Here is a 115,000-nt window from a genome sequence, read left to right as displayed (position 1 = left end):
GCCTCCGGGCCCGTCGCGCACATGGTCGCGGCCGCCGCCTTCCACCAGGTCCTCGACCGGGTGGCCCTCGGTGAGACGGCCGACGCGATCCGGCCCCGGCTGCTGCTCTCGGTCCGTGACACGGTCGCCAACTGGTCCGCCGAGGACCGAATAGCCGAGGTTCTCCCCGACCTCGGGAAACCGGCCGGCGGTCGCGGTATGCGCGCCACCAAGCCCACGGCGCCGGAAAACCGCGCCCTCGCGGAGCGTTCATTCCTGGGCCTTCCGGCGCTCGCCCAGAGCCTGCTCTGGCACAGCGAGGTCGAGGCCGAGCCGATAACCGTACCCGCCGGTCTGTTGGGCATGGACACGACAACCGCGGCGGCGGCGCTGGAGGACGCCCGGGAGAAATTCCGGGAAGGCTGTGTCCGCGCGCACCGGGATCTCGCACCGTCCCAGGAGTGCCGCTACTACAACCGGCTGCTCGACGTTCCGATCCGCCGCGGCGGCGCCCTGCTGCCGGACGTCCAGGAGCACCTCGCCCAGTGCCCCTACTGCCGGGTCGCCGCCGAGCAGCTCGGGCACGTCGAGGAGGGTCTCGGGCTGCTGCTCGTCGAGGCGGTACTGGGCTGGGGGGCCCGCCGCTACCTCGACTCGCGCCCGGGACGCAAGGGTGGCGAGGTGGAGCCGCTGACCCGCGCCGCCCGGCGCTCCGGAGGGGGCGGCCGACGGCGCGCCGCGGCCCGCACCCGGATCCTGGCCCGCATCCCGGTGCGCCGCCCGCCCGGCCCCTGGTCGTCGAAGACGCTGCTGACCAGTGTGGGAGTCGCCGGTGCCGGACTGCTGGCCTCCGTCCTCGCCGTCAGCGCCCTGTCGGGCGGCGGCGACGGCAGCGACGCCGTCGCGACCGCGGGACTGGTCCCCGGCGGCACCGATCCCGAGGCGACGCCCGACGCCACGCCCACCTCCGGGACGGCCGGGCTGCCCGCCGCCCACGACGCGACCCGGCTGCGCAACGCCGCGGCCCAGCTCTGCCTCGACATCAACGGCGAGCCGAAGGCCGGGGCGAGCGTCGTGCTCGCGGTGTGTTCGACGGCCAACACCCAGCAGTGGACGTTCGAGAGCGACGGGGAACTGCGCAGCGTGGCCGGCGACGGCCTGTGCCTGGACTCGCACGCGGACGCCGGGGTGGTCATCCTCGGCACCTGCGCCGAGGCCGGCACCGGCCGCGGCAACGACGTCCGCTACGACCTGACCGCGCAGGGCGAGCTGCTGCCCCGGTGGGACGAGACGCTCGCCCTCGCCACGGCCGGGGTGAACCCCGGTGACGACATCGTGGTCAAGGTCCGCGACCGCACCAGCAGCCAGCGCTGGCTGACCGACGCACCGGCACCGTCCCAGAGCCCCGGCTCGCTCTCCGTCGCCGGCTCGGGCAGCTCGTCGGCACGGCCCGCGGAACTCACGGGGAGCTAGGGCGTGTTGCGGGCGGCGACGCCACGACGGCGCACGTCCGCGTCACCGAAGTCGCACGGGCGCCCGGCGGCCGAGGGGGCCGGCGCGGTGCGCAGACCCGCGCCGTGCGCGGCGCCGCCCGATCCGCGGCGGCCGACTCCTGGGCACGGGGCTCCCGCTCAGGGGGACTCCTCCACCAGGTCGGCCGCGCTGATCGAGACGGGGGCCCGGTGCCCGGACAGGGCGAGGGTGAGGTCGAACTCCGCGAGCAGCGAACGGATCACGTGTTCCACGCCGGCCTGTCCGTCGAGGCCCAGACCGTAGACGTAGGGCCGTCCGAGCAGCACCGCCCGGGCGCCGAGCGCGAGCGCCCTGAAGACGTCGTCCCCGGTGCGCACCCCGCTGTCGAAGAGCACGGTCAGCCGGTCGCCCACCGCCTCGGCGACCCGCGGCAGCGCGTCGGCCGCGGCCACCGAACCGGCCACCTGACGGCCGCCGTGGTTGGAGACCACCACCCCGTCCATCCCGGCGTCGGCGGCGAGCCGGGCGTCGTCCGGGTGCAGCACGCCCTTGAGGACGATCGGCCCGTCCCAGTGCTGCCGCAGGAGGGCGAGGTCGGGCCAGGTGTGGCTCGGGTCGCCGAACAGGCCGAGGAAGTGCAGCACGGCCGCGTTCGGGTCCTCGTGCACCGGTTTGGCGAGCCCCGCCAGGAACGCCGGGTCGGTGAAGTAGTTGGCGGTGCCCACGCCGTGCAGGAACGGCAGGTACGCCTGGTCGAGATCGCGCGGCCGCCAGGAGAGCAGCGGCGTGTCGAGCGTGACGACCAGCACCGAGAACCCGGCGGCCCGCGCCCGCGCGAGGAAGCTCTTCGTCACCTCGCGGTCCCTGCCCCAGTACAGCTGGAACCACCGCTCGGCGTCCCCCATCGCCTCCGCCACCTGCTCCATCGGCGTGCTGGAGGCCGAGGACAGGATGAACGGCACGCCCTGCGCGGCGGCGGCCCGGGCGGCGGCCGGCTCGGCGTCCGGATGCATGATCGACAGCACGCCGACGGGCGCCAGGGCCAGCGGGGCCGGCAGCGGGCGGCCCAGCACCTCCACGGCGAGGTCCCGCTCGCCGACGTCCCGCAGCATCCGCGGCACGATGCGGCGCCGCGCCAGGGCGGCCTGGTTGGCGCGCAGGGTGGAACCGTCGCCCGCGCCGCCCGCCACGTAGCCGACCGGGCCGGGCCCGAGCCGCCGCTCGGTCAGCTCCTCCAGGCGGGTCAGGTCGGTGGGCAGCCGCGGGACCACCCCCGTCATCCCGTTGAGATAGATCTCGTACTGGAAGTCCGCCCAGTGCTTCGCCATCCGTACGTCCCGCCTCTCCACGTCGAGTACGCGCCGTGGCGACCGTACTCGACGGTATGTGCGGGCCGGACTCCCAGGTGCGCCGGGAGCGGAAGCGGAATGTTTCAGGACGATTAACGAGGCGAGGGGATTCGGCCATCTGGCCGCACAGAGCGATCAAGAACCGCTCCGTTGAGCGGTCGACGTGCTCGAATTCCGTGACTTCGCGCCACTGATTCAATACGCAAGGTTACTCAAACCTGTGGGTGCGATGTGTGTTTCGACGGCGGAGTCGGCAGAGTGGCGCCCGCCGCCCCGGCACCCACCGGGCCGAGGGCGGCACCCGTCGAATCGAGCGGAAGGATGCACACAATGCGAACCACCGCGCGCTGGGCAGCGGCCCTCGGCCTCACGGCCGTCGCCGTCAGCGGACCCCTGACCGGGGCCGCCGTCGCCGCCCCGAGCTCGCTCTACGCCCCCTCGGCCCTGGTGCTCACCACCGGCCACGGCAGCGACGCGGCCACCGCCACGCCCGAGCGCGCGGTGACCCTCACCTGTGCGCCGGCCGCCTCCGGCACCCACCCGGCCGCCGCCCAGGCCTGCGCCGAACTGCGCGGCGCCGGCGGCGACCTCAACGCGCTGACGCCCAGAAGCGACGTGTGGTGCACCAAGCTCTACGACCCCGTCGTGGTCACGGTCGAGGGCGTCTGGCAGGGCAAGCGCGTCTCCTACGAGCGCACCTTCGGCAACACCTGCATGCGTGACGCCTACGGGTCGAGCGTCTTCGCCTTCTGAGACCCGGGATCGCACGGTGCTCGTGCCTGCCGAACAGGTCCGTAACTGGGGAGTGCGGCCTCTGGAGCGGGGAACCTGCGATCTCGCACCGGGGGCGGGCGGGCGGAGTGGGGCCGCCCGCCGCCTCCGGCACCACCGCCGCTCCCCGGCGCTCCCGTCCCCGGGAGCTCCGGGGAGCGGCGGAGTACGAACGGCGAAGGCCGCCGTCTCCCTGCTGACGGCGGCCCCTGGAACCTGCGGCTCCTGCGTGTGTCACATGTGGACGACCGGCGCCGCTTCCGGGTCCTGCACCGGCACGCCGGGCCGGAAGAGCAGGAAGGCGATCACCGCGCCCGCCGCGAACATCCCGGCCGACCACCAGAACGCCGTGGTGTAGCTCTCGATCGTGGCCTGGGCCTGCACCAGCTTGCTGGTCGCGTCCCGTCCGGAGAGGTAGCTGGTCGCCGCGCTCGCCGCGAGCGTGTTGAGCAGCGCCGTACCGATCGAACCGCCCACCTGCTGCATGGCGTTGACCGTCGCGGAGGCGACACCCGCCTCGTCGGCGGTCACTCCGCCGGTGCCCAGCTGCATGGCCGCCGGCATGACCAGGCCGAGGCCGAGGCCGGTGATGACCAGCTGCGGGAGCACCGCGCTGACGTAGCTGGAGCCGACGCCGATCCCGGTCAGCCAGGCCATGCCGGCCGCGGAGACCGCGAAGCCCAGCGGGATCACGACCTTCGGGCCGAGCCGCGGTACCAGGAGCTGGGTGCCGATCTGCGCCGTCACCATCAGGCCGCCGATCATCGGCAGGAACGCCACGCCGGTCTTCGTCGGGCTGAAGCCGAGGTTCAGCTGCAGGTAGTAGGTGAGGAAGAGGAACACGCCGAACATGCCGCCGGCGGAGATCAGCACCGTGAGGAGCGAGGCCGCGCGGTTGCGGTCCATCAGGATGCCCAGCGGCAGCAGCGGGTGCGCCGCCTTGGTCTGCCACCAGGCGAAGGCCGCCAGGAGCACGACACCAGCGATCAGGAAGCCCCAGGTCAGCGGCGAACCCCAGTCGTGCGTCTCGGCGTTGGAGAAGCCGTAGACCAGCGAGAACAGACCGGCCGCGACCAGGACCGTGCCCAGGACGTCCAGCTTGGAGTTCCCGGCGTCCCGGTGGTTGTGCAGCAGGGCCATGCCGCCCGCGAAGGCGACGAAGGCGATGGCGACGTTCACGTACAGGGTCGAGCGCCAGTCGAAGGTGTCGGTGAGGACACCGCCGAGCAGCAGGCCGACCGCACCGCCCGCCCCGGCGATGGCGCCGTAGACGCTGAACGCCCTGGCCCGCTCACGGGCGTCGGTGAACGTGGTGTTGAGCAGCGAGAGCGCGGTCGGGGCGAGCAGTGCGCCGAAGGCACCCTGCAGGGCGCGCGCGGTCACCAGCATCCCGAAGCCGTTCGCGGCACCGCCCAGCGCGGACACGGCGGCGAAGCCGGCGACACCTATGAGGAAGGCGGTCTTGCGGCCGAACAGGTCGGCGATCCGGCCGCCGAGCAGCAGCAGGGAGGCGAAGCTGAGCGCGTACGCGGTGACGATCCACTGCCGGTTGCCGTCGGAGAATCCGAGGTCCGCCTGGGCGGACGGCAGGGCGATGTTCACGATCGTGGCGTCGAGCACCACCATCAGCTGGGCGATGGCGATGACCGCGAGGATCCACCACCGCTTCGGGGAGGCCGCCGGGGGTGCCTCCGCGGCGCCCGCGCGGGCATCGTCGGTCAGGGTCTTCTCGGACATGAGGGAACCACTCCAGGGAAGTCGTTCGAGGGGACAGCAGAAGACGTTTCGGTAGCCGCGGCCTCACCAGCGCGCGAACGAAACGGTTTCGTACACCTTGAGATTAGAGCACTTTCAGCGAAACGGCAAAGTTTCGCTGGCATGGCTGTGCCCGGTTCCCCGCACGGCGGGGAACCGGAAGCGTCACCGACCGGTCAGGCCAGCTGCCGTCGCACCAGCTCGTGCAGCCGTCCGCCGGTGTCGGCGAGCAACTGCGCCGGCGGCCCCTGCTGGGCCACCTTGCCGTCCTCCATCACGATCACCCGGTCGGCGTCCATCACCGTCGACAGCCGGTGGGCGATCACGATCCGGGTGGCGTTCAGCTTCCGGGTGCTCTCGATGACCGTGCGCTGCGTGTCGTTGTCGAGGGCGCTCGTCGCCTCGTCGAAGAAGAGGATGCGGGGCCGCCGGATCAGCGCCTGGGCGATCATCAGCCGCTGCCGCTGGCCGCCCGAGATCGCCCCGCTCCCGGCCACGATCGTGTGCAGCCCCATCGGCATCCGCCGGATGTCCTCCGCGAGGCCCGCCATCTCGGCCGCCGCCATGGCCTCCTCCGGGGTGTAGGGCTCGGTGCCGCAGATGACGTCCAGGATCGAGCCGGTGAACGGCTGCGCGTGCTGGAGCACCACCCCGCACTGCCGGCGCACGGCGGACTGGTCAAGGGCGCCCAGGTCCTGACCGTCGTACAGGACGCTGCCCGACACCGGCTTGTCGAAGCCGATCAGCAGGCGCAGCAGGGTCGACTTGCCGCAGCCGCTGGGGCCGACGATCGCCACGAACTCGCCCGGACGGACGGCGAAGGAGACGTCGTCGAGGACGAGGGGACCGTCGTCCGCGTACCGGAAGGACAGCCGGCGTGCCTCCACGGCACCGGACAGCGGGCCGGGGCGGGTGCTGGCGGTGCGCACCTCCGGCGCCGCCTCCAGAACCGGCTTGATCTCCTCGAACAGCGGCAGCGCGGCCACCGCCGACACGAAGGAGCCGGTGAGCTGCGTGACCGAGGTGAGCAGCATCGTCACCGACGTGTTGAAGGTGAGGAAGGCCGCCGCGCCCATCACCCCCTTCGCCGGGCCCGCGAGCAGCATGAACATCAGCAGGGTGCAGACCGGGAGGTAGACCGACCCGAGCACGCTGGTGAGGTTCTTGATCCGGCCCACCTTCTGCTGGAGTTCCCGGCTGCGCGCGAACTCCCCGGCCCAGGCCGCGTAGGCGTAGTTCTCGGCCGCCGCCACCCGCAGTTTCGGCAGCCCGCGCAGGGTCTGGAACGCCTGGTTGTTGAGCTTGTTGCCGAGCACCACCAGGCGGCGCTGCCAGCGGACCTGCCACAGGCCGAGACCCAGGAACAGGGCGGCGATGACGACCAGCATGCCCAGGGCCGCCAGGGCCATCGGGGCGCTGTACCAGAACAGCAGGCCCAGGTTCATCGCCCCCACGGTCACCGACTGGGCGACCACCGGGCCGACGCCCGCCAGCAGCCGGCGCATCGCGCTGACCCCCATGGCGGCGCTCGCCAGCTCGCCGGTCGAGCGCTCCGTGAAGAACTTCGTCGGCAGCCGCAGCAGCCGGTCCCAGACGGCAGGCTGGAGGGTCGCCTCGATACGGCCCTCCAGGCGGAGGATCGTCAGGTTCTGCAGGAGCGTGAACGCGGCCGAGACCACGGCGCTGACCATCACCGCCAGACAGACCTGCGCGATCAGGTCCGTCTGCGCCGTCGGCACGTACGTGCCGAGCACCTTGCCGGTGGCGATCGGCACCAGCGAACCGATCGCCACCGTCACCAGCCCGGCCAGCAGCAGGTTCCCCAGGTCTCCCCGGGTGCCGCGCAGACAGAAGCGGAGCAGGCCGAGCGGGCCGGGCGCCTGGTCCGGCAACGGCCGGTAGAACATCACCGCGCGCGGCTCGAACTCCGCCGCGTTCGCCTTCTCCACCGGGGTCTCCCGGCCGGTCGCCGGATGGACGGCCACATAGCCGCCGCGCCGCCACAGCAGCGCGACCGGCGCCCCGGACAGCGCCCGGTGCCCGACCAGCGGACCCACGTTGTCCCGCCACCAGCCGCCGTCGAGCCGTACCGCACGGGTCCGTACCCGGGAGGCCAGCGCCACCCGCTCGACCGGGTCGATCCGGTCACTCCCGGTCGGCACAGCACCGGACTGCGCGGGCTCCGCGAGGGTGATGCCGGCCGCCTCGGCGACCAGCCTGCACGCCGCGTAGGAGGCGTCGGCGTCGGCGGCCGTGGTGCGCTTGGCCCCCTTGCCGATGGCGGCCAGCAGGGTCCGGTCGGCCTGGGCGCGCACCGCCTCACCGGCCTGGATACCGGCCGCCGCACGCGTCTCGTGGGTGCGCTCCAGCTGCTCGATCCAGCGGTCGAGGGTGGTGAGCAGGCGGTACTGCTGGTCGACCATGCTCTGCCACACGGCCGGGTCCATCAGCAGGTCGGCGGCCGCCTCCGCGCCGTACAGCGAGCCGTACTGCACGCTGCCGGGCGGCACCTGCATCCAGAAGACGTCGTCGTCGGCGGGAGCCGCCGCCCGCTCGCTCGCGGTCATCGGGGCCTGGAAGAGGATCGACAGACCGCGGCCGACGCCGAGCGCGAGGGCGTACTCCAGGGGACTGGTGGCCGGCGGTACGTACTGGGGGTTGCCGTACTCGTCGTAGGCCCAGGTCTGGGTGCTCGCGGGCTGGTAGAGCTCGCGCAGCCCGACGCGGTGCACCACGCAGTCGCGCAACGGGCGTGCCACCAGGGTGTGTTGCGGTCCCGCGACCGGACCGAGCAGCAGCGCGCCGGCCTCCAGCCGCCCCAGGTGGTGCCAGTGGCCCTGCTGCTCGGCGTCCACCGCGAACAGGTCCAGGGCGCCGGACGCCACCAGCCACAGCGTCTGCGGCCCTTCGAGGTCCAGCCGGTTGAAGCCGGTGCAGTCGATCCGGGCGCCCAGGGAGCCGAACGCGCCGAGAACCAGGTCACCGCCGTCCACAGTGGTCATCTCACCGCTCCCTGACCAGCGCGGCGTACGCCCCGCCGAGTGCCACCAACTCGTCGTGCCGGCCGCGCTCAACGATCGTGCCGTGCTGGAGCACCACGATCTCGTCGCTGTCGCGGACCGTGCTCAGCCGGTGCGCGATCACCACACAGGCGCAGCCGCGCCGCCGCAGGTTGTCCATGACGGTCAACTCGGTCTCGGCGTCCAGCGCGCTGGTCACCTCGTCGAGGACCAGGATGCTCGGCCGGCGCACCAGCGCCCGGGCGATCTCCAGGCGCTGCCGCTGCCCGCCGGAGAAGTTCCGGCCGTCCTGCTCGACCCTGCTGTGGATGCCACCGGGCCGGCGGGCCACCACGTCGTACAGGGCGGCGTCCCGCAGCGCCTCCACCACGGCCTCGTCCGGGATGGACGGGTCCCACAGCGCCACGTTGTCGCGCACCGAACCCTCGAAGAGGAAGACGTCCTGGTCGACGAAGGACACCGAGGCGGCGAGCGCGCCGCGCGGGATGTCCTCCAGCCGCTGCCCGTCGATGCGGATCACGCCCTCCCAGGGGGCGTACAGGCCCGAGATCAGCCGCGAGACCGTCGACTTGCCGCTGCCCGAGCCGCCCACCAGGGCCACCTGCCGGCCCGGCCCCACCGTCAGGTCGAAGCCGGTGAGCAGCGGCTTGTCCAGCGGGCTGTAGCCGAAGGTGATGTTCTCCAGCTCGACATGGCCCTGCAGCCGCCGGGTGGACCCACCGGCGCCGGGGCGCGCGTAGACCGGGTCGGCCTGGAAGTTCTCCACGTCCTTCAGCCGGGCCACGTCGGCCGCGAAGTCCTGGATGCGGCCCGCGACGCCGTTCAGCCGGGTCAGCGGGGCGGTGAAGCGGGTGACCAGGGACTGGAAGGCGACCAGGAGGCCGACCGAGATACCGCCTTCGACCGCCCGCATCCCGCCGATCCACAGGATCAGCGCGCTGTTGACGGTGGCCAGCGTCGGCGCCACCACGCCGAGCCAGGCGCTCGGCACCCCGAGGCGCTGCTGCTCCTCCAGGGTGCTCGCGTGCTGCCCGGCCCACCTGCGGAAGTAGCCGTCCTCGCCGCCGGTCGCCTTCATCGTCTCGATCAACTGGAGACCGGTGTACGAGGTGTTGGTGAGCCGGGCGGTGTCCGCGCGCAGCTTGGCGGTCCGGGTCGCCCGCAGCCGTACGACGAGCCGCATCGCCACGATGTTCAGCAGCGCCACGCCGATGCCGAGGAAGGTGAGCTGCGCGTCGTAGGTGTAGAGGAGCACGGCGTAGAGGACGACCACCACCGCGTCCACACCGGCCGCCGCGAGGTCGCGGGCCAGGGTCTCGGCGACCTGGTCGTTGGACTGCAGGCGCTGGACCAGGTCGGCTGGGCTGCGCTGGGAGAAGAAGGTGACCGGCAACCGCAGCAGATGGCGCAGGAAGCGGGCGCTGGAGAGGGTGGAGGAGACGATCCGGCCGTGCAGCAGGTTCGCCTGCTGCAGCCAGGTCAGCACCAGGGTGAGCAGCACACAGGTGCCCATCGCCGCGAACAGCACGGTGAGCAGCGAGGTCTGGCCGCCGATCAGGAACAGGTCGATGTACTGCCGGCTGAGCGCGGGCACCGCCGCGCCGACGACCACCAGCAGCAGGCTGGCCAGCACCGCCGCGGGCATGGTGCCCGCGGTGCCTCGCAGCCGACCCGGCAGCGCGCCGAGCACGCCCGGCCGCCTGCCGCCCTTCTCGAAGCCGTCGCCGGGTTCCAGGACCAGCACGACACCGGTGAAGCTGCCGTCGAACTCCTCCATGGGCACGAACCGGCGGCCCTTGGCCGGGTCGTTGATGTGGACGCCCCGGCGGCCGAAGCGGCGACCCATGCCGTCGTAGACGACGTAGTGGTTGAACTCCCAGAACAGGATCGCCGGCCCCTGCACGTCGGCGAGGGCCGCCAGGTCCATCTGCATGCCCTTGGCGGTGAAGCCGTAACTGCGGGCCGCCTTCAGCAGGTTGCTGGCGCGGGAGCCGTCACGGGAGACCCCGCAGGCGATGCGCAGTTCCTCCAGCGGGACATGGCGGCCGTGGTGGCCGAGGACCATGGACAGGGAGGCGGCGCCGCACTCGACGGCCTCCATCTGCAGCACGGTCGGGGTACGGACCGCCCTGCCGCGGCCCTTGGGCACCGGCCGCTTGGGCGGGGCGGCACGCCGGCGGCCCGGGGTCTCCTGGGCGGTGGTCACGGGAGCAGCCAATCGACGGGATGCTGGTCGGCCAGCCGGATCGAACCCGAGGCCAGGGTCATGGAGTCGAGCTTGAACGGCGGCCCGTCCGCCGAGGACCACCGGTAGCCGCTCTTCGTCGACGTCGACGTGTCCAGCCGGACCAGTACGGCCACCGGGCGGCCCTTCTTCGTGAACTGCTCGCCGAGCTGGCTGTCCCCGAGGAACGCCGAGATCGACTGGGCCGACTGCGCGGCGCGGTCCACCGACTTCACATGGCCGCGCAGCACGCCGTACTCCTGGGTGGACACCGACGACACGGTCAGGTCGACCCGGGCGTCGGCCGGGATGGCGGAGGCGTTCTCGGCGGGGACGTAGACCGTCGCGTACAGCGGGTCCGAGGCGTGGGCGACCTTCTCCACGGCGGCGACGTTCGTACCGGTCTGGATGATCTGCCCGATGGTGGCGGCGAGCGCGCTGATCCGGCCCGCGGCGACCGTGCGGACGACCGAGTCGCCCTGGCCGGTGCGTACCTTCAGGACCGGGGAGTTCGCCGGCAGCCGTTCGCCCTGCCGGGCGAGGACGGCCGTGACCTGACCGGCGACCGGGCTCTGCAGGACGTAGCTGCCCTGACCGTGGGTGAGGATGGCCTGCGCGCTCACCGTGGAGGCGACCGAACCGGTCACCGCCCACACCGAGGCCGCCGCCATCACGACGACGGAGACGGACAGCGTGAGCCAGCCCTGCGGCCGGGCGAAGCGCACCGGGAGGTCCAGCTCCTCCGGCGACTGGAGCTTGGCGAGGGCCTGTTGGCGGAACTGCACGGAACTTCGCCCACCTGTGGGAGAGATACTCGGGAGAGGCGCCGACGACGGGGGTGTCTCGGAACGCCCGAGAGCCCCGGGGCCGGGATCCGGCTCCGGGACTCAGCGGTGACCAGGTGCGATCAGAGACCGGCGACCAGGTTGGTGACCGGCTGGGTGTTCAGGCCGGTGACACCCTCGACGGTGCCGACAACCGTGTTGACCAGGCCGGAAACCGGGGCAACGCCGTCCACCAGGCCGGTGACGGTGCCGAGGGCGTTCACGGACAGGCCGCCGGAGACGTTGTCGAGCTCGGCGTCGGAGATCTCGACGGTCTCAACCTGGGGGGTGGAGTTCATGATGGAACTTCCCTTCATATGGGTATTCACAAGGGGGAGAGCGGCCCCCCAACGGCCCTCTGGGGACAGTACGGACGGCCGCGACCGCGGGCGGCAGGCTGCCCGTTTCCGGGAACCCTTCATGGCCCTGCGGTGCGATGGATCAAAGCACGCCCACGGTCCGCGCTTCCAATCAACCAAGCCCCTCACCTGGGCACTTGTGTCCCATGAGAGCTCAACCGTGCAGGCGTGCGCACGCAGTGTCGGCGACTCCTTCACAAGCCGCACGACTTCGTCGCGGGCACCCGGCTTGCGCTCCCGGCAGTGAATCCGGCACTCCGGGCCAAGCGCCCGTCAGGGGGAGCGTGATTGTGCAGATCCGTCGGCTCCGGTGACCTGCCTGGGCATGGGATGTGCAGATTCCCTGAAGCAAGGATTCCGGTCCATGACCACGACGGAACGTCATTGACCGACTGCTGACCGTGCCGGTTCTCGCTCATCGTGGTGTCGCCGAACGCCGTCCACCGGTCCGGCTCGGTGAGCACCGCTCCGATCAGGACATCCGGTCCGCTCACCGCGCGCTGGAACGGCGTCGGCCGCGGCGGTGGTCATCGGCGTCGGACGACCCGCGCGGATGGCCGATTCCCCTCCGGCTCGCAGAAGTTGGGAACCGGAATTGAACGCACCACGTGACCCGCGCGTACCTATGGCCATCCAGGCGCCGCTCACGAACGACTGCCCCTCACGGCAGACACTCCGTCCCTTGGAGGTCGAGAAGTTTGAGTCACAAGCGAATTCCGAAGCGCAAGGCCGCTGTCGCGGTGGGCGGTGTCGCGGCGCTCGGAGCGGCGGCCTTCCTGATCCCCATGGCCAACGCGTCCCAGGACAACGCCTCCGGCGCCACCACGGCCGCTCCCAGGACCCTGAAGGCGACGGGCGCCTCGGATCTCGCCGCGCAGCTCCAGCAGCTGCTCGGCCAGGCCTTCGCCGGGTCCTACTACGACAGCGCCAAGCAGCAGCTCGTCGTCAACGTCGTCAACGGCGACAACAACGTCATCGCACAGGCGGAGAAGGCCGGCGCGGCCGTACGGCAGGTCGCCAACAGCAGCAAGGCCCTCAAGTCCGCCGCCCGGACCCTGAAGGCCAAGGCCACCATCCCGGGCACCGCCTGGGCCGTCGACCCGAAGACCAACAAGGTCGTGGTGACCGCCGACAGCACCGTCACCGGCACCAAGTGGGACAGGCTGCAGTCCACCGTCCAGAGCCTCGGCTCGAACATGGCGACGCTGAAGAAGACCTCCGGCTCCTTCAAGACCTTCGTCTCCGGCGGCGACGCGATCTTCTCCCAGGTGCAGAACGGCGAGGTCCGCTGCTCCCTCGGCTTCAACGTCACCGCCTCCGACGGCAGTCCCGCCTTCCTGACGGCCGGTCACTGCGGGGTCGCGGCCAAGGACTGGTCGGACACCCAGGGCGGCCAGCCCATCGCCACCGTCGACCAGGCGCAGTTCCCCGGCAACGGCGACTTCTCCCTCGTCAAGTACAACGACGCCACCACCCAGGCGCCGAGCGAAGTCAACGTGGGCAACGGGCAGACCGTCGCCATCAAGCAGGCCGAGGACGCGACCGTCGGCACGACGGTGTTCCGGATGGGGTCCACCACCGGTCTGCACGACGGCCAGGTCACCGGCCTCGACGCCACCGTCAACTTCCAGAGCGAGACCGACCCGAACGGCGTCGACACCGTCAACGGCCTCATCCAGACCAACGTCTGCGCCGAGGCCGGTGACAGCGGCGGTTCGCTGTTCACGCAGGACGGCGGCGCGGTCGGCCTCACCTCCGGCGGCAGCGGCGACTGCACCGCCGGTGGCGAGACCTTCTTCCAGCCGGTGACCACCGCCCTGCAGGCGACCGGCGCCACGCTCGGCGACGGCGGCGCCGCGGGTGCCGGTGCGGGTGCCTCGGCGGACCCGTCCGCCACCGCGGCCGACCCCTCCGCCTCGGCCGGTGACCAGGCCGGCGGCGACCAGATCGGCGGCGCCGCCGACCCGTCCGCGACCGCGGGCGACCAGAGCGGCGCCGGCGACGCGAGCGGCACCGGCACCGGTACCGGTGACCAGTCCGGTGCGAACGCGCAGTCCGGCGCGAACGACCAGTCCGGGGCCGCCGCGAACGAGAGCAGCTCGGGCAACCACCAGAGCCGCTGATCGGCCCGACCAGCGGTCCCGGCCGGCAGTGGACGGTCCGGCCCTCCGGCGGGAGGGCCGGACCGCGCGGTGTCCGGCGCGGCCAGGGCGTGTTGCGAAAGTCCCGCCTGCCGCGCGACGCCATGCACGTCCCCCCCCCAGCCTTCGGCTGGGGGGGACCCCCAGAGCACGCACCTGACGCCGCGCGGCCCGCCCTCCGGGCGGACGACGGGACTTTCGCAGCACGCCCTAGGCGGCCGGAGCACGCTCCAGCGCTCCGAGAGCTCAGCCGTCGGGCAGCGCCCTGAGCAACAGCACCGCGACGTCGTCGACACGCTCCTGCGCCGCCGCACTGTGTCGCACGAGCGTGTCGGCGAGCCTGTCCAAGGGCTGGTCGCCGCTCTCCGCGAGCAGTTCTCCCAGGTCCACCAGCGCGTCCTCGATGTCCACCCCGGGCGATTCCACCAGCCCGTCGGTGTAGAGGGCGAGCACCGAGCCCGGCGCCAGTGACACCTCGGTCGTCGGGTACGTCGCGCCCGCGTCGATGCCCAGCAGCGGGCCCCCGGCCAGGTCGAGCACCTTGACCCGCCCGTCCGGACGCCTCAGCAACGGCGGCGGATGCCCGGCCCGGGCCATCACCGCCCGCCCCCGCTCCGGGTCCAGCCGCAGGTACAGGCAGCTGGCGAACAGGTCCGAACCGAAGTCGATCAGCAGCCGGTTGGTGCTGCGCATGACCTCCTCCGGAGCCTGCCCGACGGTCGTGAACGCCCGTACCCCGGTGCGGATCTGGCCCATCAGGCCGGCCGCCGTCACGTTGTGTCCCTGGACGTCCCCGATCACCGCCGCCGCCAGCGGCCGGGTCGGCACCAGGTCGTAGAAGTCGCCGCCGATCTCCATGCCGTGCATGGCCGGAAGGTAGCGGGCCGCCGCCTCGATGCCGGACGGCGGAATCAGCGAGTGCGGCAACAGGGCCGCCTGGAGACCGTGCGCCAGCTGGTTCTTCGCGTCGTAGAGCAGGGCTCGCTCCAGCGCCTGCGCGATCAGCCCGCCGAGACTGGTGAGCACGGCCCGCTCGTCGGCGGCGAAGGCGTGCGGCTCCGTGTAGGCCAGCACACAGGTGCCCACCGGCCGGCCCGACGCGATCAGCGGCAGGTACGCCCAGGCGGCGAAGGCGTCCACGGGCTCGTGCCGGTCCGGGTAGAGCCGCTCCAGCTGCTGCCGCGACTCGAAGAACCCGGGCACGCCGGTGTTCAGGACATGGGTGCCGGGCGTGCGTTCGGCCAGCGGAAGGCCGTCGAATCGTTCCACGACGTGCGGATCCTCGTAGCCTCGGTGCCCCAGCACGTGCAGCCGGCCGCCCCGCGACCCGAGGACCACCAGCGCCTGGCTGCCGACGGCCGGGGCGACCTCGTCCGCGACCAGCTGCAGCACGTCCTGCACGCCGACCGCCTCGGTGAGCGCCCCGGCCAGGCTCAGCACCTGCGAGATGGTGACCAGCCGGGGGGCGGCCGCGGCGTCGGCCCGCGGCGCCGACCCCAGCATCTCGGCGACCGCCCGGGCCCGGCTGATCCGGACGGTCAGCCCGCTGGTGCTCGGGTACAGCCGGAAGGACAGCCAGTCGCCCGGCGGTTTCAGCGCCACGAACGACGTCACCTGCTGGCTGATCAGCGCCGCCCGGTAGCGGTCCTCGTACATCGGGTCGTTCAGCCAGGGCACCGAGGCCCACGGCTGGGCGCCCAGCAGATCGTCCACGGGAACGTCGAGCAGCTCGGCCGCCGCCGCGTTGGCGAAGCAGACCCGCCCGTGCAGGTCGAGCGAGGCCAGCCCGTACGGCAGCCGCCCCACCATCCGCACCGCCTCCACCGTGGCCGCCACCCCCGACGACGGCGTCGCCAGCAGATCCGGCTCGGGCCGCAGCGCACGGTGCTGCCGTGCGGCCCGCTCCAGCCGGATCGCCAGCCGCTCGGCCGCGGCCGTCAGGGCCTCCCGCTCCCGGTCGGACAGTACGGTCGGATGTGCGCCGGGCCAGGTCACGAACATCGCCCCGTAGACGGTGTCCGCCGTCACCAGCGGCACCGCGGCCAGCGCGAAGGGGTACGGCAGCACCACCGCGACACGCGGGTACCGGCGCGCCATGTCCTCCTCGCCGCCCACCCACACCAGCCGCCGCTCGCGCGCCGCCTCCGCCACCGGGATGGGCGTACTCAGCCCGATGCGCTCCCAGGGTGCCGCGAAGGCCCGGGGCAGCCCCGCCATCACGGCCATCTCCAGCACCGGCTCGTCGGCCGCCATGAGGTAGACCGCGCCCGAGTGCGCCTGGACCTGCTCCATGATGCCGGCCAGCGCCAACGACAGCAGCGGCCGGCCGACCGGGGTGTCTCCGGCCGGCTGCGCGCCCACGTCCGGTTCCGGCTGCGCGGGAGGTGCCCCCGTCCCGTCGGACACGCCCGCCCACCTCCTCGTCCGGCCGCGTGTCAGGTCCTCGGGACCAAGGCTCCCTCGTGGCGGCGACCGGCGCACGGCGAGAGCGGGCACCCGGCCGCGCGGCCGGCCGTCGCCGGTACCCCGTTCGCCCCGGCACATTCCCCCTTAGTCGGAGCGCGCGAAGGTGCCCAGGCGCCGGGCGTGCGCCCCCGCGCACCCTGTTGGCCGGAACTCCGCGCCCGCGAGCGGTGGAGGACGCCAACAATGGGGCACGCGTTCAACACCTTGCACGGATGAACCGATGCAGGGCCGGCGGAGGGGGAGACGTTGATCCGGGTACTTCTGGTGCACGACACGTGTCTGGTGAGATCGGTCCTGGCGGAGTGGTTACGCCGGGAACCGGGACTCCGCGTGGACGACACGCCGTGGCGCAGTGCGCGTCGGCGGGTACGGACGGAGCGGCCGGACGTGTGCGCGGCGGACCTCGACAGCTCCGGCACGTACGGGGTGCCGCCGCTGAGCGACCTGCGTCCGGCGGAGGTGGGCGCACCGGCGCCGAGGCTGGTCGTGCTTGCCGGTGGGAACAGGCCGGGCCTGCTGAAGCGGGCGGCCGAAGCGGGAGCGCTCGGGTACGTGGACAAGGAGGGCGCGCCGGAACGGCTGGTCCACGCGATCCGGCGCGCCGCTGAGGGGAAACGTTTCGTCGACGACTCGCTGGGCTTCGGCTTCCTCAAGGCCGCCGAGATCCCGCTCACCCGACGGGAGCTGAGCGTGCTGGAGCTGGCGGCGGGCGGGGCGTCCATCGCCGAGATCGCCGGGAGCCTGCACCTGTCCAACGGGACGGTGCGCAACTACATGGCCGCGATCACCCGCAAGACCGGCGCCCGCAACCGCGTCGACGCGATCCGGATCTCCCAGGGCGAGGGGTGGCTCTGAGGGGACGGGGGGGGGGGTGACCTCGGAAGCCGGGGACGCCAAGGTTACGCGGCAGGGCTGGGCGGCAGGGCTACGTGACAGGGCTGCGTGAAGGTGCCACCAGATCCTGGTAGAGCGCACACGTGCGCAGCAGTTCCTCGTGGGTGCCGTACGCCGTGCGGGGACCGTCCATCACCAGGATCCGCCGGGCGCGCCGCGCCGAGTCGATCCGGTGCGCGACCACCACCAGGGTGCCCCCGGGACGCGCCGCGAAGGCCTGCTCGGCGCGGGCCTCGGCCGCCGGGTCGAGATGGCAGGTGGCCTCGTCGAGCAGGGCGAGCGGGGCCGGCGAGAGGTACGCGCGGGTGAGCGCGATCAGCTGCCGCTCGCCGGCCGACAGCACCGCCGGGCGCACCGGCGCGTCCGGTCCGCCGAGCCTCTCCAGCAGCGGGGTGAGCCCGACCGCCTCGGCCGCGGCCAGCAGCTCGTGCTCGGGGACCGGGTCCGGGCGCAGCAGCCCGAGGTTCTCCGCGAGGGTGCCGGTGGTGACGTACGCCTCCTGCGGGATCAGCACCCGCAGGGCGGCGGCTCGCGGCCCCGGCACGGGGTGACCGCACACCCGGATCTCGCCGTGCGCCGGGTCCAGCAGGCCGGCGGCGAGCGCGGTGAGCGTCGACTTGCCGATGCCGCTCGGTCCCACGACGGCGAGATGACCGCCGTTCGGGACGCACAGGTCGAGACCGTCGAGGACGGGGGTGCTCGCCGGACCGTAGGCGAAGGTGACGGCGGTGAGGGTGAGGGCCGGGGCGTCGGGGGCGGCCGGGGGGTCGCCGGGGCTCGTGGGCGGGGGGCCGCTCTTTGACGGCGGCCGCAGCCTGCGCAGCACGACCGTGAGGCGGGCCCCGCTGGTGCCGAGGCCGTGGACGAGGTTCTGCAGGGCGGGCAGCAGGGACTGCGTGACGTAGGCGAGCGCGCCGACCAGGGCGCCCGGGGTCACGCCGTGCCGGAGCAGCCAGGGCGCGGCGGCGAGCAGCAGCACCAGCGGCAGCTGGCCGCCGACGGCCAGGGCCGCCACCCGTACGACGCTCCAGCGGGCCAGCGCCCGGGCGGCCCGGTACTCGGCATCGACGCGCCGCCCGACGTCCGCGGCGATCCGCTCCTCGGCGCCCGCCGCCGTGACGTCCCGCAACCCCGGGCACACCTCGCCCAGCTCGGCGGCGAGGGCCTCGTCCGCGACGAGGAAGTCCTCCTGCCGGCGGGCCAGCGGGCGCAGCGTCGCCGCGAACAGGCCAAGCCCCGCGAGGAGCGGCGGGCCGACCACCAGAAGCAGCGGGGGAGCGAGGGTGCACAGCCCGGCGAGGGCACCGGCCGCCGTGAACACGAACGAACGGGACACCATCACCAGGCCGGCGAGGGTGTCCCGGGCGATCTCCGCCTGCTGGGTGAGACCGGACAGCGCACCCCGGTCCGCGTCCCGCACCCCGCGCGCGACCACCCCCGCCACCAGCCGGTCCCGTACCGGTTCGACCAGGTCGGCGACCACGCCGTACACCCGCCGGGTCCCGTACGCCCCCACCGCCACCCCGCCCCCGGCCGCCGTGAGCCACGCCAGGCCGGTCGGTACGTCCCCCGCCAGGAACCCGGCGTCCAGCGCCCGGGCCAGGGCGTACCCGAGCAGAAAGGTCTGCCCGGCCTCCAGCACCGACCACAGCGCGAGCCGCACCAGCACCCGCCCGCGCACCCGCAGCAACCCCCGCGCCCCCCACCCCCGACCCCTCACACCGTCCCCCCACCCACACCAACGTCCCGCGACCCACCGGAAACCCGCCCTCCCGCACCCACGTGCCCTACGTCTGCCCGCCCGCCCCCCGCTCTTCCCACGCCGGGGTGGCGGGTGTGGGCCCGGGCTGTGCCGGCGTGGGCTGCGTCGCCTTGCCCCGTGTCGCCTTGTCGCGCGTGGCTCTGCCGCGCATCGACCTCCCCGGCGTCGGTGTGGGCCGTGGGGACCTGCCCCGCGTCGGTGTGGGCCGTGCAGGCCCGCTCCGTGGCGCCCTCCCCGGCGTCGGTGTGGGCCTGCTCGGTGGCGTGGGCCGCGTCGCCCTGACCCGCGTCGGCTTCCCCCGCGTCGCCCTGCCCCGCGTCGGCTTCCCCCGCGTCGCCCTGCCCCGCGTCGGCCTCCCCCGTGTCCCCCTGACCCGCGTCGGCTCGGTTCGCGTCGGACTGTCCCGCACGGCAGTGCCCCACGGCCGTTGCGCCACCCTCTCCGAACACCTCTCGGTACTCCGGATGGCGCCACAGTTCCGTGTGCGGGCCGAGGGCCCGTACCCGGCCGTCCTCCAGCCAGGCCACCGTGTCCGCGTGGGCCGCCGTCGTCGCTCGGTGGGCGACTATGAGGCGGGTCGGGCCGGGGGCCAGCAGGGCCCGGGTGACGTGGTGTTCGGTGACCGTGTCGAGACTGGAGAGGGCGTCGTCGAGGACGAACAGCCGGCCGGGGTGGGCGAACGCCCGGGCGAGGCCGAGGCGTTGGGACTCGCCGCCGGAGCGCGGGGCGTCGGCCAGGCGGGTCGTGTACCCGTCGGGCAGGCGGCGGACGTAGGCGTCGGCCTGCGCCTTGCGGGCGGCGGCCCGGATCCCGGCGGGGGTGGGGGCGGTGCGGCCGAAGGCGATGGTGTCCTCGACGGTCGTACCGAGCAGGGCCGGGCGGGCGAAGGCGTAGGTGACGGCCCGGCGCAGGTCGTCGTGGGGGAGGGCGGGCAGCGGCACGCCGTCGAGGAGCACCTGCCCGGCGTCCGGGTCGGTCAGCCGCCCGGCCAGTTCGGCCAGCAGGGACTTGCCCGTGCCGGAGCGCCCGACGACCGCGAGCACGGTGCCGCCGGGCACGCTCAGGTCGACGCCGTCCAGCACGGCGCGGCCACCCCGGCGGGCCGTCACCCCGCGGAACTCCAGGCGGCCGGGGCCCGGCGGGAGCCGGTGGCCGCCGTGCCCGGGCACGGGACACGCGGCGACCTCGCCGAGGCGCCCGGCGGACGCGCGGGCCCGGGTGAGCGCGGCCAGCTGTCCGACCAGGACGCCGACGCCGGTCGCGAGGACGGCGTAGCGGGAGGCGGCCAGTACCTCGCCGACCGAGATCCGGTGACGGGCCAGCAGCAGGCCGGCCACCGCCACCACGGCCAGCTGGAGCAGCGGGCCCACGGTGACCGCCTGGGCGGCGGCCCGGCCCTGCACCCGCCACATCCGGTGCCCGGCGCGGGCGAGTTCGGGCAGCGGGCGCAGCACCCGGTCGGTCTCCCGGTCCTGGAGGCCGGCCGCCGCGATCGTCCGGTGCCCGTCGACCGCCTCCGCCAGAGCGGCCGCGATCCGGCCCTGCACCCGCTGGTACTCCGCCACGCACGCCGAGGTGTCCCGGGTGAACGCCCGCAGCAGCACGGCGAGTACGGGTGCCCCGGCCAGGAACACGGCGGCCAGCCAGGGGTCGATGAGCACGAGCGCGACCACCCCGCCGAGCGGCCCGGCCAGCGCGGCGAGCAGCGCGGCGACGGCGGCCGGACCGGTCCCGGCCTGCGCGGCGTTCCCGACCAGCCGGGCGACCAGGTCCCCGGCGCCGAACCGGGCCACCGCCCGCGGCCCGAGCGCCAGCACCCGCCCGGTGAGCAGCTTGCGCAGCCCGGCCGTGGCGCGCGCGTCGACGGTCCCGGCGAGCACGCTCGCGGCCCCGTCCAGCACGGCGAGCAGCAGCACCAGAGCGGCGGCCCGCCCCACCCACCCGGCCGCCGGGGCGCCCGTCAGCAGCAGGTCCAGGGCACGGCCCAGCACGGCGGGCAGCGCCAGGGCCGCCGCGGTGGCCGCCGTACTCACGGCGCACAGCGCCGCGCAGCGCACCCCGGCGTGGCGCAGCGCGCTGCGCATCGGATCACGGTGCGCGGGTGTCGTCATCACGCCCAGCCCTCGGGTCGGCGCCGGTGTCGGCGAAGCGGGTACGGCGAAGGCCCCGGACGGGCCCCCTCCCGCAGGAAGGGGCCGCCCGGAGCCCGGTTCGCGGTGCCGGTCAGAGACAGAGCAGGACGCTCGCCGCCGAGACGCACGACAACAGGCTCACCGTGCTCGCACCGCCGCCGTCGTGACGCTCTTCGGACTCCATCGTCTGCAGGTCGAGAAGTGCCATGGTGTGTCCTTTCCGGGGACCGAGCGGTCCCCCCGGTGTTGTTGGGGACGGGGTTGTGTCACGACTCCGCGGGAGCGGGGCCGCGTTCTGGGGCCGCCGGTGGCGGCGGGAGGAACGGCAGGTGGGCGGCGCGGTCGCCGTCGAGGGCGGCCGTGAGCGCCAGCAGACACCCGGCGGTTCCGGTGGCGAGGTCCATGGACAGACGCATCATCTGGTGTCCGGGGAAGGCGAGTTGGCCCTGGTAGGCCATCGCGAACCAGCCGAGCCCGTCGACCTGGTCGGCGAGCCGTGCCGGGTCGGCACCGGTGCGGGCGAGGTGCAGGACCATCCCGGCCCGGCCCTGGAACAGGCCCGGCTGGGCGTAGAAGCGTGAGGTGGCGGCGATCAGGATGGCGGAGCGGGCGGCCGTGAGGGCGCCGTCCTCGTCGGTGCCGTGGGCGAGCCAGTCGTCGAGGACCATGCCGATCCCCACGCTGCCGTCGCCGAGGTAGGGCAGGGTGCGCCAGCCCTCGTCGACGTCCAGGCCGCCGCCCTTCTGCAGCACACAGCGGTCCAGGTCCCGGCGCAGTGCCGCCTCGGCCGCCGCCAGCAGCCCGGGGTCTCCGGTGCGTTCGTACCGCCGCAGCAGGAACAGCGCCGGTCCGGTCGCGCCCCGCAGCAGCCCGGCGCGCCGCCGGGGCGTGTCCGGCAGGGGCTCGGCGAGCCGTCGTACGAGGATCTCGGCAACCTCCGCGGCCCGCTCGCGCAGCTCCGGCTCGCCGGTCGAGTCGGCGAGGGAGTCGAGGACCAGGCCGAGACCGGCCAGGCCGCCGTGCAGGTCGGAGGAGAGGTTGCGCCAGTTCTCCCGGAGGATGCCGGCGGTGAGGTCGAGGGCGCGCTGCCGGTGGCCGAGCGTGGCCAGGACGTGGGCGACGCCGGCGAGACCGTCGTACAGGCCGAGCGGGGTGCCGGGCGGCGGTGGTGCCGTGTGGTCGAGCAGCCAGCGCTCGCCCTCGTCGTAGCGTTCGGCGCCGGCCCGGTCCAGGGCGTACAGCACCCCGGCCGCGCCGTGCGCCAGGCCGAGTCCGCCGCCGTCGCCGAACTGGGCGATGTCACCGGGGAAGAGCCGGTCGTCGCGCTCGGGGGTGGCGGCGGCCAGGATCGCCTTGACCATGGAGTCCCTGCTGTGCGGCCAGTCGGCCGGTACGACGGGACGGGCGGCCGGGGCGCCCCGGGTGATCTCCTCGACCGCCTCGTCGAGGAAGGCGCGCGGCACGTCGGGGAACTGACCGGCGATCACGTCCGCGAGGTGCGCCGCCTTGCTCCGGTCGACGACGAAGAGCGTGGTCACCGGCAGGAAGAGCGCCAGGCGCAGACACGCCAGCGCGTAGCGGTCCACCTCGACGCCCCTGCGGTCCGGCGGGGCGAAGAAGCCCGGGTGGGCGACGATCTGACGGCCGTTCTCCGCGATCGGGGCGGCCGCCTCGAAGTCGATGAGGAACACCGACTCGTCGTCGGGGCCGACCATGATGTTGAAGACGTGCAGGTCGTTGAAGACGATCCCGCGCGCGTGCACCGCCGCGACGGCCTCCTCGACCTTCCGGTGGATGCGCAGCGCCCACTCGGTGTAGTTGCGCACGGCCCCCGGATCCGGGTCCGGGACGAGCAGCGGATGCCGCTCGGCGAAGTAGGCGTTGAGCGGACGGCCCGCCAGGTGGTCCATGACCAGGAACCGGTGCTCGCCCAGCGTGAACCAGTCCCGGACCTCCGGTACCACCCCGGTGCCCGCCACCGCCTCCAGCGCCGCCTTCTCCCGTGCCAGCCGGGCGACCGCGTCGGCGCCGTCCGCCGCGAGCCCCGCGTGCGGCCGGCCCTCCTTGAGCACGACGCGCCGGCCGTCCCGGGTGTCGGTCCCGGCGTACACCCCGCCGCCGTTGGAGAAGTGCAGCGCCTTCTCGATCCGGTACGGCAGGTCGCCCACCGTGGTGGCGTCGCGCGCCGCCAGCTGCGGCCGCAGGAACTCCGGCAGCGTCACCCACGGAGGGACCTGGAAGGAGGGCGCCCGCCGGTCCGGGACGAGCTTCCCCGCGCCGTCCCGCACCGCGGTCACCAGCGAGCCCCGCTCGTCCACCACGTACGAACGCGCGAAGGCGCCGTACCGGACGTACAGCGGGCCGCCGTTCCAGCGCAGGTCGGTCAGGATGTACGGCCCCTCGAAGCCCTCCAGCAGGCCGCCCAGCTCGCGCAGCACCTGGTGGAGCCGTTCCTCGCCGTCCGGGTAGACGGTGACGAACTTGCCGCTGGTGTCGCGGCCCGCGTACTTGGCGTTGCGCAGGTGCAGCAGATGCGGTCCCGGCACGAACTTGAACGGGATGCGGCGCGGCACGCAGTAGTCCCACACGATCGCCGCGATCCGCTCCGCGTTGGCCCGGGTGGCCGACGAGTGGATCTTCCAGCCCTGCGCCGGCGACGGCAGCGGAGCGCCGTCCGCGCCGTGCGGGGTCATCGTGAGCCAGTCGCCGGACCGCACCGCGCGCCAGCCCTCCGGCACCGCGCGCCGCGCCGTCGCGAACAGCGGTTCCGTCTGTGACCCGGCCGTTCCGAACCGGTCGGGCGTGTCGTAGAAGTGCCCGTCGGCGAGCGCGTACACCTCGTAGCGCCTGTCCATCCGCATCCCTTCCCTGGACCGCCCCCGACACTTTCAGGCGCGCCACGGTCGCGGACAGTCACGTCTGTCACGAGGTCACCGTGCACAACGCACGGGTCAAGACATGTTCGGTGGGTTTCGAGCGCTGCGGGCCCGCCGGTCGCCGCGGAACGGTCGCAGGGGCTGCGCGGACGCCCCATAAGCGCTGTAATGGCGGCGTGGTCAGTGAGGGCGCTGCGGTACGCGGAACGAGAACGGATCGCGCCGAAATCGCCCTCGAAACGCTCATCGGCGATCGCGGCGCACCCGAGCGGCTCCGCCGCGTGCTCGAACAGGCGCTGGTGTTCTCCGGTGCGGCGTTCGCCGGGGTGTACACGCCCGGCGACGAGGGAGCGGTGCTCCGCCTCGCCGAGTCCGCCGGCCTGCCCCGCACCCTCTACGGGCTGCGCGACGCCTACCCGGCCGTGGGCCAGTCCCCGGCCGCCGAGGTCCACCGCAGCGGACGGCCCCTGTGGCTCGGCCCCGCGGAACTGAACGACTGCCCCGAGGCCCGGCGGACCCCGGCCCAGGACTTCTCCCTGGCCGTTCTGCCGGTGCCCGGCGGCGCCGGGCTCCTGGTGGCCGTCAGCGAACGGGACGACGGGTTCGGCCCCGAGGACCGTGCCTGCCTGGAGCTGGTGGCCGGCGCGATCCACCTGCCCGGCCCGCTCCCCACGGCCGCCGACAGCGGCGAACTGGCCGGCGACGCGTTCAGCCTCGCCATGGACACCGGCCGCATCGAGGTCGGCGACGGCATCCTGGACCTCTTCCGGATGGAGCGCCGCGATTTCGACGGCAAGGTCGAGACACTGCTGGCCCGCACCGTCCCCGAGGACGTCCCCGCCCTGATGTCGGTCGTCGAGGCGGACCACATGTCCATCGGCGACCGCGAGCTGGAGTTCCGCGTCCTGCAGCCCTCTGGGCCGCCCAGGTGGCTCAGACTGCGCGGCCGGCTGGTGCCCGGCGGCGAGGGCCGCCCCGCCCGGCTGGCCGGGACCGTCGACGACGCCTCCACCCTCCGGTCCGACGTCACCGACGTGGCCCGGGTCCAGCGGCTCGCCGCCGCCCTGGCCACCGCCGGCACCGTCAAGGACGTCAGCCAGGCCGTCGTCACCGCGCTGCGCGGACCGCTCAAGGCCGACCGGATCGCCCTGGCCGAGCTGGAGAACGACCGGCTGGTCGTGACCGTCCTCGACCCGCCCGACGCCGAGGCCTGGCCCGAGCTGTGGCGCAGCGAGTGGCGCACCGAGTGGCCGGACGCCCCCGTGCGCTCGATGCCCACCCTGGCCGCCGCCCTGCGCCAGGGCCGCGCCCGCATCTGGCCCGCCCCGACCACCCTGGAGCCCGCCCTCGCCGAGGTCGGCCCCGGCGGTCTGGCCATCCTGCCGCTGCCGGCCGGCGGCCGGATGGCCGGCGCCTGCCTGATCGGCTGGGACAGCCCGCACGACTTCGGACCCGACGAACGCGCCCTGCTCACCGCCTCCGCGGGCCTCGCCGGGGAGGCGCTGATGCGCGCCCACGCCTTCGACGCCGAGCACGAACTCGTCGGCATGCTCCAGCGCACCCTGCTGCCCCGCAGGCTGCCCGCCCTGCCCGGCGCGGTCGCCGTCGCCCGCTACCTGCCGACCACCCAGGGCCTGGAGGTGGGCGGTGACTGGTACGACGTGATCCCGCTGCCCGACAACCACGTGGCCCTCGTCATCGGCGACGTGCAGGGCCACAGCGCGGCCGCCGCCACCCTGATGGGCCAGATGCGCACCGCGCTGCGCGCCTACGCGGCCGAGGGACACACCCCCGACGTGGTCGTCTCGCACGCCAACCGGCTCCTGATGGACATGGAGAGCGACCTCTTCGCGACCTGCTGCTACGTCGACGTCGACATGGAGGAGGGCACCGCCTGGTGCGTGCGCGCGGGGCATCTGCCGCCGGTCCTGCGTCACCCGGACGGCGCAACGGAGATCGCCGAGACCGAGGGCGGCCCGCCGCTCGGCGTCCTGACCCAGACCGAGTTCCCCATGACCCAGCTCAGCCTGCGCCCCGGCACCGTGCTGGCCCTCACCACGGACGGCCTGGTCGAGCGGCCCGACGCCGACATCGACGACGGCATGGCGGGTTTCGCCGACGACCTCGCCGGCTCCGACCCCGCCCACCTCGGCCTGGTCGCCGACGCCCTGCTCGGCAACGCCCCCCGCGCCGACGACGTGGCCCTGCTGCTGATGCGCTACGACGGCATGGCGGTGCGCCCGCTGCGGGAGAGCTGGACGGTGTGGCGGGTCCCGGAGGCCGCCCGGCACGCCCGCCGCTTCAGCAAGCGCAGCCTGCGCTCCTGGGGCGTCACCGACGACGCCATGGACGTCGCCCTGCTGGTGGTCTCCGAACTCGTCACCAACGCCCTCATCCACACCGAAGGACCGGTCCGGCTCGATCTGACCCTGGTCGACCACCGGCTGCGCATCGCCGTCGCCGACGCCTCGCCGCGCAGCCCGGTGAAACCCACCAACATCGGCTGGGAGGCCACCGGCGGGCGCGGCATCCTGCTCGTCGAGGCGGTGTCGGCCGCCTGGGGGACCGTACCGGTCAGCGGCGGAAAGCAGGTGTGGGCGGACCTGGTCCTCGACGGCTGAGCACCGGGCGGTGCCTTTCCGGCCGTCTCGACAGGCGCCGCGGGCCGAGCCTTCTTAATGTCTTGTCGTGGCACACACCTTCGAAGAACTGGTGGCGAAGCACCGCGCGGCCGACACGGCCCACGACAAGGTCCTGGAGCTGCGGGACGCCTACGGGCCGCCGGCCCGGCAGGCGCCCGGCGGCGCCCAGTCGGCGACCTACGAGACGGCCCTGCGCGCCTGGCGCGACCTGGCCCGCGACGAACAGACCGCGGTCAGCGAGTACGCCCGCGACCAGGGCCGCTCGCGGGCTGAGGTGGAGGCGGAGGTGGCGCGCGCGGCAGCCGATCCGGGCGCCTGAAATCGACGCACAAAACGGGCGGAAAGCCGGTTGGCGGCACCTCGTGGTCACATGGCACCCCCACCAGGGCCATACTGTCGTGACCAGTCAGGAAAACGGAAGAACATCTCAATCAGATGTTCACCTATAAGGTGTAGCGAATGAAGGCTTTGGTGCTCTCCGGCGGTGCCGGAACCCGGCTGCGGCCGATCACCCACACATCGGCGAAGCAGCTCGTACCGGTGGCGAACAAACCCGTGCTGTTCTACGGGCTCGAATCCCTGGCCGCCGCGGGCGTCACCGAGGTCGGGATGATCGTCGGCGACACCGCCGCCGAGATCGAGGAAGCGGTCGGCGACGGATCGAAATTCGGTCTGAACGTCACCTACATCCCCCAGGACCAGCCGCTGGGCCTGGCCCACGCGGTGCTCATCGCGCGGGAGTTCCTCGGTGACGACGACTTCGTGATGTACCTCGGCGACAACTTCATCGTCGGCGGCATCAGCGGACTCGTCGACGAGTTCCGCGAGACCCGGCCCGACGCCCAGATCCTCCTCACGCACGTGCCCAACCCGCGGGCCTTCGGTGTCGCCGAGCTCGACGCCGACGGGCAGGTGGTCGGCCTGGAGGAGAAGCCGCAGGAGCCCAAGAGCGACCTGGCACTGGTCGGCGTGTACCTCTTCACGCCCGCCATCCACGACGCCGTGCGCGCCATCAAGCCGTCCTGGCGCGGCGAGCTGGAGATCACCCACGCCATCCAGCACCTCATCGACCAGCGTGCCGACGTGCGCTCCACGGTGATCAAGGGCTACTGGAAGGACACCGGCAACGTCGTCGACATGCTGGAGGTCAACCGGACCGTCCTGGAGGCGCAGGAGCCGCGCATCGACGGCGAGGTCGACGAGGCCACCCAGATCGTCGGCCGCGTGGTCGTCGAGGCCGGGGCGCGCGTCACGGGCTCCCGGATCGTCGGTCCGGTCGTGATCGGCTCCGGTACCGTCGTCAGCGACTCGTACGTGGGCCCCTTCACGTCGGTCGCGGAGAACTGCCGGATCACCGCGAGTGAGCTGGAGTTCTCCATAGTGCTGCGGGACTCCTCCATCGACGGGGTGGGCAGGATCGAGTCCTCGCTGATCGGCCGGCACGTCGAGGTGACCCCGGCACCCGGCACCCCCAGCGCCCACCGCCTCGTTCTCGGAGACCACAGCAAGGTGCAGATCCGTTCATGAATCTCCTCGTCACCGGCGCCGCCGGCTTCATCGGTTCCACGTATGTCCGCGGCCTGCTCGCCGCCGACGGCCCCGACGCGCCGCACATCACCGTGCTGGACAAGCTGACCTACGCGGGCACCCTGACCAACCTGCCCGAGTCGCACCCCCGCCTCACCTTCGTGCAGGGCGACATCTGCGACGCCGAGCTGGTCGACAAGCTCATGGCCGAGGCCGACCAGGTCGTGCACTTCGCCGCCGAGTCGCACGTCGACCGCTCCATCGACGGCGCGGGCGCGTTCGTCCGCACCAACGTGGTCGGCACCCAGACGCTGCTGGACGCGGCGCTGCGGCACAACGTCGGCCCGTTCGTGCACGTCTCCACCGACGAGGTCTACGGCTCCATCGAGACCGGCTCCTGGCCCGAGAGCCACCCGCTCCAGCCGAACTCGCCGTACTCCGCCTCCAAGGCCTCCTCGGACCTGCTGGCGCTGGCCTTCCACCGCACCCACGGCCTGGACGTCCGCGTCACCCGCTGCTCCAACAACTACGGGCCGCACCAGTTCCCCGAGAAGGTCATCCCGCTCTTCGTGAGCAACCTCCTCGACGGCAAGAACGTCCCGCTCTACGGCGACGGCAGCAACGTCCGCGACTGGCTGCACGTCGAGGACCACTGCCAGGGCATCGACCTGGTCCGCACCGGCGGCCGGGCCGGCGAGGTCTACAACATCGGCGGCGGCACCGAGCTCAGCAACAAGGAGCTCACCGGCCTGCTCCTGGAGGCCTGCGGCGCCGACTGGGACCGCGTGGACCGGGTGGCCGACCGCAAGGGCCACGACCAGCGCTACTCCGTCGACTGGAGCAAGATCCGCGACGAGCTGGGCTACACCCCCAAGCACGACTTCACCTCCGGCCTGGCCGACACCGTCGCCTGGTACCGCGACAACCGTGACTGGTGGGAGCCGCTGAAGGAGCGTGCCGCCCTGGAGTCCCGCAAGGAGCAGGAGAAGCACTGATGAAGTGGCTCGTCGCCGGCGCGGCCGGGATGCTCGGCCAGGACGTGGTCGAGGAACTCCGGCGCCGGGGTGAGGAGGTCGTGCCGCTCGGCCGGGACGACCTCGACATCACCAACGCCGACTCGGTGGAGTCGGCTCTCGCCGGGCACACGCCCGACCTGGTGGTGAACTGCGCCGCGTACACCGCCGTCGACGACGCCGAGACCGACGAGGAGCGGGCCCTGCTGATCAACGGCACGGGCCCGCGCCTGCTGGCCCGTGCCGCCGCCCGGCACGGCGCCCGCCTCGTGCACGTCTCCACGGACTACGTCTTCGACGGCGAGGCCCGCAGCACCCCGTACCCGGAGGACCACCCCACGGCCCCGCGCACCGCCTACGGCCGCACCAAGCTGGCCGGCGAGCGTGCCGTCCTGGAAGAGCTCCCGGGCGCCAGTGCCGTGGTCCGCACGGCCTGGCTGTACGGCGTGCACGGCCGCAGTTTCGTCCGCACGATGCTCGAACTCGAGCAGAAGCTGGACACCGTGGACGTCGTCGACGACCAGCGCGGGCAGCCCACCTGGACCGCCGACCTTGCCATACGTATTGCACAGCTTGGACCAAGGATCTCCCAAGCGACCAATGTTCACGGTATGTTCCACGGAACCAGTTCCGGCGAGGCCAGTTGGTACGACCTGGCCCGGGAGGTGTTCCGGCTCGCCGGGGCGGACCCAGAGCGGGTGCGCCCCACCGACAGCCGGGCCTTCGTCCGGCCCGCGCCCCGACCGGCGTACAGCGCCCTGGGTCACGCCCGATGGCGTGAGATCGGTCTGGAGCCGTCCCGGGACTGGAGGTCAGCACTGCAGGATGCACTGCCCCAGATCCGCAAGGAGATGTCCCAGTGAAAAGGCACGAGTTCCTCCGGGAACTCCACAAGGTCAGCGCGAACCGCAACTACCTGGAGATCGGTGTCAACGACGGCCGCAGTCTGACGCTCTCCAGAGTCCCCAGCATCGCGATCGACCCCGCCTTCAAGGTGGTCTCGGAGATCCGCTGCGACGTGCACCTCGCCAAGGCGACCAGTGACGACTTCTTCGCCAGGGAGAACCCCCTGGCGCACCTCAGGGGAGGCCGTCACCCGCTGCGCAACGTCGCGCGCAACCGCAGCCCGTTCGGCTACTGGCAGCGGACCACGCTCGACCTGTCGTTCATCGACGGCATGCACCTGTTCGAGTACGCGCTGCGGGACTTCATCAACATCGAGCGGTACTCCGACTGGGCGAGTGTGATCGTCTTCGACGACATGCTGCCGCGCAACGTCGACGAGGCGGCCCGTGACCGCCACACCGACGCGTGGACGGGTGACGTCTACAAGCTCGTCGAGATCCTCAACCGGTACCGCCCCGACCTGGTGACCGTCCTGGTCGACACGGCCCCCACCGGCCAGCTCGTCGTCTTCGGTGCGGACCCGTCGAGCACCGTCCTCAAGGACAAGTACGACGAGATCATCGCGGAGTTCGAGGTTCCGGACCCGCAGAAGGTCCCGGAGTCGATCCTCGGCAGGACGACGGCGGTGACCCCGGAGCAGCTGGTCGGCGCGTCCTTCTGGAAGCCCCTGGTGGCCTCCCGCAACAGGGGGACCAAGCGGGAGCGAGGCTGGGAGCCGCTGAGCCGCGCGCTGCGTCAGCTCACGGCGGGCTGAGCCCGTCCACGACACGGCGAGGCGTCACGACCCGGGGTCGTGACGCCTCGCCGTTCGCGTTCTTCGGTCAGACGGCCGACGTTCCGCCGTCCGACCGCAGGGTCTCGTAGAACGCCACGCAGTCCGCGTACGACGGGAGCAGGCCGGCCTTCTCCGCCTCGGCCAGGGACGGGGCCTCGGCGTCCTTCTCCGACAGCACCGGCTCGAACCCTTCGGGCCACTCGATGCCCAGCGCGGGGTCGAGCGGGTTGATGCCGTGCTCGCGGCCCGGGGCGTACCCGGCCGAGCACAGGTAGACCACCGTGGCGTCGTCGGTCAGCGCCATGAAGGCGTGGCCGAGCCCCTCCGAGAGGAACACGGCGTGCCGGTTCTCCTCGTCGAGCCGGACCGCCTCCCAGCGGCCGAAGGTGGGGGAGCCGACCCGGATGTCCACGATGACGTCCAGCACGGCTCCGCGCACGCACTTGACGTACTTGGACTGGCTCGGCGGCACGTCGGCGAAGTGGACGCCCCGCAGGACGCCCCGCCGGGAGACCGAGCAGTTGGCCTGCACGAGGTCGAGGTCGTAGCCGAGGGCCTCGCGGAACTCCTCCGCCTTGAACCACTCGTGGAAGCTGCCCCGGTCGTCGGGGAAGACCTTCGGCTCCTGGACCCAGGCGCCTTCGATGCTCAGCGGTCGCACGGTTCTTACTTGCCTTCCTGTCGTGCGGGCGTCCTGCCCCTGCCGAGTGCCCTGACCAGCGCACGGCGCACCGGCAGCGGGAGCTTGCGGGCCAGCTTGCGGACGGCGCCGGGCCCGGACCTGGGACCCGCGACGGCCGCCGCGGCCGCCGCGGACTTCTTCGCGGCCGGCTTGACGACCTTCAGGCCCGCGGGGGAGTTGCGGACGACCAGCGGCAGCGTGAAGAAGCGCGGCTCGGCCACGTCCGCGAGCAGGGCCAGCGCGAGCCGCCAGCCGCCCTCCTGGAGCGACCGGACCGGCAGCGGGGCGTCCAGCACCGCTCCGCCGCCCTCCGCGGGCGACAGCGTGGCGGGCACCTCCAGCACCTCGGCGGCGGGCTTGGGGCCGGTCAGCCGCACCGACGCCTTGACGTCACCCTCGACGTGGAACGGCAGCACCGCGCGCAGCCGGTCCCCGGCCACGGTGAAGTCCTCGGGCTTGAAATCGCCGAAGCCGAGCCGCTTGCTCGCCATGTCGACGTCGAGGGCGAAGTTGTTCTTGACCGTCCAGTACGGCAGCACACGCCGGCCACCGACCACGCCGGGGACCGGCACCGCGGGGAGCGGATCCCGGGACACCGGGAACAGCCGGTGCTCCCGGGTCCAGCCGCCGATCGTCAGCCGGACGAACGCGTCCCACAGGCCCGCCGTCAGCGGGGTGCCGCTGGCCGCGGTGGCCGGGTTCACGGTGGCCGTGGCCCGGACGACCAGGCGCACCCGGTCGGCCTCTCCCTCGACGGGCACGGTCTCGCGGGTCACCTCGACCGGCTGGAAGAACTGCGCGTGGGTCTCGCGCTCGCGCACCACCAGGTCGACGTTGGCCTTGTTGAACCGGGCCGCGGTGCCGTGCTCCAGCCGGGAGATCGCCTCCGCGGCCGTCGCCGCCGGTCCGTCGGACGCTACGGCGGTGTCCGCCGGGTACGTCTTCGGGGCACCGTCCGCGGTGTACTCGGCGGTGAAGTCGAGCTTCAGGGCGCCGCCGTCCCAGACGACGCGCTCCAGCGCCGTCGAGGGGGTGACGGCCGCCTCCCACTCGGCGACGGCGAGCACGTCCTCGTAGCGGCCGGCGGCGGCCAGCTCGGCGACCACCCGCTGGGCCGGGGCGAGCAGGGCGAACACGGACGGGCCCATCCGCTCGGCGATCACCTTGTGGATCTCGTCGAAGAGCTCCCTGCGGTAGTCGTCCGGCAGGTTGAGGAACCGCTTGCCGCGCAGCCGCTCGGTCATCTCGTTGTTCAGCCAGCGGTGGAACATCCGGTCGCGCTTGGCACCGGGCTCGGTGTAACGCTCGACGACGTCCAGGGCCTCCCGGAGGTTGCCGAAGTAGCCGACCGGGTCGAAGCGCTGGAAACCGGCGTTGGAGGCGTCCTCGCGCTTGATGTGGTAGTAGCAGACGTAGTCGCTGAGCACCGAGATGTTCGACGCGCGCAGGTACGCCTCGGCGACGAAGACATGGTCCTCGAGGCGCCGCCGGCCCTCGGGGAAGCGCAGCCCGATGCGGTCCAGGAAGGACCGGCGCAGCATCTTGTGCGGGGTCAGGCTGCTCATCAGCGGGGCGTTCTCGACGGTGGCCCGGGGGTGGTTGCGGCGGAACAGCTCCACCGGCACCGGGCGGCCCTTGCCGGCCATCTTGCCGATGACGAGGTCGGCCTCGTTGGCGACGCCGTAGTCGTACATCCGCTCCAGGGCCTCGTCGCCGAGGAAGTCGTCGTTGTCGACGAACATCACGAACTCGCCCTTGGAGGCGGCGATGCCGACGTTGCGGGGCTTGCCGGACCAGCCGGAGGGCTCCTGGTGGATGACCTGGATGTGCGGGTGCTCGGCCGCGAGCGCGTCCAGCCGGGCCGGGGTCTCGTCGCTGGAGCCGTCGTCCACGAAGATGACCTCGTACTCGTCGCGCGGCAGCGACTGCCGCAGCACCGAGGCGATGCAGTCCTCGATATAGGGTCCCGGGTTGTAGACAGGGACGACAACACTCACCTTGACCGGCATCCGGCTTCCTAGCCCCCTGGATAAAGCCGTCCGTTTCCCTGGACGGCACGTACATGTGGGCGAATGCTAACCCGGTCCCGACCTCGGGCGTGTCGCACCCCTAGGTCAAGACCGGGTCGTGAAGGGTCAGCCGCGCGTCAAAAGTCCTGGTCAGCCGTGGGTCTTGGCCAGTAGTTCCAGGACCTCGGCCGTGCTGCCCGACTCACCGAGCCGGGGGAAAATCCGCTCCACGCTGTTGCGGTGCGCCTCGCCGTCGGCGTCGGCCATGGCGTCCGTGGCGAGGGTGACGTGGTAGCCGTGGGCGTAGCCGTCGCGGGCCGTGGACTCCACGCCGATGCTGGTGGCGATGCCGGCCAGCACGATCTGGGTGACGCCCCGGCGGCGCAGCTGCACGTCGAGGTCCGTGCCGTGGAAGGCGCTCCAGTTGTGCTTTGTGACCCGGATGTCACCGGCGTGGCCGGACAGCTCGTCGACCACGACGTCCCAGCCCTCGGGGAAGGCGAGCCCGCGCGCCTGACGCTCGGTGCGGCCGGGCACGGCGTCGGCGAAGTCGGCCGCGAAGGAGACCCGGACCAGGGCGACCGGCAGGTCCTTGGCGCGGAAGGCGGCGGCGAGCTCGGCGGCGCGGGCCACCACCTCGGCACCGGAGTACGGCTGGGTGGGCATGGCCACGATGCCCTGCTGGAGGTCGATGACGACGAGGGCGGTGCGCGGGTCGAGGGTGCTCAGAGTCATGGGGTGGATCAGGCCTTTCGATGGGCTTGAGAGGGTTGCGTGCTCTCGGGGGCTTGAGGGGTTCCAGGGGTGAGCCGGGTCAGCGAGCGGTCCGGCAGGGTGATCGCCAGCAGCAGTGCGGAGCCGACGAGCATGAACAGGGCCAGGCCGTGCAGCCCGCCCGTGTCGGCGCGGTGCGGGTAGAACGCCGCGGTGGCGGCGGAGGCCCCGAGCGCGCCGAGGTACATGAAGGTGCGCAGCAGCCCGGCGGCGGACCCGATCCGCTCCGGGTCGGCCTGCCGGTACAGCGCGGTCTGGGCGGCGAGCCCGAGCAGCCCCTGGGGGACGCCGAGCAGCGCGCCGACCGCGAGCAGCAGCCAGAGCGGGCTGCCGGCGCCGACCAGCAGCAGGGCCGCGCAGCCCGCGATCTGCAGCACGGAGCCGGCCACCAGCTTGCCGCGGACGGCCTCCCGGCGGCCGGTGACCGTGGCGGTGACGAGCGCGGCGGCCGACAGCGGCAGCAGCGCGAGCCCGGCCGTGGAGGCGCCCAGCCCGCGGCCCTGCTCCAGCCACTGCGTGTAGCCGTACAGGAACGCGTACGAGGTGGTGTACGCGAGGAGCTGGCGTACGTAGGTGACGACGAGTGGGACGTTGCCGCCGAGCACCCGCAGGTCGACGAACGGGTCGGGCACCCGAAGCTCCCGGGCCGCGAAGGCGGCGGCCGCGACGACGGCCAGCGCCGGCAGGTACCAGCGGTCGGCCCGCGGGCCCATCAGGAACAGCATCAGCGCGACCAGCAGGACGGCGAACAGGATCATGCCGGCCAGGTCCATGCGCTGGGGCCGGGCGGGCGCCGCGGTCCTCGGCAGCCACTTCGCGCCGAGGACCAGACAGGCCGCGGAGAGCGGCACGTTGACGGCGAACACCAGGTGCCAGCCGCCGGCGCCGATCAGCAGCCCGCCCAGCGTCGGACCGATCACGGCCACCGTCTGGCTGGACACGGCGAGCGCGGTCAGCACCCCGGCGGGGCTGTCCTGACCGGTGCGCTCGGCCTCGCTCCGGGTCAGCCGCATCGCCGCCGGGTACGCGGCCGACGTGCCGAACCCGAGCAGCACCCGCGCCGCGATCAGCACGCCCAGCGAGGGCGCCAGCATGCCCGCCAGCCCGGCGACGCCCACCAGGCCGGTCCCGACCAGGTAGAGCCTGCGCGGCCCGTACACGTCCACGAGCCGTCCGATCACCGGCTGCCCCACCGCGGTCGCCAGGTACAGCGCGGTGACCAGCCACACCGTCTCGGCGGGCGGCGCCCCGAAGGCGATGCCGATCGGCACCAGGGCCACGGCGATCATCGAGGAGTTGATCGGGTTCAGGACGGAGCCCAGGACCATCGGCGCGATCAGCCGCCGGTCGAAGCCGGCGGGCGCCGGACGGATGTCCGCGCGGCTGCCCGAGGTGAGCCTGGGTGTCACGGGCGCGACAGCCGTTCGAGCAGTTCGATCGCGGTGAGCAGGGTGCGGCGCTCCTCATCGGTGTACCGGTCCTGGAAGGCGCGGGCCAGCCACTCGTCGCGCGCCTGCCGGTTGCCCTCGACACGCGCCTGGCCGGCCTCGGTGAGGGTCACCAGCTGGCGGCGGCCGTCGGTCGGGTCCGGGGAGCGCCGGATCAGGCCGTGCTGGTCCAGCGCGGCCAGGGTGGCGGCCATCGACTGCGGGCGCACCCCCTCGGCGGAGGCCAGCGCGCTGGCCGTGGCCGCGCCGTGCTTCGACACCAGGGTGAGCGCCGACTCCTGGGACGGGGTGAGGTCCGCGTCCTGCGCGACCTCCCGGATGCGGCGGCGCAGCCTGCTGAACATCACCCGCAGGTCGCGGGCCGCCCGGGTCGCGGAATCGGAGATCTCTGCCATGCGGCCACCCTAGAACCGTCAGCCGAAACTGTCCAGCCGCACCTGTCCAGTCAGAACTGTTCAGTCCAGGCTGAAGACATCTTCGGGTCGGTTAGGCTGACGGTGTGCGCCTGCTCCTGACCTCCGACACGCACCTCCCGAAGCGGGCCAAGCGGCTCCCGGACCGGCTGCTCGCCGAACTCCCGCGTGCGGACGTCGTGATCCACGCGGGTGACTGGGTCGACGAGGCCACCCTCGACCTGCTGGAGACCGGCAGCCGCCGCCTCGTCGGCGTGTACGGCAACAACGACGGACCCGGCCTGCGCGCCCGGCTCCCCGAGGTGGCGTACGCCGATCTCGGCGGGCTGCGCTTCGGAGTGGTCCACGAGACCGGTGCCGCCCAGGGCCGCGAGGCCCGCTGCGCGGCCCGCTTCCCGGACCTGGACGTCCTCGTGTTCGGGCACAGCCACATCCCCTGGGACACCACCGCCCCGGGCGGGCTGCGGCTGCTCAACCCCGGCTCGCCGACCGACCGCCGCCGCCAGCCCCACTGCACCTACCTGACCGCGACCGTCGCCGACGGCACCCTCACCGAGGTCACCCTGCACCGACTGCCACCGCGCTGACCGACGGCTCCCCGCCTCCCGCTGCGGCGGCCGGGTGGACGGCGCCGCTGGTCGTGGCCAGGGGCGCGCCGCTTCCGTAGGTGCGCCTGGGTGAGACCCGCCTCGGTCAGCCGGGCGAGACGCTCCTCAGGGGTCCGGCGGCCGCCCATCGCCAGCGGGCCCCGCGAGCAGCACGACGACCGCACCGGGCAGCAGGCCGGCTTCCCCGCCCAGTCGACGCCGAGCGCCTCCTGCCGGGGCGTTAATCCGTTGCGGCAGGGGGACCGTCCCTGCTGCACTGCTCCCGACCCGACGTCACCAGGAGAGGACCACCCGATGCGCGCTGCGTGCATGTCCACCCAGGAAGGAATCCCACCCATGCCGAAGGACATCACGCTCAGTGCATCTGCTCAATCTCGGAATCCTCGCGCACGTCGACGCGGGTAAGACCAGCCTGACCGAACGGCTGCTGCACACGGCCGGGGTCATCGACGAACTCGGCAGTGTCGACGCCGGCAGCACCCGCACCGACACCCTCGCGCTGGAACGACTGCGCGGGATCACCATCAAGTCGGCGGTCGTGTCGTTCCCGCTGGACGGGGTGACCGTCAACCTCATCGACACCCCCGGGCACCCGGACTTCATCGCCGAGGTGGAGCGGGTCCTCGGCGTCCTCGACGGGGCGGTCCTGGTGGTCTCGGCGGTGGAGGGCGTCCAGGCGCAAACCCGCGTCCTGATGCGGACCCTGCGCAGGCTGGGCATCCCCACGCTGGTCTTCGTGAACAAGATCGACCGGCGGGGCGCCCGGGACGAGGCCGTGCTCGCCCAGCTGACCCGCAGGCTCGCCGTCCCGCTCGTCCCCATGGGCCGGACCGCCGGACTCGGCACCCGCGCGGCCCGGTTCGTGCCCGGCCTCGGCCCCACCGCGCCGGAGGTGCTCGCCGACCACGACGACGCGCTGCTCGCCGCGTACCTGGACGGCGGTGTCCCCGACGGCCGGCTGCGGGCGGCCCTCGCCGACCAGACCGGGCGGTGCCTGGTCCATCCGGTGTACTTCGGTTCCGCCGTCACGGGCGCCGGGGTGCCCGACCTGGTCGCCGGCGTCGAGGAGCTGCTTCCCGCCGCCGGCGGCGATCCGGCGGGCCCGGTCTCCGGCACGGTCTTCAAGGTGGAGCGGGGGCCGGCGGGGGAGCAGATCGCCTACGCGCGGATCTTCTCCGGCACGCTCCGGGTACGCGAGCGGATCCCGTTCGGCGGCACCGGCACCGGCACCGGCACCGGCACCGGCGCCGACGCGCCCGTCGGCGTCCGGGCGGAGGGGCGGGTCACCGGGCTCTCCGTCTTCGACCGGGGCGCCGAGCGCCGGCAGGACAGTGCCGGCGCCGGGCGGATCGTCAAGGTGTGGGGGCTCGGCGGCGTCCGGATCGGAGACGCCCTCGGCCGGCCGGCCCGCGCGTACGTGCACCACTTCGCGCCCCCGACCCTGGAGACCGTCGTCGTCCCGGGCCCCGGCACCGACCGCCGCTCCCTGCACATCGCCCTCACCCAGCTCGCCGAGCAGGACCCGCTGATCGACGTCCGGCACGACGAGGTACGGCAGGAGACCTCCGTCTCCCTGTACGGCGAGGTCCAGAAGGAGGTCGTCCAGGCGACCCTCGCCGACGAGTACGGCCTCGACGTCACCTTCCGGGAGACCACCACCGTCTATGTCGAGCGGATCGCCGGGACGGGCGCCGCCGTCGAGTTCAACAAGAAGGACGGCAACCCCTTCCTCGCCACGGTCGGCCTGCGGGTGGAGCCGGCCCCGGTCGGCGCGGGCGTCGGCTTCCGCCTGGAGGTGGAGCTCGGCTCGATGCCGTACGCCTTCTTCAAGGCCGTCGAGGACACCGTGCGCGAGACCCTCGCCCAGGGGCTGCACGGCTGGCGGATCCCCGACGCCACCGTGACCATGACCCATTCCGGTTACTCGCCCCGGCAGAGCCACGCCCACCAGGGCTTCGACAAGAGCATGTCCAGCACCGGCCAGGACTTCCGCGGGCTGACCCCGCTCGTGCTGACCGAGGCGCTGCGACGGGCCGGCACCCGGGTGCACCAGCCGATGCACCGCTTCCGCCTGGAGGCCCCCGCGGACACGCTCGGCGCGCTGCTCCCGGTGCTCACCCGGCTCGGCGCGCTGCCCCGGCGCACCGGCACCGAGGCCGCGCTCTGCGTGCTGGAGGGGGTGGTCCCCGCGGCCCGGGTGCACCGGCTGGAGCAGCTGCTGCCCGGTCTGACCCGGGGTGAGGGGGAGCTGGAGAGCGCCTTCGACCACTACGCACCCGTGGCACACGGGACGGTCCCCGAACGCGCGCGTACCGATCACAATCCGCTCGACCGGAAGGAGTATCTGTTGAAGGTGACCGGCCGTGTGAGCGGGTGAGCGCCAAGTGCTGGACCGGTATTCAACTTACTCATGAGTCAGAAGTATTGACGGTGTCCGGAAAGCATCGGACTGTAATGAGCATGACCAGTATCCGGGCACGTTTGATCGTTGTCCTGGTTGTCCTCTGCGGATTCCTCGCGGTGGCGGGCGCCCCGTCCGCCTCCGCAGCCACCCCGTCCGACTCCCTCTGGTTCGACGGCACCTCGCTCACCGTGCAGAACGGCCGACTCGTCGACGGCCAGGGCCGTGAGGTCGTCCTGCGCGGCTACAACGTCTCCGGCGAGACCAAGCTGGCGGAGAACGACGGCCTGCCCTTCGCCTCCGTCGCCGACGCGAAGAAGTCGGCCACCGCGCTGCGTGCCCTGGGCGGCGGCAACGCCGTCCGCTTCCTGCTCTCCTGGGCGTACGCCGAACCCGTACAGGGCCAGGTCAGCACCACCTACCTGGCCGCCGTGACCGCGCAGATGCAGGCGTTCCTGGACGCCGGCATCCGGGTCTTCCCCGACTTCCACCAGGACCTGTACTCCCGCTACCTGTTCAACTCGGGCAGCTGGTACACCGGTGACGGCGCCCCGGCGTGGGCGGTGGCGCTGGGCGGCTATCCCGCCGAGTCCTGCGGCATCTGCCTCTTCTGGGGCCAGAACATCACCCAGAACGCGGCCGTCCAGAAGGGCCAGTACGACTTCTGGCACAACACCTACGGCCTCCAGGACGCCTTCCTGACCACGGCCCAGACCACCATGACCTACCTGGCCCAGCACCTGACCACGGACGAGTTCGCGGGCGTCGTCGGCTTCGACCCGTACAACGAGCCGTACGCCGGCTCCTACGACTCCGGTGAGACCTCCCGCACCTGGGAGCAGAACCGGCTCTGGCCCTTCTACCAGAAGTTCCGGGCCCGGATGGACGCCGCCGGCTGGACCGCCAAACCCGCCCTCGTCGAGCCCAACCTCTTCTGGAACGCCAACATCGACGCGCAGAAGCAGACGGGCGGCCTGCTGGACGCGGGCACGCTCGGCTCCCGCTACGTCTTCAACACCCACTTCTACGACCAGAAGGCCATCTCCGGCATCCTGATGTGGGGCAACGCCTCCGACGGCCAGTACTCCGCCGACTTCGGCACCGTCCGCGACCGCGCGTCGGCCGCCGGGACCGCGGCGGTCGTCAGCGAGTTCGGACACCCGCTGTCGGGTACCACCGCGGGCAAGGCGCCGACCGTCGACAAGGCCATGTACCAGGCCCTCGACTCCCGCCTGCCCGGGTCGAGCTGGTGGACCACCCCGGCGTCCTCGGGCCCGGTCCTCTCCGGCACCCAGTGGCAGTGGGACATCTACAACGGCCGGCACCACGAGCTGATGAACGGCAACACGAGCAAGGTGCTCACCTCGGGCGACGCCTGGAACGACGAGGACCTCTCGGCCGTGAGGACGGACGACTCCGGCACCGTGACACTCCGTCAGGACGCCCGGCTGCTCGACCGGGTCTACCCGGGCGCCACCGCGGGCACCACCCTCGCCTTCACCTACGAGGACCGCTCCCGGGACGGTTCGACGACCCTGACCTGGAACCCGGTGCCCAGCTCGCTGCCGAACGTGGCCGCGCTGGTCGGCTCCGGCCAGTACGCCGTCCAGGTCTGGCGGTCCTCCGGCTCCACCGCACCCACCGAACTCCACCTGCCCGCCTCCTTCCCGACCGCGTCCACCACCGTCGTCTCCGACCTGGGCACGGCCTACGCACCCCCGGCGTACTCGTCCTCGACCCCGGTCGGCGTGGCGGCGGAACCGGGCGGCACGGGCAGCCGCCGGCTGCTGCTCAGCGACGCGGACTCCGGCGTGCTGCACTTCGCGCTGGTGACCAACGGGGCGACCGCGCCGAGTGCCACGCTGCTGAACGCGGCCAGGTCGGAACTGGCCGCCTGGGTGGCGGCGAAGTTCTGAGCAGGGCTTCGGCCTCCGGGGTCCCGCCTGACCCCGGAGGCCGAAGTGGTTGGGGGCGCGTCAACTCGACGAGGCGCCCGTCCAGTCGGCCTGCACATGCCCGAGCCGGACCCGCTGCGGGTGGTCACCGACCGGGACCGAGGTCACCTTCTGGCCGGTGGCGAAGTCGATCGCCGTCACCTGGTCGGCGCCGCTCTCGGAGATGATGCAGTCCTTGCCGTCACCGCTCACCGTGGCCCAGTACGGGGTGGACGCGGTGATGAGCGGACCTTCCTGGAGGGTGGCCCGGTCGACGACGGTGGCGTAGTTGTCCATCGTCCCGGCCACGCACAGCTTGGTGCCGTCCGGCTTCATGGAGATGCCGTGGTGGCGCGAGTCGAGGAGCCAGGTGGTGCGGTCCGTGCTGGTCGCGGGGTTGGCCGGCAGGGTCTTCATCCGGGTGATCTTGTCGCTGGCGATGTCGTACTCCAGGAAGCCGTTGAAGAACGACACCTGGAAGTACATCTTCGAGAAGTCCGGGGTGAAGGCGGCGGGCCGGACCGCGTCCGAGAAGTCCTTCAGGCCGAACGCGTCCAGCCGGGCGCGCATGTCGATCGTCTTGACCTGCTTGAAGGTCGTGGCGTCGGCGATGGTGATGTGCCGGTCGCCCTTGGTCCAGTCCCAGCCCGGGTCGTCGAGCGAGGTGGTGACCTCACCGATCGACATGTTCCAGATGTACTTGCCGTCGGGGGTGAAGACGTTCTCGTGCGGCTTGTCACCGGTGGCGAACTCGCCCAGTTCCTTACCGGTGTTGATGTCCAGCACCTGCACCTTGTCCGCGGTGGACGCCGACACCGCGACCTTGGTGCCGTCGGGGGAGACGGCCATGTGGTCGGCGCGGTAACCGGCCACCGGAAAACGCCAGTTGACCTTGTCGGTGGCCAGGTCGATGGAGACCACGTCGGCGAAGCTCGGGCGCGAGACCACCACGGACCTGCCGTCCGGCGTGGAGTACATGTCGTCCGCGTACTGGTCGTGGCCCTGGCCGACCTCGTTGCGAATGGACGTGTAGTAGATCCACTTGATCGGGTCGGCGTTGATCTCGGCGATCCGCGCGTCCTTGTCGGGGATGACGTTGAGCTGGCCGACCTTGGCGAAGTCACCGGTGGCGTTCAGGACGGTCGCGGTGCCGTCCCAGTTGTTCCCGACGAACAGCACCTGGCGCAGGGAGGCGTCGGCCGCGGCGGTGGCGGCGGTCGCGGGCGCGGTGACGGTCAGTACGAGGGCGGCGGCCACGGAGCAAAGGTGCCTGGTTCTGATGGCAGGCATGAGTGCTCTCTCCTCTGATGGGGTGTGGGGCGCGCGTGCGGTCAGGGGACACGGAATCTGAACACGGGCGCGTTCAAATGAACTTACTGAAAAGTAAGGAGGGGTGGCCCTACTCCACAAGAGGCGTACACGACAAAATTGGCCAACGGGTGGACGACGGAGGGGGCAGTGTTGGCGGGCAGGCTCAAGGCGCCGACGGGTCGCTACGGCGGCCGGTCCGCCGAAGAACGCAAGGCCGAGCGGCGTCGGCGGTTCCTGGACGCCGCGCTCCAGCTCTTCGGCGGGGCACCGGGGTTTCGCGCCACGACCGTGGCCGCACTCAGCCAGCAGGCGGGCCTGTCGACCCGGCAGTTCTACGAGGAGTTCGAGACCCTGGAGGACGTGCTCGCCGCGCTGCACCTGGAGGTGAACGGGTGGGCCGAGGAGGCGGTGCGGGACGCCCTCGCGGAGGCCGAGGCGTTGTCGTTGGTCGAGCGGGTGACCGTGCTGTTCCGGGCGTACGCCCGGGACGTCACGTCGGATCCGCGGCGGATCCGGATCGCGTTCGTCGAGATCATCGGGGTCAGTCCCCGGCTGGAGGAGCAGCGGCTGGCGCGGCGGGCGCGCTGGGTGGAGCTGATCTGCGCGGAGGCGAACGCGGCGGTGGCGCGCGGGGACGCGGCGCCGCGCGACTACCGGCTGGCGGCCGCCGCGTTCATCGGGAGCGTGAACGGGTTGCTGCACGACTGGAGTGCCGGGTGGGTGGACGCTTCGCTGGACGAGGTCGTGGGGGAGCTGGTGCGGTTGCTGGTGGGGATGCTGCGGCCGGAGGGGTGGGAGCCAGGGGGCTCCCGGTAGCCGGCCGGCTTCTCGACGTCCCCGCCGACGCCAGGAGGGCCGCCGCGGTCAGCAGGGCGCACAGCAGCAGGACGGCCAGCAGCCGTCGGCGCAGCGCCCGGTACCTCGCCTCGTACTCCCTCCTCAGCTCCTCGGCGCGCCGCGCCGTGCGGTGCCAGGACATCCGGGACAGCTCCAGGTACTCGGCCTCCAGCTGACGCTCCAGGTCCTCCCGCTGGGTGTCCGTCAGCCAGCCCAGCCGGTCCGCCGCCCGGGCCCCCGCCGCCCGGCCCTCCGCGCGCGCCGCCGCGAGCAGCAGATGACCCTCCACCTGGCGCACCAGTGCGCGCTCCTCCTCCCGCGCCGTCACCGGACAGTCAACTCCCGCTCCGGCAGCGGGTGGTGCAGGTCGAACGCCGGGGACTCGCTGCGGATCCGGGGCAGGGTCGTGAAGTTGTGGCGCGGGGGCGGGCAGGAGGTGGCCCACTCCAGCGAGCGGCCGTAGCCCCACGGGTCGTCCGTCTCGACCTTCACCCCGTACCGGGCGGTCTTCCAGACGTTGTAGAAGAACGGGAGCAGGGACGAGCCCAACAGGAACGAGAAGATCGTCGAGACCGTGTTGAGGGTGGTGAGCCCCTCGACCGCCAGGTAGTCGGGGATCCGGCGCTGCATGCCCTCCGCGCCCAGCCAGTGCTGGACCAGGAACGTGCCGTGGAAGCCGGTGAAGAGGGTCCAGAAGGTGATCTTCCCGAGGCGTTCGTCCAGCATCTTCCCGGTGAACTTGGGCCACCAGAAGTGGAATCCGGCGAACATCGCGAAGACGACCGTGCCGAAGACCACGTAGTGGAAGTGGGCGACCACGAAGTACGAGTCGGAGACGTGGAAGTCGATCGGCGGAGAGGCGAGCATCACCCCGGTCAGGCCGCCGAAGACGAACGTCACCAGGAAGCCCAGGGTCCAGAGCATCGGTGTCTCGAACGACAGGGAGCCCTGCCACATGGTGCCGATCCAGTTGAAGAACTTCACTCCCGTCGGGACGGCGATCAGGAAGGTCATGAAGGAGAAGAAGGGCAGCAGCACACCCCCCGTGACGTACATGTGGTGGGCCCAGACGGTGACCGAGAGACCGGCGATGGCGATGGTGGCCCCCACCAGGCCCAGGTACCCGAACATCGGCTTGCGGGCGAAGACCGGGATGACCTCGCTGATGATGCCGAAGAACGGCAGCGCGATGATGTAGACCTCCGGGTGACCGAAGAACCAGAACAGGTGCTGCCAGAGCAGCGCCCCGCCGTCGGCCGCGTCGAAGACGTGGGCGCCGAACTTCCGGTCCGCCTCCAGCGCGAACAGGGCCGCCGCGAGCACCGGGAAGGCGAGGAGCACGAGCACGGCGGTGAGCAGGACGTTCCACACGAAGACCGGCATGCGGAACATGGTCATTCCGGGGGCCCGCATGCAGATGATCGTGGTGATGAAGTTGACCGCGCCGAGAATCGTGCCGAAACCGGAGAAGGCCAGGCCCATGATCCACATGTCGGCGCCGATCCCCGGCGTGCGCACCGCGTCCGAGAGCGGGGCGTAGGCGAACCAGCCGAAGTCGGCCGCCCCCTGGGGGGTCAGGAAGCCGCCCACCGCGATCGTGGAGCCGAGCAGGTAGAGCCAGTAGGCCAGCATGTTCAGGCGCGGGAACGCCACGTCGGGGGCGCCGATCTGGAGCGGCATGATCCAGTTGGCGAAGCCCGCGAACAACGGGGTCGCGAACATCAGCAGCATGATCGTGCCGTGCATCGTGAAGGCCTGGTTGAACTGTTCGTTCGACATGATCTGCAGGCCCGGGCGGGCCAGTTCCGCCCGCATGAACAGGGCGAGCACACCACCGACGCAGAAGAACGAGAACGCGGTGACCAGGTACAGCGTTCCGATCGTCTTGTGATCCGTGGTCGTGAGCCACGTGGGGTTCCTCATGCCCCGCCTGTGTCCGGGCACCGCCCGCCGGTCACACTCGGCGGGTGCGACGAGCGTCACCGCGCAGGGTGTGACGATCGGGAAGGTGCCGGACACGAAGGGGACATGAGCAACGACGAGATCTTCGCCGCTGCCTATCGCGAGCACTACTGGGCGGTCAGCCGCTACGTCGCGCGGCGACTGGACGGGCGGACCAGCGAGGTGGAGGAAGTGGTGGCGGACGTGTTCACGGTGGCCTGGCGCCGCCGCGCCGACCTGCCGGCGGCTCCGCTGCCCTGGTTGTACGGCGTGGCACGCAACTGCCTCGCCAACGCGGTACGCGGCTACGGGCGTCGGCGCAGGCTGCTGGACCGGCTCGGCAACGACGAGACCGCGCACGGACGCCACGTCATGGACAGCCCGGACACCGAGCGGCCCGGTGCCTGGGTGCACGAGGCGCTGGCGCGGCTGTCCCCGGCCGACCAGGAGGTGCTCCGGCTGGCCGCCTGGGAGGACCTCGGCGTCGACGAGATCGCGGTGGCCCTGGACTGCGGCAACCGGGCCGCGGCGATGCGGCTGCACCGGGCCCGCGGCCGGCTCAGAGCCGAGATAGACCGACTGCGCCCCTCTGCCGCCGAGGCCCTGCCCGAGGAAGACCGCCATGGCTGACGAACTCGACCTGCTCCGCACCACCGACCCGGCACCCGCCGACGGCCCCCGCTTCGCCGACGGCCCCCTGCCCCGCCACGCCGAACAACACCTCACCCGCCTGCTGCACACGCCCGACCTGCTGCCCGCGGACGGCGGGCGGCCCGGGCGTCCGGTGCGGCTCGTGTGGGGGCTGGCCGCGACCGTCGTCGTGGTCGCCGTGGCGCTGAGCGTGCTGCTCGGTGGCTCCGGCACCGTACCCGCCGTCGCCGCGCCCCGGCCGCTGGCCGTCCGCGCGCACTCCACCGCCGTACCGCTCGCGCAGGTCGCAAAACTGGCCCGCGTCGCGGCGGGCGACGGGTCCCCGGGGCTGCGCCAGGGCACCCACGTGCAGTCCTGGAGTCTCGGCATGAGCGACGACGGGCCGCCCCTCACCCTTCCCGAGGAGCGCGTGGTGCGCTGGCGCGCGGACGGCACCCACACCGAGGTGGTCGTGGCCACCGACCCGAGCCACCCCGGCCGTCCGGTCCTCACCGACGGCGGCCTCGCCGAGGACGGGAAGGTGCTCAGCCGGCACACCTTCCCGCCGATGTGGGGCGACGCCCCGCCGCTGGCCACGCCCCCGCACGACCCCGGAAAGCTGCGTACCTACCTGTCCGAGCTGGTCAACAGCAGCACCCTCACCACCGGTGAACTCCTCGACGCCACGCGGGAGTTGCTGGACAACTGGACGCTCGGCGCCCGCGAGACGGCCGCCCTGGCCGCGCTCCTCGCCGACGCCGAGGGACTGCGCCCGGCCGGCCAGGTCACCGACCGCCTCGGCCGCACCGGGCAGGCGTACGTCTACGAAGGGGCCGCCGGCGCCCGCCGGATGCTGATCCTGGACCCGGGCACCGGCGCCGTACTCGGCCTGGAGACCACGTTCACCCGGGACGATCCCGAGTACGGCGTGCGGGCCGGGGACGTCATGGAGTACAGCGCCTGGCTGCGCTGACCCTCACGCCCCGAGCTGCCGGGCGGCCGCCGTCACCGTCTGCTCCAGCAGCACGGCGATGGTCATCGGGCCGACGCCGCCCGGCACCGGTGTGATCAGCGAGGCCCGCTCGACGGCGGTGTCGAAGTCCACGTCACCGACGTTGCCCTCGTTGTAGCCCGCGTCGAGCACCACGGCGCCCGGCTTGATGTCCTGGCCCCGGATCAGCCGGGGCCGGCCGACGGCGGCGACCACGATGTCCGCCTCGCGCACCGCCGCCGACAGATCCCGGGTGCGGGAGTGGCAGTAGGTGACGGTGGCGTCCCTGGCGAGGAGCAGCATGCCGGCCGGCTTGCCGAGGATCGCGCTGCGGCCCACGACCACCGCCCGCTTCCCGGCCGGGTCGACGTCGTACGCGTCGAGCAGCCGCAGGATGCCGCCGGGTGTGCAGGAGACGAAGCCCGGCAGCCCGAAGCTCATCGTCGCGAACGACGCGAAGGTCACGCCGTCCACGTCCTTCTCCGGGGCGATCGCCTCGAACGCGGCCCGCTCGTCGACGTGTTCGCCGACCGGGTGCTGGAGCAGGATGCCGTGCACCGCCGGATCCGCGGACAACTCCCTGAGCACGCCGACCAGTTCGTCGGTGGTCGTGGCGGCGGGCAGGGGCACGTGCCGGGAGGCGATGCCCGCCCTGCGGCTGCGGTTCTGCTTCATCCGCACGTAGGTGACGGACGCCGGGTCGTCACCGACCAGCACGGTCGCCAGACACGGCGTGACGCCGGTGCGCGCGGTGAGGTCCGCGGCCCGCCGCGCGGTCTCCTCGACGATCCGGCGGGCGACGGCGGTTCCGTCCATGAGACGGCCCTGGGATGTCTGGGGCACGGGGCACACTCCTGAGCTGATGCACGATGGATCGCCCAGGCGCACGGCATCGACGGTGCGGACCGCTCCCCGGTGGTGCTCCACCTCAGCGCCAGTCACGGCCCGCCCCCAGGGTAACCGAGGGACGGTACTGACCCGGACTCCCGTGCCTCGGCCGGCTACTCGTCGTCCCATGCCTGGATCATGATCTGTTCGGCTATCTTTCCGTCGCGCAACGTGATCATCGACTCGGCGAGCACCCGGACGCCGTCCGCGTACTCGCAGGACTCGGTGAACGCGGCCCGGTCGCCCTGCACGACGCACCGGTCCAGCTTGTGCGTCATGTCCCGGCTGTAGACGTCGTCCAGCATCGCGGCGATGTCCCTGCGGCCGTGCAGGATCTTCGGATGGCTGGGCTGGGCGTTGCGGTCGACGATGCGGATCTCCGCGTCGTCCGTGTAGAGCGCCAGCAGGGAGTTCCCGGTGTTCCCCTCTATGGCCCGGCGCAGTGTGTCGGTGTCGAACGTGGAGCCTGTCGCGGTGCCCATGATGACCTCCTGCGGGGCCCGCGACCCGACGCGGGAGCAGGCCGCGACAGCCCCTCACTCCGAGGCTCCTCCGTCCCGGCCGGCTCGGCAAACGCAGGCCGGGCGCTCCTCCTGACGGGTGAGGCCGGGCGGCCGCCCGTGTCCGGCCCGGCGCCGGAACCGTTGCTGAGGGCATGATCTCAACACGACGTATCGTCGCCGCCGTCGGACTGGCCGTCGGGGTCACCGGCCTTGCCGCGCCGCTGGCGAACGCGGCCGACGCGAGCCCGCAGCATCCGGGGAAGCTCACCGCGCTCGGGGTGCTCGACTCGGTCGCCACCAGCGACATCCCCGCGAAGTACCAGGGCAGGATGCCGAAGGTCTCGGAGCAGGTGCAGGGCCTGAACGGAGTCCACAAGCTCGGCGAGCTGCACCAGGTCACCGACCTGGCCGCGCCCGCCGCGGGGCTGCTGCCGGGCATCGAGGCCTGATCCCGGCCGCATCCCCCGGGCCGTCCCGGTGCGGGACGGCCCGTTTTCCTCCCCTCCCCTCCCCTTCCCTCTTCGTCCCCGCCCTCAGTGCTCCGAGGCCAGGAACTGGGTCGCCGCCAGCTCCGCGTACAGCGGATCCGCCGCCACCAGTTCCCGGTGCGTGCCCACCGCGCGGACCCGGCCCGCGTCCATCACGACGATCCGGTCCGCCATCGTCACCGTCGACAGGCGGTGCGCGACCACCAGCACCGTGGTCGACCGGGCCACGTCGGCGACCGTGTCCCTGAGGGCCGCCTCGTTCACCGCGTCCAGCTGCGAGGTCGCCTCGTCGAGCAGCAGCAGCCGGGGCCTGCGCAGCAACGCCCGGGCGATCGCGACCCGTTGGCGCTCGCCCCCGGACAGCTTGGTCCCGCGATGCCCGACCAGGGTTCCGAGCCCGTCCGGCAGCCGCGCGACCAGTCCGTCCAGCCGGGTCGTCTTGACCACCCGCGCGAGGGCGTCCTCGTCCGCCTCCGGGTTGCCCAGCAGCAGATTGTCCCGCAACGACCCCGACAGCACCGGCGCGTCCTGTTCGACGTACCCGATGGCGGAGCGCAGCAGCGGCAGTTCCCATGCGTCGAGCGGGCGGCCGTCCACGGCGATCGTGCCGGACTCCGGGTCGTAGAACCGCTCGATCAGCGAGAACACGGTGGTCTTGCCCGCACCGGACGGCCCGACGAAGGCCGTCATGCCCCGGGCGGGGATGTCGAAGCTCACCCCGTGGTGGACGTACGGCAGGTCGTCGGCGTAGCGGAAGCGTACGTCGGTGAAGGCGACGGAGGCCGGTTCGGCACCGGCGGACGGCAACTCGGCGGGCGCGGACGGCGGTTCGGCGGGCAGTCGCAGCGCCTCCTGGATCCGGGCGAGCGCGCCGGCGCCGGACTGGTACTGGGTGATCGCCCCGACGACCTGCTGGATCGGCTGCATCAGGTAGAAGACGTAGAGCAGGAACGCCACCAGCGTGCCCACGCCGATCGCGCCGGTCGCCACCCGCGCCCCGCCCACCGCCAGCACCGTGATGAACGCCAGCTGCATCGCGAGTCCCGCCGTGTTGCCCGCGGCCGCCGACCACTTGGCGGCCCGCACGCTCTGCCGCCAGGACTCCTCGGCCGCCGCGTGCAGGGCCTGCTCCTCCCGGTGCTCGGCGCCCGAGGCCTTCACCGTGCGCAAGGCGCCCAGCACCCGCTCCAGCGAGGCCCCCATCACCCCGACCGCGTCCTGGGCCCGGCGGCTGGCCCGGTTGATCCGCGGCACGATCGTGCCCAGCACGGTGCCGGCCGCGGCGATCACCACGAGCGTGACGGCCAGCAGCACGGGATCGACCACCCCCATCATCACCACGGTGGCGACCAGGGTGAGCCCGCCGGTTCCCAGGGCGACCAGCGAGTCCGTGGTCACCTCGCGCAGCAGCGTGGTGTCCGAGGTGATCCGCGCCATCAGGTCACCGGGTTCGGTGCGGTCCACGGCGGTGATCCGCAGCCGCAGCAGGTACGACGACAGGGTGCGCCGCGCGCCCAGCACCACCGACTCCGCGGTGCGCCTGAGCACGTACGAACCCAGCGCGCCCACCGAGGCGTTGCCCACCACCAGGGCCGCCATCGCCAGCAGTTTCCCGGTGATGGACCGGTCGTGCGAGAGGTCGTCGATCAGCCCCCGGGCCACCAGCGGCAGCAGCAGCCCGGTCGCGCCCGTGACCAGCGAGAGCAGCGCACCCGCCGACAGGGCCCAGCGGTGCGGCCGTACATAGGACAGGAGCAGCCGGAACACGGACGGGCCGCTCCGGTCGCTCGGCGGAACTGCTGCTGCGGCGGTCACGGTGCTCCTCGTCCGGGCGGTGGGCGGCGCCCCCAGGCTACGACGGGGGCCACCGGTCCCGGCGCCGTGTCAGCCGCGGGCGGAACCCAGCCTCGCGAGGATCGCGTCGAGGTCGGTCGCGTGCGGCCGGTTGTGCGGGAGCCGCGCCAGCAGCGCCGCCATGCCGCAGGTGTCCGTCAGCGCGGAGAACACCAGGCCGCCGGCCACGCCGGCCGGCAGCAGCCGCCAGGCCGGGTGCACGAGGCCGAGGCCCAGCCCGGCCAGGACGGCCGCCCCGGCCGCGAGGCGGACCTGGCGTTCCATGGCCCACGGCGAGCGGGAGCGTCCGCGTTCCGGCCGGTGCAGGCCGTGGCCGCGCTCGGTCCAGCCGCGGGTGCCGCCGGCGAGGACGGACGCCTGGACGCCGTGCTCGGCGAGGTCGGCCCGGGCCTGCTCGGCGCGGTTGCCGGAGGCGCAGACGAGGAGGAGCCCGCCGTCGACGGCACGGAGCGCGGGCAGCGCCCGGCGCAGGCTGCCCAGCGGGACGTTGTGGGCGCCGGGGAGGTGACCGGCGGCGTACTCGCCCGGGGTGCGGACGTCGACGACGGTCCACTCCTGGAGGCGGGTACGGGCGTGGTCCGGGTCGATACCGGGGGGAGGGGTGGTCATGGTGGTGCGATCCTTCCTAGGGACGATGGACGAGGGGATGGCCCGGAGGGCGCGGTAAAATACCCCTACGGGTATGGGAGGAGTGGTTGTGGAGCTTCAGTTCGAGGCCGATGAACTCAAGTCGGTGCTGAACCGGCTGCGCCGGGCGCAGGGGCAGATCTCCGGAGTGATCAAGATGATCGAGGAGGGCCGCGACTGCGAGGACGTGGTCACCCAGCTGGCCGCCGCCTCGCGCGCCCTGGACCGGGCGGGCTTCGCGATCATCGCGACCGGACTCCAGCAGTGCGTCATCGATCCGGCCCGTGGTGGCTCGGACGGCGAGACGGCCGAGCACATGAAGGCACGCCTGGAGAAGCTGTTCCTGTCGCTCGCCTGACCGCCGGCCGGCGTCAGCGCACCGCGTCGGCCAGCATGAACGCGGCCACCGCGAGCAGCGCGTAGGCGAACAGCCGCTGGAGCGTGCCCGCGGACAGCCGGGCCGCGAGCCTTCTGCCGTCCCAGGCGCCGAGGACCGCGGCCCCGGCGAACGGGCCCACCGCCGACCAGTCGACGTCCGCCGCCGAACCGGTGCGCGCGGCCAGCGCGGTGAGCGAATTGATCGTGATGACGAGCAGGCTGGTGCCGACCGCCGCGCGCATCCGCAGGCCCACGACGTTCACCAGGGACGGTACGGCGAGAAAGCCGCCGCCCACACCGAGCACACCGGTCACCGCCCCGAGCCCGGCACCCGCCCCGGCCACCCGGGAGGGCCGCCCCGGGGCGGGGGAGGCCCGGGGACCGGCGGGCCGCAGCATGCGCAGCGCCGCCGCCGCGGCCAGCACGGCGAACGCCCCGGTCAGCAGCGCGCCCGGGAGATGCCGGGACACCAGCCCGCCCACCGCCGCCGGCCCGGCACCGGCCGCGGCGAACAGTGCGCCGGCCCGCCAGCGCACCGTGCCCTCGCGGGCGTGCGCGACGAGCGCGGTCGCCGAGGTGACCGTGACCACGACCAGGCTCGCGGCCCCGGCCGCGGCCGGGGTGAAACCGAGCAGGTAGATCAGCGCGGGCACGGCCAGCACACTGCCGCCGCCACCCAGCGCCCCGAGCGCCAGCCCCGTGAGGGCCCCGGCGCCGAGGGCGAGCAGGAGCGTGCTCATCCGGTCGGGTCCGCGGCAAGCACCGGAAGTCCCGCCGCGCGGGCCGCCGGGAAGGCGTCGTCGACGGCGACCACGTCCCGCCCGGCCGCGTCGAGCAGCGACGCGGCGACGGCGGCGCGCATCCCGCCCGCGCAGTGCACCCACACGGTGCCGGCGGGTATGTCGGCGAGCCGCTCCCGCAGCTGGTGCAGGGGTATGTGGACCGAACCCCGCACGTGGTTCGCGGCCCGCTCGGTGTCCCGGCGCACGTCCAGGACGACGACGCCCTCCGGGCCGTGCGCGGCCAGCTCCGCGAAGGTGCCCCGGGGGAAGGACCGGGGGTGTTCGCCCGCCCGCAGCCAGGACTCCGGGGTCCCGGTGGCGGCCGCGGCCGGGCGGTCGATGCCGACGCGGGTCAGCTCCCGCTGGGCGGCGGCGATCCGGTCGGCCGACTCGGCGAGCAGCGTCACCGGCCTGCCCCGGGGCAGCAGCCAGGCCAGCTGGGTGGCCAGTTGGCCGCCGGCCTCGACGTTGAGACTGCCCGGCACGTGTCCGGCGGCGAACGCCACCCGGTCGCGCAGGTCCACCACCCACTCCCCGGCGGCCAGCCGCGCCGCGATCTCGGCCGCGTCCGCCCGGCGCGGCGGGCTGAGGTCGACGGGGGCCGGACCGCCCGCGTTCAGTGGCCCCATGTGCGCGTAGTACGCCGGTACGTCGTCGAGCCCGGCCAGCAGTTCGGCCACGAACGTGTCGACGTCCTTGACCAGGGCGGCGTTCACCGTGCGCTCCCGGCCGATGGTGGTGGCCGTGCCGGACGCGTCGCCCGCCGAGCAGAAACTGCCGAAGCCGTGCGTCGGCAGCACCGCCGTCCCGTCCGGCAGTTCGGCGGCCAGCCGGTGCGCGGAGGCGTGCTGTGCCCGGGCCAGCTCGCCGGTCAGCCGCGGCTCCACCAGGTCGGGCCTGCCGACCGTGCCGATCAGCAGCGAGCCCCCGGTGAAGACGGCCACCGCCCGGCCGGCCTCCTCCAGGACGTACGACGTGTGGTGCGGGGTGTGTCCGGGGGTGGTTAGGGCGCGCAGCGCGAGCCCCTGCTCGATGCCCAGGACGTCCCCGTCGGCCACCGGCAGCCGCTCGTAGGCCACCCGCGCCCCGGCCGGCACCACGTACCGGGCACCGGTCAGGCGGGCCAGTTCGAGGCCGCCGGAGACGTAGTCGTTGTGCACGTGGGTCTCCACGACATGCGTGAGCCGAACCCCGCGCCGGGCGACGGCCTCGATCACCCGGTCCACGTCCCGGGGCGGGTCGACGGCGACGGCGCCGTGCGCGCCGCCCGCCAGATAGCCGCGGTTGCCCAGCCCGGGCACCTCGACGGTGTCGACGAAGGACACGGCAGCACTCCTTTCCTCGCTCCCCGGGCCGCTTACCCCGGGGGGTATACAGAACACCGTAGCAGAGGTACCCCGGGGGGTATCCGGAGGTGAGCGGGCCGGAAAGATCCACGCTGATCGACGTGCTCCGTGCCGTTACCGATCGGTCACGCGTAGGGTCGGAAGGCAGCAGGTCAGCAGAGCGACGAAAGGTCAGGAGCATGGCGCAGGAAGTACGCGGCGTGATCGCACCGGGCAAGGACGAGCCCGTGCGGGTCGAGACGATCGTGGTGCCGGACCCCGGGCCGGGCGAAGCCGTCGTGCGGGTGCAGGCCTGCGGGGTCTGTCACACCGACCTGCACTACAAGCAGGGCGGGATCAACGACGAGTTCCCCTTCCTGCTCGGCCACGAGGCAGCCGGCGTCGTGGAATCGGTCGGCGAGGGCGTCACCGACGTGGCACCCGGCGACTTCGTGATCCTCAACTGGCGTGCGGTGTGCGGGAACTGCCGGGCCTGTCTGCGCGGCCGCCCCTGGTACTGCTTCAACACCCACAACGCGCAGCAGAAGATGACCCTCGCCTCGACCGGACAGGAACTCTCCCCGGCGCTCGGCATCGGCGCCTTCGCCGAGAAGACGCTGGTGGCGGCCGGGCAGTGCACCAAGGTCGACCCGGCAGTCTCCCCGGCGGTCGCCGGACTGCTCGGCTGCGGGGTGATGGCGGGCATCGGCGCCGCGATCAACACCGGCAACGTCGGCCGGGGCGACTCGGTCGCCGTGATCGGCTGCGGCGGTGTCGGCGACGCGGCGATCGCCGGGTCGATCCTGGCGGGCGCCGCGAAGGTCATCGCCGTCGACATCGACGACCGCAAGCTGGCGAAGGCCCGCACCCTGGGCGCCACCCACACGGTCAACTCCCGCGAGAGCGACCCGGTCGAGGCCATCCGCGAACTGACCGGCGGCTTCGGCGCCGACGTCGTGATCGAGGCGGTCGGCCGCCCGGAGACGTACCGCCAGGCCTTCTACGCCCGCGACCTCGCCGGCACCGTCGTCCTGGTCGGCGTGCCCACCCCCGAGATGAAGCTCGAACTCCCGCTCCTGGACGTCTTCGGCCGCGGCGGCGCCCTCAAGTCCAGCTGGTACGGCGACTGCCTGCCGTCGAGGGACTTCCCCATGCTGATCGACCTGCACCTGCAGGGCCGGCTGCCGCTGGACGCCTTCGTGACCGAGACCATCCAGCTCGACGAGGTGGAGAAGGCCTTCGAGCGGATGCACGGCGGCGACGTGCTGCGTTCGGTGGTGGTGCTGTGATGACCACGCGCATCGAACGACTCGTCACGTCCGGCCAGTTCACCCTCGACGGCGGCACCTGGGACGTCGACAACAACGTGTGGATCGTCGGTGACGAACGCGAGGTGATCGTCATCGACGCCGCCCACGACGCCGAGGCCATCGCCGAGGCGGTCGCCGACCGCACACTGAAGGCGATCGTCTGCACCCACGCCCACAACGACCACATCGACGCCGCACCCGCCCTCGCGGACCTCACCGGCGCCAAGATCTGGCTGCACCCCGACGACCTGCCGCTGTGGAAGTTCACCCACCCCGACCGCGACCCCGACAACCACCTGTCCGACGGCCTGGTCATCGAGGCCGCGGGCGCCGACCTGACCGTCCTGCACACCCCCGGTCACGCGCCCGGCGCCGTCTGCCTGTACGACCCCGCCCTGGGCGCCGTCTTCACCGGCGACACCCTCTTCCAGGGCGGCCCCGGCGCGACCGGGCGCTCGTACTCGCACTTCCCGACGATCATCGACTCCATCCGGGACAAGCTGCTCACCCTCCCGCCGGAGACGAAGGTCCTGACCGGACACGGCGACTCCACCACCATCGGTGCCGAGGCGCCCCACCTGGAGGAGTGGATCGCCCGGGGACACTGAGCGGAACGCGGCGCGGGCGGAAGACGGCGCGGGCGGGAGGCGCGCAGGCGACCCGGTCAGGCGGTCGTCGTCCGGGTCGGCCAGCGCGCCGGGTGCCCGGGCGGCAGCGCGAGGTCCTTCCGCACCGCGCCGTAGTACCCCTCGCGGCCGGCCCGCTGACGCTCCAGCAGGTGCTGCCAGGCGTCCGGGTCGACCGTCCCCGACCGCATGAACCTCTCCATCTCCATCACCGTGGTCACCCACTCCCGGGCCCGCTCCACCACGGCCGGGCTGCCCAGCATGATCAGCGCCTCCCCGGCCGGGTCGCGCCCGTCGGTGGCCTCCGCCAGCAGCGGCTCGGCCTCGGCCGGGGACATCGGGTGCGGATGGGGGTCGTTGCCGAGGTGGGCGGCGACGCGGTACGTGAGATTCACCGATCTCTTGAGCGCCCGCGCGTATTCGCTGTACACGGTCAGCCGGCGCTCGTCCCAGCGTGCCTCCTGCTCAAGTCGGAACCGTGCCCGGTCACCCCGGACCACGGCGAGATACGAACCGAGCGCGCCGATCACGACGCCTATGAGAGCCGGGAGTTGCTGCAAGAAGGCGGACATGTGCGCACGTTATCTGTCCTGTTGATCCTCGCGCCCGTACCGTCGTTGCCATGACCGGACTCCCTCGCTTCGCCGGACACCGGATCCTCGTCACGGGCGCGGCCCGTGGCATCGGCGCTGCCGTCGCCCGGCGGCTGGCCGAGGAGGGCGGCCGGGTGCTGCTGACCGACCGGGACCTGCCCGAGGCGGAGCGGACGGCGGCCGGACTGCGGGACCGGGGGCTCGCGGCGGAGGCGTGCGCCTGCGACGTGGCCGACCGGAACTCGGTGGAAGCGGCCGTCGAGCGGGCCGTCACCTCCTTCGGCGGACTCGACGTCCTCGTGAACAGCGCCGCGCACTGCACCCCCGACCTCCCGCTCTACGAGGACCAGCCGGACGACGCGTGGGACCTCGACCTCGACATCACCCTCGCCGGCGTCCACCGCTGCTGCCGCGCCGCCCTCCCGCACCTCGCCGCCTCCGGCCGGGGCGCGATCGTGAGCATCGGCTCCGTCAACGCCGCGGCCGACTTCGGCAACCACGCCTACAGCGCGGCCAAGGCGGCCCTCGTCTCGCTGACCCGCACCCTCGCCGGTCACGCGGCCGCCCGCGGGGTCCGGGTCAACCTGGTGGAGCCGGGCACGGTCCGCACCTCCGCCTGGGCGGGACGGGACGACGAACTCGCCGCCGTCACCCCGCTCTACCCGTTGGGCCGGGTCGGCGAACCGGCGGACATCGCCGCCGCCGTCGCCTTCCTGGCCTCCCGGGACGCCGCCTGGATCACCGGCACGACCCTGCGCGTCGACGGCGGTCTCACCGCGGTGCACACGGGCTTCCACGCGGCCCTGCGACCGCACCGCACCGGGGGATCCGCCGTGCCCCGCCGCGGTGGAGCGCAGTAGCGTGGCCCGGCCGAGCCGGCGGGACCCCGGTACCGAAGTTCACCGTTTCGTCACAGGCAGGCCCGGGCTACAACCAATGCCGTGGATCGGATGGTCTAGGGCGACGAGGCAGCAGGACACAGGAAGGAGACGTACTTCGCATGGGGGACATACGCAGAAGAAGCGCCGTAGCGGTCGGGCTCACCGGGCTCGTCGCGCCGCTCGCGCTCGCCTTCTCCGCAGCACCGGCGCAGGCCGCGAGCTGCACCACGCAGGCGGGGCCCTACCAGAAGCAGGTGGAGAAGTTCCTCGGCCGCCCGGTCGACGGCAGGCAGTCCACCGCCGACTGCAAGGCGATCCAGGCATTCCAGAACAAACACGGCATCACGCCTGCCGTGGGCTACGCGGGTTCCGTCACCTGGGGAGTGATGGACCTGATGAACAAGCAGAAGGCCGTGGGGAACAAACCCAACAGGGACGGCAAGTGCCCCACGAACAAGGGCCGCATCGCCTGTGTCGACCTCAGCCTCCAGCTGAGCTGGATCCAGGACGGCGGCAAGCTGGTGTACGGTCCCGTCCCGGTCCGCACCGGCCGCAAGGGCTTCGTGACCCGCACCGGCCTGAAGAAGATCTACTGGCGTGACATCGACCACGTCTCGTCCGTCTACAACGTGCCGATGCCCTACAGCCAGTTCTTCGACGGCGGTCAGGCCTTCCACTCGGTGAACCTCAGCATGTGGAACCCGCCGGGCTCGCACGGCTGCGTCAACATGACCCCCACCGTCGCCAAGAAGTACTGGTCGCTGCTGAAGACCGGCGACGACGTCTTCGTCTACGGCCGCAAGCCGGGCACCTGACGGCACCCGGCCCGTCCCGGGGGGCTCAGCTCTCCGGGGCGTCCCCGAAGTCCGGGATGTCCAGCCTGGCCCCGCCCTGCCGCGCGGACTCGTGCGCGATGATGCCCGGCAGGGTGTAGCGGGCGGCCACCCACGCGTTGACCGACGGCAGGGTGCGCGAGTTCACGGCCGTCACGAAGTCGTCGACCAGGAAGTGGTGGCTGCCCTCGTGCCCGTTGTGCAGCGCGTCGAACTCGCGCGGCAGCCGCGACCGGTCGTGCACCGGAGCCGACCCCGAGGTGAAGGCCGCCCGCAGCTCCGGCGCGATGTGCTGGAGCGAAGGGTCGTCCGGGGACATGGTCGGCTTGGGCTCGAGGAGCTCGCTGATGTCCTGCACGCCCTTCTTGTCCTGCCACAGGGCGACCGTCGCCAGCTGCTCCATGCTGGCCTCGGTGCCGAAGAAGCGGAAGCGCGATTCGCGGATGTGGGACGGGTAGCCCACCCGCCGGAACTCGTTCGTACGGAACGAGCCGCCGCCCGCGACCTCGAACAGCGCGGTGGCGTTGGACACGTCGTTGCCGAACTGGCTGACGTCCTTGTCGAAGACGCCGTCCCCGCGCTCGTCCACCACGCCGATCGCGGACACGCTCACCGCGTGGGTCCCCCAGGCGCCGAGCACCCCGCCCACCGCGTGCGTCGGGTACAGCAGCGGGGGATAGCTGGCGGTCGCCTTCCAGTTCTCGCCGCCGCTGTAGCGGTACGCGTCGTAGAAGCCGAGGTCCATGTCGTGGACGTAGTCGCCCTCGGCGTAGAACAGCCGCCCGAAGGCGCCCTTGGCGATCTGGTTGCGGGCGTGCACGGTCGCCGGGTTGTACTGGCTGGTCTCGCCCATCATGTACGTCAGTCCGGTGGCCTTGACCGCGTCGATGATCGCCGCGATCTCCTCCGTCGTGACGGCCATCGGGACCGCCGAGTACACGTGCTTGCCCGCGTTCAGGCCCTGCAGGACCAGCGGGCCGTGTGTCCAGCGCTGCGTGAAGATCGCGACCGCGTCGACGCCGGACTCCAGCATGGCCTCGTACGAGGGGAAGGTGCCGGCCAGGTTCTGGGCGGCGGCGAGCTGTTCCGCCCGCTCGGGCAGCAGGTCGGTGACGTACACGTCGCCGACGCCGGGATGGGCCTGGAACAGCGTGGCGAACTGGCCGGAGAACTGGCCGGCACCGACTATGCCGAGTGAGAAAGTCATGCCGGTTACTTTTGCTGCGGAAGAATCTCTCCGTCAAGGGGCGGAGGGAAGTAGGAAAGGTGGCAGGCGGGCGCTTCTCCGGCGCACCCGGCGCACAGTAGGGTGGCCAGGTTACTTCAGTGCCGGAAGAAAAGGGGTGCCGTGACCGACTGGCTGCCGCTGAGCTCCGCGGAGCGTTCCGTGGCGATCGAGGTGCTCGTCCACGGGCCGCTGTCGCGCACCGAACTGGCTCGCCGGCTGAACCTGTCGCAGGGCAGCCTCACCCGTCTCACCAAGCCGCTCATCGAGTCCGGCCTGCTCGTCGAAGCTCCCTGGGCGGGCGCCCCGGAGGCGCGCCAGGGCCGTCCCTCGCAGCCGCTCGACGTGGTCGCCGGGTCCCGCTCGTTCCTCGGCTTCAAGATCACCGAGGAGATGGTCTACGGAGTCGTCACCGACCTCAGGAGCGACATCGTGGCCCGCCTCGACCGGCCCCTCGCCGGCCGCGATCCCGAGTACGTCGCCGACCTGGTGGCCGCGATGACCGCCGAGCTGGCCGGCCGGCACCCCGCCGTGGCGGGCGTCGGCATCGGCGTCGGCGGATTCGTGCGGGCGCACGCGGTGGTCGGTGAGTCGCCGTACCTGCGGTGGCGTGACGTCCCGCTCGCCGAACTGGTGCGGCGGCGTACCGGGCTGCCGGTCGTCGTGGAGAACGACGTGGCCGCCCTGGTGGAGGCCGAGACCTGGTTCGGCGCCGGCCGCGGACTCGACCGTTTCGTCGTTCTGACCATCGGCGCCGGGATCGGCTACGGCCTGGTGCTCGGCGGCAGGCGGGTCCCGTACGCCGAGGAGGACCGCGGCTTCGGCCTGCACTGGATCATCGACCCGCGGGGCCCGCTCACCCCGCAGGGCGAGCGCGGCAGCGCCGTGTCCCTGCTCACCGTCCCCAGCATCCGCTACCAGGTGCGGGCCGCCACCGGCCGTGACGCGTCCTACGAGGAGATCCTGGCCGGTGCCGCCGCGGGGGAGCCGATGGCCGCACGGGTGATCGGCGAGGCCGGCCGGGCGCTGGGCACCCTGCTCGCCCAGATCTCCAACTTCGCCATGCCGCAGAAGATCCTGCTCGCCGGGGAGGGGGTCGGCCTGATGGATGTGGCCGGGGACACGGTGTGGGACGCCGTGCGCGCCCACCGGCATCCCCTGGCCGCCCCGATCCGCCTGGAGACCAAGGTCTCCGACTTCCACGACTGGGCGCGGGGCGCCGCCGTGCTGGCGATCCAGGTGCTGGTGCTCGGCGGGACCGGGGGCTGAACTGCTGCGTCTGCTTTACACGTTGACGTGATGAGTAACACGGTCCGATATGTCCGTATCGATCGTACTTACTCACGGCGCCTTCACGTGGAGCGGCATATGCTTCACACCATGTCCACCACTGTTGAAGCCGTCACCGAGCGATCGGCCGACGAGGTCAACGAGGAGATCCGGGCCCTGTGGCTCCGGTCGGGCGGGACACTGAGCACCGAGCAGCGCGCGGAGTACCAGCGGCTCGTCCTCGAATGGGCGGCGGCGGCCCCGCAGCAGCCGGACCAGGCGGCCTGACCGACGCTCCCGGGCACCCGCACCGACCGGGTGCCCTTCTCGCGGTCTCCCCCCTCGCCTCCGTCAGCCCCACGTCGCCGAGTAGTAGCGCTGGTACGCCTTGCGTTCCTGCTCCGCGCGGAAGAAGCGGGTCCCCACGAGGGCGATCAGACTGCCCCCGATCACCAGCAGGCCAGGACCGACGTTGCGGGTGTCGGTGAGCCGGGCGGCCAGGCTGGTGTCCTGCGAGGTGCCGACCGGCGCGGCCGAGCCGGGCGAGGCCGCGCTCGGCGCGATCGTGCTGTGGGTGGCCGAGGTGGACGGCGCGGCCGAGGCGCCCTGTGCCCCGGCCGCGGCCTGCTTCGAGACGATCAGCTGGACGTTCAGCGCGGCCATCGCCCGTGTCACCGGCTGGAAGAACGTCACCCCGCCCGTCGTGCAGTCGCCGCTGCCGCCCGAGGTCATCCCCAGCGCGATCCCGTCGGAGAACAACGGCCCGCCGCTGTCGCCCGGTTCGGCGCACACGTTGGTCTGGATGAGCCCGGTGACCGTGCCCTCCGGATAGTTGACGGTCGCGTTGAGCGCGGTCACCGTGCCGTCGTGCAGACCGCTGGTGCTGCCGCTGCGGAACACCTTCTGCCCGACCGTCGCGTCGGCGGCCCCGGTGATGTGCACCCCCTGGCCGTTGCCGATCGCGACCACGTCGGCGTTGTCGCCGGCCTTCCCGTTCGCGTACTGGATCAGCGAGAAGTCGTTGCCGGGGAACTGCGTGTTGATCGTGGTGCCCAGCTGTTCGTTGCCGCCCTGGCCCTCGTCGAACCAGACGGTGTTGGCGGGGCCGCAGTGTCCCGCGGTGAGGATGAAGTCGGTCGTCCCGTTGGTGACGTTGAACCCTGCCGAACACCGGCCGCCCGTCGACAGGATCGGCTGCGCCCCGTTGAGCCGGGGGGTGAACGTGCCCGGAGAGCGCTGCATCCGCACATAACTGCCGATGCCCGCCGCGACCCGGCTCAGGTCCGACCAGTCGGAGGCGGAGACCGTGCTGTCGGCCTCCACCACCACCCGGTTGGTCCGGTAGTCCACCGCCCACGCGGTCCCGGCCACCCGGGGTGCGGCGCGCAGCGTGGCGGTGGCCGCCTTCAGCTCGTTCATGCTGTGCGCGACCATCCTGGGCTCGGCGCCCGCCCGCTTCACCGCGGCCGCGGCCCGCTCGTCGGTGACCGCGACCACCGGCTTGCCGTCGGCGCCGATCCAGCTGCCCGCGGTGCGGGCCGTGCCGAGCTTCGCCACCAGCGCGGCACCGGTGTCACCGGTCTGCGTGGCCGAGCTGAACGGGACGGCGGACGTGCCGGGAGTCTCGCTCGCCATGGCCGTCGTGACCATCGCGCCTCCCAGAAGGAGTCCGCCGACCGCCGCCAGCTGTGTACCCCGCCGGACGACCCGTCGTCGTGCGTGCCTCATCCATGGCTCCCGAACCCCGAACGCGCGGTGCCGACACCGCGGGGCCCTCCGGTCGTCGAGCGCCCGGCTCTTCATACGAGTTGCGCCGCACGGGCGTTCACGAGAGTGGTGATCTTTACGATCCGGTGGGGTGCGACGTGACCGTCCGCCTTGTTCCGGGGCCGGCCGCGGCCGCCTATCGTGACCTCATGACCAGCACACCGCAGGAGAAGCCGGGCGAACCGAACCCCTTGCGCGCCCTCACCCTCGACCGGTTGCGACGTCGTACCAGCATGAAGTGGCGCACCTACCCGCAGGACGTGCTCCCGGTGTGGGTGGCCGAGATGGACGTGCCGCTGGCCGGACCGGTGGTCCGCGCGGTCAACGACGCGATGGAGACCGGGGACACCGGTTATCCCGCGGGCACCGCCTACGCCGAGGCGCTGACCGCGTTCGCCGCAAAGCGCTGGGGCTTCGACGGGCTCGACGTGACCCGCACCGCGATCGTCCCCGACGTGATGCTCGGGGTCGTCGAGATGCTCAAGCTGGTGACCGGGCCCGGTGACCCGGTCGTGGTCAACTCGCCCGTCTACCCGCCGTTCTACCAGTTCGTCGGGCATCTGGACCGGCGGGTGGTGGAGGCTCCGCTCGGCCCCGACGGGCGCATCGACACGGACGTCCTGCGGGCCGTGTTCCAGGGGCTCGGCGGCGGCCGGGCCGCCTATCTGCTCTGCAGCCCCCACAACCCGACCGGCACCGTGCACACCGCCGAGGAGCTCACCGCCGTCACCGACCTCGCGGAGCGGTACGGGGTGCGGGTCGTCGCCGACGAGATCCACGCCCCGCTGACCGCCCCGGGCGTCGGCTTCGTGCCGTACCTGAGCGTGCCGGGCGCGGAGCGCGGGCTGTCGCTGATGTCGGCGTCCAAGGCCTGGAACCTGGCGGGACTCAAGGCCGCGCTCGCCGTGGCGGGCCCCGGGGCCGCGGCCGACCTCGCCCGGCTGCCGGAGGAGGTGAGCCACGGCCCGAGCCACGTCGGCGTCCTCGCCCACACGGCCGCGCTGACCGACGGCACCGCCTGGCTGGACGCGCTGCTCGCGGGTCTCGACGAGAACCGGCGGCTGCTGGCCGCACTGCTGGACCGGCACATCCCGGAGATCGGGTACCGGCCCGCCGAGGCCACCTACCTGGCCTGGCTCGACTGCCGCGCCCTCGGGCTGGGCGACGACCCGGCCGAGACGTTCCTGGAGCGCGGCAGGGTCGCCGTCAACTCCGGGATCCCCTTCGGGACGGGCGGCGCCGGGCACGTACGGCTCAACCTGGCCACCTCACCGGAGGTGCTCACGGAGGCGGTGCACCGCATGGCCGCGGCCCTCGGCCGGACCCCGACACCGCCCTGACGCCACCCCCCCCACGCGACCGGCCGCCCGCGGGACCGCCGGCCGGCGGAGGCATCGTGCGGGCCCCTAGACTTCCGGCATGGACGACACCACCGGGACGGCCCTCGACCGGCTCGGCGCCGGGAAGTACCTGCTGGTCACCAGCTACCGCAAGGACGGCACACCCGTCCCCACCCCGGTGTGGGTGGTGCGGGACGGGGACACCCTCGGTGTCTGGACGGCCGCCGACAGCTGGAAGGTCAAGCGGATCCGCCGCCGCCCCGACGTCCGGGTCGGCCCCTGTGACGTGCGGGGCCGCCCGACCGGCGACCCGGTCCCGGCCACCGCCGAGCTCGCCGACCCGGCCACCACCGCCCGCTACCGCGACCTCGTCGCCCGCAAGTACGGCATCACCGGCCGTCTCACGCTTCTCGGCAGCAGGCTGCGGCGCGGCCGGGACGGCACCGTGGGCATCCGGCTGACGCTGACGTCCTGAGCCGCCGGGCACCGGATCCGACCGGAGTTCCGGTCAGCTCCAGGCGCCCCGGTACGGCTCGTCGAGGAGCTGGAAGACCGGCTCGCCCCGCACCGGGTCCCTGGTGGTGGAGAGCTTGACGCGGTCGCCGCTGTGGATGCCGATCGGATGTCCCATGACCCGGCCGCGTACGACGAAGCCCTCGGCCATCTCGATCAGCGAGACGTTGCGCGCGGCGGGCGTGTTGCGGTGCACCACCGTCGAGTGGCGGACGGTGCCGATGCCCTCGCTGCGCTCCGTGCGCAGGTCGCTGCCCTGACACACCGGACACAGCAGCCGGTGGTACATCGCGGTACCGCACCAGGTGCAGCGCTGGAAGACGATGGCGTCCTTGGAGTGGTCCGCGGGGGCGGGATCGAGAACGCTCGTCGCGAATCCGACCGCCGACTGTGCGGCGCTCGCCGAGTGGTGGTACACGCTGGTCAACTCCCTGCGCTCGCCCGGAATGCGGTGTCCCGCGCACCGGCCCGAGCCGGGCGCGCCTGTGCCCGGTTCGGAGTGCCACCGTGCACGCCGACAGCGTATGGCACTCAGTGCCAACGGTAAAGGTACTGGGTACCCCTATCTTGGGACCGGTCCGAAGACAGGGGGGCGATCCGGGTCAGGCGCGGCCGAATGCGGTCTCGATCTCCTGCACCACCCGCCACAGCGGGGCGTCGCGCCGCGAGACGAGGACGACCACGTCGTCCGGGTGCTCCCCGGGCCCGCCGAACAGCGCTCCCGCCGTCCCGCCGGGAGCGGCGGCGCCGTCCTCGGTGCCGAACGCGGCCTGCACGTACCCGAGGGCGTGGTCCACCGTCTCGCCCGCGTCGCCCTGTCCGTCCGAACGCAGCCACGAGCGGAGCGCGTTGTTGTGCGCCGCGACCACCGCCGCCGCGACGACGTCCGCCCGCAGCGTGCCGTCCGGCCGGCCCGCGTAGCGGGCGCGCAGATACGCGGCCAGGGCGCGCTCGTAGCGCCACACCACCGACAGCTCGTAGGCGCGCAGCCCGGGGACCTGTTTGGTGAGCCGGTAGCGCTGCACGGAGAACGTGGGGTTCTCCGCGTACATCCGCAGCACCATCCGGGCCGCGTCGCACACCCGCCGCACCGGCTCGGTCTCCGGGTCGCTCGCCGCCAGGAAGGCGGTCATGTCGGCCAGACACCCCTCGTGGTCGGGGAAGACCACGTCCTCCTTGGACGGGAAGTAGCGGAAGAACGAGCGGCGTCCGACCCCGGCGAGGGAGACGATGTCGTCGACGGTCGTCTGCTCGTAGCCGCGTTCCAGGAAGAGCCGGAAGGCCGCCGCGACCAGGGCGTCCCGCATGGGCGGCTTGGCGGGCGGTGCCACGCTGCTGGAGCTCATGGACGCGAACGTAGCATTCCGGCCGCCTTGGTGGCACTCAGTGCACGTGTTTCGGGGAACTGAGTGCACTGCGAGCGTCGGCTGAACCGGTGAGCCGGTCGCCCCGTATGTGTTCTCGGGGATCGCGGACACCCGTGCGCACCGCACGTGGAAGGAGAGCAGTGTGTCGACACCGCCCGACCCTGAACAGGCGCGCAGCGGACCGGTGCTGGAACCGGTACGGGTGCTGCGCCCCCGCCGGCTGGACGCCCTCGCGGAGCTGATGCGGGAGATCCGCGAGGAGGCGGAGGCCGACGAGAAGGCGCGGACGGCGCGGGGGGTCCAGGGCCCGCCGGGGTTCGAGGCCTTCGACTCCTCTCCCGGGCGCGAGGCGGAGGACGAGACCCAGGAACTGCCCCCGGTCACCGACGGCCGCCACCACGGCCGTGACGGCGGACCCTCCCGCTCCTTCGGCTTCGGACCGGGGCTGCGCAGGGCCGCCGTGGTGGTCGCCGTCGGCGCGGCCGCCCTGGTCGGCTTCGGCTGCGCGCTCCTGCTGCCCGGCCGCGAGGGCACGGCGGCCGCCGCCCAGCCGACCGCCTCCGCCACGACGGCACCGGCCACCACCGAACCGGCCTCGGACACCACCGAAGACCCCGACGGCCCCGGCACCCTCCGCCAGGGCGACACCGGCCCCGAGGTCGTCGAACTGGAGCAGCGTCTGCTGCGCATCCCGGACGTCTACCGCGACGGCTCCACCGCCGGGACCTACGACACGGCCCTCACCGCCGCCGTGGAGCGCTTCCAGATCTGGTACGGCATCAGCGGCGACGAACGCGGCGTCTACGGCGACGACACCCGCCGCGCCCTGGAGTCCCGGACCACCCTCACCGGCACCGGCGGCTGACCCGGTGCCCGCACGCGAACCGCCGCCGGGACCGGACCCGCCGCCGTCACTCCTCGTCCGCAGGCGGCACCCGGATGTCCAGCACGCAGACGTCGTCCCGTCGTTCGCCCTCCAGCATCGCGTCGAGCACGGCGGACAGGGAGTCGGGTGCCGCGGTGCGGACGGCCTCGGCCAGCCGGTTCAGGCCCGCGTCGATGTCCTCGCCGGGCCGCTCCACCAGGCCGTCCGTGTACATCAGCAGCCGGTCGCCGGGCTCCAGCCGGAACTCGGCGGACTCGTAGAACGGCTCCGCGCAGGCCCCCAGCAGCATGCCGTTCGGGCGGTCGAGCCGGTGCACCTCGCCCCCGCGCACCAGCAGGGGCGGGAGGTGCCCCGCCTGCGCCCAGACGAGACGGCGGTCGGCGGGCTCGTACCGGGCCAGGATCAGGGTGGCGGTGGACTGGCTGTCGCGCGAGTGCAGGAGCAGGAAGTTGAGGCGCGCGAGCGCACCGGTCAGCGAGGAGCCGGTGGACACCATGCCCTTGGCGGTGAACCGGAGCTGGGCCATCGTCGCGACCGCGTCCACGCCGTGCCCCGCCACGTCACCGACGACGAACAGCGCGGCGTCGTCGGGCAGTTCGATGGCGCTGAACCAGTCGCCGCCGACGTGGACGCCCGCCTGGGCGGGCAGGTAGGCGACCTCGACGCGCAGCCCGCACAGCCGCACCGGCTTGCTGGGCAGCGGCAGCAGCGCGTGCTGGAGCCGTGCGGCCAGCGCCCGTTCGGCGTCCAGGACACCGCGCTGCACCAGGATCGCCCGCTCGCTGTCCACCAGGGCGAGTTCGGCGCTGCGCTGCGCGGTGAGGTCCTGCACGAACCCGTGCACCTCGACGACGGTGCCGTCCGGGGAGGTCACCGCCTCGGCGACGGCGCGCAGATGCCGTACCGCGTTGCCGGTCCTGATGCGGAACGGGACGTCCAGCCGGGCGCCGGTGCGGGTGAGTGCGGAGACGGCCCGGGCCAGCGCGTGGGCGTCCTCGGGCAGTACCAGGTCGGGCAGCAGGTCCAGGGGGACCGCACCGCGCCCCGGGTCACGGCCCAGAATGGTGTACACCTGCGAGGACCAGGTGACCTGCCGGGTGACCAGGTTCCAGTTGGCCCAGCCGAGATTGCCCAGCCGCTGCATGTCCGCCAGCCGCTGCTCCTGCCGCTCCTCGGTGTCGTGCCGCAGCCAGGTCACCAGCAGCCCGTCGCCCAGGCGTGCGGCGCGCACGGAGTAGGTGGCCGTCAGCGGCACCCCGGCGACGATCTCCTCGTAGACGAACGGCTCGCCCTCGTACGGCTCCCCGCCGAGTGCCTTCAGGTAGCCCTGCCACAGCGACTCGCCCGCGACGGACGGGTAGCTCTCCAGGATGTGCGCGCCGATCATCTCCCGGCCCGCGCGGCCGAGGATGTCGACGGCGTTGGGGGCGGCCGCGTCGATGCGGTAGTCCTCCACCTCACCGGTGGCCGAGCGCAGCGGGGTCAGCAGAACCACCGCGCCGGGCAGGGCGTCCAGGACGGTCTGCACCGCCTGGGAGAACGCCGGGACGGCCGGCTCGGACGAGGTGCCGAGGGCGGTGAGCCGGCCCGCGCACAGCCGGACGGCGGCCAGCAGCAGGTCCCGTTCGGCGGGCTCGAAGACGGCGTCGCGGGCGCGCAGCACACCGAGGGCCATGCCGGTCCCGCCGCCGCCCGTCAGCGGCAGCCAGGCCCGGGACCGCCAGCGCGCGTGCGGTTCGCCGATGAGGTGGAACTCCTCGCGGTCCTTCGTGAAGTGTTCCAGCCAGACCGGCTCACCGGTCTTGATCGCCTCCAGCGGGGCGATCCCGCTCACCGGGGGCACCTGGTGCCACAGCTCGGCCAGCGCCGGGTCGACCCCGGCGTGGGCGACGAGTTCGAGGCCGTGGGTCGGCAGTCGCCGGTACAGCAGCACCGCGTCGGCGCCGAGCCCCGGTGCCAGGTGCGCGAGCAGCGTCCCGGCCAGCTCCCGCGGGGAACCGACGCGCACGAGATCCTTGCCGATCCGGCCGAGCGTCTCGGCGGTGCCGGGCCCGGCGAGCGGCTCCCGGGGCGCCGGGGCCGTCGGTTCGGGGGCGGGGACCGGCGCGGTGGGCACATTGGGCACCAGGGCGCCGAGGGTGAGCCAGCATTCCTCGAGCAGCGTGCGGTGGCCGACCTCGGCCCGCTGCACCAGCGCCTCGTGGGCGGCGTCGGGGGAGCAGCCCGTGGTGGCCATCAGCGCGCCCTTCGCCCGCTCCAGCACCGCGGAGGTGGCCACCGAGTCCCGCAGCCGGTCCAGCTCGGCACGCTGCCTGGACACGACCTTGGCCAGCGCCGCCAGCTCGGCGACGGCACCGGTGTCCACAGCTGGGGCGTGCTCGCTCGTCACGGATCGAGCATCGCACAGGACGGCACCTACGATCACACCCGTGGGGGATCCAGGAAGCATATGCACGTCCCTGGGCCGAAATGGTCAGCGGCCCGTGCTGTGTCCGACCAGTGCCTCGGTGACCGCCCGCACGCTGCGCGCGATGTGCTGGAGCTGCATGACCTCCGCCGCGTACAGCTTGATGGTGTGCTCGATGACCGACTCGGGCAGGCCCAGCAGGGGCAGTTCGGCCCGGGCCGTCTGCAGCGCCGTGCGCGCCACCCGGACCTCGTGCTGGACCTGGATCTGCGCGTGCCGGGCGAGCAGCACCGGGTGGCGGATCAGGGCCGGGTAGCTGGCGTAGCGTGCCGGGACCAGTTCCCGCAGCCACTTGGCGGCGGAGCGCTCCCAGTCGTAGCTGCCCGGCGCCTTGACCTGGCAGGGCCAGTCGGGGCTGAGGCGCGTGGTCGTCGTCAGAGTCATGATCATCGCTTCCGGGTGTGCGGCGTCGTCGTGGGGGGTTTCGACGGAGTTCTCGGCGGCTCCGGCCTAGGGGATGACCGGAGCCGCCGCGGGCGAATCGCGCAGGCGATGCCCGTTCGAACACCCCTGGCGCCGACGCGGGTAGGAGACGGCGGCTTGGGATGTCCGTGCGAGGGCCCCGGACGCCGGCCGCCGGCGCTGCGGATGGTGCTGCGTGCGCATGGGCGGTCCGTCGGCTTTCTCGGGGCGGGTGCGAGCGGTGCGTCCTCGGTGCGGAACGGGCCCGGAGGGTGCCGGGTGATCCCTGAGCAGTATTTATATATGCGATCCGGTTTGCAAGACGTATGAAAACATTCATGCGCGATATGCCGTGAATAGTCCCCTTGGCGCGTCATGTGACCGGATGGGGGAGAACTCAGTCCTTGAGGAAGAACTGATGCTCATCGGCGACCCGCTCGTACTCCTCCAGGCGTGCCTGGGTGCGCTCGGGGTCGGCGTCGGTCATGGCCTGCAGCAGCGCCGCGGCCATCAGGCCGGGCGCCGCGTAGGTGTCGAACACCAGGCGGGAGCCGATACCGGTGCTGAAGGTGACGTCGGCCTCGTCGGCCAGCGCGCCGAGCGCGAGGTCCGTCACCAGGGCGACCCGCAGCCCCGCGGTGCGCGCCACCCGGATCGCGGTGAGCGTCTCCTGCGCGTGCCGCGGCATGCCGAACGCCAGCACCCAGGTGCCGCCCGCCTCGCGCGACTGCAGCAGCGCGTCGTAGGCCACGCTGCCGCCCCTGGTCACCAGCCGTACGTCGGGATGGATACGGCGCGCGGCGTAGGCGAAGTACTCCGCAAGGGAGACGGAGATGCGCAGGCCGAGCACGGTCAGCGGGGACGACCGGGACAGCTCGCGGCCGATCCAGATCACCCGGTCCGGGTCGGCGAAGTCCCGGCGCAGGTTCTCCAGGTTCTCGATCTCGGCGTCCACGGCCGCCTGGAGTTCGTTGCTGCGGTGCTCGGTGGTGGGCCCGGTCCCGCCCGCCAGGGTGCGCAGCGCGATCGACTGGAGCCGCTCGCGCAGCGCGGGATAGCCGTTGAAGCCGACGGCGCCCGCGAACCGCGTCACCGACGGCTGGCTGACCCCGGCCCGCTCGGCGAGGTCGGTGATCGACAGGAAGGCCGCCTCGGTGATGTGGTCGATCAGGTACTGGGCGATGCGCCGCTGCCCCGGGGAGAGCCGGGGGCCGTCGAAGAGTTCCCGGAGCTGGGACGTGGGTGCGGCCTCCGCCTCCGGCACGGTCTTGCCCGACGTGATCGCGGATGCCTGTGCGCGTGCCTGCTGCGGCGATGGCACCGAAGCGCCTCCTTTGTCTCCCACGAGGACTCAACATAGCTCACGGTCCGTGGTGACCAGGGGTTGTGCGCCGTAGCGAACCGTCCCGGCGGCCGAGCGCACCCGCTGCGCACGGGACACCGGGAGCGGGACTCACCGCCGGTAGACGGTGATGGAGTGGCCGACCTCGTCGACCGCCCGGCTGCTGTGGATCAACTCGGCCAGCCGGCCCCGCGCCTTGGCGACCGCCGAGTCCGAGACGACCAGCAGCCCGTGCACCTCGCCGGGCGGCACCTCGCGGGGATCGGCGGCGTGGATGCCGTAGTACGCCGGGACACCGCTGCCCTTGTAGACCAGCCAGACGCGCTGCCCCCGGTAGCGTTCCCGCAGCCGGTCGGCGAGCCTGCCCAGGTCCTGGCCCCAGTCCACGTTGGAGTCGTGCAGCCGCAGATGCGTCTTCGCCGGGCCACCGAACGCCTCGTTGGAGTACGGCAGGTAGAACGGGAACGTCCGCAGCGAACTCACCGCGACGAACAGCACCAGCGCCCCGGCCGCCGGCCGCGACCAGCGCCACCGCGCCGCGACCACCGAGGCGCCGGCCACCGCCAGGAACATCGGCATGAACAGCGCGTACCGCGTCCCGAAGTCACGTGACCCGGTCATCGCCGAGCCCAGCAGCACCGCCGGCGGCAGCAGCAGGTACGGCGCGGCCGGCCGCAGCCGCCGTACCGCCACCATCGCGACGGCGCCGGCCGCCCACAGCGCCAGCATGCCGAGCGGGGTCTTCACCAGCAGGGCGGCCGGCAGGTAGTACCAGCGGGAGCCGGTGTAGAGGTGCCCGAAGAGATAGCCCTGCCAGGGCTGGTCCTCCAGGGCGAACTGGACCCGCATCCCCGCCCGGTAGGCCGTCGGGAAGGGCATCAGGTCCACCAGGGCGCCCCGCAGCCCGTGCACCGCCGGCACGGGCGCGGCCGGCAGGAAACGCAGCCGGGGGTCGACCGCCAGATAGGACAGCCACACCACGGCGACCGCCGTCACCGTGGTGACCGCCGTGGCCGTCAGGGCGCGCCGCGCGCGGCCGGGACGCGGACCCCACACCGAGAACACCGCCAGCGCCGCCAGGACGGGGACCGCGGGCAGCGCGCTCATCTTCGTCGCCACGGCGGCGCCCAGCGCGGCCCCGGCGAGCGGCAGGTACCGCCGGGGCCGGTGCCGCGCCCGCCACACCAGCCAGGCCGAGGTCAGCACGAACCCGGCCGCGGGCACGTCCAGGGTGGCCAGCGAGCCCTGGGCGATCAGGTCGGGGGAGAAGCAGTACAGCGCGAGGGCCAGCAGCCCGGCCGCGGTGCCGAGGAGCTCGCGGGCGAAGGCGAGGACCACGAGACCGAACAGCAGCGTCAGCGCGATCACGGGCAGCCGGGCCCAGAGCATCACCCGCCAGGGGTCGTTGCCCGACGAGTACAGCAGGTGCCGTCCCACCTGCCCCTGGTCCCCCCGGTGGGCGGGGTCGTAGTGCGGGTTCGCGACCGCGACGCCGGCCATGATGACGAGCTTGCCGAGCGGCGGGTGCTCCGGGTTGTAGCGCAGCCGGTGCTCGTGCAGGTAGTCGGCGGCGGTGGCCACGTAGACCGGTTCGTCGATGGTGGGGGTCTGCTGGACGGCGGTGGTCACCATCGCCGCCGCCATCTGGGCGAGCAGCAGCACCACCAGGACCGGCACCAGCAGGCGGCGGCGGGCGCGCAGTGCGGCGGTGAGCCGGGCCGCCGCGGTGGGACGCGGGCCGGGCCCGGGGTCTACGGGGAGGTCGGGGTCGAGCACCGACTGCTGTTCGCTTGCCATCATCCGCCCCGCGGGGACACCGGGCCCGCGGTGGCGGGAGCGATCACGGGCCGTCATGGCCCCACTGTCGCACCGCTCCCGCCACCGGGCGCGTCACCGCTTCACGAGTCGTACCGACAGACCGTCCGCCGTGTACACGGGTACGGCCCGCAGCGCGCCGGAGTTCAGCCGCACCTCGTCGAACTGACCGCACAGGCGCGGCGCGTCGATCACCGGGAGGGTGCTGCCCGCGGCCGGCGGGCGCTCGGTGTCGAGGTTAAGGGTGAGGGTGGCGCCCCGGCCGAGGACCGCCAGGTGCTTCACCGTCAGCGGCGCCTTGCGGCCCCGTCCCAGGGTGACCTCCAGGGCGCCCGCGTCCTGGGCGTACGCACCGCGCACGTAGACGCGCCCGGTCACCCGCAGGGTGCCCGCGGGGACCCGCACGTCGCCGTGGCCCAGAGCGTCGTCCGAACCGGCGACCAGGGTGCCCGCCGCCAGCACGGTGCCGCCCGTGTAGCGGTTGCGGCCGGTCAGCGTCAGCGTCCCGGTGCCCGTCTTGGTGAGTCCGCCCCGGCCGTCGATGTCGTTGCGCCAGCTGTCGGCCGCCGCGAAGCCGCCCGCCGCCGCGTCCAGGGAGACCGTGACGTCCGAGTCGAAGGCGCCGTAGCCGTCCGCCGCCGCGAACAGGTTGAGACGGCCCCACTGCTCCGGGCCGTCGAGGAGCACGTACCCGGAGGGCAGGCCGGTGGTGCGCAGCACCTCGCGGCGCTGCTCGGCGGAGAGGTACGGCTGGCGGGTCTCCAGGAGCACCTCGGCGCCCTTGGGCACGGTGAGCGGCAGGTCGCGGCCCTGCCGGCGCAGGACGTACGTCAGCCGGGGCGTGACGGCGCGCTCGTTGGCCTCGCGGTCGGCGTACGGGTCGGTGGCGGTGCCGGCCGAGTGGGCGTAGGCGTACAGGGTGTCGGCGGTGCTGCCGGTCGCTGCCTCGAAGTAGGCGAGGGCCTGGGCGCGGGCCGCCTTCTTGAGGTCGGCGTTGGCCGGGTCGGCGAGGGTGGCGGCGGCCAGCGCGGTGGCCATGATCCGGCCGCCGAGCACGTCGACCGTATTGTGCATGCCGGCCACGATGCGGGTGTCGCTCAGCTCCAGGGCGCGGGTGACCAGCTCCTGGAAGCGCTCCGGCACCGCGTACGCGTAGGCCAGGCCGGCCAGGTGGAAGGCGTTGGTGTGACCCGAGGGGAAGCCGCCGTCGTCGGTGGGGGAGGTGCTGCGCTGGCGCAGCAGCTGCGGGGCGACGACCACGTCCGACTCGTAGACCGGGTAGCCGAAGGCGTCGGTCCTTCCGGTGTCGACGACCTCGCTGTCCTCGTTCATCCGCCAGGGGCGGGGGTACTGGTAGGCGTACTTGGACGGGTTGCCGGAGGCGTAGTTGCCGCGCACCGTGTCGACGAGTTCGGCCACCTTGCCGAGCGCCGAGTCGTGCGAGCCCGCGCCGAGCGCCGACCCCGCCGGGGCGTCGGCCGGGACGGCGTCGCTGATCGTGGTGGCGGGCGTGGTGTCGGGCGCGCTGGTGATCGAGGTGACCGCGAGGGAACCGGCCTTGTACAGGTCGGCGAGCGGACCGAGGCCGGCGATCATCGCGTAGCTCTGGTGCTGGCGGTCGTAGAGGAACGCCTTCTTCGCCTCGGCGTCGGTGCGCCGGGCGGTGACGTCGGCGCAGTACCGCATGTTGGCGCGCAGGATGTCGGCCCGCAGCACGCTGCCGGTGTTCCAGGCGGAACCGGTCTTCCATATCCGTGCGAAGCCGCCGAGGATGCGGACCACCGCGTTGGTGTCGGCGGTGAGGTTGGTGCTGATGTTCGTCTTGTAGTCGTCGACGAACGCGAGGGCGGTCGCGGCCTTCGCGTCGGCGGCGGCGAGCCAGCTGACGAGGGTCGGGGCGGCCACCATGCCCGCCGACGCGCCGAGCGAGGTCTTCAGGAATCCCCGTCGGCCGACGGCGAGTCCAGGGGCCGGAGAGGTGGAGTGGTGCCCGGCAGTTGACGGCATGGAGGTGCCTCTCGTGAGTTCTACTGGGAGTTCACTGCGGATCGGTGTGCTCGCCGCGGGTGCGCCTGCGGGTTCGCGTGGGGAAAGCGGGGAACGAGCGAAGTTCTAGGACCGGCCGATGTCCCGGCGGTCATGGTCCGACGACCGCCGGATGGCCCGGAGTTGAACGGCAGTGCGGTGGTTCACCGGAAGCAGGGCCGGGACCTGCGCGTTCGCAGCGTCGAACGGCCCGTGGTCCGCGCGAGCGGATGTGCACGGGCCGTGCACGCCGTCCTCACAGGACCGAACGCGCGAGGGCCACCGCGCCCGCCACCGGCGCACTGCGCAGCGGCTGCGGCCGGGCGCCGGGCACGGCCTCGGCGAGTGCGGCGGCGAAGGCCTCGTACAGGCGCGGCTGGGAGAGGATGGTGCCGCCGGCCACCACGACGTCGTCCACGGCGAGGCCGCGGGCGGCCAGCCGGGCCACCAGGGCGGCGAGCGCCCGGCCGCCGTCGGCTATCACGTCCCGGGCGATCAGGGAGCCCGCGTCGGCCGCCGCGAACAGCGCCGGGGCGTGCCGGCCCCACTCGGCCGAGACGTCGGCGGCGCTCTCCAGGGCGGCCCCCAGCGCGGGCACCTCGGCCACCTCGAAGGCGGCGATCAGACCGGTCGCGAGTGCGTCGGGTTCCTCGCCGCGGTCGTGTGCGGCCCAGACGGCGCGGGCGGCCTCCCGGACCAGGCCGGCGGCCCCGCCCTCGTCGCCGAGCACCGCGCCCCAGCCGCCCACCTGTACGGGGCTGCCGTCGGCGCTCCGGCCGACGGCCACCGAGCCGGTCCCGGCGACCAGACCGACGCCCTTGTCCAGGCCGGCGGCCGGGACGAGGAGTTCGGCGTCGCCCACCACCCGGACCGGTACGCCCAGGAGGCCCCGCAGCTCGGCGGCGATCGAGGCGCACTGGCGGGGGGTCTCACAGGCATGCCCGCCGACCGCCAGTGCGGCGGGGCGGGCACGGGCGGGCAGGGCGTCCCGGACCAGCGCGGTCAGCCACCGGGCGGCCGCCGGCGGGTCGTGCGGCCGCCAGCCGCTGCTCGGACGGACGTGGTCGGCGACCCGGTCCGCACCGGCGAGCGCGCGGAGATGGGTCTTGGTGCCGCCGACGTCGACACCGACCACGAGCGGGGAGGAAGGAACGTCCGGCACGGATCCTCTTTCGTCGTCTGGGTACAGAGCGCCGAAGACCATGGCAGGCACCGGCGCCGTTGACAACGGGCAACCGCCACCCGCCGTGGCCCGGGCTGCGACGGTGGGCGAACCGCGCCTGGACGAACGGGAGTTGAGCGAATCGGGAAGCCCCGGGACGGGCTTCTTTCGGAGCACGGCAGGCGAGTACCGTGTAGTTCGTTAGGAAGTTAACTAACGAAGTACAGTGCGTCAAGAGTTGTCGCGCGCTCGATCGACGGGACGTCGTCGAGGGGCACCGCCGCGCGGCACGAGGGCACCGCATCGCCGCATCCCGTGCACCCCCGGGAGCGCGGCCCCTGACCCATGGGGGAACTGTGGAACACGTCGTGGCTGAGGCCCCCCGTCTCACCGAGAGCGCCGGGGCGGTGTTCGCCGTCCTGGCCCAGGCCGGCAGCGCCACCCGGCCGCAGCTGGCGAGCCTCGCGGGCCTGTCCAAGCCGACGGTCTCCGCCGCCGTCGCGGAGCTGGAGGGGGCCAGGCTGGCCACCCACTCCGGCACCGCCTCCAGCGGCACCGGCCGCTCCGCCGCCGTCTACAACCTCGGCCCCGCCTCCGGCTCGGTGCTCGCCGTCGACCTCGGGCCGGCCCGCACCCGGGTGCGCGGCTGCGCCCTGGACGGCACCCTGCTCGCCGAGGCCGACACCCCGCGGGCCAGGGCCGCCGACGCCGTCCGCCAGGCGCTGGAGGCGCTGCCGGCCGGCGCCCCGTTGCGGGCCATCGTGGTCGCCGTCGGTGACGTGACCGAGCCCGACCGGTCCGGGGGTGGCATGCGCCCGGCCACCGCCAAGGCCGGGCCCGTCTTCGACGCGGTGTCGGTCGCGCTGCCGCCGGGCGTCCCCGTGCACCTGGAGAACAACGTGAACTGCGCGGCCCTCGCCGAACTGCACGAGGGCGCGGCCCGGGGCCGGCACACCTTCGGCTACCTGCGGATCGGGGTCGGTATCGGTCTGGGCATCGTGATCGGCGGCCAGGTGCTGCGCGGCGCCAACGGCGCCGCCGGTGAGCTCGCCCGGCTGCCCTACCCCTGGGACGACGACCGGGAGCCCCGCCGGGAGGCCCTGGAGGCCTACGTGGGCTCGGGGGCCCTGCTGCGCCGGGCCGCGCAGGCCTGGCGGGCCGAGGACGGCCCGTGCCCGCGCACCGCCGAGCGGCTCTTCGCGCTGGCCGCCGAGGGCCGGGAGCCCGCCCGCTCCCTGGTCGCCCGGCACGCCGCCGACGTGGGCCGGCTGGCCGCCGCCGTGACCGCCGTGCTGGACCCCGGGCTCCTCGTGCTGGGCGGCAGCACCGGCGCGGATCCGCGGCTGCTGCCCGGCGTGCGCGCCGAGCTGGGACGGCTGAGCTGGCCCACCGAGGTCGTCAGCAGCCAGATCGGCGATCTCGGTACTGTCGTAGGGGCTGCCCGGCTCGCCGTGGCCAAGGGAGTCCAAACCGTGACCGAAGGCGTGCAGGTGAAGGATTGACGGCCTCCGACTTCGTCTGCCAATGTCCGGACAAGCGCTTTCTAAGTCGGCCGGGACGCCGGCTTGGGGTGAGCCTCCCAGTCCGTGCACGACGTACGGCAACCGCACGAGGGCGTGTCCGTGCGGTGACGGCCAGGACGGCCGGGGAGCTCGCCCCGCGCGGACGATGCGGCCGGGCGAGGCCGCGCCCCCGGAAAGTGACTTTTTCCTCAACATGCACCAGTGCCGCCTCAGCCGGCGCCGTGCTCCGTCCCTCCGAAGAAATGGGATCGAAGATGACCACTGTGGGTGTGCGGCGCTCTCGCCGACTCGGCCGCGGCGGTATGCGCCGCCTGGTTCCCCTCGCTGCCGCCACCGCGGCAGGAGCCCTGCTGCTCTCCGCCTGCGGCTCGGGCTCCGGCTCCGGCGGCACCTCCAAGTCGCTGACCTTCTGGATCTCCACGGTTCCGGGGCAGGACGCGGGCTGGAAGAAGCTGGTGGCGCAGTACAAGAAGGAAACCGGCGTCAGCGTCAAGCTCGTCAACATCCCCTACGATGGCTACACGACGAAGCTGCACAACTCCGCTCAGGCGAACGCCCTGCCCGACGTGGCGGCCGTACCGGCGCTGGACCCGATCTGGTCGAACAAGCTGATCGACCTGAGCTCCATCGCCGGCAACAAGAGCTACAACATCAACGCCAACTTCCTGGCGAAGGACTCGTCCGGCAAGGTGCTGGCCATCCCCTCGGACGTCACCGCGTCCGGCCTGTTCATCAACAAGACCCTCTTCGAGAAGGCCGGCGTCTCCTTCCCCGCCTCGCCCTCGAAGACCTGGACGTGGACCGACTTCATCGCGGCCGCGAACAAGGTCCGCGAGAAGACCGGCGCCAAGTACTCCCTGACCTTCGACCAGTCGCCGTCGCGACTGCGCGCCATGGTCTACGAGATGGGCGGGAAGTACGTCCACGCGGACTCCTCCGGCAAGTTCTCGGTGGACGCCGAGACCAAGAAGGCCGTGAAGACCTTCGTCGGATGGAACGACGACAAGACCATGCCGAAGTCGGTGTGGACCAGCGGCGCCGACCCGTCCGCGATGTTCCAGAGCGGTGACGTGGTCGCCTACTGGTCCGGTGTGTGGCAGGTCGCCGCGTTCGCGGACAGCATCAAGAAGTTCGACTGGGCCAGCGTCCCGACCCCCGCCCAGCCCGTCCAGGCCAGCGACGTCAACAGCGGCGGCCTGATGGTGGGCTTCAACAACAACGGCGCCGCGGCCACCGCCGCGAAGAAGTTCATGACCTGGGTGTACGACCCGAAGCAGTACACCGAACTGGTCGAGAGCTCCGGATTCCTCCCGGTCGAGAGCGGTCTGAACCCGACCTACCCCTTCAAGTCCGACGCGGCGCAGTCGGCGTTCAAGCTGTACAACGAGGAGATCCCGCTCTACGCCGCGATCTCCGGCTACTTCAACGGTGCGCAGACGGCCTGGGTGCTGAAGGGCAAGAGCCTCACCACCGACCCGACCAAGACGGAGCTCGGCAAGGCGATCAACGGCCAGCAGTCGTCCGACAAGGCGCTGGAGAACATCGTGGCCGGCTACAACCAGCAGGTCGGCGGCTGATCACGGGCCCCGGGGCGGGGCGGCGGAGCCGAGACGCCGCCGCCCCGCCCCGGCCACCCGCGTGATTTTCTGGCTCACGGTGTGAGCCCCAGCAACCCAACCCCACAGCACGGAGTCAGGAAGATGACCAAACGCGCCTCGGACGTGTCCGGGAGCCCGCCCAGGCGACGCCGCAGCAAGTACACCCTGGCGCCGCTCGTCCTCATCGCGGCCAACGTCGTGCTCTTCGCACTCTTCTTCGTCTGGCCTGCGGTGATCGGGCTCGTCTACTCCTTCACGAACTACACGGGCGTGGGGGCGTTCCAGTTCGTCGGGCTGGACAACTACCACAACCTGTTCGGGGACTCCACCTTCTACGACGCGCTGACGCGGTCCCTGCTCTACACCGTGCTCTTCGTCCCGCTGAACTTCGCGCTCTCGCTGCTCATCGCCAACGTGCTGGTGAGCAAGCACGCCAAGGGCGCGTCGGTGGCTCGCGTCCTCTTCTTCATCCCCTGGCTGCTGTCGCCCATCGTCGTGGGCGTCCTGTGGCGGTGGCTGTTCGGCGAGAACTTCGGCCTGGTCAACTACATCATCGAGAAGCTCGGCGGCGCGGCCGTGCCGTGGCAGTCGAACGCGGACCTGTCGCTGCTCGTGGTGGTGATGGCGGCCTCCTGGGCCTGGACGGGCTTCTCGATGCTGCTGTTCATCGCGGCGATCAAGAACGTGCCGGTGTCGTACTACGAGGCGGCCTCGCTCGACGGTGCCGGTCCGTGGCGCCAGTTCATCAGCATCACCCTGCCGAGCATCGCGCCCACCTCGTTCATCGTGATCCTGCTCAACACGATCAACGCGATGAAGGAGTACCCGATCTTCGTCTCGCTCAACAACGGCGGGCCCGGGACGTCCAACAACCTGCTGGTCCAGTACATCTACCAGACCGGCTTCCAACGGGGCCAGATCGGCTACGCGAGCGCGGCGTCGTTCGTGCTCATGCTCATCCTGATGGCCGTCGCGGTCATCCAGCTGATCGTCAACCGGCGCGTGGAGAACCGATGACAACGACAGACATCCCGCGCCCGGTCGACGGGGACTCCCCGCGGCCCGTGACCGGCAAGCGGCCCCGCGGCGCGAGCAGTGGCGGGCTCCGGCGGGCGGTGTCCGCGACGACCCTGCTGTGGGTCCTGGCCTGCCTGTACGGGCTGCCCGTGCTGTGGTTCATCCTCAGCTCCCTCAAGCCCGCCAGCGACCTGTTCTCGTACCCGCTGACGCTGGTCCCGCACCACCCCACCCTGTCCGGGTACCTGACGGCGTGGCGCAGCGCCAACTTCTCGCAGTACTTCATCAACACGACCATCGTGTGCGTGATCACGACGATCCTCACGGTGGGCGTCAGCTGCTGCACCGGGTACGCCCTGGCCAAGTACGACAACAAGTGGCTCAAGGCCTTCTTCGTCTGCATCCTGGCCACCACGATGCTGCCGGGCGAGGTCATGCTCGCCCCCGAGTTCCTGGTCGTCCGCAACCTCGGCCTCTACAACTCCTTCGCCGGCATCATCCTCCCGGCCGTGCTCACCGCGACCGGCTGCTTCATGTTCCGCCAGTTCTTCCTGACGGTCCCCGACGAACTCGTGGAAGCGGCCCGCATCGACGGAGCCCGCGAACTGTCGATCTTCCTGCGGATCATGGTGCCGCTCTCCCGGCCCATCATGCTGACCCTCGCCATCCTGTCCTTCCAGTGGCGGTGGAACGACTACATCTGGCCGCTGCTGATGCTCAACGACCCCAACAAGTTCACCGTGCAGATCGGCATCCAGAGCATCGTCGGCGCGCAGAACATCAACTGGTCGGTCCTGCTCGGCGCCTCGGTCATCTCCATGATCCCGCTGATCGTGATCTTCCTGGTCTTCCAGCGCTACGTCATGGGCGCCGACATCAACGCCGGACTGAAGGACTGACCTTGACCGCCCTGCTCGACCACGAGTTCGTCCGCGCGGCGGCGCTCGCCGCCGACAGGTCGGCCGGCCTGCTCGAGGCGGACCCGTCGGCGGAACACATCGGGCCGCACCGCGCCCTGGCCCGCCGGGTGAAGACCCTGGTCGCGGCGTACCGCTCGCCGGAGTCCGCCCTGCACGGCAGCGAGCGGGCGGCCGCCGCCGCGCTGACCCACCTCCGTACCCTGCGGTCCCTGCAGACGGCCTCCGGCCTCTTCGCGGGCGGCGACAACGTGCAGTCGCCGCCGGACTCCGCCTTCACCGTCAACGACGTGTGCGACGCGCACGTCCTCGCCGCGGGCGCGGGGCCGGCACTCGCCGACGTCACGGCGGCGCTCGCCGACATCGCGGCCGCCGCCACCGGCCCTCTCCTGACCGGCGGGGTGCACACCCCGAACCACCGCTGGGAGCTGGCCGCGGCGCTGGCCCGGCTGCACCGCTCGTTCCCGGACCCCCGGCTGCTCGCCCGCGCCGAGGAGTGGCTCGCCGAGGGCGTCGACATCGACGCGGACGGCCTGTACTCGGAACGCAGTGCCGTCTACGCGTCGATCGTGACCAACCCGTCGCTGCTGTTGCTGGCCGACGTCCTCGGCCGCACCGACCTGCGGGACGCCGTCGAACGCAACCTCACCGCGACCCTGGACCTGATCAGACCGGACGGCACGGTGGAGACCGTGCACTCGCGCCGCCAGGACCAACGGCTGTCGTTCGCGCTCTGGCCCTACCTGCCCCACTACCGGCTGCTCGCGGTCCGCACCGGCCGGGGCGACTTCGCCCGCGCGGCCCGCCTGGCGGCCGCCGACGGCATCAACGACCCCGACCTGCTCGCCCAGACCCTCCTCACCCCGGATCTGTGCCGCGCCCTGCCGGCCCCGGAGGCGGAGCAGCTCCCGCGCGACCGGTACCTCCCCACCGCACGCCTCGCCGCACACGTCTCGGCCACCGCGCACACCGTGGTGTACGGCGGCTCCGACGTGCCCGAGCACCGGCGCGTCCGCTCGGGCCTCGCCTGCAACCCCACCTTCCTGCGCCTGTTCGCCGGTGCCGCCGTCCTCGACGCGGTCCGCCTCTCGCGGGTGTTCTTCGACCTGGGCCCGTTCCGCGCCGCCGACATGGAACAGCTCGCCGACCACCGGTACCGGCTCACCCAGACCCTCACCACCGCCTACTACCAGCCGCTCCCGAAGGACCGCAGGCGCGACGACGGCGCCTACCGGCTGGTGGACGAGGGCCGCTTCTCCGCGGCGATGGCCTTCCCCGACCGCCCCCAGGACCAGGTCTCCCACACGACCCGAGTCGAGGTCGACCTGCGGGACGACGGCGCCGACCTGCGGATCGACATCAGCGGTCCCCGGGTGCCCTGGGCCCTCGAACTGACCTTCCGGCCGGGCGGCGAGCCGCAGGGCGCCGTACCGCTCGGCGACGGACGCTGGTGCCTGACGACCGAGCCGTTGACCTACCGCGTCGGCGACGACGCGATCCGGGTCCAGGCCACCGTCGAGACGGGCGAACCGCTCGCCGGACCGGACCGCAGCGAGGTACTGCGCTACGACCCGGGGCAGGACCACACCGTGGTCGGCGGCACGGACGCGACCACCGGGAACCGCGTCTACCTCGGCGGACACGGACCGCAGACACTGACCCTCGCACTGCGCGCCACGTCTCAGGCATGAAGGGCTGATCTCCTTGCACCTCCCACGCCAGCTCGGCCCGCTGCACGACCTGCCGTCCACCCCCGAGGCGTACGACGCGGTCCTCGCCGACGTCACCGAACAGGCCCTCGCCCGGATCACACCGGAGGGCAACCTCGAACACCCCGACGCCGACGACGACATCGGCGACACCTCCCTCGGCGTCACCTCCCTGCTGGCCCTGGCCTGGCAGCGGTCCAAGGACCCGCGGCTGCCGGCGGCGGTGCGCCGCAGTCTCGCCTTCCACCTGCGCGAACGGGTCTACACCGGGGACAACCCCGGCTACCCGAACCTCACCGTCCGCGACTCCGGTCTGCCGTACGCCCGTTACGTCCTGGAGGCGGGCGCGCACCCGATCGGGGACTGGCCGAGCACCGTGTGGGCGCTGCTCCAGACGGTGAACCTGCTCGACCTCGCGGACGGCCTGGTGGCCGACGGCCAGCGCGCCGCGCTGCTCGACCTGGGCCGCGGCTACTGGCGCTGGCTGACCGAGGCCACCTTCTTCAACCCGCAGGAGGCCGGCAACCAGGCCATCGGGTGCGTGGTCGGCGGACTGATGCTGGCCCGGCACCTGCCGCGGGAGGAAGCGGAACCGGTCCGCCGGCGGGCGCTGGCGCTGTACGCCGAGAAGATCAGGGCCCACCGGGTCCTCGACCGGGGCGCGCTGCTGCCGCCCGAGCACGGCGGCGCCTACGACAACAACTACGGCCCCATCTCGCTGTCCTTCCTCGCCCAGGCGCACCGGATCAGCGGGGCGGAGATGTTCGCCGAGGACGGCGACGCGCTCGCCCGCTACGTCGACGCCCGCCTGCCGAACGGCGGCTTCGACAACGGCGGCCCCCGCTACAGCGAACAGCACTCCGGCTTCGAGTCGGTGCTCGGACTGCGCTACTTCGGCGCCCGGATCGGTGCCGACCTGGGCCGCTACCGGGGCGACACCACCTGGGGCCGGCACGCGGTCAAGCCGGACGGCGGGGTCGACGGGCACTTCGCCTGGATGCTGGTCTGGCAGATCCAGGACACCACCCCCTGGCACCGCGAACCGTCCACCGCCCAGGCCCGCCACCAGCTCCGCGCGGGCACGGTGTCGGTGGCCTTCGACAGCCGCATGACCCCGTCCCTGGTCGAGGCGGCCGGCACGTACCTCCTCCCGGCGGCGGTGAACCGGCAGCACGGCTTCGGCCCCGTCCTGGACGGCTTCCTGTACTGCCGGCCGATGGGCGAGGTCCGCGTCCGGGACGTGCGCGCCGACGGCCTGACCGCCAAGCTGGTGAGCAAGCCGGTCGTGGGCCGCGACCACGTCCTGCGCCACGTGCGCTCCCTGTACGTCACGGACGGCACGAGCCTGTGGGTGACGGTGGCCCTGGAGCGCCTCGACGGGACGCCGTACCTGCTGGCCGGGCTGCCGTACGCGGCGGACGACGGCGACCGGGTCCGCCGGATCGCCGAGGCCGAGGTCGCCTCCGCGGGTGCCCTGCGCCTCACGCATCCCGCCGAGCCGGGGGTGGACCACTTCGACGCCCGCTCCGAACTCACCCAGGAACAGGCCGCGTTCGCCCTCGCCGCCGACCCGCGCGGGTACGGCAACCCGGACGAGGGCTGGCGCCACCTGGTCTCCTCCAGCGCCTACCGGGCCGAACCGGCGCCGGGCGCGCCGGAACACCTGCACGTGTTCGCCGTACGGTACGGACCCGGCGGGGACTTCACCCCGTCGTTCGAGGGCGACCTGACGGTCTGCACCGAGCGGTTCACGGCGGTCCTCGGACCCGACGACGGCCGCGGCGACCCGCAACTGGCCCTGACCGGACGGTAGTCCCGGTGGTGCCTAGTCCCGCGTGAAGCCGTGGCTGCGTTCCACCTTCGCCACGTGCAGCGTGTAGCTCCGGTACCACTCGGCCCGGCCGCGCCGCTGCGCCGCGCGGTGCTCGGCATGGGTCCGCCAGGCGGTGAGGGCGTCGGCGTCGCGGAAGTACCCGACGGTGATGCCCAGCCCGCCGGGGGTCTGCGCGTGGTCCATCCCCAGGTACCCGGGGATCTCCTTCACCAGGTCCTCCATGCGGGCGTCGGTCTCCCGGTAACCGGTCTGCTCCTCGGTCCGTACCGTGCTGAACACGGCGACGTAGTAGGGCGGTTCGAAGGCCTCGACGGGCGCGACAGGTGCGTGCGGATGATCGCTCATGGCGTCACCGTAAGGCGCCCCGCTCCCCGCGGGCCAGCGTCCTGCGGGGACGGGGAAACCGGAGGGACCGGCCCCGTCACCGGAGCGCCGGCAGCGCGGACTCCGGTACCACCAGGTCCGCCCGGTCCCGGGTGGCCGCGACCAGGTCGGCGTTGAGCTGGTCGGTGCCCGCCACCCAGGCCACCGCCTCCGCGTGCCCCTTGCCGAACTCCTCGTGCCGGGCGACCAGCCGCCGTACCCGCTCGGCCTCGTCGATCTCGCAGAACCACACCTCGTCCAGCGCCTGCCGCACCCGGGTCCACGCACCGTCCGCCAGCAGCAGGTAGTTGCCCTCGGTCACCACCAGCCGGGCGGTCGGCGGCACCGGGATCGCGCCCGCGATCGGCTGTTCCAGCACCCGCTCGAAACCCGGCGCGTACACGACGTCGGCGGTGTCCTCGCGCAGCCGCCGCAGCAGCGCCGCGTACCCGGCCGCGTCGAAGGTCGAGGGCGCCCCCTTGCGGTCCCTGAGGCCCAGCCGGTCCAGTTCGACGTCGGCCAGGTGGAAGCCGTCCATGGGCACCTGCGCCACCCACGGCTCACCCGTCCCGTTCAGCTCCCGCACCAGATGCTCGGCGAAGGTCGTCTTGCCGGCGCCGGGGCTGCCCGCGACACCGAGCAGGGCGCGCGGACCGCGGGCGGCGAGTGAACGGGCGCGGTCGAGGAGGTCGTCGAAAGTCAGCGGCACGCAAAAAGTGTGACACCGCCCCGGGATGTGGCGCACACCACCCTCTCGCCGCCGCCGGGTGGGGAAGATGCCGGACATGACTGCACTCGGTCTGCCCGACACCATTCAGGCCTGTCTCTTCGACCTCGACGGGGTCGTCACCAGAACCGCCGTCGTGCACGCGGCGGCCTGGAAGGAGATGTTCGACGCCTTCCTGCGCGACTACGAGGGCCAGCGCCCCTTCGACCCGGCCGCCGACTACGACGAGTACGTCGACGGCCGCCCGCGCGCCGACGGCGTCCGCGCCTTCCTCGACTCCCGCGGCATCCACCTGCCCGAGGGCACCCCGGACGACCCGCCGGACGCGCGCACCGTGCACGGCCTCGGCAACCGCAAGAACGAACTGCTCCTGGCCAGGATCCGCACCGACGGCGTCGAGGCCTACGACGGCACCCTGCGCTATCTGGAGGCGGTCCGGGCCCAGGGGCTGCGCACGGCGATCGTCTCCTCCAGCGCCAACTGCCGTGACGTCCTGCGCTCGATCGGCGCCGAGCACTTCTTCGACGTCCGCATCGACGGCGTCGTGGCCGAGGAACGGCACCTGCCCGGCAAACCGCACCCGGACACCTTCCTGGCCGCCGCCCACGACCTCGGCGTCGAGCCGTCCCGGGCGGCCGTCTTCGAGGACGCCCTCGCCGGGATGGACGCGGGGCGCGCGGGCCGTTTCGGGTACGTCGTCGGCGTGGACCGCGTCGGGCAGACCGAAGCCCTGTACGCACACGGCGCGGACACGGTCGTGACGGACCTCGCCGAGCTGGGAGGCAAGGAGTGATCACCCACCGGTCGTACGCCGTGGAGCCGTGGGCGGTCCGCGAGACCGCGCTCAACCTCGACGTGCTCGCCCAGAGCGAGTCGGTGTTCGCGCTGTCCAACGGCCACGTCGGCTGGCGCGGCAACCTCGACGAGGGCGAACCGCACGGGCTGCCCGGCAGCTACCTCAACGGCGTCCACGAGGTGCACCCCCTGCCGTACGCCGAAGCCGGCTACGGATACCCCGAGTCCGGGCAGACCGTCATCAACGTCACCAACGGCAAGATCCTGCGGCTGCTCGTCGACGACGAACCCTTCGACCTGCGCTACGGCCGGCTCGTCGGCCATGAGCGGGTGCTGGACCTGCGCCGGGGCGTCCTGGAACGGACCTGCGAGTGGACCTCGCCCGCGGGATCGACCGTACGGGTGCGCTCGACCCGGCTGGTGTCCCTGACCCAGCGGGCGGTGGCCGCCGTCGCCTACGAGGTGGAGGCCGTCGACCGCCGCTGCCGGATCGTGGTCCAGTCCGAGCTGGTCGCCAACGAGCAGCTCCCCGGGGCGAACGGCGATCCGCGGGCGGCGCGGGCCCTGGAGTCGCCGCTGGAGCAGGAGGACGGCTTCGCCGACGGGTACCGGCTGCGTCTGGTGCACCGCACCAAACGCAGCGGACTGCGCGTCGCGGTCGCCGCCGACCACACGGTCTGCGGCCCCGAGCGGACCACGACCCGTTCCGAGAGCGGCGTGGACGTGGCCCGGCTGACCGTGACCTCCGTACTGGAGCCCGGCCAGCGGCTGCGGGTGGAGAAGTTCGTCGCGCACGGCTGGTCCGGGGTGCGTTCGCTGCCCGCGATGGCCGACCAGGTGGACGCGGCCCTCGCCGCCGCCGCGCACGAGGGCTGGCAGGGGCTGACCGACGAACAGCGCGGCTACCTCGACGACTACTGGTCCCGCGCCGACGTGGAGGTGGACGGCGACGAGGAGGTCCAGCAGGCCGTCCGCTTCGCCCTCTTCCACGTCCTGCAGGCCGGTGCCCGCGCCGAACAGCGGGCGATACCCGCCAAGGGCCTCACCGGCTCCGGCTACGACGGACACGCCTTCTGGGACACCGAGATGTTCGTCCTGCCCGTCCTCACCCACACCGCCCCGGGCGCCGTCGCCGAGGCGCTGCGCTGGCGGCACAACACCCTGCCCGCCGCCCGCGAACGCGCCACCCAACTGGGCCTGGCCGGGGCCGCGTTCCCCTGGCGGACCATCGAGGGCTCGGAGGGCTCCGCGTACTGGCCGGCCGGCACCGCCGCCTTCCACGTCAACGCCGACGTCGCCGACGCGGTGGTCCGCTACGTCGCCGCCACCGGCGACACCGACTTCGAACGCGACACCGGTGTCGAACTGCTCGTGGAGACCGCCCGGCTGTGGCGCTCGCTCGGCCACCACGACAGCCGCGGCGCGTTCCACATCGACGGCGTCACCGGACCCGACGAGTACAGCGCGGTCGCCGACGACAACACGTACACCAACCTGATGGCCCGGGCGAACCTGCTGGCCGCCGCCGACGCCGTGGAACGCCACCCCCGCGAGGCCGCCCGGCTCGGCGTCGACGCGGAGGAGTCCGCCGCCTGGCGGGACGCCGCGGAGGCCGTGCACATCCCCTACAACCACGAACTGGGCGTCCACGAACAGCACGCCGGGTTCACCCGCTACCAGCGCTGGGACTTCGAGAACACCCGTCCCGAGCAGTACCCGCTGCTGCTGAACTTCCCGTACTTCGACCTGTACCGCAAACAGGTCGTCAAACAGGCCGACCTGGTGCTGGCGATGTACACCTGCGAGGCCTACTTCGACGAGGAGCAGATCGCCCGCAACTTCGCCTACTACGAGCCGCTGACCGTGCGCGACTCCTCACTGTCCGCGTGCTGCCAGGCGGTGGTCGCCGCCCAGGCCGGGCACCTGACGCTCGCCCACGCGTACACGGCCGAGGCCGCCCTGATGGACCTGGACGACCTGGAGCACAACACCCGCGACGGACTGCACATCGCCTCCCTGGCCGGCACCTGGATGGCCCTGGTGGCCGGCTTCGGCGGACTGCGCCACTACGACGACGGGGCCAGGTTCGCCCCCCGGCTGCCGGAGCGGCTGCGCAGGCTCGCCTTCACCCTGCAACTGCGGGGCAGCAGGCTGCGGGTGGAGATATTCGCGGACAAGGCGACGTACACCCTCCTCGACGGGCCCCCGCTCACGGTCCACCACCACGGTGAGCCGGTCACCGTCGACACGGACAGCCCGGCGGTGCGGGCGGTACCACCGGTCCGCCCGGGCCCGACACCGACGCAGCCTTTGCACAGGACGCCGAACCGGCCCGGCTGAGGGTCAAGCGCCCCGAAGGGGCGCTGGGGGTACCCCCGGCCGAAGGCTGAGGGAGGAACTGCGCGACCAGCCACGACGGCGCCGCGCCGGACCAGGCCGCAGTGCCGACTACCGGCCGGATGTGGCTGATCGCGCAGTTCCCCGCGCCCCTTCGGGCGCGTGCTTCACCCGAGGGCGTTCGACAGGAGGGTCGCCAGGTCGCTCGTCGCGTCGGCGGCGAACAGGGCGGCCAGTGCGCCGAGCGCGAGGACGGCCGCCGCGGCCGGCCAGAGACGGGGCGGCGGGGTCGTCTGGAGGGCCGCTATGCGGCGGGTCACCGCGCGGTCCGTGAAGTTCAGGGCGCAGGACGGGCGGGCGCGGCCCGCGCTGAGGGCGGCGCGGGCCAGGGCACGGGCGGTGGTGGCCCGGTCGCCCACGGCGGTGGCCGCCTGCTCGTCGGCCCAGCGCTCCACCAGGAAGGCCACGGCCGAACGGACCGGCCCGAGCAGCGGGTTCGCGGCCACGGCCAGGGTCGCCGCCGTCACCAGGCTGCCGTGCCGGTGGGTCAGATGGGCCCTCTCGTGGGCCAGCAGCACCCGCCGCTCGGCCGGCGCCAGCGCGCCGAGCATCGCCGAGGTGACCAGGATCCGGCCCGGCCGGCCCGGGATCGCGAACGCCTGCGGCACCTTCGAGGCGGCCACCACCAGCTCCGTGTCCCGAGGCTGCCCCTCGCACAGCCGCCGCAGCGCCCGCCGGGTGGCGCGTTCGGCCCGTACCGCCCGCTGCACCCGCCACGCCACCGCGGCCAGTGCGAGGCAGGCGGCGACGCCGATCACCTCCGGTACCGGATCGGCCAGCCGGTGTCCGTCCTCGTGGGCTTCCCGGACCACCGGCGGCGCCTCGCCGAGCAGAGCGGTCGTCAGCAGGATCAGGGACCAGGTGGTGGCGGCGGCGGTCAGCACGGCGGCCGACGTCAGCACACGCGCCGCCAGCGCCGGTGCCACCCGTCGGCCGATCACCGGACAGAGCAGCGGCAGCACCGCGGAGACCAGCAGCGGGGTGTAGACGTCGAACCTCATGCGCCGCCCCCGGCGAACAGGTTGCGCAGCGCCCGCTCCTCCTCCGGGCCCAGCCCGGACACGAACTGCTGGAGCGCGGCGATCGGGTCGGGCCCGCGGTCAAGGGCCTCGTGCATGGCCTCGGCCGTCAGCTCTGCCGCGTTCTTCGCCGGCCGGTACGCACCGCGCCGCCCGTCCGCGTCCCGCAGCACCAGTCCCTTGTCGTACAGACGCTTGAGGATCGTGTGGACCGTGTTGTAGGCGAGCCCGCCGCCGATCTCGGACTGGATCTCGGCCGGGGTCAACGGGCGTTCGGTCGCCCACAGGGCCGCCAGGACCTCGCTCTCCAGCTCCCCGGCGCTGCGCCGCTCCGCTCTGCCGCGGGACCCTGTGCCAGACATGGCTCAACCTTACAGGGTGTAGGGCCGCAGTCCGGGTGGGCGCAGCGGCGCGGTGAGCGCCGCGAAACCGGGTTGGTTTGGCAGTGTTTGTCCATGCGTGTTCCTGAGGCCGTGGTCAGCCCTACACGTTGTAGGGTTTTTGGCCCTACGGTGTGCAGGGAAGAGGGGTGGATGCACCGATGGCCGTGAGCGCGTACGCCGCACCGCCGGCGGGATCATGAGCGCGCCGCCGGGAACCGGCCCCGTCGCGGTCCGCAGGCCGTTGCACTACTGGCAGAGCGGCCTGTGTCTCACCCTGCTGCTGGGCGGCCTCTATCTGGTCCGGCGGCACTGGCCCACCGTTCAGCACGGAGCCGGGCGGCTGGCCGTCGCCGACCAGGGCTGGCTCCTGGTGGCGGCCACGGCCGCGGTCGGGACCTGGGCCTCCTCGGCGCTCGCCCAGCAGGGGGCGGTCGCCGAGCGGCTGCCCGGACGGCGGCTGGTCGCCGCCCAGTTCGCCGCCTCGGCCGCCAACCACGTGCTGCCCGCCGGACTCGGCGCGGGCGCCGTCAACCTGCGCTTCCTGATGCGCTGCGGGCTCCCGGCCGGCCGTGGCGCGTCCGCCCTCGCCGTCAAGGCCACCGCCGGGGCCGTGGTCCGCCTCGTCCTCATCGCCGCGCTCGCCCCCGCCTGCCCGGGCCTGCTGCGTGTCCCGCACGTCCCGCCGGTCCTGTTCCTGGCCGGCTGCGGGGGCGTGGCCACCGTGGCCGGGGTCCTGCTGCGCACCCGGTGGTGGCCGCCGTGCCGGGCCGCGGTGGTGACCGTGGCGGGCGACATCCGGGCGGTGCACGCCAACCCGGCCCGCGCGGCGGCCCTGTGGGGCGGCTCCCTGGTCTTCGCCGCACTGCACTCGCTGGTGCTGATCGCGGTCGCCCAGGCGATCGAACTGCCGCTGTCCCCGGCCCGGGTGATGCTGCTCTACCTCGCCGCCAGCGGCGCCGCCGCGCTGCTGCCCACCCCGGGCGGCCTCGGCTCGCTGGACGCCGCCCTCGCTCTCGCCCTCACCGCATCGGGCACCCCGGCCGCCGCGGCCACCTCCGCCGTGCTCGGCTACCGGCTGCTGACGGTGTGGCTCCCGCTGGTGCCGGGGCTGCTGGTGCTCGGCGTGCTGGTCCGGCGCCGGGCGCTGTGACCCTGCGGGCGTTCCCCGGCGGCCCGCGGCATCGCGGTGGGTGGGGCCTCAGCCGGTGGTGACCGGCCGGTCCGGTGCGTCGGCGCCGTCCCCGGGGCCCGGCGGCAGCCAGGCGGCCGGGAGCCACGTGGCCGCCAGGCACCCGCACACCCCGAGCCAGCCGACGGCGAACAGCCAGCCGCCGAGCACGTCGGTGAACCAGTGCACCCCCAGGAACACCCGGGTCAGTCCGACGGCGACCCCCCAGCAGGCGACGGCCGCCCGCCAGATCCATCCGCCGTGCGGGATCCGGACGGCCAGGGCCAGCAGGAGCAGGCCGGCGGTGATCGCGGAGGTGGTGCTGTGGCCGGACGGGAACGACCAGCCGGAGGCCAGGGTCTCCCAGTCCTGCTCCGGCGGCCGGGGCCGGGCGACCAGGTCCATCACGCCGTAGCGGAGCGCCTGCCCCAGGGCGAGACACAGGACGCCCAGGAGCACGGCGCCCGCCCGACCGCGCCGCCCGCGGCCCGCCAGTACTCCGGCCAGCACGACGAGGGCGTACGGGACGACGCCGGTGCCGGTCATGGTGATGCCCCGGGCCACGGCCACCGCGACGTCCGGACGGTGCCCGAGCGACCAGGCGTGCAGGGTCCGGTCCAGAGCGAGCGGGGCGCCGTGCCGGCCGCTCACGAGCAGCGCCAGCAACCCGAACGCCACCCAGGCGCCGAGCCCCGCGCTCCCGGCGAACTCCGCGACGCGCCTGCGGTTCATGACTCCCGCGCGGCCCTGCGGGACCGCAGCACCTCGGCCGCGAGGGGGATCAGCGAAACGGCCACGATCACGGCGATGATCGGCAGCAGGTACCGGTCCACGTTCGGGATCGAGGAGCCCAGCGCGTACCCCGCGAGCGGCAGGCCGAGGCTCCAGACCAGGCCGCCGGCGGCCTGCCAGAGGGTGAAGGTGCGCACCGGCACCCCGAGGGCCCCGGCCAGCGGGTTCAGCACCGTGCGCACCACCGGCACGAAGCGTGCCAGCACGATCGCCTTCGCGTGGCCGTAGCGCTCCAGCAGTTCCTCGGTGCGCCTGGCTCCCTCGTGCAGCCGTACCGAACTGCTTCTCGCCAGCAGTGCGCCGCCGGCTCTGCGGCCCAGCAGGTACCCGGTCTGCGAGCCCGCCAGCGCCCCCACCGCCGCCGCGACCAGCAGGGCGGGCAGGGAGAGCTTGAGGCCCTGGCCGGAGGTGCCGGTGCAGAGCAGGCCCGCGGTGAACAGGAGCGAGTCGCCCGGCAGGAAGAAGCCGATCAGCAGCCCCGTCTCGGCGAACATCACCACGCCGACACCCAGCACGCCGAACGCGGCCAGCAGCGAGTGCGCGTCCAGTACGTTGACGGCGAGCTGCGACACCGGCAGGTGCGGGGGAGTGGTCATCGGCACGCGCCCTCTCATCGCTCGACTACACATCTGTAGACGTTCTGTCGAACTGTAGTCGATGAGCGGGCTCGCCGGGTTCGTCCGGGAGGCCGTGTCCCCTGCGTGCCGTGTCCCGGCGGGTCCCGGCTTTTGCCGCACCATTGCCTTTTCGTGACCGATTGACTACATGGCTGTAGTCATCATGGTCAGCGGAAGTAAGGCATGCCTTCACTAAGTTCGAGCCACGGGGCGGGGACGGGCCTGCCGGGGAGGGCTGCGGCGGATGTGGGACGACGCGTTTCCGAGTTTTCTGATCGGTCTGAGGGAAGGCCTTGAGGCCGGGCTGATCGTCTCCATCCTCGTCGCCACCCTGGTGCGGGCCGGGGCCAGGAACCGGCTGCCGCAGGTGTGGACCGGTGTCCTCGCCGCGATCGCGCTGGCGATGAGCTTCGGCGCGGTGCTCACCTTCACCGCCGCGTCGCTGTCCGAGACCGCGCAGGAGGCCTTCGGCGGCACCCTGAGTGTGATCGCCGTCGCCTTCGTCACCGCGATGGTCTTCTGGATGCGCCGCTCCGCCCGGAGCCTCTCCGGGGAGATCAAGGAGAAGGTGACCGGGGCGCTCGCCATGGGCTCGGGCGTCCTGGTGGTCACCTCGTTCCTCGCCGTCGGCCGCGAGGGCCTGGAGACCGCGCTGTTCCTGTGGACCACCGCGCAGGCGGCCGGGGAGTCCGCGGGGCCGCTGGCCGGCGCCGGGATCGGCCTCGTCCTGGCGGCGGGCCTGTGCTGGGGTCTGTACCGGCGCGTCCTGCGGATCAACCTGACGAAGTTCTTCACCTGTACGGGCGTGGTCCTCATCGTCATCGCCGCCGGCGTCCTCGGCTACGGACTGCGGGACCTCCAGGAGGGCGGGGTGTTCCCGGGGAGCACGGCGTACGCACTCGACCTCAGCGGCAGCGTCGACGCGGGCTCCTGGTACAGCACCCTCCTCCAGGGCGTCCTCAACATCACGCCGACCATGACCTGGCTCCAGGTGGCCGGGTACGCCGGTTACCTCGCGGTCGTGATGACCCTGTTCGTCCGCGGAGTACGCGCGGCGGCCCCGAAGCCCGCCGCCGCACCGCCGGCCGGCGCCCCGGCGCCGCGGCGACGGCCCGCCTGGGTGCTGCCCGTCGCCGTGGTGGCCGTGCCCGCGGTGGTCGCCGGTCTCGTCGTCGCCGTCGCCCGGCCCAAGCCCGGCGGCGGCCAGACCGTCGCCGTCTCCGAGACCGAGTGCGGCAAGGGCTTCACGGCACCCGATCCCGGCCGCCGGACCTTCCGGATGCAGAACACCGGCGACAAGACCTCCGAGGTGTACCTGATCGACCCGAGCACCAACGCGGTGTACGGCGAGATCGAGGGCCTCGCCCCCGGCACCACCCGCGCCCTGGTCGCCACCGTCGCCGGCGGCACCTACGCCTGGCGCTGCGTCCCCTCCGGCGGCCGCGCCGTCACCTCCAGGCCGGTCACCGTCAGCGGCCACGGAAGCGGCGCCAAGGCGGTCGTACCGGTGTCCGAGAGCGACCTCGCCGCCCCGCTGAAGGCGTACAAGGCGTACGTCGAGCAGGGCCTCGCCACCCTCGTGGCGGGGACCCGCACGCTCGACGCCGACATCGAGGGCGGCCACCTCGACCGGGCCCGCACCGACTGGCTCACCGCCCACCTCACCTATTCCTCCCTCGGCGCCGCCTACGGCACCTTCGAGGACTTCGACAAGAAGATCAACGGCCGCGCCGACGGCCTCCCGGGCGGCGTCGACGACCAGGGCTTCGCCGGGTTCCACCGGATCGAGTACGGGCTGTGGCACGGGCAGCCGGCGGCGCGGCTGAAGGCCCCCGCCCAGGCGCTCGCCGCGGCCGCCGCCGGACTCCAGAAGGCGTTCCCCACGCAGGACTTCGACCCGGGCGACCTGCCGCTGCGCGCCCACGAGATCCTGGAGAACACCCTCCAGTTCGAGCTGACCGCCGACACCGACGAGGGCAGCGGCACCAACCTCGCCACCGCGAACGCCAACCTGGCCGGCACCCGCGAGCTGCTCACCGTCCTCACGCCGCTGCTGACCACCCGGGCGCCGAAGCTGCTGCCGACCGTCGACGCGGACGTCGACCGGCTGCAGAAGCTCCTGGACGCCGAGCACCGGGGAACCGCCTGGACCCCGGTCGAGAAGCTCGACACCGTCACCCGGCAGCGGGTCAGCGGAGCCACCGGCCAGCTCCTGGAGGACCTCGCCCCGGTGCCGGACCTCCTGGAGATCAGGAAGTCCGCCTGATGAACCGCGCACAGCACCAGCACCCGTACGACGAAGGGAACCCTCCGATGTCCGCTGCCGACACCCCGTCCTGCCCGATGGGCGCGGGCCGCCGTTCCTTCGTGCGCACGGCGCTGGGCGCCGGGGCCGCGGGCGCGGTGCTGGCCGGCGGCGGCATCGCGCTCGGCCAGGCCGGCGGCACGGCGCAGGCGCAGGCCGCCGACGCGACGAGCGGCACCAGGATCCCCTTCCACGGCGCCCACCAGGCCGGCATCCTCACCCCGGCCCCGGCCGCCGCCACCTTCGTCTCGTTCGACGTCATCGCCGACAGCCGGCAGGAACTCGCCGAGCTGCTGAAGACGATCACCGAGCGGGCCCGTTTCCTCACCTCCGGCGGCACCCCGGAGGACCTCGGTGTCGGCGCGCCGCCCTCCGACAACGGCATCCTCGGCCCGGACGTCCCCTCCGACGCGCTGACCGTCACCGTCGGTGTCGGCGCCTCCCTGTTCGACGACCGCTACGGCCTGGCGAAGGCGAAGCCGGCCCGGCTGACGCCGATGCGGACCTTCCCGAACGACAACCTGAACGCCGCCGAGTGCCACGGCGACCTCTCGTTGCAGATCTGCGCCGACAGCCAGGACACCGTGCTGCACGCCCTGCGGGACATCGCGCGGCACACCCGTGGTGCCATGCAGATCAAGTGGCGCATCGACGGCTTCCAGAACGCTCCGCGGCCGGCCGGCGCCCAGCGCAACCTGCTCGGCTTCAAGGACGGCATCGCCAACCCGGACGTGCGCTCCGCCCGTGAGACCGACCGGCTGATCTGGGTCGGCGACGGCCAGGGCGAACCCGCCTGGACCGCCGGTGGCAGCTACCAGGTGATCCGGATCATCCGGATGCTCGTGGAGTTCTGGGACCGGGTCTCGCTCAACGAGCAGGAGCTGATGTTCGGCCGCCGCAAGGACACCGGCGCCCCGCTCGACGGCGCCGAGGAGACCGACATCCCCAACTACGCCAAGGACCCCAAGGGCAACGCCATCCCGCTGGACGCCCACATCCGGCTGGCCAACCCGCGCACCGCGGAGACCGACAACACCCGCATCCTGCGCCGTGGCTACAACTACGACCGGGGGATCGACAGCGTCGGCAACCTCGACATGGGTCTGGTCTTCTGCTGCTACAACCAGGACGTCAGGCGCCAGTTCGAGGCCACCCAGACCCGGCTCGTCGACGAGCCCCTCGTCGACTACATCTCCCCGACCGGCGGCGGCTACTTCTTCGCCCTGCCCGGCGTCCGGAACCCCAAGGACTGGCTGGGCAGCGGGCTGCTGTCCGCCTGAGCTCTTTACTCCTTCTTTGCTCGCTCATGGGAAAGGCCTTTAATCGGCTCTAGTGCGAACGATTTGCAAGTACGGGAAGATGGCACCAGGCTGTCGACAGCAGCTGCCCGTACTCGACCGAAGGATGCCACCCCCCGATGACGGCCGCCCCTGGTTCCGCTCCGTCCCTCCCCGCCCAGGCCGAGACCAAGCCCTCGGCCTGGCGCCGTGTCCGCGGTTCCATGACACGACAGGAGTGGACCAGGGTCGGCGGGATGGCGGGGTTCGTGCTCGCGCTGCACGTCATCGGCTGGGGCACCCTGGTCGGGATCATCGCGCCGCAGCACTTCAGCGTCGGCAAGGAGTCCTTCGGGATCGGCATCGGCATCACCGCGTACACGCTCGGTATGCGGCACGCCTTCGACGCCGACCACATCGCGGCGATCGACAACACCACCCGCAAGCTGATGGGTGAGGGGCAGCGCCCGCTGTCCGTCGGCTTCTGGTTCTCCCTCGGCCACTCCAGCATCGTCTTCGGTCTGGCCCTGCTGCTCTCGCTCGGCATGAAGACCCTGGCGGGACCGGTCCGGGACGACGGCTCGCACCTCCACGAGGTGACCGGCCTGATCGGCACGACGGTCTCCGGCACCTTCCTCTACCTCATCGCCGGCATCAACCTGGTCATCCTGGCCGGCATCTGGAAGGTCTTCCGCCAGATGCGCTCCGGCGCCTACGACGAGGCCGCCCTGGAGACCCAGCTCAACAACCGCGGTCTCATGAACCGCTTCCTCGGCCGGGTCACCGGCTCGATCACCAAGCCCTGGCAGATGTACCCGCTGGGTCTGCTGTTCGGCCTCGGCTTCGACACCGCCACCGAGATCGCCCTGCTGGTCCTGGCCGGCTCCGGGGCCGCGTCCGGGCTGCCCTGGTACGCCATCCTCACGCTGCCGGTGCTGTTCGCGGCCGGCATGTCGCTGCTCGACACCATCGACGGCTCGTTCATGAACTTCGCCTACGAGTGGGCGTTCTCCAAGCCGGTCCGCAAGGTCTACTACAACCTCACCATCACCGGTCTGTCCGTCGCCGTCGCCCTCATCATCGGCACCGTCGAACTCCTCGGCCTGCTCGCCGAGAAGCTGGACCTGCACGGCTTCTTCTGGGACTGGATCGCCGGGCTCGACCTCAACACGGTGGGCTTCGTCATCGTCGGACTCTTCTTCGCCACCTGGGCGGTCGCCCTCCTGATCTGGAAGGCCGGCCGGATCGAGGAGAAGTGGACGACGGGCCTCGCCCGGCCCGCCGAGCAGCCCGAGGGCTGAAGCCCCCTGCGGGCGTCAGTCCTCCAGCCGGTCGAGCTGGCGCAGCTTGTTGGTGGCGTCCAGGGCGGCGACCTTGTACGACTCCGCGAGCGTCGGATAGTTGAACACCGCGTCCACCAGGTAGTCGACCGTGCCGCCGCAGCCCATCACCGACTGGCCGATGTGGATCAGTTCTGTCGCTCCGGTGCCGAAGCAGTGCACACCGAGCAGCCGCCGGTCCTCGGGGGAGACCAGCAGCTTGAGCATGCCGTGCGAGTCGCCGATGATCTGCCCCCGGGCCAGTTCCCGGTAGCGGGCCACCCCGACCTCGAAGGGCACGCAGTCCTCGGTGAGCTGGTCCTCGGTGCGGCCCACGAAGCTGATCTCCGGGATGGTGTAGATCCCGATCGGCTGGAGGTGGTCCATCTCCCCGACCGGCTCCCCGAAGGCGTGGTAGGCGGCGACCCGGCCCTGTTCCATCGAGGTCGCGGCGAGCGCCGGGAAACCGATGACGTCCCCGACGGCGTAGATGTGCGGCACCTCGGTGCGGAAGTGCTCGTCGACCTTGATCCGGCCGCGCGGGTCCGCCGACAATCCCGCTTTGTCCAGGTCGAGTTCATCGGTCAGGCCCTGCCGGCCCGCCGAGTACATCACCGTGTCCGCCGGTATCTTCTTGCCGCTCTCCAGCACGGTCAGCGTGCCCCGGGGGTGCCGCTCGACGGCGGCGACCGTCTCGCCGAAGCGGAAGGTCACGGCCAGGTCCCTGAGGTGGTACTTCAGCGACTCGACGACCTCGACGTCGCACATGTCGAGCATGGCCGCACGCTTCTCGACCACGGTGACCTTGCTGCCGAGCGCCGCGAACATCGAGGCGTACTCCATGCCGATCACGCCGGCGCCCACGATGACCATGGAGCGCGGCACCCGCTCCAGCGACAGCACGTTGTCCGAGTCCATGATGGTGCGGCCGTCGAACTCGACGCTGTCCGGGCGGGCCGGCCGGGTGCCGGTGGCGATGACGATGTGCTCTGCGGTCAACAGCCGCTCGTCCCCGCCCGGTTCGTCCACGGCGACGGTGTGCGGGTCCCGGAACCGGCCGGTTCCGGAGCAGAGGGTGACGTGGTTGCGCGAGAGCTGGTTGCGGATGACGTCCACCTCGCGGCCGACCACGTGCTGGGTGCGCGCGGTCAGGTCGGCGACGGTGATCTCCTCCTTCAGCCGGTAGCTCTGGCCGTACAGGTCGCGCTGGGTGAGTCCGGTCAGGTAGAGGACCGCCTCGCGCAGGGTCTTGGAGGGGATGGTGCCGGTGTGGATGGACACACCGCCGACCATCTCGGGGCTGTCGACCACGGCCACCCGGCGGCCGAGCTTGGCCGCGGCGATGGCGGCCTTCTGACCGCCGGGACCGGATCCGATGACGAGCATGTCGAAGTCTGGCACCTTGCGGAGTCTGTCAGCAGGCGCCCCCGCTTCGAAAGGGTGAACCGGCAACCTCCGCATGAAATCCCATGCGGACCAGGGTGGTTGCCGTACTCAGGGCAGCAGGCGCTCGATGCAGTTCGGGCCCTCGCGCTCCAGCTTCTTCCTGGCCCATTCGAGGGTGGCCGGGGTGACGTCCCGGCCCGAGGCCAGTACCACGTCCTCCGGTGCCACCCCGGTGCCGGGGGCGCTGTGCAGCACGGAGTCCGGGGTCGCGCGGTCCTCGGACGACCAGGACGCTTCGGATTCTGAGGTCGACATGATCCCTCCTTCACGGAGCGGGTGCACATTCTCACGATTGCCCGCCCGGCCGCGCCCCGCATCCCGAGCGGATCCGGGGCCGGCCCGGCCGGACAGCCGGTGCGGAACGGAACGCATCCCTTTTAAGCTGGTACGTGACCGTACACCCGTTTCGGGGAGGCCGCCACGATGGTCGAGCAGCCGTTCTACGAGAATGCCCCCGGAAGCCCCCGCTACCTGCCGATCGCCGAACACGGACTGATCGGCGACCTGCGCAGCGTGGCCCTGGTCGGCAGCAACGGCACGATCGACTGGTACTGCACCCCCTCCTTCGACTCGCCGAGCGTCTTCGCCGCGATCCTGGACGCCGAGCGCGGCGGCTTCTTCGCGCTGGCCGCGGCCGTGCCCGCCCGGACCAAGCAGTTCTACTTCCCCGACACCAATGTGCTGATCACCCGGTTCTACACCGACGAGGGGGTGGGCGAGGTCCAGGACTTCATGCCGGTGACGGGCGAGTCGGCCGAGCCCACGGAGTGCGAGCGGCACCGGCTGATCCGCCGGGTGGTGTGCGTCCGCGGCACCGTGCCCTTCCGGGTCCGGGTGGCCCCCCGCTTCGACTACGGCGCCCGGCCGCACACCCTGCGCATGCGCGGCGACACCGCCGTCTTCGAGTCGCCGGAGATGTCCCTGGCGCTCACCTCCACGGTGGCCCTGGAGAGCGACGGCCCCGACGCCCACGCCGACTTCAAGCTCGCCGAGGGCGAGACCGCCGTCTTCGCCCTCGACCAGGCCGGCGAGCACATCGCCCCGCGCGGTTGCGCCCGCATCGAGGCCCAGCGCCAGTTCGAGACCACCGTCCGCTACTGGCGGAGCTGGCTGCACCAGTCCCGTTACCGCGGCCGCTGGCGCGAGATGGTGCACCGCTCGGCCCTCACCCTCAAACTGCTCACCTACGCCCCCACCGGCGCCATCGTCGCCGCCCCCACCACCAGCCTCCCCGAGCAGCTCGGCGGCGAACGCAACTGGGACTACCGCTACGTGTGGATCCGCGACGCCGCCTTCGCCGTGTACGCGCTGCTGCGGCTCGGCTTCAGCAGCGAGGCCGAGGCCTTCATGGGATTCGTCACCACCTACATCAGCCCGGGCGACGGCTTCGCCTCCGGCCCGCTGCAGATCATGTACGGCATCGACGGCCGCGCCGACCTGGGCGAACGCGAGCTGACGCACCTGGAGGGCCACCGCGGCTCCGCCCCGGTCCGGGTCGGCAACGCCGCGGCCGGCCAGCTCCAGCTGGACATCTACGGCGCCCTCATCGACTCGATCTACCTCTACGACAAGTGGGCGCAGCCCGTCTCCAGCGCCCAGTGGGACGACGTCACCCGCCTCGTCGACTGGGTCTGCGAGCACTGGGACCAGCCCGACGAGGGCATCTGGGAGACCCGCGGCGGCCGCAAGGACTTCCTCTACTCGCGGCTCATGTGCTGGGTGGCCATCGAGCGGGCGATGCGCCTCGCCAACCGCCGGGGCCTGCCCGCCGACCTGCCCCGCTGGCGGCAGTCCCGCGACACGATCTACCGGCGGATCATGGACCGCGGCTGGTCCGACCGGCGCGGCGCCTTCGTCCAGCACGAGGGCGGGGAGGTGCTGGACGCCTCGCTGCTCATGATGCCCCTGGCCAAGTTCATCGCCCCGACCGACCCCAAGTGGCTGTCCACCCTGGACGCCCTCACCGAGGACCTGGTCTCCGACTCCCTCGTCTACCGCTACGACCCGCAGGCCAGCCCCGACGGCCTGCGCGGCGACGAGGGCACCTTCTCCATCTGCTCGTTCTGGTACGTCGAGGCCATGGTGCGCGCCGGACGCGTGGACGAGGCCCGGCTCGCCTTCGAGAAGATGCTCACCTACGCCAACCATCTCGGCCTGTACGCCGAGGAGATCGGCCGCACCGGCGAGCAACAGGGCAACTTCCCGCAGGCGTTCACCCACCTCGCCCTGATCAGCGCCGCCTTCAACCTCGACCGCGCCCTGGGCTGACGTCAGGGCACCGGCTGCTCGGCCCAGATGACCTTCCCGGCCGGCGTGTAGCGGGTGCCCCAGCGCTCGGCGATCTGCGCCACCAGGAACAGCCCCCGGCCGCCCTCGTCGGTGCTCGCCGCGTACCGCAGGTGCGGGGAGGTGGTGCTGGCGTCGGACACCTCGCAGATCAGCGTCCGGTCGCGCAGCAGCCGTACCCCGATGGGGGCGCGGCCGTAGCGGATGGCGTTGGTGACCAGTTCGCTGAGGATCAGCTCGGTGGTGAACGACAGCTCGTCCAGGCCCCACTGCGACAGCCGGCGGGTCACCTCGGACCGCACCTCGGAGACGGCCGCCGGATCCGCGGGCACCTGCCACTCGGCGATCCGGTCCGGGCCGAGCGCCCTGGTGCGGGCCACGAGCAGCGCCACGTCGTCGCTGGGGCGGGCCGGCAGCCGCTCCAGAACGGCCGCACAGGTCTCCTCGGGCGTGCCGTCGGCCGCCGACTCCAGGGCGCCGGCGAGCAGGTCGAGGCCCTCGTCGATGTCCCGCTGCCGGTCCTCCACCAGTCCGTCGGTGTACAGCACCAGTCTGCTGCCCGGGGGCAGCTCCAGCTCGGCCGTCTCGAAGGGCAGCCCGCCGACCCCCAACGGGGGACCGGCCGGCACGTCCGGGAACTCCACGCTGCCGTCGGGCCGCACCAGCGCCGGCGGCGGATGACCGGCCCGGGCCACCGTGCAGCGCCGGGAGACCGGGTCGTAGATCGCGTACAGGCAGGTGGCCCCGGTGATGGTGGCCGCACTCTCCGAGGGCGCCTCGTCCTGGTCGATGCGGCTCACCAACTCGTCGAGCAGCCCGAGCAGTTCGTCCGGCTGGAGATCGAGGGCGGTGAAGTTGTGCACGGCGGTGCGCAGCCGCCCCATGGTCGCCGCCGCGTGCAGCCCGTGTCCCACGACGTCCCCGACCACCAGCGCCACCCGGGCCCCGGACAGCGGGAGCACGTCGAACCAGTCGCCGCCCACCCCCGCCTGCGCCGGCAGATAGCGGTAGGCGATGTCCAGGGCGCTCTGCTCCGGCAGGCTGCGCGGCAGCAGACTGCGCTGGAGGGTGACCGCCATGCTGTGCTCGCGGGTGTACCGGCGGGCGTTGTCGATCGAGACGGCCGCGCGGGCCACCAGCTCCTCGGCGAGGGCCAGGTCCTCGTCGTCGAACGGCGCGGGCTTCTCCGAACGGCAGAAGATGGCCAGCCCCAGCACCAGGTTCCCGGCCCGCAGCGGCACGCTGATCAGCGAATGGATGCCGAACTCCAGGATCCGGCCGGTCAGCTCCTCGTCCTGGGCCCGCCAGCCCGGCGCCTCCCGCAGCCTCCGCTCGACCACCGAGTCGCCGGTCTGCAGACTGCGCGCCTGCGGTGAGGACGGCACGAACCGGAACCGCTCGCCGACCGGGTACAGCGGGGCGTCCTTGCGGACGCCGGTGAGCGCCACCCGGCGCAGCGCGTCCCCCGGCTTCGGCTCCTCGCCCTTGAGCACGGCGTCGTACAGGTCGACGATGGCGTAGTCCGCGAACCGCGGTACCGCCAGCTCCGCGAGCTCCTCCGCGGTCCGGGTGACGTCCAGGCTGGTGCCGATGCCCACTCCGGCGTCGTACAGCATGTTCAGGCGTTCCCGGGCCACCTCGGCGCGGCCGGACAGGGCGCGCAGCTCGGTGGAGTCGCGCAACGTGGTGACGCTGCCCGGTGGCCCGCCGCGCACCTCGATCGGGCGCTGGTTGACGGCCAGCAGCCGGTCCTTGACCAGGTGCACCTCGTCGGTGGCGACCCGTCCCGAGGCGATCAGCTCCGCCGTGTCGCCGTCCAGGCCGATGTCCACGACACGCCGGCGCTCGGCGTCCGCGGGCAGGTCCAGCAGGCGCTGCGCCTCGTCGTTGGCGAGCATCAGCCGGCCGTCGCCGCCGACGATCAGCACCCCCTCCCGCACCGAGTGCAGCACCGCGTCGTGGTGCTCGTACATGCGGGTCATCTCGTTCGGGCCGAGGCCGTGCGTCTGACGCAGCAGGCGGCGGCCGACCAGCGCCGTCCCCGCCAGCGCCAGCGCGAGGGCGACACCGGCCGCGGTCAGCAGCAGCGTCAGCTGCTGTTCGGCGGCGCCGCCGACGTGCGCGGTGGTGATGCCGGCCGACACCAGCCCCACCACCTTGCCGGCCGGGTCCCTGACCGGCACCACGGCCTGCACCAGCTCCCCGATGGTGCCGTGGACCTCCTGGGTGACGGTCCCGCCGGCCACCGCGGGTCCGATCTCCCCGACGAACCTCTTGCCGATCCGGTCCGGTTTGGGATGTGTGTACCGGATGCCGTCGGTGTTCATGACGACGATGAAGTCCACGCCCGTCGCCTTGCGGGCCGCCTCCGCCTTCGGCTGGAGCACGGTCGTGGGGTGCGGCAGCCGCAGCGCCGCCGCCGTCCCCGGCGCGTTGGCGAAGGTCTGGGCGACGGCCAGCGACCGGTTGCGGGCCTCCGTGCTGCTGTCGTGCCGCACCTGGAGGACCTGGGTCACCACGGCCGCCGCGACCAGCAGCAGCACGATCACCACCTGGAGCAGGAACACCTGTCCGGCCACACTGCGCCCGCTGAGCGCCGACCGGACCCGCCCCGGCTCCCTCACTCCCTGCTCCCCCTCGCTGAGCGGCGCACGCGGACTCCCGGAACGGGGCGGCCGAGTGTCGGACCGGCCGGGCAGACGGACCATGAGCCCATGTCTACACTGCCCGGCCCCGTGAGGCGAGAGGGTCTTGGGAGGCAACCGCGCCCGATGCCGTGCCGCCCCCCGGCCGAACCCGGCCCGCGCCGCTCAGTACGGGGCCCGGGGCGGGTCGGCGGCTTGGTGTGGGGGGCGGCGGGTGGCGAGGAGGAGGGCCACGTCGTCCGGTCGGTCCGTGGCGTGCCGGGCCATGGCGGTGAGCCGGTCCGCCACTCCGGCGAGGTACCGCCCCTTCCGCCGCCCGGGCACCGCCCCGGCACTCCCCAGAGCCACCCGCAGCGCCGATATTCCGTCGTCGATGTCGGCGCCGGGCCGCTCCACCAGCCCGTCCGTGTACAGGGCGAGGATCGCGCCGGGCGCCAGCTCCAGCTCGGTCACCGGGTACCGGGCCCGCGGATCCACACCGAGCACGACACCCCCGGCGAGCTGCAGGACGTCGGTGCGGCCGTCCGGGGCACGCAGCAGGGGCGGCAGATGCCCGGCCCTGGCGACCCGGGCGAACCCGGTGGCGGGGTCCAGACGCAGGTAGCAGCAGCTCGCGAACTGGCCCGGGTCGAGATCGATGAGCAACCGGTTGGTGCAGCTCATCACCTCGTCGGGCGGCCGGTCGCCGAGCGCGAACGCCCTCACCGCGCTGCGCAGTTGCCCCATGGTCGCGGCGGCCTGCACGCCGTGCCCCTGGACGTCCCCGATGACCAGGGCCAGTCCGTCACCGGCCTCCACCACGTCGTACCAGTCACCGCCCACGTCCATGCCCTGGGTACCCGGCAGATACCGTCCCGCGGTCTCCACCCAGGGGTGCGCCGACAGCCGGCGCGGCAGCAGCGCCTGCTGGAGGCCGCGGGCGAGGGCGGCCTCGGTGTCGTAGCGCTGGGCCTTCTCCATCGCGTGCGCGATGAGGCCCGCGAGCGCCATCAGGACGGTGCGTTCCTCGGTGCTGAAGCCGCGCTCGTCGTCGAAGCCGAGGATGCACGAGCCGACCGGGCGCCCGGAGGCGATCAGCGGCAGGAAGGCGCGGGCGCCCCGGTCGGCGTCCAGCGCGAGACCCGGATAGGTGTCCGCGAGTTTCCGCATCGACTCGAAGAACAGCGGCCTGCCGGTGGTCAGGGTCTCGACCCCGGGGATCCGGGCGTCCAGACCGACCCCGTCGAAGGGGGCGAGGAAGCCGGGCGGGAAGCCGTTCTCCCAGGCCAGGTAGAGGTGCCGGTCCTGGAGCAGGTAGATGGCGAGCCGCCGGCCGCCGAACGCGGGCAGCAGCTCCTGGGTCACCACCGCCGACACCTGACGGGCGGTCACCGCGTCGGTCAGCGCGATGGCCAGGGCGATCGGCCGGTACAGCGGGGCCATCGAGGGCCCGCCGGCCCGGCCGGGCCCGCTCCCCGTGCCCGGTTCGGGCGGCCGGGGCAGGTGCACCGCCGGATCGAGCCGGTTGGCGGGGACGACCGTGCAGGTGACCAGGTCCGGGCCCGGATGCAGGGACAGGGCGAGCCACCCGTCCTCGCCCGCCTCTTCGTGACGGACCTGGAAGTGCACCGGGTCGGGGGCGAGCAGCGCACCGCGCCAGTGATCGTCGTACGCCGGCCCGCTCAGCCACGGCATGGCCTCCCACACCGGCCGCCCCAGCAGCTCGGCGACCGTCCGGCCCGCGAGCCGCGCGGCGGCCCGGTTGGCGTACCGGACGAGCCCCGCGCGGTCCAGGCAGAACACGCCCTGCGGCAGCGGATCGGCCGCTCCGTCGCCGGACGCGGCGGGCCCCAGGTCGACGACGGTGCCGGAGACCAGGGACCGGGGGTCCGCGCCGGGCGGCGGCCACAGCTCCACCAGGCGCGGGGCGCCGTCCCCGGCCCGCAGCCGCAGCGGCGACTCCGGCGGCCTTCCGGCCGCGGTCTCGCGCAGCGCGGCCAGCACCTGCGGGGCGTCGGCCGGCGCCACCGCCTCGGCCAGCGCGGCCCCGGTGCCCGCGAAGTCCTCCGGCGCCACACCCAGCAGGGCGTGCAGCCGGTCGTCCGCGCGCACCGCGGAGGTGGCCGGATCCCAGGTGAAACGGCCCGTCCGGACCGTCTGCGGGCGCCGGGCGGGCGGCCGTACGCACACCGGCTCGCCCTCCCAGGCGACCGCCGCCGCGCCCGCCTCCGCCACCAGCTCGCGCAGCCCCGCCCCCAGCCGCCGGGCGACCTGGCACAGCAGGTCCGGGTCCGGCAGTCCGTCCACCGTGTCCGGGGTGGCCGGCCGCAGCACCGTGAGCACCCCGAAAGCAGGCGACGCACCGGGCACCGGCGTGTACAGCGAGCCGAACTGGAACGGCAGCCCGGCCGCGAACTGGGGGTAGCGGCGGACCGTCTCGGTGGCGTTCGGCAGCACCACCCGCACCCCGAGGCGGTAGGCGTCCGCCACCGGGAACGGCCGGTCCACGTGCAGCCGCCACCAGGGCCGGAACAGCGGGCCGGGCAGGCCCACCAGGGTGGCGAGGCGCAGCAGCCCCGGGGTGCCGGAGCGCAGGTACACCCCGGCGACGTGGCCGCCCGCCGCGCCCAGAGCGCTGGTCGAGGCCTCGACCAGCAGCGCGGTCAGCCGCTCACGCGCCCGGACCACGTGCTCACCGGGACCAGTCATCGGGTCCTACCTCGTCCGTGCACCGCCGGGTGGGTGACACAGCAAGAATGCGCCACCCCGGCCTTCGCACGCACCTTCGTGACCGGGAACCGGCGAGCGGTCCCCGGTGTCCTCACACCGATGCCCCACCCGGGTGGCGGAGCCCGGACGCGCCCCTGGTAATGGCCCCATGACGCGCCGTGCCGTACGTGGGGTGCCAGGTACGGCCACACCCCCCTGGAGCCGAGCATGATCACCCGTTCTTCGCCCTGCAGCCCGCCCGACCCGGCGATACCCCGGATACTCGCACCCGGCGTCGACACCCCACCCGACGACCCGGCGATCCCGCCCGCACCGCCCCCGGCGGAGGTCCGCACCGACCCGCCCGAGTCCGCGGTCCGCCAGGACGACCCGCTCGAAGGCCTGCTCCGTACGGTCGTCACCGACCGTCCGCTGGAGGACGTCGTCCAGCTGGTCACCCTCCTGGAGGGCGACCCCGCCCACGCCGAGCTCACCGGCGACGTGCTGCGCGCGGTCGGCCGCAACCGCTCCGTCGACGAGGTCACGCGGCTCGTGACCCTGCTCACCGGTGAGCCCCGGCTGGCCGATCGCGCCGAGGAGGCGATCCGGGCCGCCGCCGAATGCCGTCCCCTGGACGAGGTGTCCCGGCTGGTGGAACTCCTGCACCGCGGGCCGCTGGAGCCGCACTGCGGCCGGGCCGCAGTGCGCGCGGTCGGAGTCGGCCGCCCGGTGGAGGACGTGGCCCGGCTCATCGGCCGGCTGGCGACCGCGCGCGCCGCACGGACCCCGGCCCCGCTCGGGTCGGCCGCGCGGACCGGTGCCGCGCCTGCGACGGCCTCGTTGACCTCCCTGACCTCGTGGTGCGCGTCGGCCGAGCCCCCGCGGACGGGGGCGTCCGAGCGGGACGGGCTGTCGGGGGTGCCGGATCGCGCGGCGTCCGGTGCGGGCGAGCCGGACGGGTGGTCCGCGCCGACGGCATCGCCCGCGGGCGCGCCGGAGGGTTGCGCGGCGGCCGGGGCGACGATCGGGGCCGGCGGACGGCCCGGGTCCCTGGCGCCCGACGCGTCCGCCGGGTCGACCGAACGTGCCGCCTCGTCGGAATCGTCGGCGTCGTCGGCGTCCTCCGAGGGGGCCGGGCGTTCGGGGGCGGCCGTCCCGTCCGTCGCGGGTGGGCGCACCGCGTGGGCCGCCGCGCTGGTGTTCGTGCTGTGCGGGGTGGCGCACGCCCCGCGCCAGTGGGGCGGGGCGCCACCGCTCGCGTCGGCCGTGCCCGCGCTGTGCCTGCTCCTCGCGTTCGCGCTGACGATCCCCGCGTCTCGGCTGGCCGCGGCCTCGGCCGGGTTCGTCGGCGCCGCCGTGCTCGCCGCCGGACCGGTGCTGGACCCCCGCTTCGGCGCCCGGCTGGGGATCCGGCGGCTGTCGGGGACGCTGTACGGCACACCGGTCCCGTCGTGGCTCCCGGGCACCGTCGCGGCGGCGGCCGCGCTCGCCGCCCTGACCGTGCTGGTCCTGGTGCTGGCCGGCACGCGTCGCACCGCGCGGCGTCAGCCCGGCGCCACCGGCCGCAGCACCAGCTGACCGTCCTCCCGGGCGGCGGCCATGGCGAACGGGTAGGCGTCCGCCTCCAGGCACAGCGATACGTCCTCGGGGTGGACGCCCTCCCAGCCGAGCCGCACCCCCTCGGCAAGCCGCGCGGCCCCGTGGGAGTTCCGGGCCCGCGCCACGTACGGGTCCGGCGTCAGACCGGCGTCACTCACGCATCCGGCGATGTACTCGGCACAGGCCGGATCCTCGCCCGCCGTCCCGTCGTCTCCCGTGACGACGAAGGTGACCGTCCGGGGCCGTGCACGCCGGAGCACGGCGGCGGTGGCCCCGGCGACCACGAAACTCGCGCACAGCAGCAGCCGGGCCCCGGCCGCCGCGAGTGCCCCGGTCGTCCCGGCGGTGGTCTTCTGGACGATCGTGCGGCCCGCGACGTCCAGTGAGCGCAGTTGGGCCGGGGAGTTGGCCAGGTCGAACCCCGGCACCACCGGCCCGTCCTGGAACGCCAGCCAGCCCGGGTGCCGTGCCTTCAACTCCAGCGCCTCGTCCAGGGTTTCGGCGAAGACGATCCGCTCCGCACCCTGCGCGAAGGCCCCGGCGGCCACCGTGAAGGCCCGCATCACGTCGATGACGACGGCCACCTCGGGCGTCGCGGAAATACCATGGATCCCGGTGAAGGCGCTTCTCATCACCCCATGATGCCCGGCGGGTTCAGAGTTCCGGGGGCTCCGTGGGGAGGGCCGCGCGCATGGAGCGCAGGGCCAGCAGGAGGACGCCGATGTCGTCCAGGTAGATCGGGTCGGGCAGCAGGTCGGTCGGCAGCACCAGATACAGGACCGCGCCCCAGAACACCCAGCGCGAGCCGGTCGGCAGTCCGGCCCGGCGCAGCGCGCGCCGGGTGCGGACCAGCCGTACGAGCACGGCGATCGCCCCGGCGAGCAGGGCCGCGGCGACGATCGCGCAGATCACGAGCACGGTCGTGGTGGTGTCCATGGCTGTCCTGTCGTCCGGCCCCGGTCCGTCCCGGGGCCCCTCACTGGTCCGTCTGCCCGGTTTACCGGTCCGGCTGCTGCTCCGCCCTCCCGGATTCACCCTCGGTGACCGTGGTCGGCTCCGGGCTCTCCCGCGGAGGGAGCAGCCCCTTGAAGGCGCGGGTCAACTGCTGCAGGGGCGAAGCGGGTTGGGGCACCGGTGCGACGGGGACGGGGGTGTCCCGGAGGGCGGCCAGCGCCTCGTGGGCGCGTTCGGCCGACTCCCGGTACAGGTCCCGTGACCTCGTCATGGCCTCCAGGGCCTGTGCGTACTGCGCGACGAGCTCCCGCTCGCGGTCGAGCTGCTCCTGGAGCGTCATCAGGGTCCAGTTGTCGCGCAGGTCGGCCAGCGCCTCCTCGGTGCCCTGCGGCGCGGGCCGGGGCAGTGCCGCGAACCGGCCCAGGAGGGCGATCAGTTCGGCCGGTTCCGAGCCGTCCAGGAAGACGCTGCGCACCGCGTACGCGTGCGGGTCGTAACCGGACGGCGCGGGGTCCGGCGGCAGCAGCACGGCTCCACCGCGCGGTACCTCCACTCCGAGGTCGCGCAGGGCCCAGTTGACGGCCCGGAACTGCTCGGGCGCGGCCCGGTGTTCCACGACGCGGTGGGCGAGGGCGGGCGGCAGGCGCCGGACCAGGGGCAGGCGGCCGAGCGTGTCCGGCGTCATCGCCTCGTGCACGACGAGGTTGACGCACCAGGCGTCCTTCGCGGCGTCGCGCAGTACCCGGCGCATCTCCTTGTCGTCGGCGGGCAGCGGGTTGACGGTGCGCAGCCGCAGGCCCGCCACCACCGGGTGGTAGTCCCAGGCGGCCTCGCCGCCGTCGCCGGCCTCGTCGCCGTCGGGCCAGAACATCGTCGCAGGGGAGGGCCAGGTCTCGTCCCAGGGCCGCTCGGCCTCGGCGACGAGCTGCCACTCCCGCCCGGCCTGCCGGCCCTCGGGCGCCACCAGCGTGAGCCGGGCGCGGACCGTGACCGTGCCGTCGTCGACCCGCCAGCGGGCTTCGAAGAGCCGCCGGTCGGAATCCTCGGGCACAGGGGGTTCGGCGAAGTCGTCGAGGGCGCCGGTCTCCTTGCGCAGGCGCAGGATCCGGCGGATCACCTCCTCGGAGTCCGGGCCCGTGTGGCGGCCGCGGGCGGGCCAGACGGACTGCGGAAGGGCGGCGTGGTCGGTGGCGGAGTTCGACATGGGCCAATCTGCTGACGGGAGGGGAGTGCGCCTCCCAGTATCACCGCCGGGGAGCGTGTCAAACAGGGCGGGGCCCGCCCGCGCACGGGGTGTGCGCCCGGCAGCCGGGGTGCGCGCCGTGTGCGTCGTACGACGCACGTTCACCCGTGCCCGCGGGCCGCGCGGCCCCGGAGAATGGTGCGGCGAACGGGGCCCGCCCGTCCATCCGCTCAGGGGCGGGCCCCGTTCACCGAGCCGTCGCTCTCTAGCTGTGGCTGCCGTAGGGCCGGGTGATGATCTCCATGCCGTGTCCGGCCGGGTCCATGAAGTAGAGGCCCCGGCCCCCGTGGTGGTGGTTGATCTCTCCGGGCTGTTGCAGACGCGGGTCCGCGTAGTACGTGATCCCGGCCCGCCGGATACGCTCGTGGGCCGCGTCGAACTCCGGGTCGGAGACCAGGAACGCGTAGTGCTGCATGACGATCGACTCCGCCGGAACGGTGGCGAAGTCCAGGGTGACCCCGTTCCCGGTGGCCACGGGGACGAAGGGGCCCCACTCGGTCCCCGCCTCGAGTCCCAGGACGTGTGCCAGGAAATCGGCGGACTCCCGGTTGTCCCGGGCGTGGACGATGGTGTGGTTCAACTCGACTGACATGGGTGGAATGCCTCCGCAAGGCACCTCACAGCACCTCCATGCCTCACCCGGCCGGTGACCGACACGCGATGCGTGCGCATGATCCTAGGACATTCCCGGTGCCCGCGAGAGAGGGCCGACGCGCCGCCGTCGCCGGCGCGTCGCCGTCGGCCCCTCCGGCGGTGTGTCAGGCGCCGCTCTCGCGGAGCATGTCCTCGCGCTCGACGAGCTTGACGCGCTCACGGCCCTGCGGCTCGCCCAGCGCCCGCTCGGCGGCGTCCAGCCGGTACCAGCCCTCCCAGGTGGTGAAGCGGACGTTCCGCTCGGCGAGGAAGGCGTCCACGGCCTCCGGCGCGGGTGCCTGAGGGGTGTGCAGCCGGCCGTCGGCGTAGTCCGCCAGCAGGTTGGCCACCGTCTCGTTGGCGTCGCCCTTGGTGTGGCCGATCAGACCGACCGGCCCGCGCCGGATCCAGCCGGTGACGTAGGTCGACTGGAGGTGGTTGCCGCTCTCCTCGATGACGCGGCCGCCCTCGTCCGGGACGGTGCCCGAGTCGATGTCCCAGGGAAGCTTCGGCAGCTTGTCGGAGAGATAGCCGACGGCGCGGTAGACGGCGGTGACGTCCCAGTCCTTGAACTCGCCGGTGCCCTTCACGTTGCCGGTGCCGTCCAGGGCGGTGCGCTCGGTGCGCAGTCCGGTGACCTTGCCGTCCGCGCCGAGGATCTCCACCGGGGACTCGAAGAAGTGCAGGAAGAGCTTGTGGGGGCGGTCGCCGACGTCGCGGATCGCCCAGTTCTCCAGGGTCTTGGCGACCATGTCGGCCTGCTTGTTGCCGCGCCGGGTCTCGATCGAGCCCTCGTCGTAGTCGATGTCCTCGGGGTCGACGATGACCTCGATGGTGGGGGAGTGGTCCAGCTCCCGCAGCTCCATCGGGGAGAACTTCGCCTGCGCGGGGCCGCGGCGGCCGAAGACGTGGACTTCGAGGGCCTTGTTGGCCTTGAGGCCGTCGTAGACGTTCGGCGGGATCTCCGTCGGCAGCAGTTCGTCGGCGGTCTTCGCGAGGATGCGGGCGACGTCCAGGGCCACGTTGCCGACGCCGAGGACCGCGACCTTCTCGGCCTCCAGCGGCCAGGTGCGCGGTACGTCCGGGTGGCCGTCGTACCAGGAGACGAAGTCGGCGGCGCCGTAGGAGCCGTCCAGGTCGATGCCGGGTATCCGCAGCTCGCGGTCGGCGGTCGCGCCGGTCGAGAAGATCACGGCGTCGTAGAAGGAGCGCAGGTCGTCGAGGCTGATGTCGGACGGGTAGTCCACGTTGCCGAAGAGGCGGATCTGCGGCTTGTCGAGCACCTGGTGCAGGGCCGTGATGATGCCCTTGATGCGCGGGTGGTCGGGGGCGACGCCGTAGCGGATCAGGCCGAACGGGGCGGGCATCCGCTCGAAGAGGTCGATGGACACGCCGGGCTCGGCGGCCACCTCGGACTTGAGCAGGGCGTCGGCGGCGTAGATCCCGGCCGGGCCGGCTCCGACGATGGCTACCCGCAGGGGGCGCGGCATGATCAGGTTCCCTTCGAGCGGTGGCGGTCGACCGAGTGAGGACGATCGATCTCGAACGGGAAGCCTAAACTAAGGCAGTCCTAAGTTAGTACGCGGGTCCGGTCTATGACCTCATAAGGCGATCTTATGGCTCATCCCGGGTCCGCCTTATGCCCGGGAACGGCGGCGCGGGAACGGTACCCGTGCCCCCAGGTGCTTGGCGGCCGCCCCCGCCATGCACCACCCTGTCCTCTGCGGCGCACCGAGGCGCGGTGGGTCGGAGGGCGAGGGGTGAGGGCGTGGACGCACGCGGGGAGACGACCGTCGCGGTGACCGGCGGCAGCGGGTTCGTCGGCAGCCATCTGGTACGACGGCTGCTGGAGCGGGGTTACCGGGTCCACGCGACCGTGCGCAGCACCTCCGACGCGGCGAAGGTCCGGCCGCTGTGGGACCTCCAGGAGGCATTTCCCGGACGACTGGCCCTGTTCCGTGCCGACCTGCTCCGGGACGGCTCCTTCGACGAGGCGTTCCGCGGCTGCACGACCGTCTTCCACGTGGCCTCGCCGTTCCTGATGCCGGAGCGGATCAGGGACGGCCGACGGGACGTGGTGGACCCGGCACTGCTCGGCACCAGCAACGTGCTCGGGAGCGTGGGCCGTACCCCCGAGGTGACGACCCTGGTGTTCACCTCCACCGTCGGCGCGATCTTCGGCGACTACGCCGACGTCCGCGAGATGCCCGGCCAGGTGCTGACGGAGCAGTACTTCAACACCACCAGCACGGTGGCCGACAACCCGTACCACTACGCCAAGACGGTCGCCGAACGCGCCGCCTGGGACGCCGAGGCCGCCCAGGGCCGCTGGCGCATGGTGTCGGTCAACCCCGGCCTGGTCCTGGGGCCGTCCCTCGCGCCCGCCTCCGAGTCCGGCAGCCTGTTCCTGCTGGACGAACTGTTCAAGGGCTACTTCTGGTACGGCGCCCCGGACTTCAGTTTCACCACCGCGGACGTCCGTGACGTGGCCGACGCGCACATCGCTGCGGCGGAGAACCCCGCGGCCAAGGGCCGTTACATCGTCGCCCACGAGACGATGACGTCGTTCCTCGAGATGTCCCGGATCATCCGCACCCGCCACCGCCGGGACCTGCGGCTGCCACGCACCGCGCTCCCGCACTGGCCGGTGCGGGTCCTCGGCCCGCTGTTCGGCCTCACCCAGGACTACATACGCAAGCACCTCGGCATCCGCTTCCGCGTCGACAACAGCCGCAGCGTCCACGAACTGGGCCTTGTCTACCGGCCGGTCGAGGAGACCCTCCTCGACCACCACGAGAGCTGGCGCACGCGGCGGCGGAGGGTCTGACGCCTTCCGACGCCCGGGTCCGTCCCGGCTACGCGGGGCGGACCACCCGGTGGATCGCCGACTCCCCGGCGTTGTAGATCGACTCCTCGCGGATGGACGCTCCCGGGCTCGGCGCGTGGATCATCGTGCCGCCACCCGCGTAGATTCCGACGTGGCTGTCGTTGTCGAAGAAGAAGACCAGGTCACCGGGTTCGACGGCGGCCAGCGTCACCGGGGTGCCGGCCAGCGTCTGCTCCGGCGCGGTACGCGGCAGCGTGACACCCGCGGCCCGCCAGGCGGCCTGGGTGAGGCTGGAGCAGTCGTACGACTCCGGTCCGGTCGCCCCCCAGACACACGGCCGCCCGATCTGCGCCCGCGCGAACTCCAGCGCCTTCATGGCCTTGCCGGGCTCGGCCACGGCGACGGCCTGGGGGAAGGAGGCGGGCGCCGGGGCCGGGGCGGTGACCACCGGGACGGCGGGGGCCGGCGCCATGGGGGGCGCGGGCACGACGGGCGTGGGTGCGGTGGCCGTCGCTACGGCGGGTGCGGCCATCGTCACGGGTGCGGTGGCCGTCGCGGCAGGGGGCGTCGCCACCGGAGCCGCGGCCAAGGCCGTGGGCATCGGAGCGGACGGCAGCGGCACCGGCATCGGCATCTGCGTGGGCAGCGGTGCGGGGGGCGGGGTCATCGGCACGGCGGGGGCGTAGCCGGGGGTCGCGGGCTGCATTGCGGTGGCGTACGCGGCAGCGGCCGTGCCGAGGCCGGCCGGCGGGTAGGCGGGCATGGCGGGCATGACCGCGGTGGGGGCCTGGGCCGGGGCGTCGTACCCACCCGTGGGGAAGCCCGTCCCGGGGGCGGCGGCGGGCGCGGTGGCGTAGGTGGCGGCATAGGCGGCCGCCTGGGGCGACATGACCTGGAAGGAGCCGGTGTCGATCGGTGCGGGCGCGGGTGCGGCGACGGGAGCGGGTACGGGTGCGGGTGCGACGGCCGGGAAGGCCCCCGAGTCGGTCGAGGCCGAGGACGGCATCGGGAAGGTGCCGGTCGCGCCCGGCGTCATGATGCGGAAGGAACCGGTGTCCGCCGGGGACGGCGCGGCGGCCGTGCCCGGCATCGGGAAGGTGCCCGTACCGCCCGGCGTCATGACACGGAAGCCGCTGCTGTCGGTCAGGGGGTCCGTGGCGGGGGTGGTGCCGGGGGTCATGACGCGGAAGCCGCCGCTGTCCGTCATCGGGTTCGAGGCGGGGGTCATGACGCGGAAGCCGCTGCTGTCGGTCAGGGGGTCCGTGGCGGGGGTGGCGTCGGTGGTGCCGGGGGTCATGACGCGGAAGCCGCCGCTGTCCGTCATCGGGTTCGAGGCGGGGGTCATGACGCGGAAGCCGCTGCTGTCGGTCAGGGGGTCCGTGGC

General features: G+C 72.9%; 92 protein-coding genes, 1 pseudogene and 1 riboswitch (1 of these 94 only partly in view). Of the genes and pseudogenes, 42 read left to right on the top strand and 51 right to left on the bottom strand.

All coding sequences use genetic code 11. The features are described 5' to 3' along the window. Positions 1-1,452, top strand: the 3' portion of a protein-coding gene (locus AB0G52_RS30170; protein WP_361340481.1) for an RICIN domain-containing protein. Its footprint begins 183 nt before the window's first position; 1,452 of the gene's 1,635 nt are visible here — the last part of the coding sequence; the start codon falls outside the window, past its left edge; the stop codon is at positions 1,450-1,452. Positions 1,453-1,610: 158 nt separating this feature from the next. Here AB0G52_RS30170 and AB0G52_RS30165 read toward each other — a convergent pair whose 3' ends face one another. Further along, on the bottom strand, positions 1,611-2,780 hold the full coding sequence (locus AB0G52_RS30165; RefSeq protein WP_361340478.1) for a lactate 2-monooxygenase: 1,170 nt from the start codon (positions 2,778-2,780) through the stop codon (positions 1,611-1,613). Positions 2,781-3,131: 351 nt separating this feature from the next. Between AB0G52_RS30165 and AB0G52_RS30160 the strand changes: the two genes are divergently transcribed. Then, positions 3,132-3,554: a subtilase-type protease inhibitor gene (locus AB0G52_RS30160; protein ID WP_132894284.1), complete on the top strand. Its 423-nt coding sequence runs from the start codon at positions 3,132-3,134 to the stop codon at positions 3,552-3,554. 252 nt (positions 3,555-3,806) lie between these two features. Here the strand turns inward: AB0G52_RS30160 and AB0G52_RS30155 are convergent, their stop codons facing one another. From AB0G52_RS30155 to AB0G52_RS30135, 5 genes are all read right to left on the bottom strand, one after another. Next, positions 3,807-5,309, bottom strand: a complete 1,503-nt coding sequence (locus AB0G52_RS30155) for an MFS transporter (RefSeq protein ID WP_132894282.1) — start codon at positions 5,307-5,309, stop codon at positions 3,807-3,809. A 194-nt stretch (positions 5,310-5,503) separates the two neighbouring features. Next, the gene (locus AB0G52_RS30150) at positions 5,504-8,329 is read right to left on the bottom strand and encodes an NHLP bacteriocin export ABC transporter permease/ATPase subunit (RefSeq protein WP_361340473.1); all 2,826 of its coding nucleotides are present in this window, start codon (positions 8,327-8,329) and stop codon (positions 5,504-5,506) included. Position 8,330: 1 nt separating this feature from the next. After that, positions 8,331-10,553, bottom strand: a complete 2,223-nt coding sequence (locus AB0G52_RS30145) for an NHLP family bacteriocin export ABC transporter peptidase/permease/ATPase subunit (RefSeq protein WP_132894278.1) — start codon at positions 10,551-10,553, stop codon at positions 8,331-8,333. Then, the gene (locus AB0G52_RS30140) at positions 10,550-11,356 is read right to left on the bottom strand and encodes an HlyD family efflux transporter periplasmic adaptor subunit (protein ID WP_132894276.1); all 807 of its coding nucleotides are present in this window, start codon (positions 11,354-11,356) and stop codon (positions 10,550-10,552) included. Before AB0G52_RS30140 ends, AB0G52_RS30145 begins: the two co-directional genes overlap by 4 nt. A 122-nt stretch (positions 11,357-11,478) precedes the next feature. Next, positions 11,479-11,694, bottom strand: coding sequence for a type A2 lantipeptide (locus AB0G52_RS30135; RefSeq protein ID WP_132894275.1), 216 nt, complete (start codon positions 11,692-11,694; stop codon positions 11,479-11,481). A 758-nt stretch (positions 11,695-12,452) separates the two neighbouring features. Here AB0G52_RS30135 and AB0G52_RS30130 point away from each other — a divergent pair. Beyond that, positions 12,453-13,877 carry a S1 family peptidase gene (locus AB0G52_RS30130; RefSeq protein WP_361340469.1) on the top strand — a complete coding sequence of 475 codons (1,425 nt, stop codon included), beginning with the start codon at positions 12,453-12,455 and terminating at the stop codon, positions 13,875-13,877. 264 nt (positions 13,878-14,141) lie between these two features. Here the strand turns inward: AB0G52_RS30130 and AB0G52_RS30125 are convergent, their stop codons facing one another. Next, positions 14,142-16,439, bottom strand: coding sequence for a SpoIIE family protein phosphatase (locus AB0G52_RS30125; RefSeq protein WP_361340466.1), 2,298 nt, complete (start codon positions 16,437-16,439; stop codon positions 14,142-14,144). 168 nt (positions 16,440-16,607) lie between these two features. On the opposite strand from AB0G52_RS30125, the gene AB0G52_RS30120 reads away from it, so the two are divergent. Further along, positions 16,608-17,216 (top strand): response regulator transcription factor, encoded by a 609-nt coding sequence (locus AB0G52_RS30120; RefSeq protein WP_361340463.1) that lies wholly within the window; start codon positions 16,608-16,610, stop codon positions 17,214-17,216. 70 nt (positions 17,217-17,286) lie between these two features. Here the strand turns inward: AB0G52_RS30120 and AB0G52_RS30115 are convergent, their stop codons facing one another. The 4 genes and pseudogenes from AB0G52_RS30115 to lanKC all read right to left on the bottom strand — a co-directional run bounded on the left by AB0G52_RS30115 (position 17,287) and on the right by lanKC (position 24,004). Continuing rightward, positions 17,287-18,594: an ABC transporter ATP-binding protein gene (locus tag AB0G52_RS30115; protein WP_361340523.1), complete on the bottom strand. Its 1,308-nt coding sequence runs from the start codon at positions 18,592-18,594 to the stop codon at positions 17,287-17,289. 857 nt (positions 18,595-19,451) lie between these two features. Continuing rightward, positions 19,452-21,101, bottom strand: a pseudogene (locus AB0G52_RS30110) (ABC transporter ATP-binding protein); the annotation flags it as partial. Between the two features lie 139 nt (positions 21,102-21,240). Next, positions 21,241-21,357: a SapB/AmfS family lanthipeptide gene (locus AB0G52_RS30105; protein ID WP_046732101.1), complete on the bottom strand. Its 117-nt coding sequence runs from the start codon at positions 21,355-21,357 to the stop codon at positions 21,241-21,243. Between the two features lie 58 nt (positions 21,358-21,415). Further along, complete coding sequence (lanKC, locus tag AB0G52_RS30100; protein ID WP_132894269.1) at positions 21,416-24,004, bottom strand: class III lanthionine synthetase LanKC; 2,589 nt, start codon at positions 24,002-24,004, stop codon at positions 21,416-21,418. A gap of 197 nt (positions 24,005-24,201) precedes the next feature. Here lanKC and AB0G52_RS30095 point away from each other — a divergent pair, with 197 nt between their 5' ends. The 6 genes from AB0G52_RS30095 (at position 24,202) to AB0G52_RS30070 (ending at position 30,867) form a co-directional block, all read left to right on the top strand. After that, positions 24,202-26,646: a SpoIIE family protein phosphatase gene (locus AB0G52_RS30095; RefSeq protein WP_132894267.1), complete on the top strand. Its 2,445-nt coding sequence runs from the start codon at positions 24,202-24,204 to the stop codon at positions 26,644-26,646. A gap of 67 nt (positions 26,647-26,713) precedes the next feature. After that, a complete protein-coding gene (locus tag AB0G52_RS30090; RefSeq protein WP_132894266.1) occupies positions 26,714-26,986 on the top strand; it encodes a hypothetical protein in 273 nt (90 codons plus the stop codon). 140 nt (positions 26,987-27,126) lie between these two features. Then, positions 27,127-28,194 carry a glucose-1-phosphate thymidylyltransferase gene (locus AB0G52_RS30085; protein ID WP_132894264.1) on the top strand — a complete coding sequence of 356 codons (1,068 nt, stop codon included), beginning with the start codon at positions 27,127-27,129 and terminating at the stop codon, positions 28,192-28,194. Next, positions 28,191-29,189: a dTDP-glucose 4,6-dehydratase gene (gene rfbB, locus AB0G52_RS30080; RefSeq protein WP_132894262.1), complete on the top strand. Its 999-nt coding sequence runs from the start codon at positions 28,191-28,193 to the stop codon at positions 29,187-29,189. Before AB0G52_RS30085 ends, rfbB begins: the two co-directional genes overlap by 4 nt. After that, positions 29,189-30,070 carry a dTDP-4-dehydrorhamnose reductase gene (gene rfbD / locus AB0G52_RS30075; protein ID WP_132894260.1) on the top strand — a complete coding sequence of 294 codons (882 nt, stop codon included), beginning with the start codon at positions 29,189-29,191 and terminating at the stop codon, positions 30,068-30,070. The genes rfbB and rfbD overlap by 1 nt, the downstream gene beginning before the upstream one ends. Further along, entirely contained in the window at positions 30,067-30,867 is an 801-nt protein-coding gene (locus AB0G52_RS30070) for a class I SAM-dependent methyltransferase (RefSeq protein WP_132894258.1), read from the top strand. The genes rfbD and AB0G52_RS30070 overlap by 4 nt, the downstream gene beginning before the upstream one ends. Before the next feature lie 67 nt (positions 30,868-30,934). Here the strand turns inward: AB0G52_RS30070 and rfbC are convergent, their stop codons facing one another. From rfbC to AB0G52_RS30045, 5 genes are all read right to left on the bottom strand, one after another. Next, positions 30,935-31,549, bottom strand: a complete 615-nt coding sequence (rfbC, locus tag AB0G52_RS30065) for a dTDP-4-dehydrorhamnose 3,5-epimerase (RefSeq protein ID WP_361340454.1) — start codon at positions 31,547-31,549, stop codon at positions 30,935-30,937. 5 nt (positions 31,550-31,554) lie between these two features. Further along, positions 31,555-33,579 carry a glycosyltransferase family A protein gene (locus AB0G52_RS30060; protein WP_132893463.1) on the bottom strand — a complete coding sequence of 675 codons (2,025 nt, stop codon included), beginning with the start codon at positions 33,577-33,579 and terminating at the stop codon, positions 31,555-31,557. A 150-nt stretch (positions 33,580-33,729) separates the two neighbouring features. Beyond that, positions 33,730-34,314 (bottom strand): hydrolase, encoded by a 585-nt coding sequence (locus tag AB0G52_RS30055; protein WP_132893461.1) that lies wholly within the window; start codon positions 34,312-34,314, stop codon positions 33,730-33,732. A gap of 8 nt (positions 34,315-34,322) precedes the next feature. Next, on the bottom strand, positions 34,323-35,762 hold the full coding sequence (locus tag AB0G52_RS30050) for an MFS transporter (protein WP_361340450.1): 1,440 nt from the start codon (positions 35,760-35,762) through the stop codon (positions 34,323-34,325). Further along, positions 35,759-36,196, bottom strand: a complete 438-nt coding sequence (locus AB0G52_RS30045; RefSeq protein ID WP_132893459.1) for a MarR family transcriptional regulator — start codon at positions 36,194-36,196, stop codon at positions 35,759-35,761. The genes AB0G52_RS30050 and AB0G52_RS30045 overlap by 4 nt, the downstream gene beginning before the upstream one ends. Positions 36,197-36,300: 104 nt before the next feature. Here AB0G52_RS30045 and AB0G52_RS30040 point away from each other — a divergent pair, with 104 nt between their 5' ends. The 3 genes from AB0G52_RS30040 (at position 36,301) to AB0G52_RS30030 (ending at position 41,139) form a co-directional block, all read left to right on the top strand. Then, a complete protein-coding gene (locus AB0G52_RS30040) occupies positions 36,301-36,801 on the top strand; it encodes a metallophosphoesterase (protein WP_361340447.1) in 501 nt (166 codons plus the stop codon). A gap of 379 nt (positions 36,802-37,180) precedes the next feature. Then, the gene (locus AB0G52_RS30035; protein ID WP_361340444.1) at positions 37,181-39,199 is read left to right on the top strand and encodes a translation factor GTPase family protein; all 2,019 of its coding nucleotides are present in this window, start codon (positions 37,181-37,183) and stop codon (positions 39,197-39,199) included. Between the two features lie 77 nt (positions 39,200-39,276). Further along, the gene (locus tag AB0G52_RS30030) at positions 39,277-41,139 is read left to right on the top strand and encodes a cellulase family glycosylhydrolase (protein WP_132893454.1); all 1,863 of its coding nucleotides are present in this window, start codon (positions 39,277-39,279) and stop codon (positions 41,137-41,139) included. A gap of 60 nt (positions 41,140-41,199) precedes the next feature. Here the strand turns inward: AB0G52_RS30030 and AB0G52_RS30025 are convergent, their stop codons facing one another. Then, a complete protein-coding gene (locus AB0G52_RS30025; RefSeq protein WP_132893452.1) occupies positions 41,200-42,447 on the bottom strand; it encodes a YncE family protein in 1,248 nt (415 codons plus the stop codon). 171 nt (positions 42,448-42,618) lie between these two features. On the opposite strand from AB0G52_RS30025, the gene AB0G52_RS30020 reads away from it, so the two are divergent. Further along, a complete protein-coding gene (locus AB0G52_RS30020) occupies positions 42,619-43,284 on the top strand; it encodes a TetR/AcrR family transcriptional regulator (protein ID WP_132893450.1) in 666 nt (221 codons plus the stop codon). Between the two features lie 345 nt (positions 43,285-43,629). On the opposite strand, the gene ctaD is transcribed toward AB0G52_RS30020, so the two are convergent. After that, a complete protein-coding gene (gene ctaD / locus AB0G52_RS30015; RefSeq protein ID WP_132893448.1) occupies positions 43,630-45,228 on the bottom strand; it encodes a cytochrome c oxidase subunit I in 1,599 nt (532 codons plus the stop codon). A gap of 105 nt (positions 45,229-45,333) precedes the next feature. On the opposite strand from ctaD, the gene AB0G52_RS30010 reads away from it, so the two are divergent. Both AB0G52_RS30010 and AB0G52_RS30005 read left to right on the top strand, forming a co-directional pair. Then, entirely contained in the window at positions 45,334-45,876 is a 543-nt protein-coding gene (locus AB0G52_RS30010) for a sigma-70 family RNA polymerase sigma factor (RefSeq protein WP_132893446.1), read from the top strand. Next, positions 45,869-46,849 (top strand): CU044_5270 family protein, encoded by a 981-nt coding sequence (locus AB0G52_RS30005; RefSeq protein WP_361340438.1) that lies wholly within the window; start codon positions 45,869-45,871, stop codon positions 46,847-46,849. Before AB0G52_RS30010 ends, AB0G52_RS30005 begins: the two co-directional genes overlap by 8 nt. A 3-nt stretch (positions 46,850-46,852) precedes the next feature. On the opposite strand, the gene AB0G52_RS30000 is transcribed toward AB0G52_RS30005, so the two are convergent. Together AB0G52_RS30000 and AB0G52_RS29995 are read right to left on the bottom strand one after the other, a co-directional pair. Then, positions 46,853-47,683, bottom strand: a complete 831-nt coding sequence (locus AB0G52_RS30000; protein ID WP_361340520.1) for a bifunctional 5,10-methylenetetrahydrofolate dehydrogenase/5,10-methenyltetrahydrofolate cyclohydrolase — start codon at positions 47,681-47,683, stop codon at positions 46,853-46,855. Between the two features lie 53 nt (positions 47,684-47,736). Next, positions 47,737-47,819: riboswitch (ZMP/ZTP riboswitch) on the bottom strand. A gap of 49 nt (positions 47,820-47,868) precedes the next feature. After that, positions 47,869-48,237 (bottom strand): nuclear transport factor 2 family protein, encoded by a 369-nt coding sequence (locus AB0G52_RS29995; RefSeq protein ID WP_132893443.1) that lies wholly within the window; start codon positions 48,235-48,237, stop codon positions 47,869-47,871. A gap of 173 nt (positions 48,238-48,410) precedes the next feature. Here AB0G52_RS29995 and AB0G52_RS29990 point away from each other — a divergent pair, with 173 nt between their 5' ends. Beyond that, positions 48,411-48,707 (top strand): hypothetical protein, encoded by a 297-nt coding sequence (locus AB0G52_RS29990; RefSeq protein ID WP_132893441.1) that lies wholly within the window; start codon positions 48,411-48,413, stop codon positions 48,705-48,707. An 84-nt stretch (positions 48,708-48,791) separates the two neighbouring features. Here AB0G52_RS29990 and AB0G52_RS29985 read toward each other — a convergent pair whose 3' ends face one another. After that, a complete protein-coding gene (locus tag AB0G52_RS29985) occupies positions 48,792-50,561 on the bottom strand; it encodes an ABC transporter ATP-binding protein (protein WP_132893440.1) in 1,770 nt (589 codons plus the stop codon). A 69-nt stretch (positions 50,562-50,630) separates the two neighbouring features. Beyond that, a complete protein-coding gene (locus AB0G52_RS29980) occupies positions 50,631-51,209 on the bottom strand; it encodes a rhodanese-like domain-containing protein (RefSeq protein WP_361340433.1) in 579 nt (192 codons plus the stop codon). 88 nt (positions 51,210-51,297) lie between these two features. On the opposite strand from AB0G52_RS29980, the gene AB0G52_RS29975 reads away from it, so the two are divergent. Continuing rightward, a complete protein-coding gene (locus tag AB0G52_RS29975; protein ID WP_132893436.1) occupies positions 51,298-51,585 on the top strand; it encodes a metal-sensitive transcriptional regulator in 288 nt (95 codons plus the stop codon). 13 nt (positions 51,586-51,598) lie between these two features. Here the strand turns inward: AB0G52_RS29975 and AB0G52_RS29970 are convergent, their stop codons facing one another. Together AB0G52_RS29970 and AB0G52_RS29965 are read right to left on the bottom strand one after the other, a co-directional pair. Continuing rightward, a complete protein-coding gene (locus tag AB0G52_RS29970) occupies positions 51,599-52,345 on the bottom strand; it encodes a sulfite exporter TauE/SafE family protein (protein ID WP_132893434.1) in 747 nt (248 codons plus the stop codon). After that, the gene (locus AB0G52_RS29965; protein WP_361340429.1) at positions 52,342-53,712 is read right to left on the bottom strand and encodes a rhodanese-like domain-containing protein; all 1,371 of its coding nucleotides are present in this window, start codon (positions 53,710-53,712) and stop codon (positions 52,342-52,344) included. The genes AB0G52_RS29970 and AB0G52_RS29965 overlap by 4 nt, the downstream gene beginning before the upstream one ends. Before the next feature lie 200 nt (positions 53,713-53,912). Here AB0G52_RS29965 and AB0G52_RS29960 point away from each other — a divergent pair, with 200 nt between their 5' ends. Both AB0G52_RS29960 and AB0G52_RS29955 read left to right on the top strand, forming a co-directional pair. Then, positions 53,913-55,001 (top strand): S-(hydroxymethyl)mycothiol dehydrogenase, encoded by a 1,089-nt coding sequence (locus AB0G52_RS29960; protein ID WP_361340426.1) that lies wholly within the window; start codon positions 53,913-53,915, stop codon positions 54,999-55,001. Continuing rightward, positions 55,001-55,630: an MBL fold metallo-hydrolase gene (locus AB0G52_RS29955; RefSeq protein ID WP_358979243.1), complete on the top strand. Its 630-nt coding sequence runs from the start codon at positions 55,001-55,003 to the stop codon at positions 55,628-55,630. The genes AB0G52_RS29960 and AB0G52_RS29955 overlap by 1 nt, the downstream gene beginning before the upstream one ends. A gap of 56 nt (positions 55,631-55,686) precedes the next feature. Here the strand turns inward: AB0G52_RS29955 and AB0G52_RS29950 are convergent, their stop codons facing one another. After that, positions 55,687-56,220: a hypothetical protein gene (locus AB0G52_RS29950; RefSeq protein ID WP_132893427.1), complete on the bottom strand. Its 534-nt coding sequence runs from the start codon at positions 56,218-56,220 to the stop codon at positions 55,687-55,689. Between the two features lie 50 nt (positions 56,221-56,270). Between AB0G52_RS29950 and AB0G52_RS29945 the strand changes: the two genes are divergently transcribed. After that, on the top strand, positions 56,271-57,101 hold the full coding sequence (locus AB0G52_RS29945; RefSeq protein WP_132893425.1) for an SDR family NAD(P)-dependent oxidoreductase: 831 nt from the start codon (positions 56,271-56,273) through the stop codon (positions 57,099-57,101). Positions 57,102-57,241: 140 nt separating this feature from the next. Continuing rightward, positions 57,242-57,937: a L,D-transpeptidase gene (locus AB0G52_RS29940; RefSeq protein ID WP_132893423.1), complete on the top strand. Its 696-nt coding sequence runs from the start codon at positions 57,242-57,244 to the stop codon at positions 57,935-57,937. Between the two features lie 25 nt (positions 57,938-57,962). Here the strand turns inward: AB0G52_RS29940 and AB0G52_RS29935 are convergent, their stop codons facing one another. Next, the gene (locus tag AB0G52_RS29935; RefSeq protein WP_361340422.1) at positions 57,963-59,162 is read right to left on the bottom strand and encodes a Gfo/Idh/MocA family oxidoreductase; all 1,200 of its coding nucleotides are present in this window, start codon (positions 59,160-59,162) and stop codon (positions 57,963-57,965) included. 141 nt (positions 59,163-59,303) lie between these two features. On the opposite strand from AB0G52_RS29935, the gene AB0G52_RS29930 reads away from it, so the two are divergent. Together AB0G52_RS29930 and AB0G52_RS29925 are read left to right on the top strand one after the other, a co-directional pair. Further along, positions 59,304-60,449: an ROK family transcriptional regulator gene (locus AB0G52_RS29930; RefSeq protein WP_361340419.1), complete on the top strand. Its 1,146-nt coding sequence runs from the start codon at positions 59,304-59,306 to the stop codon at positions 60,447-60,449. Between the two features lie 99 nt (positions 60,450-60,548). Then, positions 60,549-60,737 (top strand): hypothetical protein, encoded by a 189-nt coding sequence (locus tag AB0G52_RS29925; protein WP_132893418.1) that lies wholly within the window; start codon positions 60,549-60,551, stop codon positions 60,735-60,737. A gap of 63 nt (positions 60,738-60,800) precedes the next feature. Here AB0G52_RS29925 and AB0G52_RS29920 read toward each other — a convergent pair whose 3' ends face one another. Continuing rightward, positions 60,801-62,177, bottom strand: coding sequence for an alpha-lytic protease prodomain-containing protein (locus AB0G52_RS29920; RefSeq protein WP_132893416.1), 1,377 nt, complete (start codon positions 62,175-62,177; stop codon positions 60,801-60,803). Between the two features lie 188 nt (positions 62,178-62,365). Here AB0G52_RS29920 and AB0G52_RS29915 point away from each other — a divergent pair, with 188 nt between their 5' ends. After that, positions 62,366-63,556 carry a MalY/PatB family protein gene (locus tag AB0G52_RS29915; RefSeq protein WP_361340415.1) on the top strand — a complete coding sequence of 397 codons (1,191 nt, stop codon included), beginning with the start codon at positions 62,366-62,368 and terminating at the stop codon, positions 63,554-63,556. Positions 63,557-63,635: 79 nt separating this feature from the next. Further along, positions 63,636-64,031: a PPOX class F420-dependent oxidoreductase gene (locus tag AB0G52_RS29910; RefSeq protein ID WP_361340413.1), complete on the top strand. Its 396-nt coding sequence runs from the start codon at positions 63,636-63,638 to the stop codon at positions 64,029-64,031. A gap of 33 nt (positions 64,032-64,064) precedes the next feature. Here AB0G52_RS29910 and AB0G52_RS29905 read toward each other — a convergent pair whose 3' ends face one another. Both AB0G52_RS29905 and AB0G52_RS29900 read right to left on the bottom strand, forming a co-directional pair. Next, positions 64,065-64,487: a zinc ribbon domain-containing protein gene (locus AB0G52_RS29905; RefSeq protein ID WP_132893410.1), complete on the bottom strand. Its 423-nt coding sequence runs from the start codon at positions 64,485-64,487 to the stop codon at positions 64,065-64,067. Between the two features lie 184 nt (positions 64,488-64,671). After that, on the bottom strand, positions 64,672-65,415 hold the full coding sequence (locus AB0G52_RS29900) for a TetR/AcrR family transcriptional regulator (protein WP_132893409.1): 744 nt from the start codon (positions 65,413-65,415) through the stop codon (positions 64,672-64,674). A 163-nt stretch (positions 65,416-65,578) separates the two neighbouring features. On the opposite strand from AB0G52_RS29900, the gene AB0G52_RS29895 reads away from it, so the two are divergent. Next, complete coding sequence (locus AB0G52_RS29895) at positions 65,579-66,301, top strand: peptidoglycan-binding protein (protein ID WP_361340410.1); 723 nt, start codon at positions 65,579-65,581, stop codon at positions 66,299-66,301. Between the two features lie 46 nt (positions 66,302-66,347). Here AB0G52_RS29895 and AB0G52_RS29890 read toward each other — a convergent pair whose 3' ends face one another. The 6 genes from AB0G52_RS29890 to AB0G52_RS29865 form a co-directional block, all read right to left on the bottom strand. Further along, positions 66,348-68,771 carry a SpoIIE family protein phosphatase gene (locus tag AB0G52_RS29890; RefSeq protein WP_361340407.1) on the bottom strand — a complete coding sequence of 808 codons (2,424 nt, stop codon included), beginning with the start codon at positions 68,769-68,771 and terminating at the stop codon, positions 66,348-66,350. 24 nt (positions 68,772-68,795) lie between these two features. After that, a complete protein-coding gene (locus AB0G52_RS29885; RefSeq protein ID WP_132893405.1) occupies positions 68,796-69,179 on the bottom strand; it encodes a hypothetical protein in 384 nt (127 codons plus the stop codon). Positions 69,180-69,588: 409 nt separating this feature from the next. Then, a complete protein-coding gene (locus tag AB0G52_RS29880; RefSeq protein WP_132893403.1) occupies positions 69,589-70,512 on the bottom strand; it encodes a MurR/RpiR family transcriptional regulator in 924 nt (307 codons plus the stop codon). Positions 70,513-70,644: 132 nt separating this feature from the next. Continuing rightward, positions 70,645-72,333: a phospholipid carrier-dependent glycosyltransferase gene (locus tag AB0G52_RS29875; RefSeq protein ID WP_361340517.1), complete on the bottom strand. Its 1,689-nt coding sequence runs from the start codon at positions 72,331-72,333 to the stop codon at positions 70,645-70,647. 90 nt (positions 72,334-72,423) lie between these two features. Then, complete coding sequence (locus AB0G52_RS29870; RefSeq protein WP_132893401.1) at positions 72,424-74,355, bottom strand: phosphatase PAP2 family protein; 1,932 nt, start codon at positions 74,353-74,355, stop codon at positions 72,424-72,426. A gap of 274 nt (positions 74,356-74,629) precedes the next feature. Further along, a complete protein-coding gene (locus tag AB0G52_RS29865) occupies positions 74,630-75,577 on the bottom strand; it encodes a BadF/BadG/BcrA/BcrD ATPase family protein (protein WP_132893399.1) in 948 nt (315 codons plus the stop codon). 326 nt (positions 75,578-75,903) lie between these two features. Between AB0G52_RS29865 and AB0G52_RS29860 the strand changes: the two genes are divergently transcribed. From AB0G52_RS29860 to AB0G52_RS29835, 6 genes are all read left to right on the top strand, one after another. After that, positions 75,904-77,037 carry an ROK family transcriptional regulator gene (locus AB0G52_RS29860; protein WP_361340402.1) on the top strand — a complete coding sequence of 378 codons (1,134 nt, stop codon included), beginning with the start codon at positions 75,904-75,906 and terminating at the stop codon, positions 77,035-77,037. A 275-nt stretch (positions 77,038-77,312) separates the two neighbouring features. Next, on the top strand, positions 77,313-78,635 hold the full coding sequence (locus tag AB0G52_RS29855) for an extracellular solute-binding protein (protein WP_361340399.1): 1,323 nt from the start codon (positions 77,313-77,315) through the stop codon (positions 78,633-78,635). Positions 78,636-78,758: 123 nt separating this feature from the next. Further along, the gene (locus AB0G52_RS29850; protein WP_132893394.1) at positions 78,759-79,673 is read left to right on the top strand and encodes a sugar ABC transporter permease; all 915 of its coding nucleotides are present in this window, start codon (positions 78,759-78,761) and stop codon (positions 79,671-79,673) included. Then, on the top strand, positions 79,670-80,572 hold the full coding sequence (locus AB0G52_RS29845; RefSeq protein ID WP_361340397.1) for a carbohydrate ABC transporter permease: 903 nt from the start codon (positions 79,670-79,672) through the stop codon (positions 80,570-80,572). The genes AB0G52_RS29850 and AB0G52_RS29845 overlap by 4 nt, the downstream gene beginning before the upstream one ends. A 2-nt stretch (positions 80,573-80,574) precedes the next feature. Continuing rightward, on the top strand, positions 80,575-82,281 hold the full coding sequence (locus AB0G52_RS29840) for a hypothetical protein (protein ID WP_361340395.1): 1,707 nt from the start codon (positions 80,575-80,577) through the stop codon (positions 82,279-82,281). A gap of 13 nt (positions 82,282-82,294) precedes the next feature. Next, positions 82,295-84,112 (top strand): hypothetical protein, encoded by a 1,818-nt coding sequence (locus AB0G52_RS29835; RefSeq protein WP_361340392.1) that lies wholly within the window; start codon positions 82,295-82,297, stop codon positions 84,110-84,112. A 12-nt stretch (positions 84,113-84,124) separates the two neighbouring features. Here the strand turns inward: AB0G52_RS29835 and AB0G52_RS29830 are convergent, their stop codons facing one another. Together AB0G52_RS29830 and AB0G52_RS29825 are read right to left on the bottom strand one after the other, a co-directional pair. Further along, the gene (locus AB0G52_RS29830; protein WP_361340389.1) at positions 84,125-84,478 is read right to left on the bottom strand and encodes an antibiotic biosynthesis monooxygenase; all 354 of its coding nucleotides are present in this window, start codon (positions 84,476-84,478) and stop codon (positions 84,125-84,127) included. Positions 84,479-84,554: 76 nt separating this feature from the next. Beyond that, positions 84,555-85,205: a nucleoside/nucleotide kinase family protein gene (locus AB0G52_RS29825; RefSeq protein WP_207921908.1), complete on the bottom strand. Its 651-nt coding sequence runs from the start codon at positions 85,203-85,205 to the stop codon at positions 84,555-84,557. 76 nt (positions 85,206-85,281) lie between these two features. On the opposite strand from AB0G52_RS29825, the gene AB0G52_RS29820 reads away from it, so the two are divergent. Next, complete coding sequence (locus AB0G52_RS29820; RefSeq protein ID WP_361340386.1) at positions 85,282-86,016, top strand: beta-phosphoglucomutase family hydrolase; 735 nt, start codon at positions 85,282-85,284, stop codon at positions 86,014-86,016. Then, on the top strand, positions 86,013-88,358 hold the full coding sequence (locus AB0G52_RS29815) for a glycosyl hydrolase family 65 protein (protein ID WP_361340383.1): 2,346 nt from the start codon (positions 86,013-86,015) through the stop codon (positions 88,356-88,358). The genes AB0G52_RS29820 and AB0G52_RS29815 overlap by 4 nt, the downstream gene beginning before the upstream one ends. 164 nt (positions 88,359-88,522) lie before the next feature. On the opposite strand, the gene AB0G52_RS29810 is transcribed toward AB0G52_RS29815, so the two are convergent. Together AB0G52_RS29810 and AB0G52_RS29805 are read right to left on the bottom strand one after the other, a co-directional pair. After that, positions 88,523-89,416, bottom strand: coding sequence for a M48 family metalloprotease (locus AB0G52_RS29810; protein ID WP_132893381.1), 894 nt, complete (start codon positions 89,414-89,416; stop codon positions 88,523-88,525). After that, the gene (locus tag AB0G52_RS29805) at positions 89,413-89,796 is read right to left on the bottom strand and encodes a BlaI/MecI/CopY family transcriptional regulator (protein WP_132893379.1); all 384 of its coding nucleotides are present in this window, start codon (positions 89,794-89,796) and stop codon (positions 89,413-89,415) included. The genes AB0G52_RS29810 and AB0G52_RS29805 overlap by 4 nt, the downstream gene beginning before the upstream one ends. 217 nt (positions 89,797-90,013) lie before the next feature. On the opposite strand from AB0G52_RS29805, the gene AB0G52_RS29800 reads away from it, so the two are divergent. Further along, complete coding sequence (locus tag AB0G52_RS29800) at positions 90,014-90,967, top strand: lysylphosphatidylglycerol synthase domain-containing protein (RefSeq protein ID WP_132893377.1); 954 nt, start codon at positions 90,014-90,016, stop codon at positions 90,965-90,967. A gap of 48 nt (positions 90,968-91,015) precedes the next feature. On the opposite strand, the gene AB0G52_RS29795 is transcribed toward AB0G52_RS29800, so the two are convergent. Both AB0G52_RS29795 and AB0G52_RS29790 read right to left on the bottom strand, forming a co-directional pair. Further along, entirely contained in the window at positions 91,016-91,717 is a 702-nt protein-coding gene (locus tag AB0G52_RS29795) for a phosphatase PAP2 family protein (RefSeq protein WP_132893375.1), read from the bottom strand. After that, on the bottom strand, positions 91,714-92,373 hold the full coding sequence (locus AB0G52_RS29790; protein WP_132893373.1) for a DedA family protein: 660 nt from the start codon (positions 92,371-92,373) through the stop codon (positions 91,714-91,716). The genes AB0G52_RS29795 and AB0G52_RS29790 overlap by 4 nt, the downstream gene beginning before the upstream one ends. Positions 92,374-92,638: 265 nt before the next feature. Between AB0G52_RS29790 and efeU the strand changes: the two genes are divergently transcribed. The 3 genes from efeU to AB0G52_RS29775 all read left to right on the top strand — a co-directional run bounded on the left by efeU (position 92,639) and on the right by AB0G52_RS29775 (position 97,277). Continuing rightward, positions 92,639-94,660: an iron uptake transporter permease EfeU gene (gene efeU / locus AB0G52_RS29785; protein ID WP_361340379.1), complete on the top strand. Its 2,022-nt coding sequence runs from the start codon at positions 92,639-92,641 to the stop codon at positions 94,658-94,660. Between the two features lie 47 nt (positions 94,661-94,707). After that, positions 94,708-95,979, top strand: coding sequence for an iron uptake transporter deferrochelatase/peroxidase subunit (gene efeB / locus AB0G52_RS29780; RefSeq protein WP_361340376.1), 1,272 nt, complete (start codon positions 94,708-94,710; stop codon positions 95,977-95,979). Positions 95,980-96,116: 137 nt separating this feature from the next. Then, positions 96,117-97,277 (top strand): HoxN/HupN/NixA family nickel/cobalt transporter, encoded by a 1,161-nt coding sequence (locus tag AB0G52_RS29775; RefSeq protein ID WP_207921907.1) that lies wholly within the window; start codon positions 96,117-96,119, stop codon positions 97,275-97,277. Between the two features lie 15 nt (positions 97,278-97,292). Here the strand turns inward: AB0G52_RS29775 and sthA are convergent, their stop codons facing one another. Beyond that, on the bottom strand, positions 97,293-98,696 hold the full coding sequence (sthA, locus tag AB0G52_RS29770) for a Si-specific NAD(P)(+) transhydrogenase (RefSeq protein WP_361340374.1): 1,404 nt from the start codon (positions 98,694-98,696) through the stop codon (positions 97,293-97,295). A 93-nt stretch (positions 98,697-98,789) separates the two neighbouring features. Next, positions 98,790-98,996 (bottom strand): hypothetical protein, encoded by a 207-nt coding sequence (locus tag AB0G52_RS29765; RefSeq protein ID WP_132893366.1) that lies wholly within the window; start codon positions 98,994-98,996, stop codon positions 98,790-98,792. A gap of 168 nt (positions 98,997-99,164) precedes the next feature. Here AB0G52_RS29765 and AB0G52_RS29760 point away from each other — a divergent pair, with 168 nt between their 5' ends. Then, a complete protein-coding gene (locus AB0G52_RS29760) occupies positions 99,165-101,009 on the top strand; it encodes a glycoside hydrolase family 15 protein (protein WP_132893364.1) in 1,845 nt (614 codons plus the stop codon). Between the two features lie 2 nt (positions 101,010-101,011). Here the strand turns inward: AB0G52_RS29760 and AB0G52_RS29755 are convergent, their stop codons facing one another. Then, on the bottom strand, positions 101,012-103,735 hold the full coding sequence (locus AB0G52_RS29755) for a SpoIIE family protein phosphatase (RefSeq protein WP_132893362.1): 2,724 nt from the start codon (positions 103,733-103,735) through the stop codon (positions 101,012-101,014). A 102-nt stretch (positions 103,736-103,837) separates the two neighbouring features. Then, the gene (locus tag AB0G52_RS29750; RefSeq protein ID WP_132893361.1) at positions 103,838-106,360 is read right to left on the bottom strand and encodes a SpoIIE family protein phosphatase; all 2,523 of its coding nucleotides are present in this window, start codon (positions 106,358-106,360) and stop codon (positions 103,838-103,840) included. Between the two features lie 228 nt (positions 106,361-106,588). Between AB0G52_RS29750 and AB0G52_RS29745 the strand changes: the two genes are divergently transcribed. Continuing rightward, the gene (locus AB0G52_RS29745) at positions 106,589-107,938 is read left to right on the top strand and encodes a hypothetical protein (RefSeq protein ID WP_361340370.1); all 1,350 of its coding nucleotides are present in this window, start codon (positions 106,589-106,591) and stop codon (positions 107,936-107,938) included. On the opposite strand, the gene AB0G52_RS29740 is transcribed toward AB0G52_RS29745, so the two are convergent. From AB0G52_RS29740 to AB0G52_RS29720, 5 genes are all read right to left on the bottom strand, one after another. Next, positions 107,905-108,591: a 2-phosphosulfolactate phosphatase gene (locus AB0G52_RS29740; RefSeq protein ID WP_361340367.1), complete on the bottom strand. Its 687-nt coding sequence runs from the start codon at positions 108,589-108,591 to the stop codon at positions 107,905-107,907. The two genes, AB0G52_RS29745 and AB0G52_RS29740, sit on opposite strands and share 34 nt — an antisense overlap. A 22-nt stretch (positions 108,592-108,613) precedes the next feature. Then, positions 108,614-108,895: a YkvA family protein gene (locus AB0G52_RS29735; protein ID WP_132893357.1), complete on the bottom strand. Its 282-nt coding sequence runs from the start codon at positions 108,893-108,895 to the stop codon at positions 108,614-108,616. Between the two features lie 61 nt (positions 108,896-108,956). Further along, a complete protein-coding gene (locus AB0G52_RS29730; protein WP_361340364.1) occupies positions 108,957-110,117 on the bottom strand; it encodes a hypothetical protein in 1,161 nt (386 codons plus the stop codon). Positions 110,118-110,361: 244 nt separating this feature from the next. Next, entirely contained in the window at positions 110,362-110,748 is a 387-nt protein-coding gene (locus tag AB0G52_RS29725; protein ID WP_361340361.1) for a VOC family protein, read from the bottom strand. 166 nt (positions 110,749-110,914) lie between these two features. After that, complete coding sequence (locus AB0G52_RS29720) at positions 110,915-112,279, bottom strand: FAD-dependent oxidoreductase (protein WP_361340358.1); 1,365 nt, start codon at positions 112,277-112,279, stop codon at positions 110,915-110,917. A gap of 278 nt (positions 112,280-112,557) precedes the next feature. On the opposite strand from AB0G52_RS29720, the gene AB0G52_RS29715 reads away from it, so the two are divergent. After that, positions 112,558-113,616 carry an NAD-dependent epimerase/dehydratase family protein gene (locus AB0G52_RS29715; RefSeq protein ID WP_361340356.1) on the top strand — a complete coding sequence of 353 codons (1,059 nt, stop codon included), beginning with the start codon at positions 112,558-112,560 and terminating at the stop codon, positions 113,614-113,616. Positions 113,617-113,644: 28 nt separating this feature from the next. Here AB0G52_RS29715 and AB0G52_RS29710 read toward each other — a convergent pair whose 3' ends face one another. Further along, the gene (locus tag AB0G52_RS29710) at positions 113,645-114,736 is read right to left on the bottom strand and encodes a C40 family peptidase (protein ID WP_361340514.1); all 1,092 of its coding nucleotides are present in this window, start codon (positions 114,734-114,736) and stop codon (positions 113,645-113,647) included. Positions 114,737-115,000: the final 264 nt, after the last annotated feature.

Source organism: Streptomyces sp. NPDC021562, from assembly GCF_040640875.1.
Classification (GTDB): Bacteria; Actinomycetota; Actinomycetes; order Streptomycetales; family Streptomycetaceae; genus Streptomyces.
Note: the sequence above shows the minus strand (reverse complement) of the source record. Positions and strands in the feature narration are given on the sequence as shown.

What these genes read in the sequence shown, in the direction of transcription:
- AB0G52_RS29710 (WP_361340514.1), bottom strand. Translation starts at nt 114,736, where the DNA reads ATGACGCCGGGCGGTACGGGCACCTTCCCGATGCCGGGCACGGCCGCC.
- AB0G52_RS29805 (WP_132893379.1), bottom strand. Translation starts at nt 89,796, where the DNA reads ATGTCTGGCACAGGGTCCCGCGGCAGAGCGGAGCGGCGCAGCGCCGGG.
- ctaD (WP_132893448.1), bottom strand. Translation starts at nt 45,228, where the DNA reads ATGAGGAACCCCACGTGGCTCACGACCACGGATCACAAGACGATCGGA.
- AB0G52_RS30005 (WP_361340438.1), top strand. Translation starts at nt 45,869, where the DNA reads ATGGCTGACGAACTCGACCTGCTCCGCACCACCGACCCGGCACCCGCC.
- AB0G52_RS30125 (WP_361340466.1), bottom strand. Translation starts at nt 16,439, where the DNA reads ATGTGCCGGGGCGAACGGGGTACCGGCGACGGCCGGCCGCGCGGCCGG.
- AB0G52_RS29935 (WP_361340422.1), bottom strand. Translation starts at nt 59,162, where the DNA reads ATGACTTTCTCACTCGGCATAGTCGGTGCCGGCCAGTTCTCCGGCCAG.
- rfbD (WP_132894260.1), top strand. Translation starts at nt 29,189, where the DNA reads ATGAAGTGGCTCGTCGCCGGCGCGGCCGGGATGCTCGGCCAGGACGTG.
- AB0G52_RS30105 (WP_046732101.1), bottom strand. Translation starts at nt 21,357, where the DNA reads ATGGCACTTCTCGACCTGCAGACGATGGAGTCCGAAGAGCGTCACGAC.
- AB0G52_RS29830 (WP_361340389.1), bottom strand. Translation starts at nt 84,478, where the DNA reads ATGAGCGATCATCCGCACGCACCTGTCGCGCCCGTCGAGGCCTTCGAA.
- AB0G52_RS29850 (WP_132893394.1), top strand. Translation starts at nt 78,759, where the DNA reads ATGACCAAACGCGCCTCGGACGTGTCCGGGAGCCCGCCCAGGCGACGC.
- AB0G52_RS29885 (WP_132893405.1), bottom strand. Translation starts at nt 69,179, where the DNA reads ATGATCATGACTCTGACGACGACCACGCGCCTCAGCCCCGACTGGCCC.
- AB0G52_RS29740 (WP_361340367.1), bottom strand. Translation starts at nt 108,591, where the DNA reads ATGAGAAGCGCCTTCACCGGGATCCATGGTATTTCCGCGACGCCCGAG.
- AB0G52_RS29950 (WP_132893427.1), bottom strand. Translation starts at nt 56,220, where the DNA reads ATGTCCGCCTTCTTGCAGCAACTCCCGGCTCTCATAGGCGTCGTGATC.
- AB0G52_RS29910 (WP_361340413.1), top strand. Translation starts at nt 63,636, where the DNA reads ATGGACGACACCACCGGGACGGCCCTCGACCGGCTCGGCGCCGGGAAG.
- AB0G52_RS29775 (WP_207921907.1), top strand. Translation starts at nt 96,117, where the DNA reads ATGACGGCCGCCCCTGGTTCCGCTCCGTCCCTCCCCGCCCAGGCCGAG.
- AB0G52_RS30025 (WP_132893452.1), bottom strand. Translation starts at nt 42,447, where the DNA reads ATGCCTGCCATCAGAACCAGGCACCTTTGCTCCGTGGCCGCCGCCCTC.
- AB0G52_RS29725 (WP_361340361.1), bottom strand. Translation starts at nt 110,748, where the DNA reads ATGTCAGTCGAGTTGAACCACACCATCGTCCACGCCCGGGACAACCGG.
- AB0G52_RS29735 (WP_132893357.1), bottom strand. Translation starts at nt 108,895, where the DNA reads ATGGACACCACCACGACCGTGCTCGTGATCTGCGCGATCGTCGCCGCG.
- AB0G52_RS29845 (WP_361340397.1), top strand. Translation starts at nt 79,670, where the DNA reads ATGACAACGACAGACATCCCGCGCCCGGTCGACGGGGACTCCCCGCGG.
- AB0G52_RS29745 (WP_361340370.1), top strand. Translation starts at nt 106,589, where the DNA reads ATGATCACCCGTTCTTCGCCCTGCAGCCCGCCCGACCCGGCGATACCC.
- AB0G52_RS30115 (WP_361340523.1), bottom strand. Translation starts at nt 18,594, where the DNA reads ATGGTGTCCCGTTCGTTCGTGTTCACGGCGGCCGGTGCCCTCGCCGGG.
- AB0G52_RS29870 (WP_132893401.1), bottom strand. Translation starts at nt 74,355, where the DNA reads ATGCCGTCAACTGCCGGGCACCACTCCACCTCTCCGGCCCCTGGACTC.
- AB0G52_RS29990 (WP_132893441.1), top strand. Translation starts at nt 48,411, where the DNA reads ATGATCTCAACACGACGTATCGTCGCCGCCGTCGGACTGGCCGTCGGG.
- AB0G52_RS29960 (WP_361340426.1), top strand. Translation starts at nt 53,913, where the DNA reads ATGGCGCAGGAAGTACGCGGCGTGATCGCACCGGGCAAGGACGAGCCC.
- AB0G52_RS29915 (WP_361340415.1), top strand. Translation starts at nt 62,366, where the DNA reads ATGACCAGCACACCGCAGGAGAAGCCGGGCGAACCGAACCCCTTGCGC.
- efeB (WP_361340376.1), top strand. Translation starts at nt 94,708, where the DNA reads ATGTCCGCTGCCGACACCCCGTCCTGCCCGATGGGCGCGGGCCGCCGT.
- rfbB (WP_132894262.1), top strand. Translation starts at nt 28,191, where the DNA reads ATGAATCTCCTCGTCACCGGCGCCGCCGGCTTCATCGGTTCCACGTAT.
- AB0G52_RS29795 (WP_132893375.1), bottom strand. Translation starts at nt 91,717, where the DNA reads ATGAACCGCAGGCGCGTCGCGGAGTTCGCCGGGAGCGCGGGGCTCGGC.
- AB0G52_RS29980 (WP_361340433.1), bottom strand. Translation starts at nt 51,209, where the DNA reads ATGACCACCCCTCCCCCCGGTATCGACCCGGACCACGCCCGTACCCGC.
- efeU (WP_361340379.1), top strand. Translation starts at nt 92,639, where the DNA reads ATGTGGGACGACGCGTTTCCGAGTTTTCTGATCGGTCTGAGGGAAGGC.
- AB0G52_RS29995 (WP_132893443.1), bottom strand. Translation starts at nt 48,237, where the DNA reads ATGGGCACCGCGACAGGCTCCACGTTCGACACCGACACACTGCGCCGG.
- AB0G52_RS29790 (WP_132893373.1), bottom strand. Translation starts at nt 92,373, where the DNA reads ATGACCACTCCCCCGCACCTGCCGGTGTCGCAGCTCGCCGTCAACGTA.
- AB0G52_RS30055 (WP_132893461.1), bottom strand. Translation starts at nt 34,314, where the DNA reads ATGACTCTGAGCACCCTCGACCCGCGCACCGCCCTCGTCGTCATCGAC.
- AB0G52_RS29925 (WP_132893418.1), top strand. Translation starts at nt 60,549, where the DNA reads ATGCTTCACACCATGTCCACCACTGTTGAAGCCGTCACCGAGCGATCG.
- AB0G52_RS29765 (WP_132893366.1), bottom strand. Translation starts at nt 98,996, where the DNA reads ATGTCGACCTCAGAATCCGAAGCGTCCTGGTCGTCCGAGGACCGCGCG.
- AB0G52_RS30000 (WP_361340520.1), bottom strand. Translation starts at nt 47,683, where the DNA reads ATGGACGGAACCGCCGTCGCCCGCCGGATCGTCGAGGAGACCGCGCGG.
- AB0G52_RS29940 (WP_132893423.1), top strand. Translation starts at nt 57,242, where the DNA reads ATGGGGGACATACGCAGAAGAAGCGCCGTAGCGGTCGGGCTCACCGGG.
- AB0G52_RS29900 (WP_132893409.1), bottom strand. Translation starts at nt 65,415, where the DNA reads ATGAGCTCCAGCAGCGTGGCACCGCCCGCCAAGCCGCCCATGCGGGAC.
- AB0G52_RS29720 (WP_361340358.1), bottom strand. Translation starts at nt 112,279, where the DNA reads ATGCCGCGCCCCCTGCGGGTAGCCATCGTCGGAGCCGGCCCGGCCGGG.
- AB0G52_RS30085 (WP_132894264.1), top strand. Translation starts at nt 27,127, where the DNA reads ATGAAGGCTTTGGTGCTCTCCGGCGGTGCCGGAACCCGGCTGCGGCCG.
- AB0G52_RS30135 (WP_132894275.1), bottom strand. Translation starts at nt 11,694, where the DNA reads ATGAACTCCACCCCCCAGGTTGAGACCGTCGAGATCTCCGACGCCGAG.
- AB0G52_RS29955 (WP_358979243.1), top strand. Translation starts at nt 55,001, where the DNA reads ATGACCACGCGCATCGAACGACTCGTCACGTCCGGCCAGTTCACCCTC.
- AB0G52_RS29970 (WP_132893434.1), bottom strand. Translation starts at nt 52,345, where the DNA reads ATGAGCACGCTCCTGCTCGCCCTCGGCGCCGGGGCCCTCACGGGGCTG.
- AB0G52_RS30155 (WP_132894282.1), bottom strand. Translation starts at nt 5,309, where the DNA reads ATGTCCGAGAAGACCCTGACCGACGATGCCCGCGCGGGCGCCGCGGAG.
- AB0G52_RS29855 (WP_361340399.1), top strand. Translation starts at nt 77,313, where the DNA reads ATGACCACTGTGGGTGTGCGGCGCTCTCGCCGACTCGGCCGCGGCGGT.
- AB0G52_RS29750 (WP_132893361.1), bottom strand. Translation starts at nt 106,360, where the DNA reads ATGACTGGTCCCGGTGAGCACGTGGTCCGGGCGCGTGAGCGGCTGACC.
- AB0G52_RS29865 (WP_132893399.1), bottom strand. Translation starts at nt 75,577, where the DNA reads ATGGTCTTCGGCGCTCTGTACCCAGACGACGAAAGAGGATCCGTGCCG.
- AB0G52_RS30030 (WP_132893454.1), top strand. Translation starts at nt 39,277, where the DNA reads ATGAGCATGACCAGTATCCGGGCACGTTTGATCGTTGTCCTGGTTGTC.
- AB0G52_RS29760 (WP_132893364.1), top strand. Translation starts at nt 99,165, where the DNA reads ATGGTCGAGCAGCCGTTCTACGAGAATGCCCCCGGAAGCCCCCGCTAC.
- AB0G52_RS30160 (WP_132894284.1), top strand. Translation starts at nt 3,132, where the DNA reads ATGCGAACCACCGCGCGCTGGGCAGCGGCCCTCGGCCTCACGGCCGTC.
- AB0G52_RS30010 (WP_132893446.1), top strand. Translation starts at nt 45,334, where the DNA reads ATGAGCAACGACGAGATCTTCGCCGCTGCCTATCGCGAGCACTACTGG.
- AB0G52_RS29890 (WP_361340407.1), bottom strand. Translation starts at nt 68,771, where the DNA reads ATGCTTCCTGGATCCCCCACGGGTGTGATCGTAGGTGCCGTCCTGTGC.
- AB0G52_RS29820 (WP_361340386.1), top strand. Translation starts at nt 85,282, where the DNA reads ATGACTGCACTCGGTCTGCCCGACACCATTCAGGCCTGTCTCTTCGAC.
- AB0G52_RS30045 (WP_132893459.1), bottom strand. Translation starts at nt 36,196, where the DNA reads ATGGCAGAGATCTCCGATTCCGCGACCCGGGCGGCCCGCGACCTGCGG.
- AB0G52_RS30150 (WP_361340473.1), bottom strand. Translation starts at nt 8,329, where the DNA reads ATGACCACTGTGGACGGCGGTGACCTGGTTCTCGGCGCGTTCGGCTCC.
- AB0G52_RS29730 (WP_361340364.1), bottom strand. Translation starts at nt 110,117, where the DNA reads ATGTCGAACTCCGCCACCGACCACGCCGCCCTTCCGCAGTCCGTCTGG.
- AB0G52_RS29800 (WP_132893377.1), top strand. Translation starts at nt 90,014, where the DNA reads ATGAGCGCGCCGCCGGGAACCGGCCCCGTCGCGGTCCGCAGGCCGTTG.
- AB0G52_RS29810 (WP_132893381.1), bottom strand. Translation starts at nt 89,416, where the DNA reads ATGAGGTTCGACGTCTACACCCCGCTGCTGGTCTCCGCGGTGCTGCCG.
- AB0G52_RS29755 (WP_132893362.1), bottom strand. Translation starts at nt 103,735, where the DNA reads ATGGTCCGTCTGCCCGGCCGGTCCGACACTCGGCCGCCCCGTTCCGGG.
- AB0G52_RS29945 (WP_132893425.1), top strand. Translation starts at nt 56,271, where the DNA reads ATGACCGGACTCCCTCGCTTCGCCGGACACCGGATCCTCGTCACGGGC.
- lanKC (WP_132894269.1), bottom strand. Translation starts at nt 24,004, where the DNA reads ATGGACAGGCGCTACGAGGTGTACGCGCTCGCCGACGGGCACTTCTAC.
- AB0G52_RS29920 (WP_132893416.1), bottom strand. Translation starts at nt 62,177, where the DNA reads ATGAGGCACGCACGACGACGGGTCGTCCGGCGGGGTACACAGCTGGCG.
- AB0G52_RS30060 (WP_132893463.1), bottom strand. Translation starts at nt 33,579, where the DNA reads ATGCCGGTCAAGGTGAGTGTTGTCGTCCCTGTCTACAACCCGGGACCC.
- AB0G52_RS30165 (WP_361340478.1), bottom strand. Translation starts at nt 2,780, where the DNA reads ATGGCGAAGCACTGGGCGGACTTCCAGTACGAGATCTATCTCAACGGG.
- AB0G52_RS29875 (WP_361340517.1), bottom strand. Translation starts at nt 72,333, where the DNA reads ATGATGGCAAGCGAACAGCAGTCGGTGCTCGACCCCGACCTCCCCGTA.